111 protein-coding genes and 1 tRNA gene (2 of these 112 running past the window's edge) are annotated in these 110,316 nt (G+C 63.9%); 86 read left to right on the forward strand and 26 right to left on the reverse strand.

Translation table 11 applies throughout. From position 1 onward, the window contains the following. On the forward strand, positions 1-997 hold the 3' portion of the coding sequence (locus JQ631_RS06235; protein ID WP_212324839.1) for an acyl-CoA carboxylase subunit beta. 563 nt of this gene lie to the left of the window's left edge; 997 of the gene's 1,560 nt are visible here — the last part of the coding sequence; its start codon lies beyond the left edge, outside the window; the stop codon is at positions 995-997. 242 nt (positions 998-1,239) lie between these two features. Beyond that, positions 1,240-1,776 carry a hypothetical protein gene (locus JQ631_RS06240; RefSeq protein WP_212324842.1) on the forward strand — a complete coding sequence of 179 codons (537 nt, stop codon included), beginning with the start codon at positions 1,240-1,242 and terminating at the stop codon, positions 1,774-1,776. 27 nt (positions 1,777-1,803) lie between these two features. On the opposite strand, the gene JQ631_RS06245 is transcribed toward JQ631_RS06240, so the two are convergent. Further along, complete coding sequence (locus JQ631_RS06245) at positions 1,804-3,279, reverse strand: FAD-binding oxidoreductase (RefSeq protein ID WP_212324844.1); 1,476 nt, start codon at positions 3,277-3,279, stop codon at positions 1,804-1,806. Positions 3,280-3,600: 321 nt separating this feature from the next. Here JQ631_RS06245 and JQ631_RS06250 point away from each other — a divergent pair, with 321 nt between their 5' ends. Further along, on the forward strand, positions 3,601-4,692 hold the full coding sequence (locus tag JQ631_RS06250; protein WP_212324845.1) for an alpha/beta hydrolase: 1,092 nt from the start codon (positions 3,601-3,603) through the stop codon (positions 4,690-4,692). Between the two features lie 72 nt (positions 4,693-4,764). Here JQ631_RS06250 and JQ631_RS06255 read toward each other — a convergent pair whose 3' ends face one another. Both JQ631_RS06255 and JQ631_RS06260 read right to left on the reverse strand, forming a co-directional pair. Continuing rightward, entirely contained in the window at positions 4,765-5,895 is a 1,131-nt protein-coding gene (locus JQ631_RS06255; protein WP_212324846.1) for a sterol desaturase family protein, read from the reverse strand. Positions 5,896-6,131: 236 nt separating this feature from the next. Further along, positions 6,132-7,466 carry a 4Fe-4S dicluster domain-containing protein gene (locus JQ631_RS06260; protein WP_212324847.1) on the reverse strand — a complete coding sequence of 445 codons (1,335 nt, stop codon included), beginning with the start codon at positions 7,464-7,466 and terminating at the stop codon, positions 6,132-6,134. A 30-nt stretch (positions 7,467-7,496) separates the two neighbouring features. Between JQ631_RS06260 and JQ631_RS32260 the strand changes: the two genes are divergently transcribed. Continuing rightward, the gene (locus JQ631_RS32260) at positions 7,497-7,820 is read left to right on the forward strand and encodes a carbohydrate porin (protein WP_249160173.1); all 324 of its coding nucleotides are present in this window, start codon (positions 7,497-7,499) and stop codon (positions 7,818-7,820) included. On the opposite strand, the gene JQ631_RS06270 is transcribed toward JQ631_RS32260, so the two are convergent. The 3 genes from JQ631_RS06270 to JQ631_RS06280 all read right to left on the reverse strand — a co-directional run bounded on the left by JQ631_RS06270 (position 7,817) and on the right by JQ631_RS06280 (position 11,311). Beyond that, positions 7,817-9,112 (reverse strand): MFS transporter, encoded by a 1,296-nt coding sequence (locus JQ631_RS06270; protein WP_212324848.1) that lies wholly within the window; start codon positions 9,110-9,112, stop codon positions 7,817-7,819. The genes JQ631_RS32260 and JQ631_RS06270 overlap by 4 nt on opposite strands. A 113-nt stretch (positions 9,113-9,225) precedes the next feature. Beyond that, positions 9,226-10,422, reverse strand: coding sequence for an acetyl-CoA C-acyltransferase (locus JQ631_RS06275; protein WP_212324849.1), 1,197 nt, complete (start codon positions 10,420-10,422; stop codon positions 9,226-9,228). Positions 10,423-10,540: 118 nt separating this feature from the next. Beyond that, entirely contained in the window at positions 10,541-11,311 is a 771-nt protein-coding gene (locus JQ631_RS06280; protein WP_212324851.1) for an enoyl-CoA hydratase, read from the reverse strand. Positions 11,312-11,464: 153 nt separating this feature from the next. Between JQ631_RS06280 and JQ631_RS06285 the strand changes: the two genes are divergently transcribed. Continuing rightward, positions 11,465-12,004 (forward strand): PaaI family thioesterase, encoded by a 540-nt coding sequence (locus JQ631_RS06285; RefSeq protein WP_212324852.1) that lies wholly within the window; start codon positions 11,465-11,467, stop codon positions 12,002-12,004. A gap of 59 nt (positions 12,005-12,063) precedes the next feature. Next, positions 12,064-12,684 (forward strand): TetR/AcrR family transcriptional regulator, encoded by a 621-nt coding sequence (locus JQ631_RS06290; RefSeq protein ID WP_212324853.1) that lies wholly within the window; start codon positions 12,064-12,066, stop codon positions 12,682-12,684. A 123-nt stretch (positions 12,685-12,807) separates the two neighbouring features. Here the strand turns inward: JQ631_RS06290 and JQ631_RS06295 are convergent, their stop codons facing one another. Next, the gene (locus tag JQ631_RS06295; protein WP_212324854.1) at positions 12,808-13,722 is read right to left on the reverse strand and encodes a LysR family transcriptional regulator; all 915 of its coding nucleotides are present in this window, start codon (positions 13,720-13,722) and stop codon (positions 12,808-12,810) included. Positions 13,723-13,824: 102 nt separating this feature from the next. Here JQ631_RS06295 and JQ631_RS06300 point away from each other — a divergent pair, with 102 nt between their 5' ends. From JQ631_RS06300 to JQ631_RS06330, 8 genes are all read left to right on the forward strand, one after another. Beyond that, positions 13,825-15,321 carry a CoA-acylating methylmalonate-semialdehyde dehydrogenase gene (locus JQ631_RS06300; protein ID WP_212324855.1) on the forward strand — a complete coding sequence of 499 codons (1,497 nt, stop codon included), beginning with the start codon at positions 13,825-13,827 and terminating at the stop codon, positions 15,319-15,321. Between the two features lie 21 nt (positions 15,322-15,342). Continuing rightward, entirely contained in the window at positions 15,343-16,488 is a 1,146-nt protein-coding gene (locus JQ631_RS06305; protein ID WP_212324856.1) for an isobutyryl-CoA dehydrogenase, read from the forward strand. Next, on the forward strand, positions 16,485-17,552 hold the full coding sequence (locus JQ631_RS06310) for an enoyl-CoA hydratase/isomerase family protein (RefSeq protein ID WP_212324858.1): 1,068 nt from the start codon (positions 16,485-16,487) through the stop codon (positions 17,550-17,552). Before JQ631_RS06305 ends, JQ631_RS06310 begins: the two co-directional genes overlap by 4 nt. A 21-nt stretch (positions 17,553-17,573) precedes the next feature. Then, on the forward strand, positions 17,574-18,464 hold the full coding sequence (mmsB, locus tag JQ631_RS06315; RefSeq protein WP_212324861.1) for a 3-hydroxyisobutyrate dehydrogenase: 891 nt from the start codon (positions 17,574-17,576) through the stop codon (positions 18,462-18,464). Further along, a complete protein-coding gene (locus tag JQ631_RS06320; RefSeq protein WP_212324863.1) occupies positions 18,464-20,179 on the forward strand; it encodes an AMP-binding protein in 1,716 nt (571 codons plus the stop codon). Before mmsB ends, JQ631_RS06320 begins: the two co-directional genes overlap by 1 nt. 6 nt (positions 20,180-20,185) lie before the next feature. Continuing rightward, a complete protein-coding gene (locus JQ631_RS06325) occupies positions 20,186-20,665 on the forward strand; it encodes a MaoC family dehydratase (protein ID WP_212324866.1) in 480 nt (159 codons plus the stop codon). Between the two features lie 230 nt (positions 20,666-20,895). Beyond that, positions 20,896-21,813 (forward strand): SDR family NAD(P)-dependent oxidoreductase, encoded by a 918-nt coding sequence (locus JQ631_RS32265; protein WP_249160175.1) that lies wholly within the window; start codon positions 20,896-20,898, stop codon positions 21,811-21,813. Next, a complete protein-coding gene (locus JQ631_RS06330) occupies positions 21,810-23,030 on the forward strand; it encodes a BaiN/RdsA family NAD(P)/FAD-dependent oxidoreductase (RefSeq protein WP_283841792.1) in 1,221 nt (406 codons plus the stop codon). The genes JQ631_RS32265 and JQ631_RS06330 overlap by 4 nt, the downstream gene beginning before the upstream one ends. Here JQ631_RS06330 and JQ631_RS06335 read toward each other — a convergent pair whose 3' ends face one another. After that, complete coding sequence (locus JQ631_RS06335) at positions 23,031-24,248, reverse strand: MFS transporter (RefSeq protein WP_212324869.1); 1,218 nt, start codon at positions 24,246-24,248, stop codon at positions 23,031-23,033. 93 nt (positions 24,249-24,341) lie between these two features. Here JQ631_RS06335 and JQ631_RS06340 point away from each other — a divergent pair, with 93 nt between their 5' ends. After that, positions 24,342-25,244: a LysR family transcriptional regulator gene (locus tag JQ631_RS06340; RefSeq protein ID WP_212324870.1), complete on the forward strand. Its 903-nt coding sequence runs from the start codon at positions 24,342-24,344 to the stop codon at positions 25,242-25,244. Here JQ631_RS06340 and JQ631_RS06345 read toward each other — a convergent pair. The 3 genes from JQ631_RS06345 to JQ631_RS06355 are packed head-to-tail and all read right to left on the reverse strand — an operon-like array spanning position 25,241 to position 28,641. Next, positions 25,241-26,320, reverse strand: coding sequence for a D-TA family PLP-dependent enzyme (locus JQ631_RS06345; protein WP_212324871.1), 1,080 nt, complete (start codon positions 26,318-26,320; stop codon positions 25,241-25,243). The two genes, JQ631_RS06340 and JQ631_RS06345, sit on opposite strands and share 4 nt — an antisense overlap. 3 nt (positions 26,321-26,323) lie before the next feature. Further along, positions 26,324-28,135, reverse strand: a complete 1,812-nt coding sequence (locus JQ631_RS06350; RefSeq protein ID WP_212324872.1) for an ABC-F family ATP-binding cassette domain-containing protein — start codon at positions 28,133-28,135, stop codon at positions 26,324-26,326. Between the two features lie 2 nt (positions 28,136-28,137). Continuing rightward, a complete protein-coding gene (locus tag JQ631_RS06355; RefSeq protein ID WP_212324873.1) occupies positions 28,138-28,641 on the reverse strand; it encodes a YaiI/YqxD family protein in 504 nt (167 codons plus the stop codon). Positions 28,642-28,748: 107 nt separating this feature from the next. On the opposite strand from JQ631_RS06355, the gene JQ631_RS06360 reads away from it, so the two are divergent. Continuing rightward, the gene (locus JQ631_RS06360; RefSeq protein WP_212324874.1) at positions 28,749-29,549 is read left to right on the forward strand and encodes a hypothetical protein; all 801 of its coding nucleotides are present in this window, start codon (positions 28,749-28,751) and stop codon (positions 29,547-29,549) included. Positions 29,550-29,669: 120 nt separating this feature from the next. Here JQ631_RS06360 and JQ631_RS06365 read toward each other — a convergent pair whose 3' ends face one another. Next, positions 29,670-32,039, reverse strand: a complete 2,370-nt coding sequence (locus tag JQ631_RS06365; protein WP_212324876.1) for a xanthine dehydrogenase family protein molybdopterin-binding subunit — start codon at positions 32,037-32,039, stop codon at positions 29,670-29,672. Positions 32,040-32,248: 209 nt separating this feature from the next. On the opposite strand from JQ631_RS06365, the gene JQ631_RS06370 reads away from it, so the two are divergent. Together JQ631_RS06370 and JQ631_RS06375 are read left to right on the forward strand one after the other, a co-directional pair. Next, positions 32,249-33,319: a Ppx/GppA phosphatase family protein gene (locus tag JQ631_RS06370; RefSeq protein ID WP_212324878.1), complete on the forward strand. Its 1,071-nt coding sequence runs from the start codon at positions 32,249-32,251 to the stop codon at positions 33,317-33,319. 1 nt (position 33,320) lies between these two features. Continuing rightward, positions 33,321-34,001: an RlmE family RNA methyltransferase gene (locus JQ631_RS06375; protein ID WP_212324880.1), complete on the forward strand. Its 681-nt coding sequence runs from the start codon at positions 33,321-33,323 to the stop codon at positions 33,999-34,001. A gap of 167 nt (positions 34,002-34,168) precedes the next feature. Here the strand turns inward: JQ631_RS06375 and JQ631_RS06380 are convergent, their stop codons facing one another. Beyond that, positions 34,169-35,659, reverse strand: a complete 1,491-nt coding sequence (locus JQ631_RS06380) for an MFS transporter (protein WP_212324882.1) — start codon at positions 35,657-35,659, stop codon at positions 34,169-34,171. A 370-nt stretch (positions 35,660-36,029) separates the two neighbouring features. Between JQ631_RS06380 and guaB the strand changes: the two genes are divergently transcribed. The 3 genes from guaB to JQ631_RS06395 all read left to right on the forward strand — a co-directional run bounded on the left by guaB (position 36,030) and on the right by JQ631_RS06395 (position 39,207). Further along, entirely contained in the window at positions 36,030-37,520 is a 1,491-nt protein-coding gene (gene guaB / locus JQ631_RS06385) for an IMP dehydrogenase (RefSeq protein WP_212324884.1), read from the forward strand. Between the two features lie 170 nt (positions 37,521-37,690). Beyond that, entirely contained in the window at positions 37,691-38,713 is a 1,023-nt protein-coding gene (locus JQ631_RS06390) for an NADPH-dependent curcumin/dihydrocurcumin reductase (RefSeq protein ID WP_212324886.1), read from the forward strand. Between the two features lie 194 nt (positions 38,714-38,907). After that, complete coding sequence (locus JQ631_RS06395) at positions 38,908-39,207, forward strand: hypothetical protein (RefSeq protein WP_212324888.1); 300 nt, start codon at positions 38,908-38,910, stop codon at positions 39,205-39,207. A 17-nt stretch (positions 39,208-39,224) separates the two neighbouring features. On the opposite strand, the gene JQ631_RS06400 is transcribed toward JQ631_RS06395, so the two are convergent. Further along, positions 39,225-40,067 (reverse strand): metallophosphoesterase family protein, encoded by an 843-nt coding sequence (locus tag JQ631_RS06400; protein WP_212324890.1) that lies wholly within the window; start codon positions 40,065-40,067, stop codon positions 39,225-39,227. A gap of 68 nt (positions 40,068-40,135) precedes the next feature. After that, positions 40,136-40,753, reverse strand: a complete 618-nt coding sequence (locus JQ631_RS06405; protein WP_212328516.1) for an acriflavin resistance protein — start codon at positions 40,751-40,753, stop codon at positions 40,136-40,138. 168 nt (positions 40,754-40,921) lie between these two features. On the opposite strand from JQ631_RS06405, the gene JQ631_RS06410 reads away from it, so the two are divergent. Both JQ631_RS06410 and JQ631_RS06415 read left to right on the forward strand, forming a co-directional pair. Continuing rightward, a complete protein-coding gene (locus JQ631_RS06410; RefSeq protein ID WP_212324892.1) occupies positions 40,922-41,344 on the forward strand; it encodes an MAPEG family protein in 423 nt (140 codons plus the stop codon). A gap of 34 nt (positions 41,345-41,378) precedes the next feature. Continuing rightward, entirely contained in the window at positions 41,379-42,680 is a 1,302-nt protein-coding gene (locus tag JQ631_RS06415; RefSeq protein ID WP_212324894.1) for an RsmB/NOP family class I SAM-dependent RNA methyltransferase, read from the forward strand. A gap of 218 nt (positions 42,681-42,898) precedes the next feature. On the opposite strand, the gene JQ631_RS06420 is transcribed toward JQ631_RS06415, so the two are convergent. The 3 genes from JQ631_RS06420 to JQ631_RS06430 form a co-directional block, all read right to left on the reverse strand. Continuing rightward, positions 42,899-43,108 carry a cold-shock protein gene (locus JQ631_RS06420; protein WP_027532363.1) on the reverse strand — a complete coding sequence of 70 codons (210 nt, stop codon included), beginning with the start codon at positions 43,106-43,108 and terminating at the stop codon, positions 42,899-42,901. 252 nt (positions 43,109-43,360) lie between these two features. Then, positions 43,361-43,693 (reverse strand): DHCW motif cupin fold protein, encoded by a 333-nt coding sequence (locus JQ631_RS06425; RefSeq protein ID WP_212324896.1) that lies wholly within the window; start codon positions 43,691-43,693, stop codon positions 43,361-43,363. Positions 43,694-43,858: 165 nt separating this feature from the next. Beyond that, the gene (locus JQ631_RS06430; protein WP_212324897.1) at positions 43,859-44,230 is read right to left on the reverse strand and encodes a nuclear transport factor 2 family protein; all 372 of its coding nucleotides are present in this window, start codon (positions 44,228-44,230) and stop codon (positions 43,859-43,861) included. A gap of 148 nt (positions 44,231-44,378) precedes the next feature. Here JQ631_RS06430 and guaA point away from each other — a divergent pair, with 148 nt between their 5' ends. From guaA to JQ631_RS06455, 5 genes are all read left to right on the forward strand, one after another. Next, positions 44,379-45,977 (forward strand): glutamine-hydrolyzing GMP synthase, encoded by a 1,599-nt coding sequence (guaA, locus tag JQ631_RS06435; RefSeq protein WP_212324898.1) that lies wholly within the window; start codon positions 44,379-44,381, stop codon positions 45,975-45,977. 34 nt (positions 45,978-46,011) lie between these two features. Further along, positions 46,012-46,746: a hypothetical protein gene (locus JQ631_RS06440; protein ID WP_212324899.1), complete on the forward strand. Its 735-nt coding sequence runs from the start codon at positions 46,012-46,014 to the stop codon at positions 46,744-46,746. Positions 46,747-46,873: 127 nt separating this feature from the next. Then, positions 46,874-47,635 carry a class I SAM-dependent methyltransferase gene (locus JQ631_RS06445; protein WP_212324900.1) on the forward strand — a complete coding sequence of 254 codons (762 nt, stop codon included), beginning with the start codon at positions 46,874-46,876 and terminating at the stop codon, positions 47,633-47,635. A 104-nt stretch (positions 47,636-47,739) separates the two neighbouring features. After that, the gene (locus JQ631_RS06450) at positions 47,740-48,999 is read left to right on the forward strand and encodes a serine hydrolase domain-containing protein (RefSeq protein WP_212324901.1); all 1,260 of its coding nucleotides are present in this window, start codon (positions 47,740-47,742) and stop codon (positions 48,997-48,999) included. 197 nt (positions 49,000-49,196) lie between these two features. Continuing rightward, positions 49,197-50,075: an AraC family transcriptional regulator gene (locus JQ631_RS06455; RefSeq protein ID WP_212324902.1), complete on the forward strand. Its 879-nt coding sequence runs from the start codon at positions 49,197-49,199 to the stop codon at positions 50,073-50,075. 63 nt (positions 50,076-50,138) lie between these two features. Here the strand turns inward: JQ631_RS06455 and JQ631_RS06460 are convergent, their stop codons facing one another. Further along, the gene (locus tag JQ631_RS06460) at positions 50,139-50,636 is read right to left on the reverse strand and encodes a peptide deformylase (RefSeq protein ID WP_212324904.1); all 498 of its coding nucleotides are present in this window, start codon (positions 50,634-50,636) and stop codon (positions 50,139-50,141) included. Positions 50,637-50,713: 77 nt separating this feature from the next. Here JQ631_RS06460 and JQ631_RS06465 point away from each other — a divergent pair, with 77 nt between their 5' ends. The 3 genes from JQ631_RS06465 to JQ631_RS06475 all read left to right on the forward strand — a co-directional run bounded on the left by JQ631_RS06465 (position 50,714) and on the right by JQ631_RS06475 (position 53,513). After that, positions 50,714-51,298, forward strand: a complete 585-nt coding sequence (locus JQ631_RS06465; RefSeq protein WP_212324906.1) for a TetR/AcrR family transcriptional regulator — start codon at positions 50,714-50,716, stop codon at positions 51,296-51,298. Positions 51,299-51,399: 101 nt separating this feature from the next. Then, positions 51,400-51,990 carry a DUF308 domain-containing protein gene (locus JQ631_RS06470; protein WP_212324908.1) on the forward strand — a complete coding sequence of 197 codons (591 nt, stop codon included), beginning with the start codon at positions 51,400-51,402 and terminating at the stop codon, positions 51,988-51,990. 296 nt (positions 51,991-52,286) lie between these two features. After that, complete coding sequence (locus tag JQ631_RS06475; RefSeq protein WP_212324910.1) at positions 52,287-53,513, forward strand: MFS transporter; 1,227 nt, start codon at positions 52,287-52,289, stop codon at positions 53,511-53,513. A gap of 7 nt (positions 53,514-53,520) precedes the next feature. Here the strand turns inward: JQ631_RS06475 and JQ631_RS06480 are convergent, their stop codons facing one another. Beyond that, a complete protein-coding gene (locus JQ631_RS06480) occupies positions 53,521-54,399 on the reverse strand; it encodes a bifunctional helix-turn-helix transcriptional regulator/GNAT family N-acetyltransferase (RefSeq protein ID WP_212324911.1) in 879 nt (292 codons plus the stop codon). Positions 54,400-54,502: 103 nt separating this feature from the next. On the opposite strand from JQ631_RS06480, the gene JQ631_RS06485 reads away from it, so the two are divergent. Beyond that, positions 54,503-55,396: a LysR family transcriptional regulator gene (locus JQ631_RS06485; RefSeq protein WP_212324912.1), complete on the forward strand. Its 894-nt coding sequence runs from the start codon at positions 54,503-54,505 to the stop codon at positions 55,394-55,396. Here JQ631_RS06485 and JQ631_RS06490 read toward each other — a convergent pair. Beyond that, entirely contained in the window at positions 55,393-55,746 is a 354-nt protein-coding gene (locus JQ631_RS06490) for an MmcQ/YjbR family DNA-binding protein (RefSeq protein ID WP_212324913.1), read from the reverse strand. The genes JQ631_RS06485 and JQ631_RS06490 overlap by 4 nt on opposite strands. Positions 55,747-55,821: 75 nt before the next feature. On the opposite strand from JQ631_RS06490, the gene JQ631_RS06495 reads away from it, so the two are divergent. Then, a complete protein-coding gene (locus JQ631_RS06495) occupies positions 55,822-56,373 on the forward strand; it encodes a carboxymuconolactone decarboxylase family protein (RefSeq protein WP_212324914.1) in 552 nt (183 codons plus the stop codon). Positions 56,374-56,482: 109 nt separating this feature from the next. Then, positions 56,483-57,109, forward strand: coding sequence for a PadR family transcriptional regulator (locus tag JQ631_RS06500; protein WP_212324915.1), 627 nt, complete (start codon positions 56,483-56,485; stop codon positions 57,107-57,109). Positions 57,110-57,858: 749 nt separating this feature from the next. On the opposite strand, the gene JQ631_RS06505 is transcribed toward JQ631_RS06500, so the two are convergent. Continuing rightward, the gene (locus JQ631_RS06505; RefSeq protein ID WP_212324916.1) at positions 57,859-58,644 is read right to left on the reverse strand and encodes an SDR family NAD(P)-dependent oxidoreductase; all 786 of its coding nucleotides are present in this window, start codon (positions 58,642-58,644) and stop codon (positions 57,859-57,861) included. A gap of 133 nt (positions 58,645-58,777) precedes the next feature. On the opposite strand from JQ631_RS06505, the gene JQ631_RS06510 reads away from it, so the two are divergent. Further along, positions 58,778-59,476, forward strand: a complete 699-nt coding sequence (locus tag JQ631_RS06510) for a histidine phosphatase family protein (protein ID WP_212324917.1) — start codon at positions 58,778-58,780, stop codon at positions 59,474-59,476. Positions 59,477-59,544: 68 nt separating this feature from the next. Then, complete coding sequence (locus JQ631_RS06515; protein ID WP_212324918.1) at positions 59,545-60,312, forward strand: SDR family NAD(P)-dependent oxidoreductase; 768 nt, start codon at positions 59,545-59,547, stop codon at positions 60,310-60,312. A gap of 155 nt (positions 60,313-60,467) precedes the next feature. Here the strand turns inward: JQ631_RS06515 and JQ631_RS06520 are convergent, their stop codons facing one another. Then, complete coding sequence (locus JQ631_RS06520; RefSeq protein WP_212324919.1) at positions 60,468-61,688, reverse strand: serine hydrolase domain-containing protein; 1,221 nt, start codon at positions 61,686-61,688, stop codon at positions 60,468-60,470. 165 nt (positions 61,689-61,853) lie between these two features. Here JQ631_RS06520 and JQ631_RS06525 point away from each other — a divergent pair. The 12 genes from JQ631_RS06525 to JQ631_RS06580 all read left to right on the forward strand — a co-directional run bounded on the left by JQ631_RS06525 (position 61,854) and on the right by JQ631_RS06580 (position 80,172). After that, positions 61,854-61,929: transfer RNA gene (locus tag JQ631_RS06525), tRNA-Trp, on the forward strand. Positions 61,930-62,256: 327 nt separating this feature from the next. Next, positions 62,257-62,448 (forward strand): preprotein translocase subunit SecE, encoded by a 192-nt coding sequence (secE, locus tag JQ631_RS06530; RefSeq protein WP_092294122.1) that lies wholly within the window; start codon positions 62,257-62,259, stop codon positions 62,446-62,448. After that, the gene (gene nusG, locus JQ631_RS06535) at positions 62,448-63,002 is read left to right on the forward strand and encodes a transcription termination/antitermination protein NusG (RefSeq protein WP_008136441.1); all 555 of its coding nucleotides are present in this window, start codon (positions 62,448-62,450) and stop codon (positions 63,000-63,002) included. The genes secE and nusG overlap by 1 nt, the downstream gene beginning before the upstream one ends. Before the next feature lie 133 nt (positions 63,003-63,135). Then, complete coding sequence (gene rplK, locus JQ631_RS06540; protein WP_008136439.1) at positions 63,136-63,564, forward strand: 50S ribosomal protein L11; 429 nt, start codon at positions 63,136-63,138, stop codon at positions 63,562-63,564. Positions 63,565-63,570: 6 nt separating this feature from the next. Continuing rightward, positions 63,571-64,263 (forward strand): 50S ribosomal protein L1, encoded by a 693-nt coding sequence (gene rplA / locus JQ631_RS06545; RefSeq protein WP_063682741.1) that lies wholly within the window; start codon positions 63,571-63,573, stop codon positions 64,261-64,263. 91 nt (positions 64,264-64,354) lie between these two features. Further along, positions 64,355-65,308 carry a 2-hydroxyacid dehydrogenase gene (locus JQ631_RS06550; protein WP_212324920.1) on the forward strand — a complete coding sequence of 318 codons (954 nt, stop codon included), beginning with the start codon at positions 64,355-64,357 and terminating at the stop codon, positions 65,306-65,308. A 582-nt stretch (positions 65,309-65,890) separates the two neighbouring features. Continuing rightward, complete coding sequence (rplJ, locus tag JQ631_RS06555; RefSeq protein ID WP_212328517.1) at positions 65,891-66,409, forward strand: 50S ribosomal protein L10; 519 nt, start codon at positions 65,891-65,893, stop codon at positions 66,407-66,409. Positions 66,410-66,463: 54 nt separating this feature from the next. After that, on the forward strand, positions 66,464-66,841 hold the full coding sequence (gene rplL, locus JQ631_RS06560; RefSeq protein ID WP_212324921.1) for a 50S ribosomal protein L7/L12: 378 nt from the start codon (positions 66,464-66,466) through the stop codon (positions 66,839-66,841). Positions 66,842-67,313: 472 nt separating this feature from the next. After that, the gene (gene rpoB, locus JQ631_RS06565) at positions 67,314-71,438 is read left to right on the forward strand and encodes a DNA-directed RNA polymerase subunit beta (RefSeq protein WP_212324922.1); all 4,125 of its coding nucleotides are present in this window, start codon (positions 67,314-67,316) and stop codon (positions 71,436-71,438) included. 129 nt (positions 71,439-71,567) lie between these two features. Further along, entirely contained in the window at positions 71,568-75,764 is a 4,197-nt protein-coding gene (gene rpoC, locus JQ631_RS06570; RefSeq protein WP_212324923.1) for a DNA-directed RNA polymerase subunit beta', read from the forward strand. Between the two features lie 192 nt (positions 75,765-75,956). After that, positions 75,957-78,017 (forward strand): FAD-dependent oxidoreductase, encoded by a 2,061-nt coding sequence (locus tag JQ631_RS06575; RefSeq protein ID WP_212324924.1) that lies wholly within the window; start codon positions 75,957-75,959, stop codon positions 78,015-78,017. 133 nt (positions 78,018-78,150) lie between these two features. Further along, on the forward strand, positions 78,151-80,172 hold the full coding sequence (locus JQ631_RS06580) for an ABC transporter ATP-binding protein (RefSeq protein WP_212324925.1): 2,022 nt from the start codon (positions 78,151-78,153) through the stop codon (positions 80,170-80,172). On the opposite strand, the gene JQ631_RS06585 is transcribed toward JQ631_RS06580, so the two are convergent. Further along, complete coding sequence (locus JQ631_RS06585) at positions 80,094-81,338, reverse strand: FAD-dependent oxidoreductase (RefSeq protein ID WP_212324926.1); 1,245 nt, start codon at positions 81,336-81,338, stop codon at positions 80,094-80,096. The genes JQ631_RS06580 and JQ631_RS06585 overlap by 79 nt on opposite strands. A gap of 665 nt (positions 81,339-82,003) precedes the next feature. Between JQ631_RS06585 and rpsL the strand changes: the two genes are divergently transcribed. From rpsL to hisC, 35 genes are all read left to right on the forward strand, one after another. Further along, positions 82,004-82,375 carry a 30S ribosomal protein S12 gene (gene rpsL, locus JQ631_RS06590; protein ID WP_007603006.1) on the forward strand — a complete coding sequence of 124 codons (372 nt, stop codon included), beginning with the start codon at positions 82,004-82,006 and terminating at the stop codon, positions 82,373-82,375. Between the two features lie 15 nt (positions 82,376-82,390). Next, the gene (rpsG, locus tag JQ631_RS06595; protein ID WP_212235938.1) at positions 82,391-82,861 is read left to right on the forward strand and encodes a 30S ribosomal protein S7; all 471 of its coding nucleotides are present in this window, start codon (positions 82,391-82,393) and stop codon (positions 82,859-82,861) included. Positions 82,862-82,891: 30 nt separating this feature from the next. Beyond that, positions 82,892-84,964 carry an elongation factor G gene (gene fusA, locus JQ631_RS06600; protein ID WP_212324927.1) on the forward strand — a complete coding sequence of 691 codons (2,073 nt, stop codon included), beginning with the start codon at positions 82,892-82,894 and terminating at the stop codon, positions 84,962-84,964. 40 nt (positions 84,965-85,004) lie between these two features. Then, entirely contained in the window at positions 85,005-86,195 is a 1,191-nt protein-coding gene (gene tuf / locus JQ631_RS06605; protein WP_212301602.1) for an elongation factor Tu, read from the forward strand. 82 nt (positions 86,196-86,277) lie between these two features. After that, positions 86,278-86,586, forward strand: a complete 309-nt coding sequence (gene rpsJ / locus JQ631_RS06610) for a 30S ribosomal protein S10 (RefSeq protein WP_002712302.1) — start codon at positions 86,278-86,280, stop codon at positions 86,584-86,586. Positions 86,587-86,639: 53 nt separating this feature from the next. Continuing rightward, on the forward strand, positions 86,640-87,356 hold the full coding sequence (gene rplC / locus JQ631_RS06615) for a 50S ribosomal protein L3 (protein WP_212324929.1): 717 nt from the start codon (positions 86,640-86,642) through the stop codon (positions 87,354-87,356). Position 87,357: 1 nt separating this feature from the next. Then, positions 87,358-87,978 (forward strand): 50S ribosomal protein L4, encoded by a 621-nt coding sequence (gene rplD, locus JQ631_RS06620; protein ID WP_027535291.1) that lies wholly within the window; start codon positions 87,358-87,360, stop codon positions 87,976-87,978. Further along, a complete protein-coding gene (locus JQ631_RS06625) occupies positions 87,975-88,277 on the forward strand; it encodes a 50S ribosomal protein L23 (protein WP_212324931.1) in 303 nt (100 codons plus the stop codon). Before rplD ends, JQ631_RS06625 begins: the two co-directional genes overlap by 4 nt. 12 nt (positions 88,278-88,289) lie before the next feature. Next, positions 88,290-89,123, forward strand: a complete 834-nt coding sequence (gene rplB / locus JQ631_RS06630; RefSeq protein WP_212324933.1) for a 50S ribosomal protein L2 — start codon at positions 88,290-88,292, stop codon at positions 89,121-89,123. Positions 89,124-89,135: 12 nt separating this feature from the next. Further along, positions 89,136-89,414, forward strand: coding sequence for a 30S ribosomal protein S19 (rpsS, locus tag JQ631_RS06635; RefSeq protein ID WP_008136357.1), 279 nt, complete (start codon positions 89,136-89,138; stop codon positions 89,412-89,414). A 10-nt stretch (positions 89,415-89,424) separates the two neighbouring features. Continuing rightward, complete coding sequence (gene rplV / locus JQ631_RS06640) at positions 89,425-89,814, forward strand: 50S ribosomal protein L22 (protein WP_057745488.1); 390 nt, start codon at positions 89,425-89,427, stop codon at positions 89,812-89,814. 18 nt (positions 89,815-89,832) lie between these two features. Further along, the gene (rpsC, locus tag JQ631_RS06645) at positions 89,833-90,558 is read left to right on the forward strand and encodes a 30S ribosomal protein S3 (protein WP_128951223.1); all 726 of its coding nucleotides are present in this window, start codon (positions 89,833-89,835) and stop codon (positions 90,556-90,558) included. 29 nt (positions 90,559-90,587) lie between these two features. Continuing rightward, the gene (gene rplP / locus JQ631_RS06650) at positions 90,588-91,001 is read left to right on the forward strand and encodes a 50S ribosomal protein L16 (protein WP_148750337.1); all 414 of its coding nucleotides are present in this window, start codon (positions 90,588-90,590) and stop codon (positions 90,999-91,001) included. A 5-nt stretch (positions 91,002-91,006) separates the two neighbouring features. Then, entirely contained in the window at positions 91,007-91,213 is a 207-nt protein-coding gene (gene rpmC, locus JQ631_RS06655; protein ID WP_026202715.1) for a 50S ribosomal protein L29, read from the forward strand. 13 nt (positions 91,214-91,226) lie between these two features. Then, the gene (gene rpsQ, locus JQ631_RS06660; RefSeq protein WP_027535298.1) at positions 91,227-91,475 is read left to right on the forward strand and encodes a 30S ribosomal protein S17; all 249 of its coding nucleotides are present in this window, start codon (positions 91,227-91,229) and stop codon (positions 91,473-91,475) included. 82 nt (positions 91,476-91,557) lie between these two features. Continuing rightward, positions 91,558-91,926, forward strand: a complete 369-nt coding sequence (gene rplN / locus JQ631_RS06665) for a 50S ribosomal protein L14 (RefSeq protein WP_007603030.1) — start codon at positions 91,558-91,560, stop codon at positions 91,924-91,926. Continuing rightward, positions 91,926-92,240, forward strand: a complete 315-nt coding sequence (gene rplX / locus JQ631_RS06670) for a 50S ribosomal protein L24 (RefSeq protein ID WP_212324934.1) — start codon at positions 91,926-91,928, stop codon at positions 92,238-92,240. The genes rplN and rplX overlap by 1 nt, the downstream gene beginning before the upstream one ends. Further along, entirely contained in the window at positions 92,233-92,790 is a 558-nt protein-coding gene (gene rplE, locus JQ631_RS06675) for a 50S ribosomal protein L5 (protein ID WP_212324935.1), read from the forward strand. Before rplX ends, rplE begins: the two co-directional genes overlap by 8 nt. Before the next feature lie 46 nt (positions 92,791-92,836). Beyond that, the gene (gene rpsN / locus JQ631_RS06680; RefSeq protein ID WP_057745473.1) at positions 92,837-93,142 is read left to right on the forward strand and encodes a 30S ribosomal protein S14; all 306 of its coding nucleotides are present in this window, start codon (positions 92,837-92,839) and stop codon (positions 93,140-93,142) included. Between the two features lie 14 nt (positions 93,143-93,156). Continuing rightward, on the forward strand, positions 93,157-93,555 hold the full coding sequence (gene rpsH / locus JQ631_RS06685) for a 30S ribosomal protein S8 (protein WP_007603034.1): 399 nt from the start codon (positions 93,157-93,159) through the stop codon (positions 93,553-93,555). Positions 93,556-93,571: 16 nt separating this feature from the next. Beyond that, positions 93,572-94,105, forward strand: a complete 534-nt coding sequence (rplF, locus tag JQ631_RS06690) for a 50S ribosomal protein L6 (RefSeq protein WP_027549201.1) — start codon at positions 93,572-93,574, stop codon at positions 94,103-94,105. 11 nt (positions 94,106-94,116) lie between these two features. Continuing rightward, entirely contained in the window at positions 94,117-94,479 is a 363-nt protein-coding gene (gene rplR / locus JQ631_RS06695; protein ID WP_007603036.1) for a 50S ribosomal protein L18, read from the forward strand. A gap of 44 nt (positions 94,480-94,523) precedes the next feature. After that, positions 94,524-95,117: a 30S ribosomal protein S5 gene (rpsE, locus tag JQ631_RS06700; protein ID WP_194482266.1), complete on the forward strand. Its 594-nt coding sequence runs from the start codon at positions 94,524-94,526 to the stop codon at positions 95,115-95,117. 25 nt (positions 95,118-95,142) lie between these two features. Further along, positions 95,143-95,337: a 50S ribosomal protein L30 gene (gene rpmD, locus JQ631_RS06705; protein ID WP_011088137.1), complete on the forward strand. Its 195-nt coding sequence runs from the start codon at positions 95,143-95,145 to the stop codon at positions 95,335-95,337. A 16-nt stretch (positions 95,338-95,353) separates the two neighbouring features. Further along, the gene (gene rplO / locus JQ631_RS06710; protein ID WP_212324936.1) at positions 95,354-95,839 is read left to right on the forward strand and encodes a 50S ribosomal protein L15; all 486 of its coding nucleotides are present in this window, start codon (positions 95,354-95,356) and stop codon (positions 95,837-95,839) included. Between the two features lie 150 nt (positions 95,840-95,989). Beyond that, complete coding sequence (secY, locus tag JQ631_RS06715) at positions 95,990-97,321, forward strand: preprotein translocase subunit SecY (protein ID WP_212324937.1); 1,332 nt, start codon at positions 95,990-95,992, stop codon at positions 97,319-97,321. A 277-nt stretch (positions 97,322-97,598) separates the two neighbouring features. Beyond that, entirely contained in the window at positions 97,599-98,501 is a 903-nt protein-coding gene (locus JQ631_RS06720; RefSeq protein ID WP_212328518.1) for an adenylate kinase, read from the forward strand. A gap of 187 nt (positions 98,502-98,688) precedes the next feature. Further along, positions 98,689-99,057 carry a 30S ribosomal protein S13 gene (gene rpsM / locus JQ631_RS06725; protein ID WP_014494511.1) on the forward strand — a complete coding sequence of 123 codons (369 nt, stop codon included), beginning with the start codon at positions 98,689-98,691 and terminating at the stop codon, positions 99,055-99,057. A gap of 122 nt (positions 99,058-99,179) precedes the next feature. Continuing rightward, complete coding sequence (gene rpsK, locus JQ631_RS06730; RefSeq protein WP_007603045.1) at positions 99,180-99,569, forward strand: 30S ribosomal protein S11; 390 nt, start codon at positions 99,180-99,182, stop codon at positions 99,567-99,569. A gap of 112 nt (positions 99,570-99,681) precedes the next feature. Continuing rightward, positions 99,682-100,713 (forward strand): DNA-directed RNA polymerase subunit alpha, encoded by a 1,032-nt coding sequence (locus JQ631_RS06735; protein ID WP_035972803.1) that lies wholly within the window; start codon positions 99,682-99,684, stop codon positions 100,711-100,713. Between the two features lie 123 nt (positions 100,714-100,836). Then, complete coding sequence (rplQ, locus tag JQ631_RS06740; RefSeq protein ID WP_212324938.1) at positions 100,837-101,253, forward strand: 50S ribosomal protein L17; 417 nt, start codon at positions 100,837-100,839, stop codon at positions 101,251-101,253. Positions 101,254-101,372: 119 nt separating this feature from the next. Beyond that, entirely contained in the window at positions 101,373-102,209 is an 837-nt protein-coding gene (locus JQ631_RS06745; protein WP_212324939.1) for a c-type cytochrome, read from the forward strand. A gap of 144 nt (positions 102,210-102,353) precedes the next feature. Then, positions 102,354-103,142, forward strand: a complete 789-nt coding sequence (locus JQ631_RS06750) for an SDR family NAD(P)-dependent oxidoreductase (RefSeq protein ID WP_212324941.1) — start codon at positions 102,354-102,356, stop codon at positions 103,140-103,142. A gap of 7 nt (positions 103,143-103,149) precedes the next feature. Further along, the gene (locus JQ631_RS06755; RefSeq protein WP_212324944.1) at positions 103,150-103,449 is read left to right on the forward strand and encodes a DUF1330 domain-containing protein; all 300 of its coding nucleotides are present in this window, start codon (positions 103,150-103,152) and stop codon (positions 103,447-103,449) included. Between the two features lie 21 nt (positions 103,450-103,470). Next, positions 103,471-104,529: a histidinol-phosphate transaminase gene (gene hisC / locus JQ631_RS06760; RefSeq protein WP_212324945.1), complete on the forward strand. Its 1,059-nt coding sequence runs from the start codon at positions 103,471-103,473 to the stop codon at positions 104,527-104,529. Positions 104,530-104,641: 112 nt separating this feature from the next. Here the strand turns inward: hisC and JQ631_RS06765 are convergent, their stop codons facing one another. Continuing rightward, positions 104,642-105,655, reverse strand: coding sequence for a zinc-binding alcohol dehydrogenase family protein (locus JQ631_RS06765; protein WP_212324946.1), 1,014 nt, complete (start codon positions 105,653-105,655; stop codon positions 104,642-104,644). A 121-nt stretch (positions 105,656-105,776) separates the two neighbouring features. Here JQ631_RS06765 and JQ631_RS06770 point away from each other — a divergent pair, with 121 nt between their 5' ends. Then, positions 105,777-106,154: a winged helix-turn-helix transcriptional regulator gene (locus JQ631_RS06770; RefSeq protein ID WP_212324947.1), complete on the forward strand. Its 378-nt coding sequence runs from the start codon at positions 105,777-105,779 to the stop codon at positions 106,152-106,154. A gap of 39 nt (positions 106,155-106,193) precedes the next feature. On the opposite strand, the gene JQ631_RS06775 is transcribed toward JQ631_RS06770, so the two are convergent. Continuing rightward, positions 106,194-107,825, reverse strand: a complete 1,632-nt coding sequence (locus JQ631_RS06775) for an OprO/OprP family phosphate-selective porin (protein ID WP_212324948.1) — start codon at positions 107,823-107,825, stop codon at positions 106,194-106,196. A gap of 313 nt (positions 107,826-108,138) precedes the next feature. Here JQ631_RS06775 and JQ631_RS06780 point away from each other — a divergent pair, with 313 nt between their 5' ends. Continuing rightward, the gene (locus JQ631_RS06780; RefSeq protein ID WP_212324949.1) at positions 108,139-109,542 is read left to right on the forward strand and encodes a DegQ family serine endoprotease; all 1,404 of its coding nucleotides are present in this window, start codon (positions 108,139-108,141) and stop codon (positions 109,540-109,542) included. After that, positions 109,539-110,316 carry the 5' portion of a replication-associated recombination protein A gene (locus tag JQ631_RS06785; RefSeq protein WP_212324951.1) on the forward strand. Its footprint extends 560 nt past the window's final position, so the window shows 778 of its 1,338 coding nt (coding positions 1-778); its start codon is at positions 109,539-109,541; its stop codon lies off the right edge, out of view. Before JQ631_RS06780 ends, JQ631_RS06785 begins: the two co-directional genes overlap by 4 nt.

Genomic DNA, 110,316 nt, shown 5'->3' on the forward strand with positions numbered 1-110,316 from the left:
CAGCCACTATTCCATCATGACAAGGAAATCCGCGATGTTCGTCGCGGGGCCGCCTGTGGTGAAGGCGCTCGGGCAGGACCTCACAAAGGAAGAGCTCGGTGGCGCCGACATCCAGACGCGCGCCGGCGCGGTCGATCATGCCGTCGACACCGAGGAGGAGGCGTTTGCCTGCGCGCGGCGCTTTCTCTCTTATCTGCCGTCATCGGTCTACGAACTCCCGGCGACCTTGCCCTGCGCCGATAATCCGGAGCGCATCGAAGAAGCGCTGATGAACGCGGTGCCGCGCAACCGCAAGCAGGTCTACAAGATACGGCCGATCGTGGAATCGGTCGTCGACAAGGGCTCGTTCTTCGAGGTCGCAGGGAATTTCGGCAAACCGATCATCGTCGGTCTGGCGCGGCTCGAGGGCAGGGCGGTGATGGTGCTCGCCAGCGACAGCTTTCACTATGGCGGCTCGTGGACGGCGGATGCCTGCCAGAAGGTGGTGCGCTGGGTCGACTTCGCAGAGACCTTCCATCTTCCGATCGTCTATCTCATGGATTGCCCCGGCTTCATGATCGGGCTCGATGCCGAGAAGGCGGCCACCATCCGCCACGGCGTCCGCGCGATGGCCGCGGTCAACCAGACCACCGTGCCCTGGTGCACCGTCATCCTGCGCAACGCGTTCGGCGTTGCCGGTGTCGTGCATCAGCCGGCCGACCGCTTCTCGATCCGCTACGCCTGGCCGTCGGCCTATTGGGGCTCGTTGCCGCTCGAAGGCGGCATCGAAGCCGCTTACCGTGCCGACATTGATGCGGCCGAAGACAAGGCCGCCAAGCTCAACGAGATCCAGGAGCGGCTGAACAAGCTGCGCTCGCCGTTCCGCTCGGCCGAAAAATTCTGGGTCGAGGAGATCATCGATCCCCGCAAGACGCGCTCGCTGCTGTGTGAGTTCGCGCGCCTCGCCGAGCCCCTGCGCAAGGCGGGACCGCCGGAGAACATGACGATCCGGCCGTAAGCTCTCCCCGTCATTGCGCGTGAAGCAAAGCAATCCAGAATCTCGCGGCGGAAAAGTCTGGATTGCCTCGCTTCGCGCGCAATGACGGTTGTTGCGCGCTCCGGTTACGCGCGAAAGGAGTTTAACGCACGTTAACTCCGCCCAAAGACCGCCATTTTCGGCCGTTGTTCAGACGCATTTCGGCCAAACCAATATTGGTCTCTCGTCGCCGGGGCAGGATCCTCCAATTCGGATTCCTGCAAATGATCAAGCCAGTTCTTTCTGCGTTCATTTTTGTTGTCGCCGCCTCAGCCACAGCGGAAGCGCGGCCCTATCGCGCTCTTCAGGCGCCTGGGTGCAACGTCACCATGCCCTGCGACTTCTCGTATGCGCAGCCGCGCCGCGAGCGGGCTCAGAGGCCGTCATTACAGGCCTATCGCACGACACAGATGACGGTGACCAACGCGGGTTACACCGCCACCACCATCAGCGCTACCGGCGATCGTGTCATCGGCGGTCGTCCGGCCGGATGCCCGTCGTCCTTCTGCGGCTGCGGCGCGGCGTTGCGCGTATTCGGTCATCTTGTGCCGGAATTGAATCTCGCGTCGAACTGGCTGCGCTTTCCGCGCGCGGCGCCGGCGCCGGGGATGGTCGCGGCGCGACGCGGACATGTCTTCGTTCTGGAGCAGCCCCTCGGCGGAGACATGTGGATGGCGTATGACGCCAATTCGGGCGGTCACGCCACGCGCATGCACGCGCGGTCGCTGCGGGGCTACACCATCGTCAACCCGCGCGCCTGAGCAAACGGCGAGGGTGCTCGGGCTCCATCACACCCGCAGCACCTTGCCCGGGTTCATGATGTTCTGCGGATCGAGCGCGCGCTTGATCGTGCGCATGATGTCGAGCTCGGTCTTCGAGCGGTAGTGGCTGAGCTCGTCGAGCTTTTCGATACCGATGCCGTGCTCCGCCGAGATCGAGCCGCCCATGGAGGTGACGAGATCGTTCACGGCCCGCGTGATGGCGGCGGTGTATTGGTTCAGCGTCTGCTGATCCATGCCGATGGGGCCCATGAACGAGAAGTGCAGATTGCCGTCGCCGATGTGCCCCAAAGGATAAGGGCGGATGCTCGGGAGAATGTCGAGCGATGCCTTGAGCCCCTTGTCGATGAACTCTGGAATCTTGGAGATCGCCACCGAGATGTCGTAGCTGATCCCCGGGCCCTCGGCGCGTGACGCCTCGGCCATGGCTTCCCGGATGCGCCACATGTTGCGCGACTGACTGACGGTCTGCGCGATCACCGCGTCGAGCACGCGGCCGGCCTCGAGTTGATCGGCGAGAAACTGCTCCAGCTTCTCCGACATGCCATCGGCCCCGTCCTGCCGCGGGCGCGAGGACGACCATTCGAGCAGCAGGTACCACGGCGTATTCGCCTTGAGCGGATCCTGGACGCCGGGAATGTGGCGCATCACGAGGTCGACGGCCGCGCGGCTCAGCAGCTCGCACGACCCGACATTGTCCTCGGACGCCGCATGCGCTTCGGAGAGAATTTCCAGCGCCGCGCGGGGATCGCGCACCGCGAGCCACGCGGTGCTGATGTCCTTCGGCGCCGGCCACAGCTTGAGCACGGCCTTGGTGATGATGCCGAGCGTCCCCTCGGCGCCCATGAAGAGGTGCTTGAGGTCGTAGCCGGTGTTGTCCTTCTTCAGCGCGCGCAGTCCGTCCCACACGTCGCCATTGGGCAGCACGACCTCGAGCCCGAGCACGAGATTGCGGGCATTGCCGTAGCGCAGTACCTGTACGCCGCCGGCATTGGTCGAGAGGTTGCCGCCGATCATGCAGGAGCCCTGGGCGCCGAGGCTGAGCGGCAAAAACCTGTCGTGACCGGCCGCGGTCTCCTGGAGGGTTTGCAGCACGCAGCCGGCCTCGACCGTCATCGCGTAGCCAACGGGATCGATGTCCAGCACGCGATTCATCCGGCCGAGCGACAGCACGATACCGGTGTGCGCAGGCCAGGGTGTGGCGCCGCCCATCAGGCCGGTGTTGCCCCCCTGCGGCACGATTGCGACGCCATGCTGATGGCACAGCCGGACCACCTTCGAGACCTCATCGGTGCTGCCAGGGCGAACGACCGCGCCGGCCCCGCCAAGCAGCAGTCCGCGCCAATCGGTGATGAACGGCTGCATGCCGTGCGCATCCTCGATGAGACCCTTCTCGCCCACGATCGCGCGCAAGGCATCGCGTAGCTGGGTGGTCAGGGGCGCGGTCGGAATGGCGGGGACGGGCGACGGGAAGGCGGTCGGCATATTTGTTTCCTCTGGCGCATCTTGGTGTGCACTGCGCGCGCGAAGCGCTTCGGGCTCATTGTCCACGTTTGGGCCGTGAAGTCTATGTCACCCCAGGCGTGCCAGCTTGAAATCCTCATCTCCTTCGCGAGAGAAGAGGATCGCTGAGAAGTCCGGGAGACGGCCGGTCACCAGGTCGGATCGTTGATCTGGATCAATCGGCAGTATGCAGGGCCCTCTTTGCTGCGGGATGCACCCGCTGGCAGGTCCGACATCGGAGCCGGCAAGAGCCACGTACAACATTGATCCGGACCGCGGGGTGTGCGCCGGGAGGAGGGCCGGATGCATTCGCAGGGCCGTATCGTTGCGTCTTTGCACGTTGCTGCTGTCGTGCTGACGGCTCTAATCTCCACCTCCTGCACGATGCGTCCGCTGCAAGGCGTGCTTGTCCCGAGCAGCGAGGCCGTTGAAGCGACCTCCCAGGTCCCGATCCTGATCGGAACGACGCGCACACGATCTAGCAGCGACCCCGGCGAGATGTTCGGCCGGGAACTGTCCAGCGAAATGGCTTTCGCCCAAGTCACGGTATCGATTCCACCGGATGGATCGCGCACGGCAGGTGAAATCCAGTGGCCCGTGTCGCCTCCCGGAGATCCCCGCAGGGACTTCGTCACAGCATCGGCGGGCTATCTCGATCGCGCCGAATTCAACGTTGCCATGACCAACGCGGCAAAGACTGGGCATCGCAACAAGGCGATGGTGTTCGTTCATGGCTTCAATAACCGTTTCGACGATGCGGTGTATCGCTACGCTCAGTTCGTTCATGACGGCCGGCTGCCGGTGATTCCCATCCTGTTCTCGTGGCCATCACAGGGCGCAGGAAATCTCGGCTCCTATGAGTACGACCGCAAGGTCGCGGGGCAATCGGGCGCGGCGCTGACTGCGCTGATCGACACCGTGAACGCCAATCCCGCAATCAAGGAGATCACTTTCGTTTGCCATTCGATGGGCTGCCTGGTGACGCTCGATGCGTTGCGGAGCAGGGCCCCTCGAGGGCCGGTCTCGAAGCTGAAGAGCGTCGCGCTGGTCGCGCCCGACATCGGGTTCGACGAGTTCATCAGCGCGGTTGGGACGCCGGGGCCCCGGCGTCCCCGTATCGGACTGTTCCTGTCGCAGGACGATATCGCTCTCAAACTATCGAAGTCGCTTGCGGGAGGGATAGCCCGTCTCGGCGACATCAATCCGCAGGACGAGCCCTACAAAAGCGCGCTGGCGCAGCAGAAGATCCTGGTGTTCGACCTCACGCATCTCGGCGGCGACGACGCGCACTCCAGAGCCTTCGACGACGTGAGTTCCGTCATGGGCATGATCAAGCAGAGGCTCGCACAGGGCCAGCAACTCGGCGAGGACGCGTCGCGAACGGCCTCCCGTTAGCGCGGGCGCGCTCGGCCCGGTCGCCCAGGCGCTAGAGCGTCACTGGACTTGGCAACAGCGGAACACGCCGCGTCATGGCTTCCGATGTTCGAGGAATTCCTTCACCGGCGCGACGAAGGGGTGCATGAACTGGCCGAGCATGCCGCCCGGGATCGGCTTCACCGTGCCGTAGTTGACCGGCCAGCGGTCTTTGGGCAGGTGCCAGGTTCTACCCAGCATATCGAACAGCGGCGTGTGTGCCCCATAGTTCTTGTCGATGGCCTCGGCGTCCGACGCGTGGTGCCAGTGATGGAATTGCGGCGTGACGATCACGTACCGCAGCCAGCCGACATCCATCTTGATGTTTGAATGGATCAGCACCGATTGCACAGAGATGAAAACGAGATATGCGAAGATCGTGTCTTGCGGAAATCCGAGCAGGAAGATCGGCACCAGCACCAGGGCGCGCGTTGCCAATGGCTCGAAGAAATGGAGGCGCGATCCCGAGAGCCAGTCCATGTGTTCGGGCGAATGATGGACCGCATGGATTCGCCACAACCACGGCACCTCGTGATAGGCGCGGTGTGAGATGTATTCGACTGCGTCGGCCGCCAGGATCACCAGCACGAAGCGGACGATCGCGGGCAGGGCCACGACATGCGCCTGCAGCCACGGGCTGATCGCCCAGGCGAAATAGTCATGGGCAAAATGGGTCGAGACCACCAGGAAGATGCCGATCAGCAGGTGGTTGACGCCGAAATAGGCGAGATCGAGTCTCCAGCCGGGGCTGAGCGGCCCTTGCTCAGGCCGCACCCGTGGAAAGATCCACTCGAGCAGCACGAATGCCGCGCCGGTGAAGAAGAGATCGAGCACCAGCCAGTCGAGACCGAGATAGAAGCGCGGCTGGAGAAAATCCGGAGTCGGCACATAGGGCCCGCCGAGCAGCGTGGCGAGGAAAAGCGCGCTGAGGCCGATCGTTGCGCTCACCCGCGGGCCGCCAAGTATGATCCCGATGACACCGAGCCAGGCACCGACGACCATGGCGATCGCGAGGGTGAGGCGGAGTAGCTCGACGTCGTAATGGACGCGCAGCTCAGGCGTCGTGAGAAAAGCGGGATAGCGCAGGCATAGGACTGCAGCGACACTGAGCACGCCGATCGCGGCGCAGAGAGAACTGCCGATGCGCCCTTCGCCGATGCGCGGCCTCGAACTTTCTTGAGCCATCAACGGTCTCCCGACAAAGTTTCTCAAGCGCGTCAGCATAGCCGCGCGAGAGTTTTCTCAAATACAACGGCTAGGTTATGTAGATGGCCGATAAAAGTTAAAATTGCCAGAAGTCAAAAGCCCGATTTGGGGACATCAGCGGAGATTTGTTTATTGCGTAGACGAGCACTCAGGATGGCTCGTCAGCTGCGCTTCTTCGGAATATCAGTTGTCCACGGCGCTTCAGTCACAGGGTCTTAAGGTCGCTGCCGGGGACCCTGCAGCGGCAGCGGTTGATCGCCGAGCATGCCATTGATGATCACGGCGCGTGCCGTGTCGAGGTTAACGCCGTGCCGTTTGATCAGGTCTGAGGCATCAGAAATGATCGCGTCGACATCTTGTTTGATCTTCATCGTCTTGTAGTGGTCGTCCTGGTGCAGCCCCATGCTGGCGCCGACGATGTCCAGGATATTGAGGATATGGAAGGGCCAGTCGCGTTGATGCGCACACAGTTCGCGGTGGTCGGTATGGTAGACCGAGACAAGCACGTCGACGCCGGCTTGCGCGGCCAGCTCCAGTTCTTTCAGTTGCAGTTCCTTTTGATACGCCGGCAGCACCGCAAGGCTGTTGCTCTGTAACCCGACCGCCGGAACGTCGAGCCTGACCACCGTGACGCCCGGAACCGCGCGCAACAACGCTTCCGCGGCTTCGGCGACGCCGGGCACGCCCGGGTGCCGATGCAACGCGACCTTAAGCTCGATACGGCTTTTCAGCAGCGGTTGCAATATGTCGATCCTGCCATGCAGGAATCGCACGAATGGCGTCAGGTCGATCGGCTTCTCTCCCGTCGCGCGTTCGAACGTCGGCAGCATGTTCTCGGTGATCTGCACGAAGCAGCTCGGACACCACGTCAGCACTTCGCCCGTCTTCGACTGTGCCAGCTTGTTGATGGTGTTGCCGGCAAAGCGCGACAACGTCTCGACATCGCCGGCGCGCAGCTGGTGGATCCCGCAACAGTGCGTCGGGCCTCCCATGACCCTGTAGTCGATGCCAAGCACGTCCATGATATCGAGGCACAGCAGCGCGAGATGCGGTGTCCTCAGCACATTGCAGCCGGTGTAGAACACGACATCGGGCAACGCGACGCGCGGCGGCTCTTTCGCCGGGCGTTGCCCGAGCCGGATCAGCGCCTCCTCGGAGAGCTGAAGCTGCGACAGGACGGTGACCTCCTGACTCAGCTTCCTGAAGGTATCGACACCGCGCTTGCGCCGCGCTGCCGGCTCGCTCGCCTTGCGGGCCAGCGCGAGCCGAGCCATCACCAGAAGGAAGCGCGGATTGACGCCATAGTCGCACGCTTTGATGCATGCGCCGCTGAGCGTGCAGGATCTGGCCCACGTCTCGGCCTCGGCCGTTCCGTCACCAAGCCTGAGAATGTCGAGTACGCCGGCGACTGTTGCGGACGGATCCGCCGCCGCCAGTCCAGCCGGTGCGGTGATCGGGCACGCCGCAAAGCAGGCGCCGCACCTGGTGCAGGCGTCGAGCATCCCGTCGACACGCGCCGACAGCGCGTCCTCGAAACCGGTGGTCTGCATGCATGACAGCATAACTCACACCGTGAAAAAATGAAACGCGTCCTCCGCCCGACGGCTTGCTGCTCTGGCAACTCGGGGTCTCGATCTTCCAGGTCTGCTGCGGGTCAAAACCGGCAATACGCTGACTCAGCGGACACCAATTTCTACGCCGGCGTCACGGGACCGGTACGCAGCAACGAGACGCTGATCGAGATGATCTACGAGGCACATATCAAGCCGGGCTGGCTGATCGCGCCGTACTTCCAATACGTTTTCAGGCCGTCCGGCGGTATCGCCGACCCGAACGATCCGACCGGCGTATCGCGGATCGGTGACGCCGCCGTGTTCGGCGTCACCACCACGATCAGGTACTAGGCCATCGCGGGTTTTGTCTGCGGCTTTGGTTGCCGCGACAACGCCAGCACGATCAGCGAGGCGAACACGCAGAGCGCGCCGGCGATGAAGAAGGCAGGCAAATAGCTCTGCAGCAGCGTCCGCGACAGGCCCGCGCCGAAGGCAGCCGTGCCGGCGCCGAGCTGGTGGCCGGCAAAGATCCAGCCGAACACCAGATTGGCGCGCTCGGGTCCGAACTTCTGCGCGGTCAGCCGCACAGTCGGCGGCACGGTCGCGATCCAGTCGAGGCCGTAGAACATCGCGAAGATCGACAGGCCGTAGAACGAGAAGTCGCTGAACGGCAGGAAGATCAGCGAGAGTCCGCGCAATCCGTAGTACCAGAACAGGAGATAGCGGTTGTCATAGCGGTCCGACAGCCAGCCGGACATGATGGTGCCGAAGAAGTCGAAGATGCCCATCGCGGCCAGCAGGCTCGCCGCCTGCACCTGCGGGATGCCGAAATCGAGGCACATCGGAATCAGGTGGACTTGCACGAGCCCGTTGGTCGAGGCGCCGCAGACGAAGAAGGTCGCAAACAGGATCCAGAACGCGCGCGACTTCGAGGCGTCACGCAACGTGCCCAGTGCAACGGCCGTGATCGAGCCATGGCTCACGGGCGGTGCGGGCAGAGGCTCGGTGCCTTCGTCGCCGAACGGACGCAAGCCCAGATCGCTCGGGCGGTCGCACATCGCAAGCGCCACGGCGGCCGCGGACACGCCGAGCATGATGCAGACGAAGCCGAGCGCGAGGCGCCAGCCGTAACGTTCGGTGAGGCTTGCAAGCAGCGGGAGGAACACGAGCTGGCCGGTGGCGACGCTCGCAGTCATGACGCCGATGACGAGGCCGCGCCGCGCCGCGAACCAGCGCGTCGCGATGGTGGCGCCCAGCACCAGCGCGGTCATGCCGGTGCCGATGCCGATCACCACGCCCCACAGCGCCACGAGCTGCCAGACCTGCGTCATGCCGAGCGAGGCCACCAGCGCCGAAACGACGATGAGTTGCGCAGTCAGCGTGACGTTGCGCAGGCCGTAGCGATTGAGGAGGGCGGCTGCGAACGGCGCCATCAGCCCGAACAGGATGAAGCGGATCGAGAGCGCGGAGGAGATCTCAGCCGTGCTCCAGCCGAACTCCTTCTGAAGCGGAACGATGAACACGCCGGGTGCGCCCACCGTGCCGGCGCTGATCAGCGCAGCAAAGAAGGTCACGCCGACCATCACCCAGCCGTAATGAATGTTGCGACGGCCAAGCGCGGCCGAGAGCCAGTTCGAGATCATTGCCCCTCAATCCAGGTTGGCGGGCTCCTGGACACCCGCGTCATTGTTGCAGTCTGTCATGAGAGAGGGAAGTCTGAAATGCCAGACTTCCCTCATTTTCGGACTTGAGCGCGTCAGTGCGCGAGACGCTCCACCGCGATCGCCGTGGCTTCGCCGCCGCCGATGCAGAGCGCCGCAACGCCGCGCTTGAGATTGTTGGCCTCGAGCGCATGCAGCAGCGTCACGATCAGTCGCGCGCCGGTGGCACCGATGGGATGGCCGAGCGCGCAGGCGCCGCCATTGATGTTGAGCTTGTCGCGCAGGATGCCGAGATCGCGCTGCGCCGCCATCGCCACCACGGCAAAGGCCTCGTTGATTTCAAAGAGATCGACATCGCCTGCACTCCAGCCGACCTTGTCCAGCAACTTGCGGATCGCCGGGATCGGCGCGGTGGTGAACCATTGCGGCTCCTGGCTGTGGGTGGCGTGGCCCTTGATCTCGGCGATGGCAGGCAGGCCGTTGCGATCGGCGAGCGAGCGCTTCGTCAGCACCAGCGCAGCGGCGCCGTCGGCGTTGGCGGAGGAGGCGGCTGGCGTGATGGTGCCGTTGGCACGGAACGCCGGCCTCAGTCCGGGAATTTTTGCGGGATCTACTTTCAGCGGATGCTCGTCATTGGCGATCATGCGAGGGCCCGCCTTTTCGGTCAGCGTGATCGGCGCGATCTCGGCCTTGAAGGCGCCGCCCTCGACAGCCTTGCGCGCGCGGCTCAGCGTCTCCATCGCATAGGCATCCTGGTCCTTGCGGGTGAACTGATAGGCCTCCGCGGTGGCTTCGCCGAAATCGCCCATGGAGCGGCCGGTCTCGTAGGCATCCTCGAGGCCGTCCATCATCATGTGGTCGATGATGCGGTCGTGACCAGCGCGATAGCCGCCGCGCGCCTTCGCCAGCAGATACGGCGCGTTGCTCATACTCTCCATGCCGCCGGAGACGACGATCCCGGCCGAGCCTGCACGGATGACGTCGTGCGCCAGCATGGTCGCCTTCATGCCGGAGCCGCAGACCTTGTTGACGGTGGTCGCGCCGGTCGCATCTGGCAGGCCAGCGCTACGTGCGGCCTGGCGCGCCGGTGCCTGGCCTTGGCCGGCCGGCAGCACGCAGCCCATGAAGACTTCGTCGACCTTTTCGGGCGCGAGCTTGGCGCGGTCCAGCGCCGCGTTGATCACATGCGATCCGAGCTTGTGCGCAGGAAGCGGCGACAATTCGCCCATGAAGCGGCCGAGCGGGGTGCGGGCGGCTGAGACGATGACGACGGGATCGGCGGCTTCGGCCATGACAAACTCCGTGCGATGACTGTTGGATTACGACCATCATATGATGCGGCGCAAAAAAAGCAACCGCGCCCGGCATGAGAAATTGTCGTGGTTCGGATGAGATTTGGTCGTTCGAGGGCTACCGCTTCCTGTTCACGAACGACTGCATCAGCCGCGTCGGCTCGTCCGTCAGGAACGACTGGCCGAACACCTTGACGCTCAGGTTCACCGACTCCGTCAGGGGCAGTTCCTCCCATTGCCGAAGCAGCGCCTTCTGCGAGCGCAGCGCCTCCGGGCCGCATTCGAGCAACGCGGTCACGAGGTGCTCGATCTCGGCATCCAGTCCGCCGGCCGCCGCCACCTTGTCGATCAGGCCCCAGGCCAGCGCCGTCGGCGCGTCGATGTTTTCCGCCGTCATCACCAGCCAGCGCGCGCGGGCCCAGCCGATCAGGCGCGGCAACAGCGCGGCGTGGATCACCGAGGGGATGCCGACGCGTACCTCCGGCATGCCGAAATGCGCGTCGTGCGCAGCGACCCGGAAGTCGCAGGCCGCTGCGACTTCGAGCCCGCCGCCGAGGCACCAGCCAGGCATGCGTGCGATGATAGGAGCGGGGAATTGGCGCACGGCCTCGCAGAGATCGCGCAGGCGGCTGATGAAGGCCTCGGCCGACTTCTGGTCGAGCTTGGCCATCTCCTTGATGTCGGCGCCGCCGATCATGCTCTTCTCGCTCTGGCCGCGCAGAACCACAACGCGGATGCTGCGGTCGGTGGCGAGCTTTTGCAGCCCCTCGCGGACCGCGTCGGTCACGGGCGAGCCCAGAATATTCAACGAGCCGGCGTTGCAAATGGTGACATGAACGACGCCACGCGCATCGCGCGTGACGCCGCAGTGATTGTTGAGCATTTCCATCGTGAGATCCCGAAGGTTTGGTGGACGTGCGCCACAGCGCTGATCGGGATGACTTCCGGGCCGAAACACCTCTCTTGTCAAGCGGGTGGGGACGGAGTTGTCAGCGCGAAGTCCGTGGCATAGTATGATATCAATCATACAAAGAGGTGGCCGATGACTGAAGCCGATCAACTCGACCTGTTTTCACCTGCGCAGCGGCGCGAGCGCGTGGTGGACTGGCAGGTCCCGGCGCCGGTTGCGAAGGTGGCCATGGGCCTGTCTGGCATGGATGCCATGCTTGGCATCCGCGACGGCCGGCTGCCACCGCCCCCTTTCGCAAAACTGATCGGGTTTACGGTCGGCGTGGTGGAGCCGGGGCGGATCGTCATGGAACTGGAGCCGCGCGAAGATCTCGAAAATACCATCGGCCTTCTGCATGGCGCGACCGCCGCCGCGCTTCTCGACACCGCCATGGGCTGCGCGATTTCGACGCGGCTGGATGCCGGGCAGTCGTCGGTGACGCTCGATTTGAAGATGACCTTCCTGCGTCCGCTCTCGGTCCGGTCGGGGCTGATCTCGGCCGAAGGCAAGGTGATCAAGCTCGGGCGCCAGACCAGCTACGCCGAAGGTTTTGTGCGCGACGGCAAGGGGGCCCTCGCAGTCCATGCAACTGCAACCTTTTCCATGATCGGCAACATCTTTACCGGGAATTAATGCGCCGTTTGGCCGATATCCGTGTTATTAAATGACTTCTGACATCCAATGAGAGCCGCATGCGCTATTCTCGGGAACACAAGCAGGAAACCCACGACCGCATCGTCAAGAAGGCGTCCGTGCGGTTGCGCGAAAAAGGTGCCCACGGCATTGGCGTCGCCGACCTCATGAAGGAGGCGGGCCTGACCCATGGGGGGTTCTACGCGCATTTCGATTCCCGCGAGGCATTGGTGATCGAGGCCTTCGGCTACGCCATGGACCGCTCGATGGAGCATTGGCGCAAGCAGTCCGATCAGGTCGCGCCCGAGAAGCAGTTCGCCCAGATCGTCGAGACCTATCTCTCGGCGCTCCATCGCGACAATCCCGGTCATGGCTGCTCGATCCCCGCGCTCGGTGCGGAGATCGCCCGCGAAAGCCCGAAGACGCGAAAGGCTTTTGCCGGCAAGCTCGACGAGATGGTCGAGATGATGACCGATCTCATTCCGAATATGCCGCGCAAGGCCGCGCGCAAGCAGGCGATCGGGACACTGGCCACGATGGCCGGCACCATGCTGCTGGCGCGCATTGCCGGCTCCAGCGAACTGTCGGACGAGGTGTTGAAGGCAGGCAAGGACAGCGCACTGGAGGGGGCCAAGCGGGAGCCCAAGCCGACCGCGGTGAAAAAGGCGAAGCAGAATTAGGTGCCGTTGAACGTGCAGGATGGGTTAGCGCAGCGTAACCCACCACTGTCTTTGTCCGGCGACAGAAGTGGCAGGTTATGCCAAGCGGTCTGCGCTTTGCGCAGTCCGCAGGGCTAACAGACCCTACGAAACCCGCCCCGCAAACAGCGCCCGCTCGCGCTCCACGATTTCGCCGATGTAATCCGCGACCGCCCGGATCCGTGCGAGATCCTTGCTGTCTGCATGCATCAGCATCCAGAACGTCCTGGTGATCGAAACCTCGTCGGGCAGCACCGCCACAAGCTGCGGATAGTCGCTCGCCATGAAGTGCGGCAGCACGGCGATGCCGAAACCTGCGAGTGTGGCGTTGAGCTGCGCGATCAGATTGGCGCTCCTCAATCGCGCTGAAATCCGTGGCGACACCTGGGGCAAATAATCGAGTTCCGGCGTGAACAGGAGTTCCTCGATGTAACCGACGAAGCGGTGCTGCGGCAGCATTTCGCGTGCAGTGATATCAGGGAAGCGGTCGAGATAGGCCGGCGAAGCATAGAGCCCAAGGCGGTAATCCAGCAGCTTTCGCCCGACGATGCGGCCTTCCTTCGGCATGGTCAGGCTGATCGCGATATCGGCCTCGCGCTTGGAGAGACTGAACAGCCGCGCGGTTGCCACAAGTTGCAGATCGAGGTCGGGGTAGCGGTCGGCGAAGGGGGCCAGCCGTGGCGCCAGGAAGGACGTGCCGAAGCCGTCGGGCGCGCCGATCCGTACAGTGCCGGTCAGCCGGGCCACCGAGCCGCCGACCTGCTCCTGGTTGGCGACGATGGTGGATTCCATGGTTTCCGCGCTGTCGGCGACGCGCTGGCCGGCCTCGGTGAGGAGGTAGCCGGTCTTGCGCCGATCAAACAGCTTTGCCGAAAGGTGCCTTTCAAGCCGGTCGACGCGGCGGATCACGGTGGCATGGTCGACGCCGAGCTGTTTTGCCGCAGCCGACACCGAGCCGCCCCGCACGATGGCGAGCACGAAGCGGAAGTCGTCCCAGTCGATAGCGCCTTGATCCAGCATTTTCGCACATCTATGGTGCATTATCTCAGACTTGAATCCCAATAAATGCAGGTCGATAGGATTTGTCAAAGCGTTCAAGCTCGGCCTCAAGGAGATCATTCCATGCGTTCAGTCGGACATTTCATCGGTGGCAAGGAAGTCAAGGGCACGTCGGGCCGGACGGCAGACGTCTTCGAGCCGATGACGGGTGACGTCCAGGCCAAGGTCGCGCTGGCGTCCAAGGCCGAAGTCCGCGCCGCGGTGGAAAACGCCCGCAACGCGCAGCCTGAATGGGGCAACACCAATCCGCAGCGCCGCGGCCGCATCATGATGAAGTTCCTGGAGCTGGTGCAGCGCGACTATGACAAGCTCGCCGATATCCTGGCGCGCGAGCATGGCAAGACGGTGCCGGACGCCAAGGGCGACATCCAGCGCGGCCTCGAGGTCGTGGAGTTCGCCTGCGGCATCCCGCATCTGATGAAAGGCGAATACACCGAGGGCGCGGGTCCCGGTATCGACGTCTATTCGTTGCGCCAGCCGCTCGGCGTCGTCGCCGGTATCACGCCGTTCAATTTCCCGGCGATGATCCCGATGTGGAAGTTCGCGCCGGCGATCGCCTGCGGCAACGCCTTCATCCTCAAGCCGTCCGAGCGCGATCCCGGCGTGCCGATGAAGCTTGCCGAACTGATGATCGAGGCAGGGCTGCCGGCCGGCATCCTCAACGTCGTCAACGGCGACAAGGAAGCGGTCGACGCCATCCTCGACGATCCCGATATCAAGGCCGTCGGTTTCGTCGGCTCGACGCCGATCGCGCAGTATATCTACGAGCGCGCCGCCCAGACCGGCAAGCGTTGCCAGTGCTTCGGTGGCGCCAAGAACCACGCCATCATCATGCCCGACGCCGACATGGACCAGGCCGTCGACGCGCTGATCGGCGCGGGCTACGGCTCGGCCGGTGAGCGCTGCATGGCGGTTTCCGTTGCCGTTCCGGTCGGCAAGACCACCGCCGATCGCTTGATGGAAAAGCTGATCCCGCGCGTCGAGAGCCTCAAGATCGGCACCTCGATCGATCCGTCGGCTGATTACGGTCCGCTGGTCACGCGCGAGGCGGTCGAGAAGGTCAAGAGCTACATCGACATCGGCATCAAGGAAGGCGCGACCCTCGCCGTCGACGGCCGTGGCTTCAAGATGCAGGGCTACGAGAAGGGTTTCTATCTCGGCGGTTCGCTGTTCGATAACGTCACCAAGGACATGCGGATCTACAAGGAAGAGATCTTCGGCCCGGTGCTCTCGGTCGTGCGCGCGCATGACTACAAGGAAGCCCTGGCCTTGCCGTCCGATCATGACTACGGCAACGGCGTCGCCATCTTCACACGCGACGGCGACGCCGCGCGTGACTTCGCAGCCAAGGTCAATGTCGGCATGGTCGGCGTCAACGTGCCGATCCCGGTGCCGATCGCCTATTACACCTTCGGCGGCTGGAAGAAGTCGGGATTCGGCGATCTCAACCAGCATGGCCCGGACTCGATCCGCTTCTACACCAAGACCAAGACGGTGACCTCGCGCTGGCCGTCCGGCGTCAAGGAAGGCGCGGAGTTCTCGATCCCGACGATGAAGTAATCCTTCCAGGGGCGAGGCGCGATGCAGTTCGCTCTGAACGAGGATCAGGTCGCGGTTCGCGACATGGCATTGGCGTTTGCGGCGGAGAAGATCGCGCCGCACGCGCTACGCTGGGACGAGGAGAAGCATTTTCCCGTCGACGTGATGCGCGAGGCCGCAACGCTCGGCATGGGCGGCATCTACATCCGCGAGGATGTCGGCGGCTCTGCCATGACGCGGTTCGACGCGGCGCTGATTTTCGAGGCGCTGGCGACGGGCTGCCCGACGACGTCGGCCTTCATCTCAATCCACAACATGGCGAGCTGGATGATCGATGCCTTCGGCAACGACACCCAGCGCAACAAATGGTTGCCGAAACTCTGTTCGATGGAGCTGATCGCGAGCTACTGCCTGACGGAGCCGGGCGCAGGCTCCGACGCGGCAGCATTGCGCACCCGCGCGGTGCTCGACGGCGATCATTACGTCCTCAACGGCCAGAAGCAGTTCATCTCCGGCGCAGGCGGCACCGATCTGCTGGTCGCGATGGTGCGCACCGGCGGCGACGGTCCCGGCGGCATCTCGACTTTCGTCATCGACGGCAAGGCGCCGGGCGTCTCCTTCGGCGCCAATGAGCGCAAGATGGGCTGGAATGCGCAGCCGACCCGCGCCGTGATGTTCGAGAACGCCCGCGTGCCTGTTGCCAACAGGCTGGGCGAAGAGGGTGTCGGCTTCAAGATCGCGATGGCCGGTCTCGACGGCGGCCGGCTCAATATCACGGCATGTTCTCTTGGTGGTGCCCAAACTGCGCTCGACAAGGCGCGCGCCTACATGAAGGAGCGCAAGGCCTTTGGAAAGCGCCTCGACGAATTCCAGGCCCTGCAGTTCCGTCTCGCCGACATGGCGATCGAGCTGGAAGCCGCGCGCACCTTCCTGTGGCGCGCCGCGGCGGCGCTCGACCGGAAGGATCCTGACGCCACCATGCTGTGCGCGATGGCAAAGCGCTTCGGCACGGATGTCGGCTTCGAGGTCGCCAACCACGCGTTGCAGCTTCACGGCGGCTACGGCTACCTCAGCGAATACGGCATCGAGAAGATCGTGCGCGATCTGCGTGTGCACCAAATTCTCGAGGGTACCAATGAAATCATGCGGCTCATCGTGGCGCGCAAACTGATCGAGGGCGCGCGATGAGTTCGGTGGAAGAGGACGATCTGATCGTTCGCCGCGAGGGCGCGGCGGGCGTGATCCGGCTCAACCGGCCCAAGGCGATCAACGCCATGACGCTGGAGATGTCCGAGGGCATCGACGCGGCACTCGACCGTTTCGAGACCGATCCTGAAGTCGCGGTAATCATCCTGGAAGGCGCCGGCGAACGCGGTCTCTGCGCCGGCGGCGACATCCGCGGCCTGTGGGAGAGTTCGCGCGAAGGCGGCGATCTAGGCGCGCGGTTCTGGCGCCAGGAATACGTCATGAATGCGCGGATCGCGAAATACCCGAAGCCCTACGTCGCGTTCATGGACGGGCTGGTGATGGGCGGCGGTGTCGGGCTGTCCGGCCATGCAAGCCATCGTGTCGTCACCGATCGCACCAAGCTGGCGATGCCCGAGGTCGGGCTCGGCTTCTTCCCTGACGTCGGGGGCACCTGGCTGCTGTCGCGCTCGCCGGGCGAGATCGGCACCTATTTCGGCCTGACCGGCCAGACCATGAACGGGCCGGATGCGATCCATGCCAAGTTCGCGGATGCCGTGGTGCCGGCTGCAAAGTGGCCGGGGCTGCGCGAGGCGCTGACCAAGGCTCGTCAGGGCGTAACGGCGGCAGAGGTGAGCAAGCTCATCAATGGGTTTGCGACCGGCGATGCCGCAGGTCCGGTAGCGGCGAGGGAACCAACCATCGATGCCCTGTTCGGCTTCGACCGCATGGAAGACATTTTCGCGGCACTGAAGCGCGATGGCTCCGAATTCGCGCTGGCGACGCTGAAGACGCTCAACGAAAAATCACCGCGCGGCATGGTGGTGACGTTGAAGCTGTTGCGGCTCGCGCGAACTGCGTCGAGCCTGGAAGAATGTCTGGTGCGCGAATATCGGGCTGCCTGCGAAGTGTTTCGCAGCGACGATTTCCGCGAGGGCGTGCGCGCGGCCGTGATCGACAAGGATCGCAATCCGAGCTGGTCGCCGCCCCGGATCGAGGATGTGACGCCGCAAATGCTTGCGCCGTATCTCGCCGAGATCGGCGCTGACGAGTTGAAGTTCAACTAACAAATGGCGGAGGAAACGAAGATGGCCACGATCGCATTCATCGGTCTCGGCAACATGGGCGGGCCGATGGCGGCTAACCTCGTCAAGGCCGGCCACAAGGTGGTGGCGTTCGACCTCGTCGAAGCCTCCCGCAATCAGGCCAAGGCCGATGGCGCCGGCATTGCCGACAGCGCCGTGGCTGCGGTGAAGGGCGCCGATGTCGTCGTCACGATGCTCCCGGCCGGCAAGCATGTGCTCGGCGTGTGGAACGAGGTCGTGCCCGCCATGACCAAGGGCGCTCTGATCATCGACAGCTCCACCATCGACGTCGAGAGCGCGCGGCAGGCGCATGCGCTGGCCAGCAGGAGCGGCGTGCTTTCGGTCGATGCGCCGGTCTCCGGCGGCACCGGCGGCGCCAAGGGCGCGACGCTGACCTTCATGTGCGGCGGCGAGGAGAACGCGTTCGCGGCGGCCAAACCGGTGCTGGAGAAGATGGGCAAGAAGATCGTCCATTGCGGCGGCGCCGGTGCGGGGCAGGCGGCGAAGATCTGCAACAACATGATCCTCGGCATTTCCATGATCGCGGTCAGCGAAGCCTTCGCGCTCGGCGAGAAGCTCGGCCTTTCGCACCAGGCGCTGTTCGACGTCGCCTCGACCTCGTCGGGCCAGTGCTGGTCGCTGACGACCTATTGCCCGGTTCCGGGCCCGGTGCCGACCTCGCCGGCGAACAACGACTACAAGCCGGGCTTTGCCTCGGCGCTGATGGTGAAGGACCTGACCCTGGCGCAGGATGCGGCGAAGGCCGCGGGCGCGGCGACCCCGCTCGGCAAGCATGCGCAGGAGATCTATCAGTCTTTCGACGCAGCCGGGCAGGGCGGGGTGGATTTTTCCGGAATTATCAAGCACGTTAGGGGGCTAGCCGGGAAAGCTTGATGACGACATTTCAGGAAGCGCGCGCGTTTCTGCTGCACAACCGCACGGATTACGAGACAGCGGTCAGGGATTTTCGCTGGCCGGATCCTGTTCCCTTCAACTGGGCGCTCGACTGGTTCGACGCGCTCGCGAAGGATGCGGAGGCCAAGGACCGGCCCGCGCTCTGGATTGTCGATGCTGCGCAAGACAAGCAGACGAAGTTGTCCTTTGCGACGCTTTCGAAGCGCTCCAACCAGGTCGCCAACTTCCTGCGCGCGCAGGGCCTGAAGCGCGGCGATCATCTTCTGCTGCTGCTCGGCAATGTCGTTCCGTTGTGGGAGACGATGCTGGCGGCAATCAAGCTCGGTGTCGTCGTGATCCCCGCGACCACGCTGCTGACGGCCGAAGAGCTGCGCGACCGGCTTGATCGCGGCCGGGCGAAGGCGGTGGTGGCCGCGCAGGATCAGGTCGCGAAGTTTGCGAGCCTTGGCGTCGAGGGTATCGCACGTATCGCTGTGGGCGAGGCGTCCGATGGCTGGCTCGCTTATGAAGAGGCAGCGAAGGCGTCGGACAGTTTTACGCCAGACGGCCCCACCAACGCCGACGATCCGATGCTGCTCTATTTTACTTCGGGCACGACGGCGAAGCCGAAGCTCGTGCGGCACAGCCAGCGCAGCTATCCGGTCGGCCATCTCTCGACCATGTACTGGATCGGTCTCAAGCCCGGCGACATCCATCTCAACATTTCGTCGCCCGGCTGGGCCAAGCATGCCTGGAGCTGCTTCTTTGCACCGTGGAATGCGGGCGCAACTGTGTTCGTGGTCAATCAGCCGCGCTTCGATGCCAAGGGCCTGCTCGCCATCATCGGCCGCTGCGGCGTCACCACGCTGTGCGCGCCCCCCACCGTGTGGCGGTTGTTCATCCAGGAGAATCTTGCATCGTTCAAGATGAGTTTGCGTGAGGTCTGCGGCGCCGGTGAGCCGCTCAATCCTGAGGTGATCGACCAGGTGCAGACGGCCTGGGGCCTCACCATCCGCGACGGCTACGGCCAGACTGAAACCACCGCGCTTGCCGGCAACTCGCCGGGCCAGAAGATCAAGGTGGGCTCGATGGGCCGGCCGCTGCCGGGTTATCGCGTGCAGGTCAGCGATGCCGATGGCCATCCGGCCAAGGAGGGCGAGGTGGCGCTGTTGCTGGGCGCTGATCGTCCCGCCGGTCTGATGCAGGGCTATCAGGGCGACGATGGCAAGCTCTCCGGTGCCGAAGGCGAGATCTATCGTAGCGGCGACGTCGTATTCGAAGACGAGGATGGTTATCTCACCTTCGTCGGCCGCTCCGACGACGTTTTCAAATCCTCCGACTATCGCATCAGCCCGTTCGAGCTGGAGAGCGTGCTGCTCGAGCACGAGCTCGTTGCGGAAGCCGCTGTGGTGCCGAGCCCGGATCCGATCAGGCTCGCGATCCCCAAGGCGTTCGTGCTGCTGACGTCGGGCGCGGAGCGTTCACCGGAAGCCGCGCTCTCGATCTTCAAGCACCTGCACACGCGGCTTGCGCCGTTCAAGCGCATTCGGCGCCTCGAAATCGTCACCGAGTTGCCAAAGACGATCTCTGGCAAAATCCGCCGCGTGCAGCTACGACGGCTCGAACGCGACAATGATCGCGACGATCCGCTGCGCGGCCGGGAATTCCGTGAGGAGGATTTTCCGGAGCTGCCGAAAACAAGAAGTGAGACCTGACGCGATATGAACGAAATCTGGAAGAAGCCGCCGATCACGCGCGAGGCCTATCAGGCTCTGGTCGGTAAGGAGATCGGCGTGTCGTCCTGGCACCTGGTCGATCAGCCCCGCATCGATGCCTATGCCGACGTGATCGAAGACCACCAGTTCATCCATGTCGACCCTGAAAGGGCGAAGAAGGAGACCGATTTCGGTACCACCATCGCGCACGGTTTCCTGACGATGTCGCTGCTGTCGGTGATGTCTTACGAGGTTATGCCGGCAGTTGCGGGCGCCACGATGGGTGTGAACTACGGTTTCGACAAGCTGCGCTTCATTTCTCCTGTACGTTCGGGCAAGCGCGTCCGTGGCCGCTTCGTGCTGGCGGAAGCCAGGCTGCGCAAGCCCAACGAATTTCAGACCCGCACCAACGTCACCGTGGAGATCGAAGGCGAGGATAAGCCCGCGCTGGTCGCGGAGTGGCTCGGCCTGACCTACTTCGCCTGAAGCGGGGCCGCTGGCGCCGGACTTGACCCGGCCATGCATCGCTGCTCAAAAGCTGACGAATTTTCGCAGGTTCACCCTCTCCCCCTGTGGGAGAGGGTGGCTTCGCGGAACGCGAAGCCGGGTGAGGGGTCTCTCTCCGCGGATTCGCTAGCAGACATAACCCCTCATCCGGCGCTTCGCGCCACCTTCTCCCACAAGGGGAGAAGGAAGAAGAAGCAGGAAGCACACTCATGCCAATCAGGTTCGACGGACGTGTCGCCATCGTCACCGGCGCGGGCAATGGTCTCGGCAAGGCGCATGCGCTGGGCCTTGCGAGCCGCGGCGCGAAAGTCGTGGTCAACGATTTCGGTGGCGCGCGTGACGGCACCGGCGCTTCGCTGTCACCGGCGGAAGCCGTAGTCGAGGAGATCCGCAAAGCCGGTGGCACGGCAATGGCCGATGGCGCCGACGTCTCGAATTTCGAGCAGGTCACCGCCATGGTTGAACGCGCCACCAGGGAATGGGGCAGCGTGGACATCATGTGCGCCAATGCCGGCATTTTGCGCGACAAGTCGTTCGGCAAGATGGAAGCCGCCGATTTCCAGAAAGTGCTCGACGTGCATCTCGTCGGCACCTTCTATTGCTGCAAGGCGGCCTGGGCCGGCATGCGCGACCGCAACTACGGTCGTATCGTGCTGACGACCTCGTCTTCCGGCCTCTACGGCAATTTCGGCCAGGCCAACTACGGCGCGGCGAAATCAGGCATGGTCGGCCTGATGAACGTGCTGGCCGAGGAAGGCCGCAAGAACAACATCCGCGTCAACATCATCTCGCCGACCGCGGCGACCCGCATGACCGAAGAGCTCCTGCCGCCGCAGGCGCTGCAGTTGATGAAGCCGAACGCGATCACGCCTGCGGTCGAGTATATGCTGAGCGAGGACGCACCGACCCGCACCATCATGGGCGCCGGCGCCGGTTCCTTTGCCGTGATCAAGATTCTTGAGAGCGAAGGCATCAACCTGCCGGAATCCGAATGGACCCCGGACGCGGTCGCCGCGCATTTCGCCGAGATCAGCGACATGTCGAACGCCAAGGCGCTCGCCGGCGCGTTCGAGCAGACGCAGAAGTACGTGGCGCAGGCCGCAGCACGGGCGGGGATCAAGCTCTGACTGACGTCGCCGTCATCGGTGCCGGTCCCGCCGGGCTGATGGCGGCGGAGGTGCTCGCGTCGGGCGGTGCCCGCGTCACCGTCTACGACGCGATGCCTTCGGCGGGCCGAAAATTCCTGATGGCCGGCCGCGGCGGGCTCAATCTCACCCACAGCGAGCCGCTGCCGCAATTCATGGCGCGCTACCGCGAGGCCGCGCCGAAACTGCAAGCCGCAATCGGCGCCTTCTCGCCTGACGGCTTGCGCAGCTGGAGCGAAGCGCTGGGCGAGCCGACCTTCGTTGGCACCAGTGGACGGGTCTTTCCAAAAGCATTCAAGGCTTCGCCCTTGCTGCGCGCCTGGCTGCGGCGCCTCGATGTCTCCGGCGTGCGCTTTGCCTTTCGTCATCGCTGGACCGGCTGGGACGGTGAGGGACGGCTGCAGCTCCAGACGTCCCGCGGCACGGTCGCCTTGGCGGCCGGCGCGACGGTGCTGGCGCTCGGCGGCGCGAGCTGGCCGCGGCTGGGGTCCGACGGCGGCTGGGCCGATGTCCTCTCTGCGAAAGGCGTTGCCATCTCGAAGTTGCGGCCGGCGAATTCCGGTTTCACCGTCGCTTGGTCCGACGCGTTTCGCGATCGCTTCGAGGGCCAGCCGCTCAAGGGGGTGGCGCTGACGGTCGGCGCGCACGCGGTGCGTGGCGAAGCGATGGTGACCCGCAGTGGCATCGAGGGCGGCGCGATCTACGTTCTGTCGGCGGAGCTGCGCGAGGCGGTCCTAAGTATCGGGCAGGCGACGCTGACGATTGCATTGCGGCCCGATCTCACGACCGAGGCGCTGACCGCGCGCCTGTCAGGAACGCGCGGCAAGCAATCGCTGGCGAACTTCCTGCGCAAGGCAGCGCAATTGTCACCGGTCGGCATCGGCTTGATGCAGGAAGCGGCCATCGTATCCGGCCGGCCGCTGGCAACGCTCTCACCGGCCGAGCTGGCGCAGCTCGTGAATGCAATTCCGGTCCAGCTCACCGGCGTGGCCTCGATCGACCGCGCCATCTCGACTGCGGGCGGGATCGCCTTCGACGAGCTCGACGAAAACTTCATGCTGCGCAAATTGCCCGGCGTGTTCGCGGCCGGTGAGATGCTCGACTGGGAGGCGCCGACCGGCGGCTATCTGCTGCAGGCGTCTTTCGCGACGGGGGCGGCAGCGGGCAGGGGTGCGTTGCGATGGATTGCGTCGCGCTGATCATGACGTGCCCGTCCTGGTCATGAGGTCAGTTGCGAGACCGAGTACGCCAAAGCTCGCCGCGACCACACAGACCGCGGTCCAGCCGCCATAGCTCCAGGCCAGCGAAGCCGCTGCGGAGCCGACGCCGCCGCCGATAAAGAACAGTGCAACGAACAACCCGTTGATGCGGCCACGCGCCTCCGGCCGTAGCAGATTGACGGCGCGTCGCCCGAGCGTCTGGTCGGCGGTGATGCCGATATCGAGCAGGATCGTGCCGAGGCTCAACACCAGCAAGCCTGCGACGCGGGACTCCATCGCACCGGCGAGGGCGCAGAGCGCGAGCGAGCCGACGATGCAGAGATGAGCTGCGAAGAACAGCGGCCGGGCCCAACCCTTGTCACCCCAGCGGCCGGCGAGTGGTGTCGCTGCGGCGCCCGCGACGCCGATCAGCGCGAAGGTCGCAATTCCCTTGGCGTCCAGCGTGAACGGTGCCTCCGGCAGGCGCAACGCGACCGCGGACCAGAACGCGGTGAAAGACGCCATGACTAGCGACGCCGTCCAGGCCCGCACGCGCAGCACCGGTTCGTCCCGCAGAAGTTTCGGAAACGAGCGGAGCAAGTCGACATAGCCGACGCGGGCCGTTGGCTGCAGCGACGGCAGATAGCGGCCGAGCGCTCCGGCGAGGAGGGTCATCAGGATGGCTGAGGCGAAATAATAGGCGCGCCAGCTCCAGAGATCGGCGATCAGGCTCGCCGCCGGCCGCGACAACAGGATGCCGATCATCAATCCGCCCATGACCTCGCCGATCGCCTGGCCGCGACGCTCGGGCGCCACCATCGAGGCGACGAGCGGAACCATCATCTGTATCGCCGCGCAGGACGCGCCGAGGATGAAGGTGGCGAGCAGCAGCAGCGAAGGCGTCGGCGCCAGTGCCGTTGCCAGCGCCGCGAGAATGGCGCAGCCGAGCGTGCGCAGGATCAGGCGTCGGTTCTCGATGAGATCGACCAGCGGCACCAACAACAGCAGGCCGAGCGCATAGCCGAGCAGCGTCAGCGTGCTGACGAGGCCGGCCTGCCAGGTGGTCATGGCCAGCGACCGGCCGATCAGCCCAACGAGAATCTGCGGCGCGAACAGGTTGGTGACGACGACGCCGGTGGTGATGGCGCCGAGCCAGATCAGCGGTCGCTCGGCAAGTTGCCTGCGCGATGCGAGCCTGGCGGTTTCGGAGATGGTCATGTGACCTCGCGGTTAAGGGGCAAGGTCCCCTTTAAGCGAGGTGGCTAATATGCTACAATTCAATTAAGCCTATAAAGAATATGCGAGTTAGTTATGAATACCCATGACCTCGTCGCCTTCGTTGCCGTGGTCGAGACCGGATCGATCGTCGCGGCCTCGACGCGCCTCAATCTGACTCAACCCGGCGTGACTCGGCGCATCCAGAATCTCGAGGAGATGCTGGGCGCGCAGTTGCTGGACCGCATGTCGAAACCGCTGAAGCCCACCGCTGCGGGTCATGAAGCTTATGAGCAGGGCCGGCGCCTGCTGCGCATGCTGGATGATCTCAAGGCCGGCGTCGCCAATGACGGTCTGGTGCGCGGCGAGTTCAGGCTCGGACTCACGCCGTTTCTCTCCGAAGCCGGGCTCAGCGGGCCCCTCGATGCAGTGCGGGCCGAATTTCCGGCACTGAGCGTGCGCGTCGTGTCCGGCTGGTCACCCAATCAGGTCGAGCGGGTCAGCCGCAACGAGCTGGATGCGGCGGCGATCTGCCTGCCCGACGGAGCCGTGCCGCCGGCTGACCTCATCGCCGACGATCTCGGGTCGCAGCCGGTGGTGTTCGTCGTCGCGCGCGAGACGAAGATTCCGCGCACCGTGGACCTCGAGCGCCTGTCGCAGCTCTCATGGGTGATCAACCAGGACGGCTGCGGATTTCGCGACACGCTCAAGCGCCGCTTCGATGCCGAGCATCTGCCGTTCACCGTCGCCGTGGAGGCGCTCGACAGCGAGCTTCGCCTGTCGTTGGTGGCACGCGGCCTCGGCGTTGGGTTGGTGACGCCGCTCGCGCTGAAGCGCAGCGCGTTTCGCAACAAGCTCAAGCCGGTCGCTGCGCGGGACTTTGATCCCGCCGTGCGCGCGTGGCTGGTGCATCGTCCGCCGGCCGGGCGATTGGCCCGACCGATCAATTTGTTCCGCGAGGGCCTCGATCGGGAGCTTCAGGCCCTCATGCGCGCCTAGCGCAGCTTCCCGCGCGCCGCCACCGGCAGCGTGCCGATGATCTCGTCGCCGCGAACCATCACCACCTCGTCCATCATGTTGACGACGACGCAGACGTGGTTCGGCACGATGCGCACGACGTCGCCGACATTCGGCCGCGTGTTGCTGCGGGAGAGATCGAGGAAGCCGTGTTCCTCGGCGAATTTCGCGATCTTGGCTTCGGGGTGCTCGAGGATCAGGCCGTGGCCCTCGAGCCCGCCGGTATCTGACGTCAGTGTCTTCGAACCTGCGTCCAGAATGCCGCGTTCGGGCGCGGCGCGGCTCACCACCGTCGAATAGATATGCAGCGCGCAATCGTCCCAAGTGGCGGAGCCGGCCGCGACCTGCATGCGGTCGTTGTAGATATAGGTGCCGAAGCGATGTTCGGTGCCGCCCTTGAGCTTGCCGATGTTGACGAGGTTCGGCGTGCCCCCGGTCGAGACGATCCTGGCCTCGAGCCCGTGCGCGCGCACGCCGGCCAGCGCCTCGTCGAAAAACTTCTGCGCATCGCCCCAGCCGGTCTCGGTCGGGTAGAGCATGAAGCCGGCAAATTGCAGCCCCTTGGACGCCGCGATCTCGCGCGCCAGGGCAATCGCTTCCGCCGGCGTTTCGACGCCCGCGCGCTTGCGGCCCGTGTCGCATTCGACCACGACCGAGAGCGGACGGCCCGAGGCCGCGGCGGCCTTCGGCAGGCCCGCGACGACGGTCGAATTGTCGGCGGCGACCGTCATGTTGGTCCTGGCATTCAGCGCGCCGAGACGCGCCATCTTCTCCTCGCCCAGCAGATTGTAGCTGATCAGGATGTCGTCGATGCCGGCGTTGGCCATGATCTCGGCCTCGCCGATCTTCTGGCAGGTAATGCCCTTGGCGCCGGCCGCGACCTGCATCTTTGCAATGGTCGGATTCTTGTGCGTCTTGATATGCGGCCGGTTGGCGATTCCGGCATCGTCGCAGGCTTTCTGGATGCGTGCGATATTGCGTTCGACCTTGTCCATGTCGATGACGGCGCAGGGCGTGCCGTATTCGCGGGCGATCTTGGCGGCGAGGGAAGTGGTCATGGGTTAAGCCTGCTCTATTTCTTCGCGAAGCATTTCAAGTTCGAGCCAGCGTTCTTCGGACGCCGACAGTTCTTCGTGCGCCTTGGCGATCGCTGCCGACGTATCGTCGAATTTCTTGCGATCCTTGGTGTAGAGATTGGGATCGTCCATCACGCGCTGCAGTTTTGCAATATCTGCCTGCAACGTTTCCATCTTCTTCGGCAGTGTCTCCAGCGCGTGCTTCTCGTGGAAGCTCAGCTTCCGCCTGGATGCGGAGGTGGGCGCAGCGGCGCGCTCCCCTTTCTTCTCCGCCGCCGGTTGCGGCTTCGTGGTCTCGCGCTTCAAATCCGCGCCACGCTGCGCCAGCATGTCGCTGTAGCCGCCGGCATATTCGATCCACTTGCCGTTGCCTTCAGGCGCGATCACCGACGTCACGACGCGGTCGAGGAAATCGCGGTCGTGGCTGATCAGGATGACCGTGCCCTCGTAGTCGCCGAGCATCTCCTCGAGTACGTCGAGGGTCTCGAGGTCGAGATCGTTGGTCGGCTCGTCCAGCACGAGCAGGTTTGACGGCTTGGCCAGCGCGCGCGCCAGCATCAGCCGGCCGCGCTCGCCGCCGGAGAGCACCTCCACCGGCGTGCCGCGCTGCTCCTGCGCGAACAGAAAGTCCTTCATGTAGCCGACGACATGCTTCGGCTTGCCGCCGACCATGATCTGATCGCCGCGACCGCCGGTGAGCGCTTCGGCCAGCGTCGATTTGGGATCGAGGCTTTCGCGGTGCTGGTCGAGCGTGGCCGTCTCCAGATTGGCCCCAAGCCGCAGGGTGCCCGTGTCAGGCTCGGCGCCGCCGGTGAGCAGGTTGACCAGCGTGGTCTTGCCGGCACCATTCGGCCCGATGATGCCGAGCCGGTCGCCGCGCTGGATGCGGGTGGAAAAATTCTCGACGATCGTGCGCTCGCCATAGGCCTTGGTGATGCCCTTCGCCTCGATCACCAGCTTGCCGGATTGCTCCGCTTCGGACGCGGCCAGACTGGTGGTGCCGGCCGTGCCGCGATAGTTGCGGCGCTGGTCGCGTAGCGTGTGCAGATTGGCGAGGCGCTTGACGTTGCGCTTGCGCCGGCCCGAGACGCCGTGGCGCAGCCAGTGCTCCTCGTCGACGATCTTGCGGTCGAGCTTGTGCTGGTCGCGCTCTTCCTCCGCCAGCACCTCGTCGCGCCAGGTTTCGAACGAGGCAAAGCCGCGGTCGATCTGCTTGATCTTGCCGCGGTCGAGCCAGGCGGTCGAGCGCGAGAGATTGGTGAGGAAGCGGCGGTCGTGGCTGATGATGACAAGCGCGCTGCGCCGGGAGTCGAGCTCCTGTTCCAGCCACTCGATCGTGGAGAGATCGAGATGGTTGGTCGGCTCGTCCAGCAGCAAGATGTCGGGCGAGGGCGCCAGCACCCGTGCGAGCGCCGCGCGGCGGACCTCGCCGCCGGAGACGTTGGCGGGGTTCTCGTTGCCGGTCAGGCCGAGCTGTTCGACCAGATAGCGTGCCTGGTACGGATCGTCACCCGGTGCGAGCCCGGCTTCGACATAGGCGAGCAGGGTTTTGTGCTCGCCGAAGTCGGGCTCCTGCGGCAGATAGCGCACGGTGGCGCCGGGTTGCACGAAGCGCGTGCCGCCGTCGGCCTCGACGAGGCCAGCGGCGATCTTCAGCAGCGTCGACTTGCCGGAGCCGTTGCGGCCGATCAGGCAGACGCGCTCAGATGGCGCGACATTCAGCTCGACACCACTCAGCAGCGGCGTTCCGCCGAAAGTGAGCTTGATGTCCTTGAGTTGGATCAGCGGCGGCGCCATGATCAGCCCTGGCCCAAATTCTGGCTCGTGGCGGCGTGGTCAGCGCGGCGGCGCTGGATCCGGCGCAGCGTCTGGTCGAGCGCCGAAAGGAAGGCAGAGCGGTCGCGCGGCGAGAACGATCGCGGTCCGCCGGTGACTTCGCCGGCCGAGCGCAGATCGGTCATGAGATTGCGCACCGCCAGCGTCATGCCGATCGATTCCTCCGTGAACGGTTTGCCGTTCGGCGCGATCACGTCGGCGCCGGCTTTGATGCAGCGGCTCGCCAGCGGAATGTCGGAGGTCACGACGACGTCGCCGGGCTTGACGCGTTCCACGATCCAGTCGTCGGCGGCATCCATGCCGGCGCCGGCCGCGATCCTCTCGATCAGCGGGTCCTGCGGCACGCGAATGAAGTTGCCGGCGACGACGCTTACGGGGGCGCCGTGGCGGAGCGCCACGCGATAAATCTCGTCCTTCACCGGACAGGCGTCGGCGTCGACATAGATGCGGGTGGGGGTGTCGGTCATTCGCCGCGTGGTACCCCATTCGGGCCGCAAAGGCGAGGGGATTGACCGGTGTTCCCCGAGGCCTACGATCACCCCTGAAGCAACAAGAATGCAGGGAAGACGCCGCCATGCCGAACCGGCTCGAAACCTACCGTGTCGAAGCCTACAACACCGCCAAACAGTCCGAAAACAAGATGCACGACGACACGGTGGCGCGCCGTTTCGGCTTTTCCGGCGGGCTGGTCCCGGGCGTCGATGTCTTCGCCTACATGATGCACGTGCCGGTCGCGCGCTGGGGCCGTGACTTCCTGTCGCGCGGGCTGGTCGAGGCGCGTTTCATCAAGCCGGTCTATGACGGCGAGACCGCGGATGTCGATGCGACCGAGCACAACGGCTTGCTCACCATCGAGGTGTTCAGCCGGACCGAACTCTGTGCCACGGGCACGGCCTCGCTGCCCCCGGCTGCTCCGGCGGTGTCATTGGCTGACTACGCCGAAGTCTCCGCGGTCGCCGAGCGCAAGCCGGTCAGCTCCGCGATCTTCGAGGTCGGCAAATGGCTCGGCACGACGCCGCGCCGCTGGGCCGGTCAGGACGCGACCGGCTATCTCGCCGACATCAGGGAGGGGGATCCGATCTTTGCGCGCGAGGGCCTCGGCCATCCCGGCCTGATCCAGCGCGTCATGAACCGCGTGCTGGTCGACAACACCATTCTGGGCCCGTGGATCCACGTCGGCAGTCGGATGCAGCTGCTGTCAGCCGCGCGCGCTGGCGACGAGATCGCCGCGCGTGCGAAAGTCACCGCGAATTACGAGAAGAAGGGCCACCGCTTCGTCGAGTTCGACGCGCTCGTCGTCGCCAACGGCACAACGCCGCTGGCGCACTGTCAGCACACCGCGATCTATCAGCCGCGGGAGCAGGCGGCGGCTTAGCGGGAAAGGCACGCAATCGCTACATCGTCATGCCCGGGCTTGTCCCGGGCATCCTCGTTCTTCGTGCTGCGTGGCTGGCCGGGACAAGCCCGGCCATGACGACGGAAACCGCCGGCGCCCTTACGCCGTCCCCTTGGCATCCTGAATGGCACGCCACACCCGCTCGGGCGTCAGCGGCATGTCGAGGTGCTTGATGCCGTAGTCCGACAGCGCATCGAGCACCGCGTTCACCACCGTCGACAGGCTGCCGGCACAGCCGGCTTCGCCGCAGCCCTTGCTGCCGAGCGGATTCGTGGTGGCCGGCACCGGGTGGTCACCGACCGTCATGTTGGGCACGTCCTCCGCGCGCGGCAGGGCATAGTCCATCAGCGAGCCCGTGATCGGCTGGCCGCTCTCGTCGTAGCGGACGTGCTCCATCAGCGCCTGGCCGATGCCCTGGACGACGCCGCCATGGAGCTGGCCGGCAACCAGCATCGGGTTGATCACGGTGCCGAAGTCGTTCACCGCGCTGTAGCGCACGATCTGCACCACGCCGGTGTCGGGGTCGACCTCGACCTCGGCGACATGGCAGCCGTTCGGGAAGGCCGACGGCACGGGATCGCTGGTGTGGTCGACGTCGAGGCTGTCAGGCACGCCCTCCGGCGTCTTGCCGTCATGCAGCTTCCTGGCGAGCTCCATGATATCGATACTGCGGTCGGTGCCGGCGATGGTGAAGCTGCCATCGGCGAACTCGATATCGGCCTCGGATGCTTCCAGCATGTGGGCGGCGGCGCGCTTGCCTTTTTCGATCACGAGCTTCGAGGCTCCGACGATGGCTTGACCGCTCGCGGTGATGGAGCGCGAGCCGCCGGTGCCGTTGCCGGTATGGACGATGTCGCTGTCGCCCTGCACAAGCTTCACGCTGTCGAACGGCACTCCGAGCTGGGCGCAGAGCACCTGCGCGAAGGCGGACGCGTGCCCCTGGCCGTAATCGAGCGTGCCGGTGATGAGTTGCACGCTGCCATCGGGGTCGAACACGATCTTGCCGAGTTCGGGGCTCGGCGGCGCGGTGACCTCGAGATAGGAGCCGACCGCAATGCCGCGCAGCTTGCCGGCCTTCTTGCTGTCCTTCTTGCGCTTGGCAAAGTTCTCGTGGTCGGAGATGTCGAGCGCCTTGCTGAACACCGCCTGGAAGTCGCCGCTGTCATAGGTGACGCCGGAGGAGGCCGCGAACGGCATCTGGTTCTGCTTGATGAAGTTGCGCTTGCGCATCGTCAGGCGGTTGATGCCCATCTCATCGGCGGCGCGGTCGATCAGCCGTTCCATGTAGTAATTGGCTTCGGGCCGGCCGGCGCCGCGATAGGCGCCCATCAACGTGGTATTGGTCAGCACGGTCTTGATGTCGACGCCCATCAGCGGCGTGCGGTAGACGCTCGAGAAGTTCTTGCCGGTGTTGAGCGAGAGCGGCCCGGGCGCGACGCCGGTGATGTAGGCGCCGAGATTGCCGAACCCGGAGAGCTTCGTCGCGAGGAAGTGCCCCTCGGCGTCGAGCGCGAGCTCGGCATGGATGCGCTGCGCGCGGCCGTGGCTGTCGGAGAGGAAGCTGGTGGAGCGCTCGTCGAGCCACTTCACCGGGCGTCCCAGCGCCTTCGCCGCGTACAGGATGCACATGTATTCCGGGTAGTTGACGTTCTTCATGCCGAAGGAGCCGCCGACATTGCCGGTGAGGATGCGCACCTTCTCGTTCGGCACTTTCAGGTTCTTGGCGAGGTTGGCGCGGTTGCCCGCGACGCCCTGCGTCGGCATTTGGATGGTGTACCGTTCGGTCGCCTTGTCGTAGGAGGCAAGACCCACGCGCGGCTCCATCGAAACCACGGCGACGCGGGTGTTCTCGATGTCGACCCTGGTGACGTGAGCGGCGCTGGCGAAAGCGGCGTTCACCTTCTCCATGTCGCCATAGTGATAGTCGAGCGCGACATTGTTCGGGATGTGGTCGTAGAGAAGCGGCGCGCCCGGTTTGGCGGCTTCCTCGGGATCGGTCACCGCCGGCAGCGGCTCGATATCGAGCTCGACGGCCTCGGCCGCGTCGCGCGCCTGGGCGAGTGTATCGGCCACGACGAAGGCGACGGGGTCGCCGACGAAGCGGACCTTGTCGGTCGCGAGCGGATAGCGGTTGGTCTGGAGCAGGGGCGAGCCGTCACGGTTCTTCAGCGGCAGACCGCAGGTGAAGGGCCCATAGCCGGCGGCATTGAGATCAGTCCCGGTCCATACGCCCAGCACGCCGGGCATCGCCTTGGCGGCGTCAGTGCCGATGCCGCGGATCACGCCGTGGGCATGGGTCGAGCGGACGATCACGGCATAGGCCTGGCCGGGCAGGTTGAAATCGTCGGTGTAGCGGCCCTTGCCGCGCACCAGCGTGTCGTCTTCCTTGCGGCGGACCGGCTGTCCAACGCCGTATTTTTGCAGTGCAATAGCGTTTTCGAGCGTCGAGGATTTGGTGTGTTCTTGCATGGAAATGACCTGAAAAGCCGGCATTTGCGCGAGATGTGGGCGCCTGGGGGACCGGGATCTCTGAGATAACCCACCGCCCCGTTCACGACAACGCACGAATGGACATGGTCCTATGTGATGCGATGTTGCGCATGTCAGCCGCGCTGCTAATGTTTCCGGCGAAAAATCAATTCCAGACCGGCCCGACCGGCCGCGGAAAGACAGTTTGTATGAATGACCACACGCGGCTCCGCGACGGCCTTGTGCCGCACGGTGAGCTGGAGGGGTCGATGGCGGCGGTGGCGTTGGCCCCCGGACCGGCCGTCCCCGCGCAAGCGGGAACCGGCGTCTATGCGGCGCTGGACCTCGGCACCAACAATTGCAGGCTCCTGATCGCCTGTCCGACCCACGACGGCTTCCGCGTGGTCGATTCCTTCTCGCGGATCATCCGGCTCGGCGAGGGCGTCTCGGCGACCGGATGCATCAGCGAGGCCGCGATCGATCGCGCCATCGCGGCGCTCAGCATCTGCCGGGACAAGATCAACCTGCGCAAAGCCAAGCGGCTGCGGCTGATCGCGACCGAAGCCTGCCGCGCGGCCTCGAACGCAGAGGGTTTCCGCAGTCGCGTCGCGGCCGAGACTGGTATCGAGCTCGAGGTGATCGACCGCGGGACCGAAGCCTCGCTCGCCATGCTCGGCTGCTCGCCGCTTGTCGATCCCAAGGGGCGGGGCGCCATCCTGTTCGATATCGGCGGCGGCTCGACCGAGCTGGTGCGGATCGAGCGAGACCCGCAGAATCCGGAGCCGCGCATCAAGGCGTGGATGTCGATCCCGCTTGGCGTCGTCACACTGGCCGAGCAGTTCGGCGGCCGCGACGTGACGCCGGAGATCTATGCCGCGATGGAGCAGGAAGTCGCCAACCATGTCGCGCCGTTCGCCGCGGAACATGGCCGCGATCTCACCGACATGCATCTGCTCGGCACCTCGGGCACCGTGACGACGCTCGCCGGCATCCATCTCAATCTGGTGCGGTATGATCGCCGTCGCATCGACAGCATCTGGATGAACGATGCCGACGTCTCCGCGACCATCAACAAGCTGCTCGGCATGAGCTATGAGGACCGCGCCAACAACAGCTGCATCAGCATCGAGCGCGCCGATCTCGTGCTGGCCGGCTGCGCCATCCTCGATGCCATCAGGCACGCTTTCCCGCTGCCACGCTTGCGCGTCGCCGACCGCGGCCTGCGCGAGGGCATGCTGGTCGAGATGATGCGCGAGGACGGCGCGCTCAGGAGCTGGTGAGATGGCGAAAGACACCACCGGCCGCTTGCACGTCCAGGTCAAGACCGGCGGCAAGCGCAAACTGTCGTCCAAGCTTTGGCTGGAGCGACAGCTCAACGATCCCTATGTCGTCAAGGCCAAGGCCGCGGGCTATCGCTCGCGCGCCGCGTTCAAGCTGCTGGAGATCGACGACAAGTTCCGGCTGCTGAAGTCAGGCATGGCGGTGGTCGATCTTGGCGCCGCGCCTGGCGGCTGGAGCCAGATCGCCGCCAAGCGCGTCGGATCGGTCGACGGCAAGGGCAAGGTCGTCGCGATCGACCTCCTGGAGATGCCGGAAATCCCCGGCGTCGAGTTCGCACAGCTCGATTTCATGGACAACGACGCGCCGGAGAAACTCACCGCGATGCTCGGCGGCGGCGCCGATGTGGTGATGTCCGACATGGCCGCCAACACCACCGGCCACCGCAAGACGGATCAGCTTCGCATCGTCGGCCTTGTCGAAACCGCGGCGGCGTTCGCTTGCGATGTGCTGAAGCCCGGCGGCGCGTTTTTGGCCAAGACGTTCCAGAGCGGCGCCGATGCCGATCTGCTCGCCCAGCTCAAGCGCGACTTCGCGACGGTGCGCCATGTCAAGCCGGCCGCGAGCCGGCAGGATTCATCCGAGCGTTACGTGCTCGCGACGGGATTTCGGGGCGGCGCATAATTAATTTGCGCCGTCGTCCCGGCGAAGGCAGGGACCCATACCGCGGAATCTATCGATCGTGTCCGATCGCATTAACGAATGACGATCCTCCGCCAAATTGCTGCCTGGTGGTTATGGGTCCCGGCCTTCGCCGGACGACATAACTGTGTTGAACCTGTTCGCTCAACTCACCCCAGCCGCTGATCGCGCATGTCCTGCGTGTCTTCCGTCGCCACCTTGACGGCGGCGGTGGCGGCGCTCTTGGCCGCACCCTTGCGGCTCGCGATTTCCACAGCCTTGCGGCCGGAGATCTCGTGGCCGGCGTCAGCGGGCATCTTCCAGAAGAACCAGCTCGAGGCTGCCGAGGTCAGCGCCACCACCATAAAGGCAGGCATGAACACGGTGGCATTGAGCTCGCTGACGTGGTTCAGCCACATCGTGGTCTCGACCGAGGCTGCGCCGACGGCGACTCCGGCGGAGACGGCAAGCTGCTGGTTGACGCTGACGAGCGTCGTGGCGCGGCTCATCTGCGGGCTCTCGACCTCGGCATAGGCCACCGTGTTGATCGCAGTGAACTCCAGCGAACGGAAGAAGCCGCCAACCACCAGAATCACCATGATGATCAGCAGCGGGGTCGTCACCGTGAAAAGCGCGCAGACGCCGAGGAAGAACGCGCTGATGATCGCGTTCACGGTCATCAGATTGCGGAAGCCGAAGGCGCGGATGAGACGCGCCGCCAGCGTCTTCATGCCCATGGCGCCGAGCGAGGAGGAGAAGGTGACGAGGCCGGAATGAAACGGCGACAGCCCGAATCCGATCTGCATCAACAGCGGCAGCAGGAAGGGCAGGGCTCCGACGCCGAGCCGGAACAGGAAGCCGCCGACCACGGCCGCGCGCAGCGTCGGGAGCTTCAGTAGCGAGAAATCCAGCACCGGCGATCCCGTCTTCCGGGCATGAATGACGTAGAGCGTCATCGAGATCGCGCCGCCCGCGACCAACGCTGCAATCGTGCTCCAGGGCAGCAGGTTGAGCCCGGCCACAGAGAGACCGAACGCAATGCCGGCAAGCCCGATTCCCGCGAGCACCATGCCGTAGAGATCGAACTTCTCCTGCGTCTCGCTCTTGATGGGATCGATGAACTTCAAGGCCATGAAGATGCCGAGCAGCCCGATCGGGATGTTGATCAGGAAGATCCAGTGCCATGACGCGTAGGTCGTGATGAAGCCGCCGAGCGGCGGACCGATCACCGGACCAATCAGGGCCGGGACGGTCACCCAGGCCATGGCGTTGACCAGCGCGCTCTTGTCGACGGATCGCAGCAGCACCAGACGCCCGACCGGCGTCATCATCGCGCCGCCCATGCCCTGGAGAATGCGCGCGAACACGAAATCGGTGATCGAGCTCGACAGCGCACAGCCGACCGAGCCGACCATGAACACGCCGACGGCGATCGCGAACACCATGCGCGCGCCGAACCTGTCGGCGGTCCAGCCGCTCGCCGGGATGAACACCGCGAGCGACAGGAGGTAGGAGGTGATCGCGAGTTTCAGCGCCAGCGGATTGGTGCCGATGTCGGCCGCGATCGCCGGCAGCGAGGTGGCGATCACCGTGGAGTCCATGTTCTCCATGAAGAGAGCAGTGGCCACGATCAGCGGAATGATGCGTTGCTTGTCGACCATGACGGATTGGTAATGGAAATCAGAAGGAAGCGAGCATTGGGGCTTATCACTGCCACCGGCGCCCGACCATTGCGGATCGGCGCATAGCACCTAAATCCTGCGTAACGCGCCGTCGTCATTCCGGGCTCGCGACTTCGTCGCGCCCCGGTGTGACCGGGGCCTCCGGTCAGGCATCCCCGCTGAAATTACGCAAAAAAGCCTGTGCATGGCTGGCCAGCGGTCCGATTTGCTTTGATTCGTCACGCAGGCGTGCTATCGACCCGCGTCAACCCCACCGATGGGCTCCGATTCTCCGGTGATGCCGCAAGGTACGCCGAGGGTGGCGCTCATCCATACTTGTTTGCGGCAGGGCCGCGGAAGGAGTTGGCACATGGCCACGGTGCACCAAGGCATTCGCGAAGCCTTTACGTTCGACGACGTGCTGTTGAAGCCGGGCCTGTCGGATGTCATGCCGGGTGAGGTCGACATCCGCTCACGCGTCACCCGGGCCATTCCGCTGAACATCCCGATCATGGCCTCTGCCATGGACACGGTCACCGAGGCTCGCATGGCGATCGCCATGGCGCAGGCCGGCGGCCTCGGCGTCATCCACCGCAATTTCGATCCCGAAGGGCAGGCCGCCCAGGTGCGCCAGGTCAAGCGTTACGAGTCGGGCATGGTGGTGAACCCGCTCACCATCAGCCCCGAGGCCACGCTCGATGACGCGCTCAAGCTGATGAGCGATCACGGCATCTCCGGCATTCCCGTCGTCACCGGCGCCGGCAAGAATACGCCCGGCAAGCTGGTCGGCATCCTTACCAACCGCGACGTGCGCTTTGCCACCGATCGCCGGCAAAAAGTCTCCGAGCTGATGACGCATGAAGGTCTCGTCACGGTGCGCGAGAATGTCAGCCAGGACGAAGCCAGGCGGTTGCTGCATCATCACCGCATCGAGAAGCTGCTCGTGGTCGATGAGCAGTACCGCTGCGTCGGCCTGATCACCGTCAAGGACATGGAGAAGGCGGTTGCCCATCCGCTCGCCTGCAAGGACGCGCAGGGGCGTCTCCGCGTTGCCGCCGCCACCACCGTTGGCGACACCGGCTTCGAGCGCACCGAGCGGCTGATCGATGCCGGTGTCGATCTCGTCGTGGTCGACACCGCGCACGGGCATTCCCGCCACGTGCTGCACGCCGTCAACCGCATCAAGCGTCTCTCCAACTCCGTGCAGGTCGTCGCCGGCAATGTCGCCACGGCAGAAGGCGCGCAGGCGCTGATCGATGCGGGCGCGGACTGCATCAAGGTCGGCATCGGCCCGGGCTCGATCTGCACCACGCGCATCGTCGCCGGCGTCGGCGTGCCCCAGCTCACCGCGATCATGGACGCGGTCGAGGCTGCCAAGAAGTCGGACATCCCCGTCATCGCCGACGGCGGCATCAAGTTCTCCGGCGATCTCGCCAAGGCGCTCGCTGCCGGCGCTGACATCGCCATGGTCGGCTCGCTGCTCGCCGGCACCGACGAGACGCCGGGCGAAGTCTTCCTGTGGCAGGGTCGTTCCTACAAGGCTTATCGCGGCATGGGTTCGGTCGGCGCGATGGCGCGCGGCTCGGCCGACCGCTACTTCCAGCAGGACATCAAGGACACGCTCAAGCTCGTGCCTGAGGGCATCGAAGGCCAAGTGCCCTACAAGGGCCCGGTCGGCAACGTCATGCACCAGCTTGCCGGCGGCTTGCGCGCCGCGATGGGCTATGTCGGCGCCAAGGACATGAAGGAGCTGCACGACAAAGCTCAGTTCGTCCGCATCACCGGTGCCGGCCTGCGCGAAAGCCACGTCCACGACGTGACGATCACGCGCGAGGCGCCGAACTATCCGGGCGGGGGCTAGTCGCTCTGCGCTCTCGTGCCCGGCTCTGCGCAGCAACGTTGCACGTTGCAGCGCGTCCGGGACACGAGAACCGTGGCCGCCTTCGCGGTCATCCAATCCAGTGCTTTTGTGTTGACGCGACTGGATTGCTTCGCTTCGCTCGCAATGACAGTGAAGTGGAGGAAGCCATCATGTCCCAAGCAAAACGCATCGTTCTCGCCGCGCGTCCCGTCGGCGAACCCAAATCATCTGATTTTCGCCTGGAGGAATTCGCAGTGCCGACGCCCGCCGCGGGCGAAGTGTTGCTGCGAACGGTCTGGCTGTCGCTCGATCCCTATATGCGTGGGCGCATGAGCGATGGTCCGTCCTACGCGGCACCGGTGCCTGTTGGCGGCGTGATGGAAGGCGAGGCGGTGAGCGAGGTCGCGGCCTCCAGCAATCCTGATTTCGCGGTAGGCGAGATTGTCCGTGCGCGGACCGGCTGGCAGACGCATGCGATCTCGAACGGCAAGGGCCTGATCAAGGTCGATCCCAAGCTCGGTCCGATCTCGACCTCAATCGGTGTGCTCGGCATGCCCGGCATGACCGCGTACACGGGCTTGCTCGACATCGGCAAGCCGCAGGAAGGCGAGACCGTCGTCGTCGCCGGCGCGTCCGGCGCAGTCGGCTCGGCCGTCGGCCAGATCGCGAAGATCAAGGGCGCGCGTGCAGTCGGCATCGCCGGCGGCAAGGACAAGTGCGACTACGTGGTGAAGGAGCTCGGCTTCGATGCCTGCATTGATCACCGCGATCCCCAGCTCGCCGCGAAGCTGAAAGATGCCTGCCCTGGGGGTATCGACGTCTATTTCGAGAACGTCGGCGGCGCGGTGTTCGAGGCGGTGTTCCCGCTGCTCAATCCGTTCGCGCGCGTGCCGGTCTGCGGCCTGATCGCCCATTACAACGACACCGAGGCCAAGCCGCCGAAATGGGCTGCGTCGATGATGCGTGCGACGCTGACCAAGCGGCTGACCTTCCGCGGCTTCATCGTCTCCGACTTCGCCTCGCGCCACGGCGACTTTCTGCGCGACATGTCCACCTGGGTCCGCGACGGCAAGGTGAAGTACAAGGAGTTCGTCACCGAGGGCCTGGAGAGCGCCCCCGGTGCCTTCATCGGGCTCCTGAAGGGCGCCAATTTCGGCAAGCAGCTGGTGCGGGTCGGGCCGGACAAGGCTTAGCCTTCAAGGCCTGGAGCGCCTGGTGGAGGCCTGGGGCGCCGTTTGGTTGCCCCAGTGCCACACCTCGGGCGCCGCTGGTTAACAAAGAGTTACCAATCGGCCACACCTGCCCGTAAAGTCCGCAGGTGTGACCGAGGGTTCATTGACGTCCCGGCGAAGGCATTGAATCATCGCGCATATTTTAGGGTGTTGCGATGTTAGAGATCGGTATTTTCAGCGTCATCGTTCTGGCCGCCGGCTATTGGGTGGCCATGTTCGTCATGGGTCGCCATGACGACGTCATCCACGGCAAGTTCGTGCACAGCGAGGATGAAGAGGCGTCCGCGCAGCTTCCGATGCCGACCCCGCCGCCGCGCTTTCCCAAGCGTCCGGTCAAGGCGGCCGAGCCCGCCAAGACTGTGCCTGCCAACGATTCAGCATCTGCGCCGGTGACCAGCGAGGTGCTGCAATCGTTGCTGGCTGCGATCCAGCAGGATCTCAAGAGCGTCGCCTGAGCGGCGAAGCGGGGGGGCTAGTGTTCGCCGCCCATCTGCGCGAGCAGCTCTTCGATATCGACGTCGATCTGGCCCGCCGCGCGGACGTGGCGGACTTCAAGGCTGTCGGGTTGGAAGCGATACTCGACGAGCCCGACTTCCTTGATTGCAATCCGGTCCTGGCGCGCGTCGTTGATCTTGAAGCCGGCCGAGGGTGCCCAGACGTGCCTGGTGTGGCGGAAGGTGAAATCGCGGCGCTGGTGCACGTGACCGCTGGCGATGAGGCGGAGGTCGATGCGCGCAAACATCTCGATCAGCCGCGCGCGCGCCGGCTGCGGCACGTAGCGGATCGAAGTTTCCGGTGTTTCAGGATCGTCGGGCAGATTGAGAAACAGCGGCTTGTGGATGAACAGCGCGACCGGTTTTCCGTTCGCGCCTGCAATCGCCGAGGCGAGCCAGTCGAACTGCTCGGCCTCGAACGCGAGTCCTGAATTCATCACCAGCGCGTTGAGGCCGATGAAGCGCCAGCCTGCGGCGTCGAACGACCAATGGTCCTCGCCGATGATGTCGCGGAATTGCCGGCGATGAACTTCCGCGACCGGCGGTTTTGGCGCGGGCCCGAGTGCGGTCGGATTGTCGCCGATGTCGTGATTGCCGGGAATGTAGCGGCAGGGAACGGGCAGAGCGGCGTGCAGGCTCTTCGCGAACTCCATATCGTCGCGGCTGGTCGGCCCGTCGAACGAAACGTCGCCGGTGTTGATGACGAGATCAGGCCTGCTTGCGTCGATGTGCTCGCTGACGTGATGAAAGTTGGCGATCAGGCCGGGAAAGCGCCGACCGAGATGCGTGTCGGAAATCTGGGTGATGCGAAATTCGGACATGCGCAAACTATCGTCCCGCCAAACGTCGGAACGATGACATCAGCGCAAAACCCGCGATGAAACAAAGTTTAAAGCACGCGGTAGCGGATCGTATAGGCGTCCTGTTGCGCGACGTCGCTTGCGATCGGCGAGGCGATGCGGTCGGCGAGGTGCCATGGGCCGAACTGCCCGGTGCGATGCGGCTCGGCGGGCAGACGCAGGCGGAACTCGAAGGTGCCCTTGCCGGGCAGGTTCAGGACCAGCACACGGTCGGCGGTGTGGTGGTTCAGCGCCACCGCGCCGCGCAGCAACGCGCGCCCGTCGGCAAGGTCGGTGACGCCGTCGACCAGAGCGAGGGTCTGGTTGCGATCCGTGTGCAGCTCGATCTGGGTGTCGGCGGAAACGGCGCTGAGTGTTTCGCGCGGCATCCGGATCTCGAACTCGACCGCGGGCTTGGACGGGTTGAGGCCGAGATAGGCGAGCGCGGCGTGGCGCATGTCGTAGCCGACGAAGGCGAGCAGGGCGACGGCCGCAAGCACGGCCAGACCGTGCCTGACGAGGTCGCGCCGGCTCCGGTATCCCAGTCGGAAATACACCGTCAGCGCCAGCGCGACGGCGAGGGCCGCCGCGACGCCTGACAGCGCCGACATCCAGAGCCCGAGCTGGCCGTCGGCGGATTCGGTCCAAAGGCCGGACAGGGTGCTGATGGTGCTCACTTGGCGGACCCGCCTTGCAGGCCCGCAATGGGCCAAAATCGCTTGAATGATCGGCAGTTGGTCGCAGATGCGGGAACGTCGGTTCAACTGGTTGATTGTCAGCGCCAGAAGTCGCGGCTAATGACGGTCTGCGGCAATCCGCCTGACGGGAAAGATCCGATGTCCGTTCAAATGGTCCTGCTGCCGGTCTTCGTGCAGGTCGGCCTCACCTTCGCGCTGCTGATCGGCATGGTGCTCGGACGCCGCAATGCGCTGGTCTCGGGCGACACCAAGATCCGCGACATTGCGCTGGGCGAGCCGAACTGGCCGAAGGGCGCCACCCAAATCGCCAATTGCTACCGCAACCAGTTCGAGCTGCCGCTGCTGTTCTACGCCCTGATCGCGCTGGCCATGCCGCTGCGCCATGCCGATCTCTTCATCGTGCTGATGTCCTGGGTGTTCGTGGTGACGCGCTTTGCCCATGCCGGCGTGTTCGTCACCTCGAACGATCTCGGCCGGCGCTCGTCGGTCTGGCTCGCCGGCGTGCTGGTGCTGCTGGCGATGTGGATCTACTTCGCACTGAAAATCCTGTTGCTGATCTGACTCTTGCGAGTCTGATTTCATCTGAAAGATTCAAATGACTCCCGCTGCCCGGCTGTCCGCAGCCATCGAACTGATCGACACCATCGAACGCGACCGCGTGCCCGCGGCCAAGGCGCTGAAGGAGTGGGGCACCGCGCACCGCTTTGCCGGCTCCGGCGACCGCGCCGCCATTGCGGGCCTGGTCTGGGACGTGCTGCGCCGTTATGCCTCGAGCGCCTATCTCATGGACGACGATACCGCGCGCGCGCGCCTGATCGGCATGCTCCGTCTCGAGCGGAACATGGACACCGCGACCATGGCCGCCATGTTCGACGGCAGCCGGTTTGCGCCGGAGCCGCTGACGGACGCCGAGCAGGCGGCGCTCTCCTCGCGCTCGCTCGAGGGCGCACCGGCCGCGACCGCCGGCGACTATCCGGAATGGCTGGATCCTCATCTCACCAAGGTGTTCGGCGAGGACCGCGCGGCGGAGGCCGTGGCGATGGCGAGCCGGGCGCCGCTCGATCTGCGCGTCAACACGCTAAAATCCAATCGCGACAAGGTGCTGAAGGCGCTTGCTCATCTTCATGCGAAACCGACGCCATGGTCGCCAAACGGCGTGCGCATCGCGCTTTCTGCCGATGCGCGCAACCCGGGAATCCAGGCCGAGGAGGATTTCATCAAGGGCGGCATTGAAGTGCAGGATGAGGGATCGCAGCTTGCGGCGCTGTTCACCGCGGCAAAACCGGGCGAGCAGGTGATCGATCTCTGCGCCGGGGCCGGCGGCAAGACGCTGGCGCTCGCAGCCATGATGCAGGGCAAGGGCCGGCTGATCGCGACCGATAGCGACAAGCGCCAGCTCGTGCCGATCCACGAACGCCTGTCGCGCGCCGGCGTCCACAACGCCGATGTCCGCACGCCCAGGGGCGACGCCGATCCGCTCGTCGACATCAGCGCGACCGCCGACCTCGTCGTCATCGACGCGCCCTGCACGGGAACCGGAACCTGGCGCCGCAACCCCGATGCCAAATGGCGCATGCGGCCGGGCGCGCTGGAAATCCGCCTCAAGGACCAGGCCGAGGTGCTGGAGCGCGCAGCGCCGCTAGTCAAGGCCGGCGGCCGCATCGCCTACATCACCTGCTCGGTCCTCCCGGAGGAGAACGGCGAGCAGGTGAGGGCCTTCGTCGCCAGGCATCCGGACTTCGCGGTGGTGCCGCCGGAGCAGACCGCAAGCGTGCTCTGGGACAAGGCCGAGGAGTTTGCGCAGGCCGCGCTGCAATCGCCCGAGGGCTGGCTGATGACCCCGCGCCGCACCGGCACGGACGGGTTCTTTGTCTCGGTGCTGAAGAAGGTCTCGTAGGAGAAGGTCTCGTAAGGTAGGCAAAGGCGCGCAAGCGCCGTGCCCACGATCTCTTGCCGACAGGTGGTGGGCACGCTCCGCTTTGCCCACCTACGGCACTGCCGATGCGGCGCCATCCCTCAAACAAAAACCCCGCGAACCGGAATCCCGGTCGCGGGGTTTCTGAACTCAACGATCTGCCGGTACGTCCGTGGTCAGATCGCGAATGTCGCGGTCAACTAGCCGGCGCGGAGGTTGTCGGCCGACGACTTGCCGCTGCGGCGGTCCGCAACGATGTCGAAGGAGACCTTCTGGCCCTCGTTGAGGGTCGACAGACCAGCGCGCTCAACGGCGCTGATGTGAACGAAGACGTCCTTTGCGCCGTCATCCGGCTGGATGAAGCCAAAGCCCTTTTGGTTGTTGAACCACTTCACGGTGCCCATTGCCATAGTCATTTCCTTTCGATTGACGATGCACTCAGGGGGACAAATGCGCTTCATTGCGCCCACGTCCCTATTGGTCGATTTTGGAGAAATACCTGAAACGTGCTCGCCCATTGGAAATGAGACGGAGCGGCCCAGTCGTTCGGCCAAGGATCGATGTTCACAATCTAGCGAGTTTTTGGGGCAACTTCAAGGCAGCGCGCCCTCACGGCGAGCGCTGCGGAGTTTGCTATTTTGCGCTGCACACGATGAGTTCCGTCAATCCACGATGAAGAGAGTGGCACCCTTCGCCGTCGACGAGCGATGCGCGGCATCGCCGAAATCCGAGACCTGGTAGCTCATGCCCGGCGTCAGCTTGAACGTGCGCCCGTCGCGCAACTCGCTGTCGAGCTCGCCTGCCAGTACGTAGAGCACGTGCCCGCGATCGCACCAGTGATCGGCGAGATAGCCCGGCGAATACTCGACCATCCGCACGCGCAACTCGCCGATGTTGAGCGTTCGCCATTTGGCTTCGCCGGTCTCGCCGGGATGCGTGGTGGCTTCGACCTTGCTCCAGTCGGTGACGGTGAAAGGCGAGGTGGGGAGCTTCATGGGGAGAATCCTGTATCAGCGCCGGCAATCCCTGTTGTTAGCGCACGCGCGCGCCACAGTCTCCGTCATTGCGAGGAACTCTTGCGACGAAGCAATCCAGAGTGTTGCCCCAGAGGCAGTCTGGATTGCTTCGCTACGCTCGCAATGACGTGGAGAGTGCTGCGCTCAATGCAACAAATGGTTCGCCGATCCCTGCACGATCAGTCCCGCATCATTCACCCGCAGATACTCGCAGATCTTCTTCCCGCGCTCGTTCTGGTAAAACACCACCACGCTGTCAGGGCTGACGTACACGTCGATCAACGTGAAGTGCAGTTCCGGCAGCAGCCCGAGCGCCTTGCCCCAATACGCGCGCAACTCATCTTTGCCATGCACGGTGCCGCTGGCATCAAATCCCATCGCCGGGATGCGGTCCGAGGTCATCACCGCAGCGTCGTCGTAGAGCGTCAGCACCCGTTCGAGATCGCGTGCGTTCCAGGCCTCGACCCAGGTCCGGCCGAGCGCGGCAAGCGTTGATGGCTGATGGTACTGCGACATGGCGTTCTCCCTGATCGCCCCCTGTTTATAGGTAGGGCAAATTAGGTCAATAATACTTACCTATATCCATTTGTCCATGCCCAAAGAAGAATGTGGGCGCGCAGTCCGCGCGGTTGCGGGCAGGGGGCTCATCGCGTATTTGCTGCCCATGACAGCAGCACAGAACGACCGCTCCGCGTCGACGCCCTCCGTGGCCTCGGCGCACGACAAGATTCTCATCGTCGACTTCGGCAGCCAGGTGACGCAGCTGATCGCGCGTCGCGTGCGCGAGGACGGCGTCTATTGCGAGATCGTCCCGTTCAACAAGGCCGAAGCCGCCTTCGTCGAGATGAAGCCGAAAGCGGTGATCCTCTCCGGCGGACCGGAGTCGGTGCATGAGGCCGGCTCGCCCCGCGCCCCGCAGGCCATCTTCGATTCCGGCGTGCCCGTGATGGGCATCTGCTACGGCCAGATGACCATGGCGGCCCAGCTCGGCGGCACCGTCGAGGGCGGCCATCACCGCGAATTCGGCCGCGCCGATGTCGAGGTCAAGGCGCCGAGCAAGCTGTTCGAGGACGTCTGGTCATCAGGCGGCAAGAACCAGGTCTGGATGAGCCATGGCGATCGCATCACCAAGATGCCGCCGGGCTTCTCCGTCGCCGGCACCTCGCCGAACGCGCCGTTCGCGATCATCCAGGACGAGACGCGCAAATATTACGGCCTGATGTTCCACCCCGAAGTGGTGCACACGCCCGACGGCGCAAAACTGATCCGCAATTTCGTCCGCAAGATCGCCGGCCTCACGGGCGACTGGACCATGGGCGCCTTCCGCGCGGAAGAGATCGCCAAGATCCGCGCGCAAGTCGGCAGGGGCAAGGTGATCTGCGGCCTCTCCGGCGGCGTCGACTCGGCCGTCGCGGCCGTGCTGATCCACGAAGCCATCGGCGACCAGCTCACTTGCGTGTTCGTCGATCACGGCATGCTGCGCCTCGACGAGGCCAAGACCGTCGTCGACCTGTTCCGCCACCACTACAACATCCCGCTCGTGCACGTGGATGCGTCGAAACAGTTCTTGGGCGAGCTCGAAGGCGTCACCGACCCTGAGACAAAGCGCAAGACCATCGGCCGCCTCTTCATCGAGGTGTTCGAGCAGGAGGCCAAGAAGCTCGGCGGCGCCGACTTCTTAGCCCAGGGCACGCTCTATCCTGACGTGATCGAGAGCGTCTCCTTCACCGGCGGCCCCTCGGTGACGATCAAGTCGCACCACAATGTCGGCGGTCTGCCCGAGCGCATGAACATGAAGCTCGTCGAGCCCCTGCGCGAGCTGTTCAAGGACGAGGTGCGCAAGCTCGGCTACGAGCTCGGTCTCCCCGAAATCTTCGTCGGCCGCCACCCGTTCCCGGGCCCGGGCCTCGCCATCCGTTGCCCCGGCGACATCACGAAGGACAAGCTCGACATCCTGCGCAAGGCCGATGCCGTCTACATCGATCAGATCCGCAAGCACGGCCTCTACGACGACATCTGGCAGGCTTTCGCCGTGCTGCTGCCCGTCAAGACGGTGGGCGTCATGGGCGACGGCCGCACCTACGATTATGTCGTGGGCCTGCGCGCCGTCACCTCAACCGACGGCATGACCGCGGACTTCTACCAGTTCGACATGAAGTTTTTGGGCGAGACCGCCACGCGCATCATCAACGAGGTAAAGGGCGTGAACCGGGTGGTGTACGACGTGACCAGCAAGCCGCCTGGGACGATTGAGTGGGAGTAGGGGGGGCGGCCGGTTAGGTTTCAAGCGATATGTATTGTCGTCCGACGATCATGAGTTCGTAGGGCGCATCTACGACCTTTCGATCGTAGAAATGCATTTCGAAACCTACGAGGAACTCTCCAAACACGCTGATTGCAAGTACGCCTACGACGTGAACTATGCTCTGTCGATGCTGACCCGACGGGTCGAGTCACTCAACATGGTCGGCGGTATGCTATGGCCGAATGGCATGCCGAAGAATTTTAAGACGTTTCCTGTTTCTCGCTACGAATGGCTCAGGGTATCTGCGGACGCCTTTCTCGGGCGTTACATCTCCGTAGTCGATTGCGCGATGATCCTCGTGAATGAGGTGTTTGAGTGCGGCCTAGCTTTCGAAGCCTGCACAATTCAGAACTTTAAAAAGGTGCCAATCCCGCGAGATGTATTGACGCACATTAGAGAGATGATTGACGATCAGGGACTCTTGCGCAAAGAGCGGAACGGCCGTTTTCACCATGGGTCCGAGCGGGGGTTCAGCTCCGACGATCAGACGTTCCGGATCGCGTCGTTGTTCGAACATCGATTCAACGGAATGGTTGGACCCAACGGAAAGCAGCTTCCAATCGAGCGGCTCTTCCGAGAAGGGCTCGTTGAACTTCAGAGGGATTTTAATGGTGTCATGAGGAGGGTCGTGAAGCAGCTCGATCACCTCTACGATATGCTGTGTCCGGAATTTGAAGGCCGCTTTTCCCCTCGGTTCAAGGCTGGTCCGTTCTCTCGCAGCGCGTAGGATGGGTAGAACGCAGCGAAACCCATCGCGTCTATAAGAGCACGATTGATCATTGTCGCTTCCGCTCTATCTATCGTACGACTGTCGCGTCCGCTCAGCGAAGAATGAATCTCGAAAGGAGCCGCGCATGAAGGTCCACGAGAAGTCGAAGGGCTATCACGAGGGCGCCAAGGATTATGTCTCGGGCCGTCCAGGCTATCCGGCCGAAGCGGTGACCTGGCTCCGCGAAGTGATTGGGGTCGTGCCTGGCAAGAAGGTTCTCGAGGTCGGCGCCGGCACCGGCAAGTTTCTGCGGACGCTGAAGGACGCTGGCGGCGACATCGTCGCGCTCGAACCGATCGAGGAGATGCGCGCCGAACTGGTGCGGGCGTTTCCGGACGTCACCGCTCTTTCCGGGACGGCGGATGAGATTCCGCTTCCCGATGGCTCGGTCGATGCCGTGGTCTGCGCGCAGGCGTTCCACTGGTTCGCAACGTCCAGCGCGGTCGCGGAGATGCGGCGCGTGTTGACCCCTGGCGGCATGCTCGGGCTGATCTGGAATGGCCGGGACGAAAGCATGCCGTGGGTCGCCGCATTGTCGAAAATCCTCGATCGGCGTGAGGGCGATACGCCGCGCTATCTCACCGGCGCGTGGCGAAAGGTCTTCCCGGCGCCCGGGCTCGAATTCGTCGGTGAGCGTCACGCTCGCAACAGCCATGTCGGAACCGTCGAGCAAGTCGTCGTCAAACGGACGCTGTCGGTGAGCTTCATCGCCGGGCTGCCGGCAGAGCAGCGCAACGAGGTCGAGAGCGAAGTCCGGGCTCTGATCGCGCGCACGCCCGAACTCGCCGGCGGTGGGGAGATCGCATTCCCTTACGAGACCAGCATGTTCGCCTATCGGAAGGTCTGACGGGCGAGCGGGCGACTGAGCGACGACCACCTCCGCGCAAACGCTGGATGTGGGGTCTGTGCTGTCATGGTACGACACTGGCGTCCTCGTCGGAGCCCGTGTTCATGTCAGTCCAAGCCAGCGCAGCCCAGCCGCCCGCCACTTCATCTGAGTCCGATCCCGAAGCCCTCGGCTGGATGCAGGGCTTCCCACCGTCCCCCGATCGCCTCATCACCTTCCAGGACGGCTCGTTCCGCAGCTTCCCCGAACTGCGCTGGGCCTGGAGCAACATCCGCCAACTCGTGCCGACCGTAAACGTCTGGCGCGGGGCGGGGCCTGCATCTCCGCTGCCGCGCGCGGAGCAGGATATCGGTGCGGTCGCCTCGACCACGATGGACGGGCGGCCCATGACCTTCGCGAAGATGCTGGAGGAGACGTACGCCGACGGCATCGCCGTATTGCATCGGGGCAAGCTGATCTATGAACGCTATTTTGGCGCGCTGAAGCCGCACAAGCCGCATATCGCGATGTCGGTGACGAAGTCGTTCACCGGCACGCTCGCCGGCATCCTGATCGCCGAGGGCAAGATCGATCCGCAGGCGCCTGTGACGGACTATGTGCCGGAGCTGAAGGCGAGCGCGTTTGGTGATGCGCGCGTGCACGAGGCCATGGATATGACCACGGGCCTCGAATACACCGAAGTCTACACCGACAAGAATTCGCACGTGTGGGGCTTGCGGCGCGCCAACGGCATGGCGCCGATTCCGCCGGACTATGACGGCGCCACCAATATCTTCGATTTCCTCGTCGGGCAGCAGAAGCAGGGCGAGCACGGCAAGGCGTTTTCCTACAAGACAGTCAATTCCGATGTGCTGGCCTTTATCATCAGGCGGGCCAGCGGCATGACGCTGTCCGATCTTCTCTCCGAGCGGATCTGGCAGCCGATGGGTGCGGAGGAGGACGCGCATTACCATGTCGATCGCATCGGCACCGAGAGCGGTGGCGGCGGCCTCTCGACGACGCTGCGCGATCTCGCCCGCTTTGGTGAGACCATCCGCAATCACGGCCGCTTCAACGGCCGCCAGATCGTGCCGTCGCAGGTCGTCGAGGACATCGCGCGCGGCGGCGACCCCGAAAAGTTCCGGCCTGCCGGCTACACCACGCTGCCTGGCGCCTCCTATCGCAATCAATGGTGGGTCACGCACAACGCCCACGGCGCCTACATGGCGCGCGGCGTGCATGGGCAGGGCATCTACATCGATCCCAAAGCCGAGATGGTGATCGCGCGCTACGCCTCGCATCCCGTCGCGGGCAACGCGGCCAACGATCCCGTGACGTTGCCGGCCTACATGGCGCTGGCGAAGGAGCTGATGGCGGGCGGGTAGGGGGGCCATACACTCGCTGTCATCGCCCGATTTAATCGGGCGATCCAGTATTCCAGAGACGATCGTGATTGACCGAGAGGCCGCGGCGTACTGGGTCGCCCGGTCGAGCCGGGCGACGACAGTGTGCGAAACCGCAAGATCGGTCGAGCGCATCACGGCCATCATCGCCTAACTGCATCCGCCACGGAGGAGGGACGATGACGGCGGCACTGCAAAACTATCAGGCCCGGATGCGGCGCGTGCTGGACCATATCGACCGGCATCTCGACGCTGACCTGGACCTGGACAGTCTGAGCGGCGTTGCGGCGTTCTCGAAATTCCATTTCCACCGGCAGTTCATGGCGACCTTCGGTCTGTCCGTGCATCGCTATGTGCAGCTGGCGCGCATGAAGCGCGCGTCCTACCTGCTGGCTTACACGGATGCGCAGAGCGTGACTGAAATCGCGATGGATGCCGGTTACGACGCACCCGATGCCTTCGCCCGCGCCTTTCGGCAACGGTTTGGGCAATCACCGTCGTCGTTCCGGAAGTCTCCCGATTGGGAGCCGTGGCTTGCGGCCTTCGGGCCCCTCGATAGCGCAAGGAGCAAGCTCATGAAGACGTTTACCGCCGACGACGTGACGATCCGCGACGTGCCCACCACGAAGGTTGCGATCATGGAGCATCGCGGCAGCCCTGCGACGCTCGGCACCACCATCCAGCGGTTCATCGCATGGCGCAAAGCCGCCAATCTGCATCCCAGCACAAGTCCGACCTTCACGGTCTGGCGTTCGGAGCGGCGTCCCGCACGGCCGGCCGATTACAGCATCGATCTTTGTGCCGGGACCGATCAGCCAGTCGAGGCGCACGGCGAAGACATCAAGGCCGGCGAGATATCAGGCGGACGCTGCGCCGTGCTGCGCGTCGTCGGCTTCACGGACAATCTCGAGCCGGCCGCGCTCTACCTCTATCGCGACTGGCTTCCGGCCAGCGGCGAGGAAGCGCGCGACTTCCCGATCTATTGCCAGCGGCTGAGCTTCTTTCCCGACGTGCCGGAGCATGAAACCGTAGCGGAGCTGTTTCTGCCGCTGAAGTAGGCGGGGGCGCAGGGCGGATGACGCCGACCGACTGCACTTCGCGCAGCCGCGGGCTGATCCGCCCTACGGTCTCCCCATCTTCTCGAACCTCTTCACCAGCCGATCCCGCTTCAGCCGCGACAAACGCTGGATCCAGAACACCCCGTCGAGCTGGTCGATCTCGTGCTGATGGCAGACGGCGCGCAAGGCTTCGGACTCCTCGCTCTGCGCGCTGCCGTCGAGATCCTGATAGCTGATCCGCACGCGGGCGTGGCGCTGGACGTCGTCGTTGACGCCGGGCATCGAGACGCTGCCCTCCTTGTGCAGGATCATCTCGGGCGAGGCCCATTCAATCTGCGGATTGACGTAGGTCTGCGGACCCACCTTCGCGTCGAGCTCGAGCACGACGAGCCGCAGGGGCACGCCGATATGCGGCGCCGTGATGCCGATGCCGGGCGCGGCCCGCATCGTCTCCAGCAGATCGGCCGCCAACTCCCGCAGTCCGTCATCGAAGGCGGTGACGGGGCGGGCCGGCATTGCCAGCCGGCGGTCGGGATAGCGGACGATCGGACGAATGGCCATGAAGGGCTCCTACCACTCACGGGGGAGTGAAGCACCCCGTTCTTGACGGCCTACCAACTGGTAGGTAGTTGAAGGCCATGACCAATGTTTCCTCGACCGCCGACGACATCCTGGCCTGCGCCCGCACGCTGATCATCGCGGGCGGCTATAACGGCTTCAGCTACGCAGACGTCGCCGAGATCGTCGGCATCCGCAAGCCGAGCATCCACCACCATTTCGCGAGCAAGGTCGATCTGGTCCGCACGCTCGTCTCGCGCTATCGCGAGGAGGCGGAGGCGGGACTGGCAGCGCTCGAGCGCAACGTCCCTGACCCGCGCGAGCAGCTGAAAAGCTATGTCGGATACTGGGAGGCGTGCATTCGCGACGCGACGGCGCCGTTCTGCGTCTGCGCGCTGCTGGCCAGCGAGCTTCCGATCCTGCCGGAGGAGGTGGCGCTCGAAGTCCGTTCGCATTTCCGCGCACTGGCATCGTGGCTGACGTCGGTGATGGAGCGCGGCAAGCGGAAGGGGCAGCTGAAATTCTCCAGCACGGCACGGGTCGAGGCTGAAGGATTTATGGCGACCATTCACGGCGCGATGCTGTCGGCGCGCGCTTATGGCGATCCCAAAATGTTCGGTGTGATCACCGCGCCGCTGCTGGAGCGGCTGTCCGCCAGGCACTGAGAGATACCGGCAAGACGACAACGACACCTCGCATGCGTGCCGGGTGAACGCTTCCTGATGCGCGTGATGACTACCAACTAGTAGGTAAAGGAATGAAGGCAATGGCTCATCCTCACATGAATCTCGTTCGCGACGATCGCGAGCAATGGCTCAAGCAATACTATTTCCTCCGCGCGGCTTTCTCGGTCGCCTGGGTCGCTGCCGCGTTTGCCGTTGGGTCGAAGTCTCCGGCGATCGCGGGCGCTTTGCTCGTGCTCTATCCGGCATGGGACGCCGCGGCCAATCTCGTCGACGCCATGCGCAGCGGCGGCCTCGCGCGAAATCGCACGCAGGCGCTGAACGTTCTGGTCAGCCTCGTCACCACCGTCGCGGTCATCGTCGCCCTGCAAGCGAGCATGAATTGGGTGCTCGGCGTCTTCGGTGCCTGGGCGATCCTGTCCGGACTGCTCCAACTGGGCACCGCCATCCGGCGCTGGAAAAGTTTTGGCGCGCAATGGGCGATGGTGCTCAGCGGCGGTCAGTCGGCACTCGCCGGCGGCTTCTTCATCGCACAAGCCTTGACGCCCGCGGTGCCGTCGATCGCGAACGTCGCGGGCTATGCGGGGGTCGGCGCGCTCTACTTCCTGGTCTCGGCCGTGTGGCTCACCGTCAGTGATTGGCGCCGGCGTGCCAGGCAGGCCGAGTTGGGCTGACGCGATCATGTGTGCGGGATCGTGACATGATGTTTCAGGTCGCCGGCATCCAAGTGGTTGATCCCGCTGCTGCCGGCTACTGTGCATGGGGTTGTTTTCGATGTTTTGATCAGCTCGATCGAAAAACACACCGATCGATCCGGGGCGAGACCGTCCTGACATCTGCTGCCAGTGCTCGCTGCGGAACCATGCGCCGGCAGCGGTCGCGAACACCCGCGAAATAAAGTAGGGTCGTCTGTCTGCTTTCGCCGTTTCCATTCGTCTTCCACCCAGACAGACCTGACGGGAGACATTCAATGACTGCTTCCAGATATCGCTGGGTGATCGTCGCCGCCGGCGGCTTGCTCGGCTGCGTCGCCATCGGCGGCATGTTTTCACTGCCGGTGTTCCTGCAGCCGATCGCCAAGGACACCGGCTGGTCCGTGACCGGCATCTCCAGCGCGATGACCATCGGCTTTCTCGCGATGGCCTGCACCAGCATGGCCTGGGGCACGCTGACAGACAGGTTCGGTCCGCTGCCGGTGGTGCTGACGGGGTCGATCGTGCTGGCGCTGAGCCTGTTCGCCGCGAGCCACGCCACCTCGCTGATCGCGTTCCAGTTCGTGTTCGGCCTGCTGGTCGGCTCCTCCTGCGCCGCGATCTTCGCGCCGATGATGGCAACCGTGACCGGCTGGTTCGACACTCATCGCAGCCTCGCGGTCTCGCTGGTGTCGGCCGGCATGGGCGTCGCGCCGATGACGATGGCGCCGTTCGCGGCCTGGCTGGCGTCCCATCATGACTGGCGCACCGCGATGCAGATCGTGTCGCTGGTGGTGGCCGTCATCATGATTCCGGTCGCGCTGCTGGTCCGCCGTCCGCCGGCGCTGGCGCATTCGCCGGTCGCGGCGGCAGGTCCGGGCGGCCCGCAATCCGAGCTGACGGTGGGCGAAGCGCTGCGCTCGCCGCAATTCCTGATCCTGATCGCGACCAATTTCTTCTGCTGCGCCACCCATTCCGGCCCGATCATCCACACCGTCAGCTATGCCGTGAGCTGCGGCATTCCGCTGATCGCTGCGGTGACGATCTACAGCGTCGAGGGCCTCGCCGGCCTCGGCGGCCGCATCGCCTTCGGCCTGATGGGCGATCGCTTAGGGGCCAAGCGCGTGCTGGTCGGGGGCTTGCTCGCGCAGGCCTTCGGCGCGCTCGCTTATGTCTTCGCCCATCAGCTCACGACCTTCTACATGGTCGCGACGGTGTTCGGCTTCATCTATGCCGGCACCATGCCGCTCTATGCGGTGATCATCCGCGAGAACTTCCCGCTCAAGATGATGGGCACCGTGATCGGCGGCACGGCGATGGCGGGCAGCCTCGGCATGGCGACCGGCCCGCTTGCCGGCGGCCTGATCTACGACGCGTTCTCGAGCTACGCTTGGCTCTATATCGGCTCCTGGGCGATGGGTCTCGGCGCGTTCCTGATGGCGATGACGTTCCGCCCGTTCCCGAAGCCGCAAAGCCAACCTGCGCCAGCCCCGGTTGCGGCTTGAGAGGAACCTATGCCCGGATCTGTTTTTCGAAGAACAGATCCGGGTACGGATCATCGTTGAAGCGCGGGATCTCGCGCCAGCCGGTGGTGCGGTAGAGCCGGCCTGCCTCCGGCAGCGCGCTGTTGGTATCCAGCCGAAGCAGCGCGACGCCGAGGGTGCGTGCGGCATCTTCCGCGGTGTCCATCAAGCGCTTGCCGAGTCCCAATCCGCGCGCGGAGGGGGCGACCCAGAGCCGCTTGATCTCGGCATAGCCGTGATCGGTGCCCTTCAGGCCGACGCAGCCGATCGGCAGCGTGTCCGACATTGCGACGATGAAGCTGCCGCGCGGGCGGCGCATGTCCTTGGCATCGGGGTCGCGCGACAGCGACACGTCAAACCCCTGTTTGAACCGGCGTCCGAGCTCGGCGTAATATTCCCTCAGGCAATAGCGCGCCTCGTCGCTCCGCGGATCCATCTCGGTGAGCGCGATGCGGTCGCGCGTCAGCGCCGAGGCGATCAGATCCATCGCCGCCAGCAGCGCCTCGGCTTGCGCGTTGCGGGCGAGAAATCCCTCGGCCTGCGTGTTCGACATCGCCTCATAGGCGGCGAATTCGCGCTTGCCGGCGCGCGTCAGGCTGGCCACGCGCCGCCGCGCATCGTCCTCATGCGCATGCGTCTCGATCAGGCCTTCGTCTTCCAGGCTGCGCAACAGCCGGCTCATCAATCCGGAATCGAGGCCGAGGTAGTCGCGGATTTCGCCGACGTCGGAGCGTCCTTGACCGATCGCGTTGAGCACGCGCGCTGCGCCGAGCGGCCGCCCGCGCCCGAGAAAGGAGGTATCGAGCGCACCGACAGCAGAAGTGACGGCCCGGTTGAAGCGACGGACGCGGGAGACGGGATCGAGCATTGTCTGACTTTAGTCAGATACATGTTTGCCGTCAATCGCGGCGTCATCGAACGCTCCGGCCCGCTCTTGCCATCACCGGTCGGCTATGTTGAACAATCGAACCATGGACCGCTTCGAGACCATGCGCCTGTTCGTCCGCCTCGTGGAACGGCGCAGCTTCACCGCGGCTGCGGCCGATCTCGGCCTGCCGCGCTCGACAGCAAGCGAAGTCCTGCGCGGCCTCGAGGCGCATCTCGGCGTGCGCCTGCTCGAACGCACCACGCGGCACGTCACGCCGACGCTGGATGGCGAAGACTATTATCGCCGTTGCGTCGCGATCCTGGCGGAGGTGGAGGAGGCGGAGAGCGCGATGCGCGACGCCCAGCCGCGCGGGCTGTTGCGGTTCGATGCGCATCCGCTGCTGACACGGACGTTCCTTCTGCCAAAACTGCCGGAGTTTATGGCACGCCATCCGCTGATCGAGTTGCAGATCGGGCAGGGCGACCGCCTCGTGGATCTCGTGCGCGAAGGCGTCGACTGCGTCATCCGCTCCGGCCAGCCCGAAGACAGTGGCATGATCCAGCGCCGCCTCGGTACAGTTGCGGAGGTCACGGTGGCGAGCCCGGCCTATCTTGCCAGGCACGGCACGCCCACGTCACTGGATGCGCTCGACGGGCACCAGATGATCGGCTTCGTCTCGTCGCGGACCGGCGATGTGCTGCCGCTTGAATTTTCAGTCAACGGCGCCTTGCGCGAAATCGTGCTGCCGAGCCGGATCAGGGTGAACAATTCCGACACGATGGCGGATCTGGCGCGGCTCGGCTTCGGCCTGGTGCAGGCGCCGCGCTATCGGTTTGCCGACGATCTCGCGAGCGGCGCGCTCGTCGAGGTGCTGCCGAACCATCCGCCGTCGCCGACGCCCTTGTCGGCGCTCTATCCGCAAAACCGTCAGCTCACGCTGCGTCTGCGCGTCTTCCTCGACTGGATCGGGCGCATCTTCGGCGAGACGAGGCTCTAGCCGGATTCGATTTCCTTGCGCGCCTTTCGCGTCAGCTTTGCCACGATCAACGCGTGGGCCTGGGCGATGTAGGCCGTCAGCTCCGCATCCGGCAGCGCGTTGTTGCTCGTGAGCTGTATCCATGTTGCCCGCGCAAGATAGGGCGCAGGCCGCGCCAGGCCGTGCTCGATCAGCATGGCATAGGCCATGTTCGAGACCTTGAACATGTAGCCGCCGGAACTGGCTGTATAGCCACCGCTCAGTGCGAACATCTTGCCGCCGACCTTGAACACGGAGGTGCCCTCCCACTGCACGACCTTGGTGGCGGCGGGCAGGCGCAGGCAGCGGGTTTCGAATGTCTTGGGTGTCATGCGTTTGCGATCGCAAGGTAGCGCGCGGGCGTGCCTTTGTGGCAGCATGCGCCTTCCAGCAAGGGATGACATGCCATGTCGCGCATTTCGATCAAGACCAGAGAAGATCTGCCGGAAGCATTGCGACCCCTGTGGGACAAGATGACGACCTATGGCGCGTTCGAGAACCAGGCCGGTGTGATGGCGCATCGCGCGCCGATCTTCAAGCACATGTGGTCGCTGCTGGTCGATCTCGCCAGCGAAGGCATGATCTCGAAGCGTCATCTGGAGCTGGCGCTGGTCACGGTGTCGCTGCTCAACAAATGCGATTACTGCGTTTCCCACCACGCGCCGAAGCTCGCGGTGCAGGGCGTGTCGGAGGAGGGCGCAGCGCGTCTCGTCGACTACAAGGATCACCCCGAGCTCGATGAGCTCGACAAGCTCGTCGTCGAGTACTCCATCGCCGTGACCAACAACTGGAACAGGACGCGCGACGAAATCTTCGCCCGCCTGCGCGCCCATTTCTCGGAAGCCCAGATTGTCGAGCTGACCTGGCGCATTGCGCTGTGCGGCGCCTTCAACCGCTTCAACGACATTCTCCAGCTCGAGGTCGAGCAGGGCGCCCCCCATAGCGAGGCCGCGGAGTAGCGGTCGGCGGTCGCCGTCCGCGGCCTGCGTCCGATCACAGACCCGTGATTTGCCGCCAAGATATCGAAAAATGTATCGTAAGATACGTTTTAAGAAGGAGACGTACGATATGTTCGGTAAACACCGAGACCACAGAGACTTCCACTTCGGGCATTTCGCTCATTTTGCCATGGGCCGGCACGGCGGGCGGCATCGCTTCGGCCGCGGCGGGCATGGCTTTTTCGGTCGGGGCGGCGACGACTTTCCCGGCGCACGGCGGCTATCCTCGCAGGACCTCCAGCTCGTGATCCTGGCCCTGCTCGCCGACAAGCCGGCGCATGGCTACGAGCTGATCAAGATCATTGAGGAGCGGTCGGAGGGATTTTATACGCCGAGCCCTGGCGTGATCTATCCGGCACTGACCTATCTCGAAGAGGTCGGTCACGCGAGCGTCGCGCAGGACGGGGGCCGCAAGCTCTACAGCATCACGTCGCAGGGCGAGGCCAATCTCGCCGAGCAGCGCGGTATCGCGGATGCGATCCTGCAGGCGTTGTCGCGCATCGGGCGTCGCATGGACGAGGTGCGCGAGGCCTTTGCCGGCGTCAGCGATCTCGATGCCGATGCCTCCGATGAACTGCATCGCGCCCGCCACAATCTCAAGCGCGCGCTGCGGTCCAAGCACGGCAGCGACTCCGCCGAGGCCCGTCGCATCGCCGGCATCCTGGAGCGTGCCGCCGCGGAAATCATCGGCACGTGAGGCAGGCATGACGTGAGCGATCGGCCGCACAGGCCGATTCAAGATCCGCGTGTCAACGCCGCGGTACAATCCCTTGCGTTGCCCGTCGGGCAAAGCACCCAACCATCAGGTCAAGCCGCACGCTCGAAAATATTCTACTTTACCGAAATTCGGAAACGACGTATGTGTCGCGCAACCCGGCCCATGGAAGAGGGGCGTATCGCGATCGTCACGACGCGGGCCGGACCGCGGTGGACGCGGGTCACATCGGCGCGACGGGTTTTGCAGGGCGGGCAACCGTGAGCGAAGGCCTCGCGCATACGACCGGTGTGATTGCGTACGGCAAAATCGTGTGGTCCTGGCGCCCGGAGCCTGTGCGCCAAGGCTCGTGGTGATGTGCGATGTCCAACCGGGCGCACACATCAGTCATCTGCGAGACGACGGGGGCAATAGTGCATCGCTCCCCGGGGAGATCACGACATAAGCCGTCAACCCACTGCGCAGGGAAGGCCGGATGTCCTGGCTTCACCTGTATGCCGCTGTGCAGCCTCTTGTAGCGCAACCTTCGCACAGTGGACCGCGGGTGCCAGCCGGCACCCGGTCTTCCCTGCGCCCTCTTTCATCTGAGGGTGACGCGACGGAGCAAAGCTCGGGCGCCATGAGCCGCGAGGATGATGATCTATGTCTGACGCTGAAAAAAGGTCTCGTGCCCCGGACGCTGCGCAGCCGCGTAAGAACGCTGCAGCGCGTCCGGGACAAGAGAGGGCTTGCTAAACCGGCTTCCCCGTATACGGCATCGACGCCGTGAGACCGCCATCGACCGGGAACGCCTGGCCATTCACATACGACGCTTCATCGCTGGCCAGGAACAACCCCATCGCGGCAAGTTCATGCGGCTGGCCGGGACGCTTCAGCGGATTGAGCTGGCCGATCTTGTCGGCCGTGCCGCGCTCCTTGGCGCGGTCGAAAATCGGCTTGGTCATGCCTGTTTCGATCAGGCCCGGGCATACCGCGTTGATGCGCACGCCGGTGCCGGTGAGCGAATAGGCGGTGGTCTGCACCAGCGAGATCACGCCGGCCTTGCTCGCCGCGTAGGGATGTCCGCTGGCGCCGGCCTTGAGGCCCGCGACCGATGCGGTGAGCACGATCGCGCCGGATTGCTGCTTCACCATATGCGGCATCGCGTGCTTCACCGCGAGGAACGGTCCGATCAGATTGACGCGCAGCACTTCCTGCCACTGGTCCACGGTCTGCTCGCCGAGCGGAACGAGGCCGCCGGAAACGCCGGCATTGGCCCAGATCACGTCGAGCCGTCCATGCGTCGTCACGGCTTTGTCGATGACGGCCATGACGTCCTTCTCGGAGCCGGCATCGGCAATCATCGCCTCCGCGACACCGCCGGCCTTCTTCACCTCGTCGACGGTTTCCTTCACCGCCTCGGTGCGATCAACGGCGATCAGCTTGGCGCCTTCCCTGGTGAACAGCAGCGCGGCGGCGCGGCCGATGCCGCTGCCGGCGCCGGTGATGATGACGGATTTGCCTTGCAGACGGCCCATGCGTTTCTCCCTTCGGTGAGCGCGCGACGCTTGCCGCGCGACGGAATTTCAAACAGAATTTCAAACGGCAAAGTGTCTTGAGACACGTTCACACCTGACGTACAGCGACATCACACGGGATGGAAGGGCTTCAATGGCGACCGCAGACAAGCCGAATGTGATCACGACACGCTGGTGGTGGGTGCGTCATGCGCCGGTGCGCAATGACGGCGGCAACATCTACGGGCAGAGCGATCTCGCCTGCGACACCAGCGACACCTACGTCTTCAACGCTGTTGCCAAGGTGCTGCCACGCAAGGCGGTCTGGTATTCGAGCAATCTGATGCGCACCCATCAGACCGCGGATGCGATCTGGGCGGCGGGTTACCCGAAGCCTGCATCGATGAAACGGGAAGCGGATCTCGCCGAACAGAATCTCGGGACATGGCAGGGCATGAACCGCGCCGCGTTCATCGCGAGCCGTCCGGTTGGCTCGAGCTGGTTTGCCGACATCAACGAGCCCGCGCCCGGCGGCGAAAGTTTTATGGACCTCTATATCAGGACGCGCCGGACCATCGAACGGATCAACAATGAGTCAGGCGGTCAGGACATCATCGCGGTTGCCCATGGCGGCACCATCAAGGCCGCGATCGGTCTCGCGCTCGACGGCCAGGTGGAGCGGGCGCTGTCATTCGACATCGACAATGTCTCGATCACGCGGCTCGATTATTTCGCGAGCCCCGGGCGCAGCGTCTGGCGGCTGCCGATGGTGAACCAGCAGCCGTGGATCGCCGATGATGCGCATGCCGAGATGCATCAGCCGGCGGGACCGGAAGTCAAGAAACTCGCCTAACGCCGTTGTCCGCTCGCGCGGTCGCTGCATAAGCGTCAAGCCAGTCACATCATACTTGGGAGAGAAGCATGACCTTGTTCGACATGAAGGGCAAAGTTGCCGTCATCACGGGATCAACACGCGGCATCGGTCTCGCAATCGCCGAGCGCATGGCCGAGCACGGCGCCAAGGTCGTGATCTCCTCGCGCAAGGCTGACGTCTGCGACGACGTCGCCAAGGGTATCAACGACAAGTTCGGCAAGGGCACCGCGGTCGCGATCGCCGCCAACATCTCCTCGAAGGAGAATCTGCAGAACCTCGTCGACGAGAGCAACCGCGCCTTCGGCAAGATCGACGTGCTGGTCTGCAACGCCGCCTCGAACCCGTATTACGGTCCGCTCGCCGGGATCTCCGATGATCAGTTCAGGAAGATTCTCGACAACAACATCGTCGCCAACAACTGGCTGATTTCGATGGTGGTGCCGCAGATGATCGAGCGCAAGGACGGCTCGGTGATCATCGTGTCCTCGATCGGCGGCCTGAAGGGCTCGACCATCCTCGGCGCCTACGCGATCTCCAAGGCTGCCGACATGCAACTCGCGCGCAATCTCGCCTGCGAATACGGCAAGCACAACATCCGCGTGAACTGCATCGCGCCCGGCCTGATCAAGACCGATTTTGCCAAGGCGCTGTGGGACAATCCGGAGAACCTGAAGGCCTCGACCGCGCGTTCGCCGCTCTTGCGTATCGGCATCCCCGACGAGATCGCGGGCGCCGCCGTGTTCCTGGGATCAGCGGCCGGCGACTTCATGACCGGCCAGACCATGGTGATCGACGGCGGCGCGACGATCAGTTGAGGCGTTGCTCTCGTGTCCCGGACGCGGTGCGGCACGAAGTGCCGCTCCGCAGAGCCGGGACCCAGAAAGCCAAGAGCGATATCGTTGAGACATGGGCCCCGGCTCAGCGGCGCACCGCTGCGCGCTGCATCGCATCCGGGGCACGAGAGCGGAGATCAATCCACCGCCGCGTAAACCAGATCGCGCACCAGCGTCCGCGTAAAATCGCGTTGTCCCGGGCCCTGGGTCATGAACACCGCGAACAGATCCTCCTTCGGATCGATCCAGAAGAACGTGCCGGCGATGCCGCTCCAGAAATAAGTGCCGACGCTGCCGGGGAAGGGCGCGATGCCGGCCTCGCGGCGGACGGCGAAGCCGAGACCGAAGCCGTGGCCGGGCGAGAGCAGTGTGCCGTTGGTGACAACGTGCGGGCCGAGATGGTCTGACGCCATCAGCTCCAGCGTCTTGCGGCCGATGATCCTGTTGCCGTCGAGCGTGCCGCCGTTGCGCAGCATCAGCGCGAAGCGGGCGTAGTCCATCGTGGTCGACACGAGCCCGCCGCCGCCCGATTCCATCACCGGCTGCTCGAGCATGTTGAACAGCGCGACCTTGTCGCCGGTCCAGGGATCGGCGTCGAACGGCTGGGCGAGCCTGTTGGCATTGGCCTCCGAGGTGGAGAAGGCGGTCTCGGTCATCTGCAGCGGCGCGAGGATGCGCTCGGCGAGGAACGTGCCGAGCGATTTGCCGCTGACGACCTCGATGATGCGGCCGAGGATGTCTGTGGAGCGGCTGTAATTGAACTGGTCGCCGGGGTGGCAGACGAGGGGGAAGCTCGCCACCAGCGCGGCGTGCTCGGCATTGCTGATCTTGCGGCTGCGGACGCGGGATTCCTGGTAGAGCTTGTGCACGGGGCCGTCGCCCTGGTGCTCGTAGGTCAGGCCCGAGGTGTGGCGGAGCAGGTCCTGCACCGTCATCGCCCGCTTCGGAGCAACCAGTTCCAGCTTGCCGCCGCTGACCACGCCGACTTTCTGGTCGGCGAACTCCGGAATGAATTTGGCGACGGGATCGCCGAGCAGCAGATGGCCGTCCTCGACCAGCGCCATGATGCCGATCGAAACGATCGGCTTGGTCATCGAGAAGACCCGGAAGATCGAATCAAGCGCCATGGCCGGACCCGCCGGGCTTTGCTTGCCGAGCGCCTCGAACCAGCCGACCTGGCCGCGGCGGGCCACCAGCACGGTCACCCCGGGAACGGTTCCCTTGTCGATCTCGCGCTTGAACGCATCCGACATGGCCTGGAGGCGGGGCCGCGACAGGCCCAGCGTTTCCGGCTTGGCCTCGGGCAAAGGCGGGGTTTTCGGCGCGGTCGAGGGGCGGGCGGCGGCTGTGGCAGTCATGGGCACTCCCGGTTGTTCTTGATTATCGGGAACGGAGAGTGGCCCAGAAGCCGCTGCACAAACAAGCGAAGCCAGCGCGCTTCACCCTTGCAATCCGTCCTTGCAATCCGGCCGTCCCCTGTGCTTGAAAGCGCCCCTGATCCGCGTGGCGACGCGAGGGTCCGTAGGAGTGTAGCTCAATTGGTAGAGCACCGGTCTCCAAAACCGGGGGTCGCAGGTTCGAGCCCTGCCACTCCTGCCAGCTAATCCCGAAATTCAGGATCGACAGGCAGGACGGCGACGAGCCGAAGCTCGGAGCGCGGTTCATGGCGGCTAGGTAAGCCCTTGATCCGCATCAGGTCCGCGAGTTGGCCCCGCGCGCATTCCGCTCCGGCCACACCTTGACCTTTGGCCCCATCCGCAGTAGACACCGCCCACTCGCAGCCGGCCCGTTGAGATGCGGATATCCGGCGCGGCTTTGAAATCCCCCGAACATCAGAGCCCGGCTTTCCGGCTCATCCTTCGAGACAGAGGGCTGGGCCACAGGCGGCTGTTCGGATCCCTGAAATCCTTATTGGCGTCTCAAACGATGGCAGTCAGCCCGTTCAAGTTCTTGCAGGAAGTGCGCTCGGAGACCGCCAAGGTCACCTGGCCGACCCGTCGTGAGACCACGATCACCACCATCATGGTGTTTGTGATGGTCGCCCTGGCCTCGATCTTCTTCTTCGCCGCCGACCAGATCATCCGCTACCTCATCACCTTCCTTTTGGGCATTCACTGATGGCAACGGCAACGGCTCAACTGTCCGACAAGCGCTGGTACATCGTCCACGCCTATTCCAACTTCGAGAAGAAGGTCGCCGAATCGATCCGCGAGCAGGCCAAGCAGCGCGGGCTCGAGGAGCTGTTCGAGCTGGTGCTGGTTCCGACCGAGAAGGTCACGGAAGTGCGCCGCGGCCGCAAGATCGACGCCGAGCGCAAGTTCTTCCCGGGCTACGTGCTGGTGAAGATGAAGCTGACCGACGAGGCGTTTCATCTGATCAAGAATACGCCGAAGGTCACGGGCTTCCTCGGCGCCGAGAACAAGCCGATGCCGATCTCGGAATCCGAGGCCATGCGCATCCTGCACCAGGTGCAGGAGGGCGTGGAACGGCCGAAGGCGTCGGTGTCGTTCGAGATCGGCGAGAACGTGCGCGTGGCCGATGGCCCGTTCGCTTCGTTCTCGGGTGTCGTCGAGGAAATCGACGAGGCGCGCTCGCGCGTGAAGGTCGCGGTGTCGATCTTCGGTCGCGCAACGCCGGTGGAACTGGAATTCGGTCAGGTCGAGAAGGTCTGACCGGGTAGTGCGGGAAGCCGAGAGGCTTTTCGCGAAGAGAGGCCGTGGGAGGGAGAGGGCGGTTGCCAGCCGCATCCGACCCAGACCACGAACCTGAAACCGCCGGCAATCGCCGGCACAACAGGAGTCATAGATGGCAAAGAAAGTGACCGGATACCTGAAGCTTCAGGTCCCGGCCGGTGCGGCGAACCCTTCGCCCCCGATCGGTCCCGCGCTCGGTCAGCGCGGTCTCAACATCATGGAGTTCTGCAAGGCGTTCAACGCGCAGACCCAGAAGGAAGAGAAGAACACCCCGATTCCCGTCGTGATCACGATCTACGCCGATCGTTCGTTCACGTTCGAGATGAAGACCCCTCCGATGTCCTTCTTCCTCAAGCAGGCTGCCAAGATCCAGTCCGGCTCGAAGGCGCCGGGCCGCGACAAGGCCGGCAAGGTGACCAAGGCGCAAGTGCGCGAGATCGCCGAGAAGAAGATGAAGGATCTCAATTGCGATACCATCGAATCGGCCATGAAGATGGTCGAGGGCTCTGCCCGTTCGATGGGTCTGGAAGTTGCGGGGTAAGCGGCTATGGCAATCGGAAAGCGTTTGAACAAAGCCCGCGAAGGTGTTGACCGCGAAAAGCTCTACCCGCTCGCGGACGCCATCAAGATGGTCAAGGAACGCGCGAAAGCGAAGTTCGACGAGACCATCGAGGTCGCGATCAATCTCGGCGTCGATCCCCGTCACGCCGACCAGATGGTCCGTGGCGTCGTGACCCTGCCGAACGGCACCGGCCGTACGCTCCGCGTCGGCGTGTTCGCCCGCGGCGCCAAGGCTGACGAAGCCAAGGCTGCTGGTGCCGACGTCGTCGGTGCCGAAGACCTCGTCGAGAAGGTGCAGAACGGCGCGATCGATTTCGATCGTTGTATTGCCACCCCCGACATGATGCCGCTGGTCGGCCGTCTCGGTAAGGTGCTCGGCCCGCGCGGCCTGATGCCGAACCCGAAGATCGGCACCGTGACCATGGACGTCACCGGTGCGGTGAAGGGTGCCAAGGGCGGCTCGGTCGAGTTCCGCGTCGAGAAGGCCGGCATTCTGCAGGCCGGCGTTGGCAAGGCCTCGTTCTCCGAGGAGAAGCTGGTCGAGAACATCAAGGCGCTCGCCGATGCTGTCTCGAAGGCGAAGCCGGCTGGCTCCAAGGGCACCTACATCCAGCGCGTGGCTGTGTCCTCGACGATGGGCCCTGGCGTGAAGGTCGAGCCGGGCACCATCCTCGGCTGAGTCTGGAAATTTGCATGAGGCGAGGGGCGGAATTGGGCAACCGGTTCCGCCCCTCGTCGTTTGTGGGCGGCACTCACCGGAAACAACAAAAATGGCTGACAAGGTCCTGATCTACTCGCGCTTTCCCAAGACGATGTTGGCGCGCTTCGCCGAGCGCTTCGAACTGCTCGACACCGGTGGCAAGCCTGCACGGGAGGTGTTTTCGGCCGACGAACTCGGCGGCATTCGCGCGCTGCTGACCGCGGGCGGCTCGCCGCTCGGGGCTGAGGCGATGGACCTGTTTCCGAAACTCGGCGCGATCGTCTGCTACGGCACCGGCTATGATGGCGTCGACCTGAGGGCGGCAGCCAGCCGCAACATCGCTGTCGGCCACAGCCCGGGCGCCAACGCGGCCTCGGTGGCCGATATTGCGATGACGCTGATGCTGGCGACGACGCGGCGGATCCTGGTCGCAGACCAATATGTCCGCAGCGGCGACTGGGCGGCGTCAAGGCAATCGCCGATGATGCGCCCGCAGGCCGGCATGCCCGGCCGCCGTATCGGCATCTACGGGATGGGCGAGATCGGCCGCAAGATCGCGGCGCGCTGCGCCGCCTTCGAGGCCGAGGTCGGCTATTTCAGCCGCAGCAAGTACGATCTGCCCTATCAATATTTCCCGACGCTGGAGGCGTTGGCCGACTGGTGCGGCGTGCTGATGATCGCGGTCCGGGCAGGGGCCGATACCGAGCACGTCGTCGACGCCGGTATCCTGAAGCGTCTCGGCGCGGACGGCTATGTCGTCAACATCTCTCGCGGCTCGGTCATCGACCAGAAGGCCCTGGTCGCGGCGCTGACCGACAAGACCATCGCCGGTGCTGGCCTCGACGTCTTCGAGAAGGAACCGCACACCCCCGACGCGCTGACGGCGCTGCCGAACGTGGTGTTCGCCCCGCATATCGGCGGCCACACCCTCGAATCGCACGTCGCCATGCAGAACTGCGTGCTCGCGAACCTGACTGCATTGTTCGAGGGCAGGCCGCTGCCTTACGGGGTCAAATCGGCCTGAATCGGCCCTTGTCAGGCCGCGTCAAGCGAGTTGGGCAACGGATTGGAACTGGTGCGAATTTTGCTCTTGGCAATCAGACGGAGAGCGGTTAAAGAACCGCTTCCGGACGTGCCGGCCTTGGCTGGCGCGTTCGTGCACGCATTCCGAAAACCCGACACGCAGGAGATCATTCCTTTTCAGGACGTCCGCAAGGATTTGCCCGAAAAGGAAGGAAAATCCATCGGCCGGTGGGATGCGGGCAGAGGTCAGGCGGTTCGCCGACTGGCCTTGTCCTGTCCAAGACTGCAGGCGCCCGCGGGAAGTTTCGATTTCTCAACGGCTTAATCGCATGGCCTGCATAGACGGGTGAAGACCGGATTTCTCTTCGCATTCCACCTTAACGGTGGTCGCGGAAAGAAGTTTGGTTCGGACCTCGACACGCCGTGGGCTCTAACGGGCTCCCGGAGGGCAGGCTTTGAATTGTCGTCTCGCCCGGCGCGTGTCCGATGGGTTTTGGCCCTGAGGTTCAGGTTTTGGGTGGGGCGATGGGTGCAACCCGGCGGTCCCGCTTTCGCGAAGACCGCCAACCGGAAAGAGCTTGCTGTGGAACGAGCGGCAAAAAAAGACGCGGTCGAACAGCTCAATGGGGTCTTCAAGACCACGAGCGTCGCGATCGTTGCTCAATATTCCGGCCTGACCGTTGCCCAGATGCAGAAGCTGCGCATGCAGATGAAGCAGGCTGGCGCCTCGGTGAAGGTCTCGAAGAACCGTCTCGCCAAAATTGCTCTTGAAGGCACTGACGTCGTTGCCATCGGCCCCATGCTGAAGGGACCGACCGTGATCGCCACTTCGAACGATCCGGTAGCGGCGCCAAAGGTCGCCGTCGAATTCGCCAAGGCGAACGAAAAGTTCGTCATCATTGGCGGCTCGATGGGAAAGACCGTCCTGAATGTCGACAACGTGAAGGCGCTTGCCTCGCTGCCGTCGCTTGATGAACTGCGCGGCAAGATCGTCGGCCTGCTTGTGGCCCCGGCGACCAAGCTTGCTCAGCTCGCCAACGCGCCCGCGGGCAAGCTCGCGCGCGTCATCCAGGCTCATGCCTCAAAGGGCGAAGCGGCCTGACGCCCTTCGCAAAACTCAAACCCGAACCAGACTTACACTTAAGGAAACTGAACAATGGCTGACTTGCAGAAGATCGTTGACGACCTCTCGAGCCTCACCGTGCTCGAGGCTGCCGAACTCGCGAAGCTCCTCGAAGAGAAGTGGGGCGTTTCGGCTGCCGCGGCTGTTGCCGTGGCCGGCCCGGCTGGTGGTGGCGCTGCTGCCGCTCCGGCGGAAGAGAAGACCGAGTTCACGGTCGTTCTGGCCGCCTCTGGCGACAAGAAGATCGAGGTCATCAAGGAAGTCCGCGCCATCACGGGCCTTGGCCTGAAGGAAGCAAAGGACCTCGTCGAGGGCGCGCCGAAGCCTGTCAAGGAAGGCGTGAACAAGGAAGAGGCCGACAAGATCAAGGCGCAGCTCGAGAAGGCTGGCGCCAAGGTCGAGCTCAAGTAAGCAACGCTTACGGGCGGGTTCCCGGGCCGAGGCCCGGGAACCCGGTCCGCCCTCCAAAGGGCGGTCGGATGCAAAAGGCGTGCGACGGATCGTCCCGACGCAAGCCAGACACGAAAATGTGTGGGGATTGGAGGGCTTACCCCTCGAATCTGCACTATTGTCGCCCCATATCGGGTCGGCAGCACGAAAGCGCGGTGGGCAGGGATGCCGGATTTCCCTGTAAGCCGTTGGGAGAGCAGGCTATTTCGGGCTTTTGCAGTCCGTGAAGACAATCGTTGTGACGGGCGGGCGCGCGCTAGCGCCCCGCGCGTCGTTTTGCGTTTTGAAGGTCTGAAGAACAGATTCAGGACATTCTCGCCTGAAACTGAGTCTCCGGCCCCCAAAGCGGGTTCGAAAAATTCAACCCGGGGAGCGGTGGCAGCCGCGTTCCGGACGGTTCGCCCAGAGCGGGCGGCGAAAATGAGAGGCCACGATGGCGCAGCAGACATTCACCGGTCGCAAACGCGTTCGCAAGTTCTTCGGACACATCAAGGAAGTCGCAGAGATGCCGAACCTCATCGAGGTTCAGAAGGCGTCCTATGACCAGTTCCTGATGGTCGACGAACCCGCGGGCGGGCGTCTCGACGAGGGCCTCCAGGCCGTGTTCCGCTCCGTGTTCCCGATCTCGGATTTCTCGGGCACCTCGATGCTGGAATTCGTCCGCTACGAGTTCGAGCAGCCGAAATATGACGTCGACGAGTGCCGCCAGCGCGGCATGACCTTTGCGGCACCCCTCAAGGTGACGCTGCGCCTCATCGTATTCGATATCGATGAAGAAACCGGCGCAAAGTCGGTCAAGGACATCAAGGAGCAGGACGTCTACATGGGCGACATCCCGCTCATGACGATGAACGGCACCTTCATCGTGAACGGCACCGAGCGCGTCATCGTCTCGCAGATGCACCGTTCGCCGGGCGTGTTCTTCGACCACGACAAGGGCAAGACCCATTCGTCGGGCAAGCTGCTGTTCGCTGCCCGCGTGATCCCGTATCGCGGCTCCTGGCTCGACATCGAGTTCGACGCCAAGGACATCGTCTATGCGCGTATCGATCGTCGCCGCAAGCTTCCGGTGACGTCGCTGATGTTCGCTCTCGGCCTCGACGGCGAGGCGATCCTGTCCACGTTCTACAAGAAGATCCTCTACAAGCGGACCAAGGAAGGCTGGCGCGTTCCGTTCGACGCCAACCGTTTCCGCGGCTACTCGACCATCAACGACCTGATCGACGCCGACACCGGCAAGGTCGTGCTCGAGGCCGGCAAGAAGCTCACCGTTCGCGCCGCCCGCCAGCTCCAGGAGAAGGGGCTCAAGGCGCTGCGCTTGTCGGATGAGGAACTCGTCGGCAACTATCTCGCCGAGGACCTCGTCAACCCGAAGACCGGCGAGATCCATGCCGAAGCCGGTGAGGAACTCACCGACAAGTCGATGAAGGCACTCAACGAGCACGGCTACAAGGAGTTGCCGCTGCTCGACATCGACCACGTCAATGTCGGCGCCTACATCCGCAACACGCTCTCGGCCGACAAGAACATGACGCGTGAAGACGCGTTGTTCGATATCTACCGCGTGATGCGTCCGGGCGAGCCGCCGACGCTGGATTCGGCGCAGGCGATGTTCCAGTCGCTGTTCTTCGACGCCGAGCGTTACGACCTCTCCGCGGTCGGCCGCGTCAAGATGAACATGCGCCTCGACCTCGATGCGCCCGACACCCAGCGCACGCTGCGCAAGGAAGACATCCTCTGCGTCATCAAGACGCTGGTGGACCTGCGCGACGGCAAGGGCGAGATCGACGACATCGACCATCTCGGCAACCGCCGTGTGCGCTCGGTCGGCGAGCTCATGGAGAACCAGTACCGCATCGGCCTCCTGCGCATGGAGCGCGCGATCAAGGAGCGCATGTCCTCGGTCGACATCGACACGGTCATGCCGCAGGACCTGATCAACGCGAAGCCGGCGGCCGCCGCCGTGCGTGAGTTCTTCGGCTCCTCGCAGCTCTCGCAGTTCATGGACCAGACCAACCCGCTCAGCGAGATCACCCACAAGCGCCGTCTCTCGGCGCTTGGACCGGGCGGTCTGACCCGCGAGCGCGCCGGCTTCGAAGTGCGCGACGTGCATCCGACGCACTACGGCCGCATCTGCCCGATCGAGACGCCGGAAGGTCCGAACATCGGTCTGATCAACTCGCTCGCCACCTTCGCGCGCGTGAACAAGTACGGCTTCGTCGAGACGCCGTACCGCAAGGTCAAGGACGGTCGCGTCACCGACGAGGTCGTGTACCTCTCGGCGATGGAGGAGGGCCGCTATTCGGTCGCTCAGGCCAACGTGCCGGTCGACGCCAAGGGCCGCTTCACCGAAGACCTCGTGGTCTGCCGCGCCAGCGGTACCCGCGATGTCGTGCCGATGACGCCCGACAAGGTCGACTACATGGACGTGTCGCCGAAGCAGCTCGTTTCGGTCGCCGCGGCGCTGATCCCGTTCCTCGAGAACGACGACGCCAACCGCGCGCTGATGGGCTCGAACATGCAGCGCCAGGCGGTGCCGCTGGTTCGCGCCGAGGCGCCGTTCGTCGGCACCGGCATGGAAGGCGTGGTTGCGCGTGACTCGGGTGCTGCGATCGCGGCGCGCCGTTCGGGCGTGATCGACCAGATCGACGCGACCCGCGTCGTGATCCGCGCGACGGAAGATCTCGATCCGACCAAGTCGGGCGTCGATATCTACCGTCTGATGAAGTACCAGCGCTCGAACCAGTCGACCTGCATCAACCAGCGTCCGCTGGTGAAGGTCGGCGACATCGTCAAGAAGGGCGACATCATCGCTGACGGTCCCTCGACCGATCTCGGCGAGCTCGCGCTCGGCCGCAACGTGCTCGTCGCGTTCATGCCGTGGAACGGCTACAACTTCGAAGACTCGATCCTGCTCTCCGAGCGGATCGTGAAGGAAGACGTCTTCACCTCGATCCACATCGAGGAGTTCGAGGTGATGGCCCGCGACACCAAGCTGGGGCCTGAGGAAATCACCCGCGACATTCCGAACGTTTCGGAAGAAGCGCTGAAGAACCTCGACGAAGCCGGCATCGTCTACATCGGTGCGGAAGTGCGCGCCGGCGACATCCTGGTCGGCAAGATCACGCCGAAGGGCGAAAGCCCGATGACGCCGGAAGAAAAGCTCCTGCGCGCCATCTTCGGCGAAAAGGCCTCCGACGTTCGCGACACCTCGCTGCGCGTTCCTCCGGGCGTACAGGGCACGATCGTGGAAGTCCGCGTGTTCAACCGCCACGGCGTCGACAAGGACGAGCGTGCGCTGGCGATCGAGCGGGAAGAGATCGAGCGTCTGGCCAAGGACCGCGACGACGAGCAGGCGATCCTGGACCGCAACGTCTACAACCGTCTTGCCGAGCTCCTCGAGGGGCGGCAGGGCATTGCCGGTCCGAAGGGCTTCAAGAAGGACACCAAGATCACCCGTGCGGTGCTCGAGGAGTATCCGAAGTCGCAGTGGTGGCTGTTCGCTTCGCCGAACGACAAGCTGATGGCCGAGATCGAGGCCATGCGGAAGCAGTACGACGAGTCGAAGAAGGGGCTCGAGCAGCGCTTCCTCGACAAGGTCGAGAAGCTTCAGCGCGGTGACGAATTGCCGCCCGGCGTGATGAAGATGGTCAAGGTCTTCGTCGCGGTGAAGCGCAAGATCCAGCCCGGCGACAAGATGGCCGGCCGTCACGGCAACAAGGGCGTGGTGTCGAAGATCGTGCCGATCGAGGACATGCCGTTCCTCGAAGACGGTACGCATGCCGACATCGTGCTCAATCCGCTGGGCGTGCCCTCGCGCATGAACGTCGGACAGATCCTCGAGACGCATCTCGGCTGGGCCTGCGCCGGCCTCGGCAAGCGTATCGGCCAGACGGTCGATGCCTATTTGTCGAAGCAGGACATCAAGCCGCTGAAGGAAACCTTGAAGAAGGTCTATGGCGAGGACGAGACGATCAAGACGCTCAACGACAACGAGCTGCTTGAACTCGGCCACAATCTGAGCCGCGGCGTGCCGATCGCGACGCCGGTGTTCGATGGTGCCAAGGAGACCGACATCGAGGAGATGCTGAAGCTTGCCGGTCTGGACGCTTCGGGCCAGTCGACCGTCTATGACGGCCGCACGGGCGACGCCTTCGATCGCAAGGTGACGGTGGGCTACATCTACATGCTCAAGCTGCACCATCTCGTGGACGACAAGATCCACGCGCGTTCGATCGGTCCGTACTCGCTCGTCACCCAGCAGCCGCTGGGCGGCAAGGCGCAGTTCGGCGGCCAGCGCTTCGGCGAAATGGAAGTGTGGGCGCTCGAAGCTTACGGCGCGGCCTACACGCTCCAGGAGATGCTGACGGTGAAGTCGGACGACGTCGCCGGCCGTACCAAGGTGTACGAGGCGATCGTGCGTGGCGACGACACTTTCGAGGCCGGCATTCCGGAATCGTTCAACGTGCTGGTCAAGGAAATGCGCTCGCTCGGCCTCAACGTCGACCTGCACAATTCCAAGGTGGGACCGGCGTCGACGTCGGAAGCAGCCGAGTAACACGACCTTTCATGCCCGGCCTTCGCGGCCGGGCATTGGCGCCCCTCCCGATGCCTTGAGGGCAGGGCGCCCCGCTCGAGTGATTTTCGAATTTGCGGCCGGAGGCGACCGGCACGCGAGGAGAAGACGATGAACCAAGAAATTATGAATCTCTTTAACCCGACGACGCCGGCTCAGGTCTTCGACCAGATCCGGATCTCGATCGCGTCTCCAGAGAAGATTCTGTCCTGGTCCTACGGTGAGATCAAGAAGCCGGAGACCATCAACTACCGCACCTTCAAGCCCGAGCGCGACGGCCTGTTCTGCGCGCGCATCTTCGGACCGATCAAGGACTACGAGTGCTTGTGCGGCAAGTACAAGCGCATGAAGTACAAGGGCATCATCTGCGAGAAGTGCTCGGTCGAGGTCACGCTGTCGCGCGTCCGGCGCGAGCGCATGGGCCATATCGAGCTCGCGGCGCCGGTCGCCCACATCTGGTTCCTGAAGTCGCTGCCCTCGCGCATCGGCCTGCTGCTCGACATGACGCTGAAGGATCTCGAGCGGATCCTCTACTTCGAATACTACGTCGTGCTTGAGCCGGGTCTCACCGCGCTGAAGGACCGTCAGCTGCTGTCGGAAGACGAGTATCTGAAGGCGCAGGACGAGTACGGCCAGGATTCCTTCACCGCCATGATCGGCGCCGAGGCGATCCGCGAGCTCCTCAAGGGCATGGATCTCGAGAAGCTCGAAGTCAGCCTGCGTGCCGAGATGCAGGAGACGGACTCCGACATCAAGCACAAGAAGTTCGCCAAGCGCCTGAAGATCGTCGAGGCCTTCCGTCACTCCGGCAACAAGCCGGAATGGATGATCCTGACTGTCGTTCCCGTGATCCCGCCGGACCTGCGTCCGCTGGTGCCGCTGGACGGCGGCCGCTTCGCGACCTCTGACCTCAACGACCTCTACCGCCGCGTCATCAACCGCAACAACCGTTTGAAGCGGCTGATGGAGCTGCGCGCGCCCGACATCATCATCCGCAACGAGAAGCGCATGCTTCAGGAAGCGGTCGATGCGCTGTTCGACAACGGCCGCCGCGGCCGCGTCATCACGGGTGCCAACAAGCGCCCGCTGAAGTCGCTCGCCGACATGCTCAAGGGCAAGCAGGGTCGCTTCCGCCAGAACCTGCTCGGCAAGCGCGTCGACTATTCGGGCCGTTCGGTGATCGTGGTTGGTCCCGAGCTGCGCCTGCATCAGTGCGGCCTGCCGAAGAAGATGGCGCTCGAGCTGTTCAAGCCGTTCATCTATTCGCGGCTTGACGCCAAGGGCCTGTCCACGACCGTGAAGCAGGCGAAGAAGCTGGTCGAGAAGGAGCGGCCCGAGGTCTGGGACATCCTGGACGAGGTCATCCGCGAGCATCCCGTGCTGCTCAACCGCGCGCCGACGCTGCATCGTCTGGGCATCCAGGCGTTCGAGCCGGTGCTGATCGAGGGCAAGGCGATCCAGCTTCACCCGCTGGTCTGCTCGGCGTTCAACGCCGACTTCGACGGCGACCAGATGGCCGTGCACGTTCCGCTGTCGCTCGAAGCGCAGCTGGAAGCGCGCGTGCTGATGATGTCGACCAACAACATCCTGCATCCCGCGAACGGCCAGCCGATCATCGTGCCGTCGCAGGACATCGTGCTCGGTCTCTACTACGTCTCGATCATGCGCGAAGGCCTGCCCGGCGAGGGCAAGCTGTTCGGCGACATGGCCGAGCTCGAGCACGCCCTGCACGCGAAGGTCATCCACCTCCACACCAAGATCAAGTACCGGTGGGAAGGCATGGACGAGACCGGCAAGGTCTCCAAGCGCTGGATCGAGACCACCGCGGGCCGCGTCATGCTCGGCAATCTGCTGCCGAAGAACCCGCGCATCTCGTACGAGATCATCAACAAGCTGATGACCAAGCGCGAGATCTCGGGCGTCATCGACCAGGTCTACCGTCACTGCGGCCAGAAGGAGACTGTGATCTTCTGCGACCGCATCATGGCGCTCGGCTTCTACAATGCGTTCAAGGCCGGCATCTCGTTCGGCAAGGACGACATGGTCGTGCCGCACTCCAAGTGGAAGATCGTCGACACCACCCGTACGCTGGCGAAGGATTTCGAGCAGCAGTACAACGACGGTCTGATCACGCATGGCGAGAAGTACAACAAGGTCGTCGACGCCTGGTCGAAGGCCACGGAAGAAATCGCCAAGGCGATGATGAAGGAGATCTCCTCCACCAAGAAGACGGCGGCCGGAGCTGATGCCGACATCAACTCGATCTACATGATGGCCCACTCCGGCGCCCGCGGTTCGCCGGCCCAGATGCGCCAGCTCGCCGGCATGCGCGGCCTGATGGCCAAGCCGTCGGGTGAGATCATCGAGACGCCGATCATCTCGAACTTCAAGGAAGGCCTCTCGGTTCTCGAGTACTTCAACTCGACCCACGGCGCCCGCAAGGGTCTCGCGGACACCGCGTTGAAGACCGCGAACTCCGGCTACCTGACTCGTCGTCTGGTCGACGTCGCGCAGGACTGCATCATCACGCAGTCCGACTGCGGCACCAAGCTCGGCATCAAGATGCGCGCCATCGTCGATGCCGGCACCGTGGTCGCTTCGCTCGGTTCGCGCATCCTCGGACGCACGGCCTGCGACGACATTCGTGACAGCTCGGGCAAGGTGATCATCAAGCGCGACACGCTGATGGAAGAAAGCCATCTGGACGCCATCCAGCAGGGTGGTGTGCAGGAGGTGAAGATCCGCTCGGCGCTGACCTGCGAACTCGTCAACGGCATCTGCGGCATGTGCTACGGCCGCGACCTCGCCCGCGGCACGCCGGTCAACCACGGCGAAGCGGTCGGCGTCATCGCGGCGCAGTCGATCGGCGAGCCGGGTACCCAGCTCACCATGCGCACCTTCCACATCGGTGGTGCGGCGCAGCTCAACGAGCAGTCCTTCGTCGAAGCCAATTTCGACGGCAAGATCGTGATCCGGAACAAGGCGATCGCCCGCAACAGCGAAGGTCACCTGGTTGCGATGGTCCGCAACATGGTGATCGCGATCGTCGATGCCGACGGCACAGAGCGTGCGACGCACCGTATTCAATACGGCGCGCGCCTGCACGTCGACGAAGGCGACATGGTGAAGCGTGGCCAGCGCATCGTCGAGTGGGATCCGTACACGCGTCCGCTTCTCACCGAAGTGGAAGGCGTCATCGGTTTCGAGGATCTGGTCGAAGGGCAGTCGATCTCGGAAACGCTCGACGAGGCCACTGGCATCGCCAAGCGCGTGGTCATCGACTGGCGCTCGACCCGGGGCGGTGCGGATTTGCGTCCGGCCATCGTGGTCAAGGGCAAGGACGGCAAGGTGCTCAAGCTCGCACGTGGCGGCGATGCTCGCTACATGCTGTCGGTCGACGGCATTCTGTCGGTCGACGTCGGAGCCAAGGTCAACCCGGGCGACATCCTCGCCCGTGTCTCGACCGAGAGCGCCAAGACGCGTGACATCACCGGCGGTCTGCCGCGGGTGGCGGAACTGTTCGAGGCACGGCGTCCGAAGGATGCGGCGATCATCGCCGAAATCGCGGGCACCATCCGGTTCGGACGCGACTACAAGAACAAGCGTCGCATCTCGATCGAGCCGATGGACAAGACCGACGAGGCACGCGAGTACCTGATCCCGAAGGGCAAGCACATCCACCTTCAGGACGGCGACATCGTCGAAAAGGGCGATTTCATCGTGGAAGGCAACCCGGCGCCGCACGACATCCTTGCGGTCAAGGGCATCGAGGAGCTTGCGGCCTACCTGGTCAACGAAATCCAGGAGGTCTACCGGCTCCAGGGCGTGCTCATCAACGACAAGCACATCGAGGTGATTGTCCGCCAGATGCTCCAGAAGGTGGAAGTCACCGACCAGGGCGACACGGACATGATCTCCGGCGAGCAGGTCGACAAGATCGAGTTCGACGCGCTCAACGAGAAGGCCAAGGAAGAGGGCAAGAAGATCGCCACGGGTACGCCGGTTCTGCTCGGCATCACCAAGGCGAGCCTCCAGACCCGCTCCTTCTTCTCGGCGGCCTCGTTCCAGGAGACCACCCGCGTCCTCACGGAGGCGGCGGTCAACGGCAAGGTCGATCCGCTCGAAGGCCTCAAGGAGAACGTCATCGTCGGCCGGCTGATCCCGGCGGGCACCGGCGCCTCCATGGCCAAGATCCGCGAAGTCGCTGTAAAGCGCGACAAGATGATCCTGGACGAGCGCGAGAAGCAGGCGGCCGTCGTGTCGCCCGCGCCGGAAGCCGAACTTCCTGCGCTGCCGCCCGCGGAATGATCGTTCATCCGTAGGAATACCGAGGACAATGAAAAGGCCGGCGAAAGCCGGCCTTTTTGCTGCTTTGTTTGCCTGTTGCGATGCGGGATCAACCTTTGTTCATCTTTCCTTCAGCCGCAAAAGCGCTTCTGCTAAGGGAACTTAGACCGGTGGTCCCGTGACGGGGGCAGGGCCGGAGACCACGGACCTCATATGCTTGATCTCGCAATCGTAGGCGGCGGCCCCGGCGGGCTGATGAGCGCCTGGTACCTGAAGCGTAAGCTCGGCGACCTCTGCCGCATCACGATCTACGAAGCCTCGGACCGGCTCGGCGGCAAGATCGTGACGCGCAAGTTCGATTCCGCACCGGCGATGTACGAGGCGGGCGTTGCCGAGATCTACGACTACTCGATGACGGGTCCCGATCCGCTGCGCGAGCTGATCCAGCATTTCGGCTTGCAGACGATTCCGATGGACGCCGAGCAGGTGCAGTTCGGCGGCGAGCTCCTCAACGACGTCGCCGGCATGCGCCGCAAATACGGCGCCAAGACCGCGGCGGCGATCGAGTCGTTCCGCAAGCGTTGCGCCGACGAGATGTCGCCGATCGAATATTACGAGGGCGTCGGTGCCCACGACAACGAGAACCCCTGGGCCTACAAGACCGCCGAGCAGGTGCTCGACGAAGAGGTGGAAGACGAGACCGCAAAGCGCTTCTTCAAGGTGATGGCGCGCTCGGATCTCGCGACCGAGAGCCACAACACCAATGGCCTCAACGCGCTCAAGAATTACCTGATGGATGTCGACGGCTATATCGGCCTCTACTCCATCCAGAACGGCAACGAGCAACTGATCGAATGCCTGCAGTCGGAGGTCAACGCCGACATCCAGCTCAATCATCGCGTGCTCACCGTCGGCAAGGCGCCGACCGGCCGCTACCAGCTCAAGATGATGAACGGCAAGGGACCGGAGACGCGCGACTTCGATCTCGTGCTGATGTGCCTGCCGCACTCCTGGCTCTCCACCGTCGGCTGGGTAGGCGAGCAGCTGCGCAAGTCGATGGTCAAGCACGTTTCGTATTTCGATCGTCCAGCGCATTACCTGCGCGTCTCGATCCTGTTCGATAGTCCGTTCTGGGGCGACAAGATTTCCGGCGCCTGGTTCATGTCGGAAGCCTTCGGCGGCTGCTGCGTCTACAACGAGGGCGCGCGCCACGACGTCGGCAAGCACGGCGTGCTGAACTGGCTCATTCCCGGCTCCGATGCGCTCGCCTTCGCCAATCTGTCGGACCAGGAGCTGATCGATGCTGCGTTGAAATCGCTGCCGGCCTCGCTCGGGGATGCGCGTGCGCATTTCATGGAAGGCAAGACCCACCGCTGGCTGTCGTCGGTCAATGCGATTCCGGGCGGTCTGCCGGTGCGAGACGTCATGACCAATCACCGGCCCGAGCCGAAGGAGCATCCCGGCATCGTCGTGGTTGGCGACTATCTGTTCGACTCCACGCTGAACGGCCTCCTCGACTCCTCGGACGCGGCGACTGACATCATCCTGACCGAGATGATGCGGCTGCGCCGCGAGCGCGCGCAGGAGGAGGGCGAGACGCTCTCCGACAAGATCGACCGCGACTATTTCGAGAACTATCGCGGTCTCGGCCCCTATAGCGAGACGTGGAGCCACTTCACCGATCCCGACTATCTGACGAAGCTGATCGGCATCGTCTGGGGCAGGGCCAAGGGCACCAAGCTCCTGGTCGCGGGCTCCGCCAGCGGCGAACTGGTCGGCGCGCTGCGTGATCGCGGCATCGATGCCTGGGGCATCGAGAACAACCGCGCGATCCATGCCAAGACGCCGAAGGCGTTGAAGAAGTACAACAAGCTCGGCTCCGTCACCGACATGCCGTTCAAGGACGCTAGCTTCGACTACGTGTTCGAGACCAGCCTCTGCCACGTTGCCCCCAGGCAGGTGGTCCGCGCGATCCGCGAGTTGAACCGCGTGGTCAGGACCGGCCTCGTGTTCGGCTCGATCACCTCGGACATGGCATCAGCCGTGATCGACCGCTACGACCTCTTGCGCGGGGTCAAGAAGCTCGGCACCTGGTGGGAATGGTCCGAACTGTTCTTCGGCAACGGCTTCGATCTGTCGATGCACCGCAAGGACTGTACCGACGCGCTCTGGACGGCGACGCTCGCCGCCAACAAGGGGCCGGGCCAGTGGTATGCCGACGCCGACAGTCTGCGCTACTCTTTCTTCGACAAGATCGAAGGCGACGACGATTAGCATCACGGGGCGGATGAATTTGCCAATTGTTTTGCCGAATTCATCCTGATCGCATAGAATCGGTGCGAAGTAGCGGCTTCGCTATTTCCTGCTTTCTCTGCGGTCATGCCGGCCGTCAGCATCGGTTGGTTTCATGGCGTCCAGGCCTCTTTCTCCCGACAAACAGAAGCTCGCCGCGCAAGAGGCGGCCGAGCTCGAGGACAAGCTCGCCGCTCACGCGCCCGAGCCGGAAGACGACGAGGACGACGAAGACGAGGACGACGACGAGCTTGAGCTCGACGACGATGATGACGAGGATCTCGTCGTCTTTACCGCCCGGGAAGCCGCTGGCGCGCTCGCGACCATCCTGGGGTTCGTCAGGCCCTTCCTGTCCAACTACAAGCGCATCCTGGGGTACGTGGCGTTCGGCGTCCTGGTCGAGACGCTGTTCAACGTCATCATGCCGCTCAGCCTGAAATTCCTGATCGACGACGCGCTCGGCGAGGAGGATTTCCAGGCACTGTACAAGATCCTCGGTGTGCTCGCGGTCGCCGGCATCTTCACCTCCATCGTCGCGGTCTGGTACGAGCGCTGGGACGCGCGACTGGCCGCCTGCATCATCTCCGATGTCCGCAAGCGCCTGTTCGAGCACGTCCAGGACTTGCCGGCGGCCTATTTCGGCCGCACCAAGCGCGGCGAGATCCTGTCGCGCTTTTCGGTCGACCTCTCGGCCTTCGAAGGCTCGGTGAAGACCTTTGCCAACAGCGCCGCGCTGCCGTTCCTGGAGTTGATCGCCGGCATCATCCTGATGCTGTTCCTGAACTGGCAGCTCGCGGTAGTCGCGCTGCTGGTGTTTCCGATCACGCTGATCGGTCCGCGCATCCTGACGCCGAAGGCGGTGCACGCCAATTACGAGCAGAAGCTCAACGAAAGCGCGCTGCTCGGCATGGTGCAGGAGAACGTGGCGGCGCAGGCCGTGATCAAGGCGTTCAGCCTGCAACGCAAGATGTTCGGCTTCTTCGCCTTCCGCAACGATGAGACCCGCAACCGGATAGCCGCGGCCGCGTTCCTGTCGACGATGGTGGAGCGGACGGTCACCATCTCGGTGCTGCTGTTGCACCTGGTCGTGCTCGCGATCGGCGCCTATCTCGCGACCAAGGGCCAGATCACTATCGGCACCTTCGTCACCTTCGAGAGCGCGTTCTGGGAGGTCTCCTACAACATCGCCCACGTGATGCACTTCATCCCGGTGTCGATCTCCTCGGCTGCCGCGATCCGCCACATCCAGGAGTTGCTCGACGAGCCCACCCGCGGCGCTGATCGGCCCGGCGCGCCCGATCTGCCGCGGATCACCAACGACATCACCTTTGACCACGTGACGTTCCAGTACGAGGGTGGCCAGATGCCGGTGCTGGACAATCTCAGCCTCAAGCTCAACGTCGGCAAGCGCATCGCCATTGTCGGCCCGTCAGGCTCCGGCAAGAGCACGCTGCTCAATCTGATCCTGCGGCTCTATGTGCCGGACGAAGGGCGCGTCACCATCGACGGCGTCGACATCCGCAAGGTGACGCTGGATTCGCTGCGTCGGAGCATGGCGGTGGTGTTCCAGGAGAACATGCTGTTCAACATGTCGATCCGCGAGAACATCCGGCTTGGCAAGGAAGGGGCGACCGATGAGGAGGTGGAGGAGGCCGCCAAGAAGGCCGAGATCCACCGCTACATCATGAGCCTGCCGCAGCGCTACGACACGCCGGTCGGCGAGCGCGGCGATACGCTGTCGGGCGGCCAGCGCCAGCGCATCGCGATCGCGCGCGCGATCATCCGCAATCCCTCGGTGCTGCTGCTCGACGAGGCGACCTCGGCACTCGATCAGACCACGGAAGCCGCGATCAACCGCACGTTGCTGAAGGTCGCCAAGGGCCGCACCATGATCTGGTCGACCCACCGCCTGACGTCGGTGGTCGAGATGGACGAGATCATCGTCATTTCAGGGGGCAGGGCGATCGAGCGCGGCTCGCATGCCGAGCTGCTCGCCAGGAACGGTTCCTATCGCAAGCTCTGGAACGACCAGATCCACCAGCCGCACGGCGCGGCCGCTCAGGCCGACGACGACAGCGACGATGACGACGAGGATGAGGACGACCTCGACGAGGATGATGATGACGAGGAGGAGTGACCGAGGAAGTTCGGCTCCAGATGGAAAGCGCTTCCAGGCCTTCTCAATATCCCTTGAGTCCACCACGCCATGAAGCGCGCCCAGCGCTGCGCTTTCCAGTAAGGGCCGGTCGCAATCGAGACCGAGCGGAAGTCGAAGGCTTTCGCTGCCGACCATTGATCGCAGGCCCGCTTGACTGGATCGGCATAGAAGGCGGCAATCTTGTCCGCATCCATCCCATCGGACGCCAGCCATTGCGGAATGTAGACGTTGCAGAGCCGCTCGACGTCGGTGAACACCTTGTCGCAACCGGTGCCCGCAACTGGGCAGGAGGTCGCGAAGGCATCGCCCGCCAGCACCACGCCCGGCTGATGGCTGGCATCGTTCACATAGAGATCGACCGGCCGGATCTTCAACTCGCCGGGAATGTCGAAGGCGCCGGTGATGCGCTTCAGGCGCGGCAGGGCGGCATTCAAGGTCTCGGCCGGCGAGCGGCGGAATTCGCGCAGCCAGGGATCGTCGAAACCGCGATAGACGAACAGATTGGCGCGCATTCGCGTGCCGATCGGGAAAAATGTGAGGTACGGGATGCGGTCGCTCGGCCGCTCCGAGAAATAGGTCAATGCCGGGAAGTCGAACGAATGTCGTCCCGCCGGCACCACGTCGAATCCGATCGAGATCGAATGGCCGGCACTGATGATGTTTCTGATAATGCCGAGCTGGTGCCGAAGGCCGACGTTCAGGCCGTTGGCGAGCACGACCAGCCGGGCCGAGACGGTCTCGCCATTGGCCAGGGCGATTCTCTGCCGCTCTGGACTGGTCTGGATCGACACCGCCTTGGTCCAGATACGCTCGACCGTTTCGGGAATCTCGTCGCGGATCGCGTTGACGAAAGCGTCGTAGAGGATGTTGAACTGTCGGCTTGGTGCCCTGTCGAGCAGGCGGCCGAAACGCGCGATCCAGTTCTCGCCAGAGAACGTCGCGCGGCGCAGCACTGAGTCGGCGATTCCGGTCCGCTGGAATCGTTCGACCTGGACGTGACCGCTGAGCTTTTCGACGCGAAAATCGGCCGGATAGGTCTCATGCGGGTCGATCAGCACTGACGAAATGCCGGCGCGTCCGAGCATCGCAGCGGCGGTCGAGCCGGCAAGTCCCCCGCCGATGATGGCAATATCGGTATACCGCATGGCGCTCGTCTCTGCCGGAGGTGTCAGATTGACGCATCAACAGGAAAAAAAGCCTTATCGCGGGATATAAAAGTATATTTCTCCCGGGTATAATTGGCTTGGGCTGGCGGAACCGGCGCTGCATCCCCACGTCAGCGACGCGCGGTGAGGGCGCCGATTGGGCGATTTCCAAAGGCGCGCGAAGCGCTTTGAGGCTGTGGTTTCGCCTTGACTTGAGCGATTCTCACTTATAGAAAGCGCCTCACTTAACGACAGGCGGTGAGCATTGCCAACGTCGGAACGGGCCACCCGTTGATCCCTCGGGATCGCTAAAACGGGCACCAACCTCGACGAATGCCGCTCAAACGCTGTCGATAATAGCTAGGCAATGCCAGTGCGATTTTAGGCCTCTCGAGAATGTTCTCCTGAGACCGAATTCGGATGCATGACCTCAGTGCGCGGGCCGCGGCTTTACGCTGATCGGCCTCAATACTGCGGTCCTCTGTGGCGTCGAAGCGCTTTCCACTCAGCGATGAGCGGTTGGCGCGATTTCGCTTTGTGCGGATTGTTCCGTGCGAAGCGGCCCCGTCGGGCGGGTTGCGCGACAAGAATTTGCGGTCCCGGTAACGGGCTGCGGCAAGACAGCAGGCTCGCAAGGGGCTGCGATAACAAAGGGTAAGGCCAGGATGCCGACGATCAACCAGCTGATCGCTCAACCGCGTGAAGTGCAGAAGTCGCGCAAGAAGGTGCCGGCGCTGCAGCAGTCGCCGCAGAAGCGTGGCGTTTGCACCCGCGTTTACACCACGACCCCGAAGAAGCCGAACTCGGCGCTCCGTAAGGTTGCCAAGGTGCGTCTGACCAACGGTTTCGAGGTGATCGGCTACATTCCGGGTGAGGGCCATAACCTTCAGGAGCACTCGGTGGTCATGATCCGCGGCGGTCGCGTCAAGGACTTGCCCGGCGTGCGCTACCACATCCTCCGCGGCGTGCTGGATACCCAGGGCGTCAAGAACCGTAAGCAGCGTCGTTCGAAGTACGGCGCGAAGCGTCCGAAGTAAGCGGGAACCAGCTCAATGTCTCGTCGCCACTCAGCGGAAAAGCGCGAAGTTCTTCCCGATCCGAAGTTCGGGAACATCATCGTCACGAAGTTCATGAACTCGGTGATGTACGCCGGCAAGAAGTCGGTCGCGGAAGGCATCGTCTACGGTGCATTCGGCATCATCGAATCCAAGACCAAGCAGAACCCGCTCGGCGTGTTCGAGCAGGCACTCGAGAACGTCATGCCGACGATCGAAGTGCGCTCCCGCCGCGTCGGTGGCGCGACCTACCAGGTTCCGGTCGAAGTTCGCTCGGTGCGCCGTCAGGCTCTGGGCATTCGCTGGCTGATCTCGGCCGCGCGCGAGCGCAACGAGAAGACGATGACCGAGCGGCTCTCGGCTGAGCTCCTGGATGCGTCGAACAACCGCGGCAACGCCGTCAAGAAGCGGGAAGATGTGCACCGGATGGCGGAAGCCAACCGCGCCTTCTCGCACTATCGCTGGTAACGGCGACACACGGAATCTAAGGAACAACCCATGCCTCGCGTTCATGCCATAGAGAATTACCGCAACTTCGGTATCATGGCGCATATCGATGCCGGCAAGACCACGACCACCGAGCGCATCCTCTATTACACCGGCAAGAGCCACAAGATCGGCGAAGTGCACGAAGGTGCCGCGACGATGGACTGGATGGAGCAGGAGCAGGAGCGTGGCATCACGATCACCTCGGCTGCGACCACCGCCTTCTGGGCCGGCAAGCGACTGAACATCATCGACACCCCCGGCCACGTCGACTTCACCATCGAAGTCGAGCGTTCGCTGCGCGTGCTCGACGGCGCCGTCTGCGTGCTCGACTCGAACCAGGGCGTCGAGCCCCAGACCGAGACCGTCTGGCGCCAGGGCGACAAGTACAAGGTTCCGCGCATCGTCTTCGCCAACAAGATGGACAAGACCGGTGCCGACTTCTTCAAATGCCTGGCCGACATCGTCGACCGCCTCGGCGCCAAGCCGATCGCGATCCAGCTTCCGATCGGTGCCGAGAACAACTTCAAGGGTCTCGTCGACCTCGTGAAGATGCAGGGCATCATCTGGAACGATGAATCGCTCGGCGCGAAGTTCGACTATGTCGATATCCCGGAAGACCTGGTTGAGCAGGCCAAGGAATACCGCGAGAAGATGGTGGAAGCCGCCGTCGAGCTCGATGACGATGCCATGGCCGCCTATCTCGACGGCAAGGAGCCCGATGAGGAGACGCTGAAGCGTCTGATCCGCAGGGCGGTGCTGACCGGCGCGTTCTATCCCGTGCTGTGCGGCTCGGCCTTCAAGAACAAGGGCGTGCAGCCGCTGCTCGACGCCGTCGTCGACTATCTGCCGTCGCCGATCGACGTGCCCGCGATCAAGGGCACCGACGACAGCGGCAACGAAGTCGTGCGCAAGGCGGACGACAAGGAGCCGTTGGCTCTGCTCGCGTTCAAGATCATGGACGACCCGTTCGTCGGCACCATCACCTTCTGCCGCATCTACTCTGGCGTTCTCCAGAGCGGCACCGGCGTCGTGAACTCGACCCGTGAGAAGAAGGAGCGCATCGGGCGCATGCTGCTGATGCATGCGAACAACCGCGAAGACATCAAGGAAGCCTATGCCGGCGACATCGTCGCGCTGGCCGGCCTGAAGGAAGCGCGCACCGGTGACACGCTGTGCGATCCCGACAAGCAGGTGATCCTGGAAAAGATGGAATTCCCCGAGCCGGTCATCGAGATCGCGATCGAGCCGAAGTCCAAGGCCGACCAGGAAAAGCTGGGTGTGGCCCTGGCGAAGCTTGCCGCGGAGGATCCGTCCTTCCGCGTGTCGACCGACCAGGAGTCCGGCCAGACCATCCTCAAGGGCATGGGCGAACTCCATCTCGACATCAAGGTCGACATCCTCCGCCGCACCTACAAGGTTGACGCCAACATCGGCGCGCCGCAGGTTGCGTTCCGTGAGCGCGTCACCAAGAAGGCCGAGGTCAAGTACACCCACAAGAAGCAGACCGGCGGTACCGGTCAGTTCGCGGAAGTGTCGATCGTGGTCGAGCCGAACGAGCCCGGCAAGGGCTACGAGTTCGAGTCGAAGATCGTCGGTGGTGCGGTTCCGAAGGAATACATCCCCGGCGTCGAAAAGGGCCTCAACAGCGTGATGGGCGCTGGCGTGGTCGCGGGCTTCCCCGTGGTCGACGTCAAGGTTCAGCTCGTCGACGGCAAGTACCACGACGTCGACTCGTCGGCGCTCGCCTTCGAAATCGCTTCGCGCGCTGCATTCCGCGAAGCCTTGCAGAAGGGCAAGTCCGTCCTGCTCGAGCCGATCATGAAGGTCGAAGTGGTGACTCCGGAAGACTACACCGGTTCGGTCATCGGCGACCTGAATTCCCGGCGCGGTCAGATCCAGGGGCAGGACATGCGCGGCAACGCCAACGTCATCAACGCGATGGTGCCGCTCATGAACATGTTCGGTTACGTGAATAACCTGCGCTCGATGAGCCAGGGTCGCGCGACCTTCACCATGCAGTTCGACCACTACGCAGAAGCGCCGGCCAACGTGTCGGCAGAAGTCCAGAAGAAGTTTGCCTGATTGTCGTCGGTCACGAACTGACGATTGAACGGAGAGTCAAATGGCCAAAGCTAAGTTTGAACGTAACAAGCCGCACTGCAACATCGGTACCATCGGTCACGTCGACCACGGCAAGACGTCGCTGACCGCGGCGATCACCAAGGTGCTCGCCGAAGCCGGCGGTGCGACGTTCACCGCGTACGACCAGATCGACAAGGCGCCGGAAGAGAAGGCGCGCGGCATCACCATCTCGACCGCGCACGTCGAGTACGAGACGCCGAACCGCCACTACGCCCACGTCGACTGCCCCGGCCACGCCGACTACGTGAAGAACATGATCACCGGTGCCGCCCAGATGGACGGCGCGATCCTGGTCGTGTCGGCCGCTGACGGCCCGATGCCGCAGACCCGCGAGCACATCCTGCTCGCCCGCCAGGTCGGCGTGCCGGCGCTCGTCGTGTTCCTCAACAAGTGCGACATGGTCGACGATCCGGAACTGCTCGAACTCGTCGAGCTCGAAGTCCGTGAGCTGCTCTCGAAGTACGACTTCCCGGGCGACAAGATCCCGATCATCAAGGGTTCGGCTCTCGCCGCTCTCGAAGACTCGGACAAGAAGCTCGGCCACGACGCCATCATCGAGCTGATGAAGAACGTCGACAGCTACATCCCGCAGCCGGAGCGTCCGATCGACCAGCCGTTCCTGATGCCGGTTGAAGACGTGTTCTCGATCTCGGGCCGCGGCACCGTCGTGACCGGCCGTGTCGAGCGCGGCATCGTCAAGGTCGGCGAGGAAATCGAGATCGTCGGTCTGCGTGCGACCCAGAAGACCACCGTCACCGGCGTCGAAATGTTCCGCAAGCTGCTCGATCAGGGCCAGGCTGGCGACAACATCGGTGCGCTGCTCCGCGGCACCAAGCGTGAAGACGTCGAGCGCGGCCAGGTGCTGTGCAAGCCGGGTTCGGTCAAGCCGCACACCAAGTTCAAGGCTGAGGCTTACATCCTCACCAAGGAAGAGGGCGGTCGCCACACCCCGTTCTTCACCAACTACCGTCCGCAGTTCTACTTCCGCACCACCGACGTGACCGGTGTCGTGCACCTGCCGGAAGGCACCGAGATGGTGATGCCGGGCGACAACATTGCGATGGAAGTGCACCTGATCGTGCCGATCGCGATGGAAGAGAAGCTCCGCTTCGCGATCCGCGAAGGTGGCCGCACCGTCGGCGCCGGCGTCGTCGCTTCGATCATCGAGTAATTACGAGAATAGGGATCGGCGAGTAGCGAATGGTGACATTCGCTATTCGCTATTCGCCACCCAACGAAGAGAGACCACGGCAATGAACGGCCAAAATATTCGCATCCGTCTCAAGGCGTTCGACCATCGTATCCTCGATACGTCGACCCGCGAGATCGTGAACACGGCGAAGCGCACCGGTGCGCAGGTCCGCGGACCCATTCCGCTGCCCACCCGCATCGAGAAGTTCACCGTCAACCGTTCGCCCCACGTCGACAAGAAGAGCCGCGAACAGTTCGAGATGCGCACTCACAAGCGCCTGCTCGACATCGTCGATCCGACCCCGCAGACCGTCGATGCTTTGATGAAGCTCGATCTGGCCGCCGGTGTCGACGTCGAGATCAAGCTCTAAGATTTTTGGATCACGTTCGCGACTAGCGGACAGAAAGAACAGGAAGCACGCCGATGCGCTCCGGAGTGATCGCACAAAAGGTCGGGATGACGCGGGTCTTTACAGAGGCCGGCGAACATATCCCCGTGACCGTGCTGAAGCTCGGCAATTGCCAGGTCGTAGGCCACCGCACTGAAGAGAAGAACGGTTATGTCGCGCTCCAGCTTGGTTCTGGCAGCCGCAAGACCGTGTACATGCCCAAGGCAGAGCGCGGCCAGTTCGCGGTCGCCAAGGTCGAGCCGAAGCGGCAGGTCGAGGAATTCCGCGTCTCCCAAGACGCGATGATCCCCGTCGGTGCCGAGATTCTGGCCGACCACTTCGTCGTCGGCCAGTTCGTCGACGTCACCGGCACCTCGGTCGGTAAGGGCTTCGCCGGCGGTATGAAGCGCTGGAACTTCGGCGGTCTGCGCGCCACGCACGGCGTGTCGGTCTCGCACCGTTCGATCGGTTCGACCGGTGGTCGTCAGGACCCCGGCAAGACCTGGAAGAACAAGAAGATGCCCGGGCACATGGGTGTCGATCGCATCACCACGCTCAACCTCCGCGTCGTTCAGCTCGACGTCGAGCGTGGCCTGATCCTCGTCGAAGGCGCCGTTCCCGGCTCCAAGGGCGGCTGGATCCGCGTGCGCGACGCCGTCAAGAAGCCGCTGCCGAAGGAAGCTCCGAAGCCCGGCAAGTTCAAGGTTGCGGGCGGCGAAGCCGAGGCCGCGGCCCAGCAAGAGGGTGCGTGAGATGGAATTGAAGGTCACCACCCTCGAGGGTAAGGAAGCCGGCTCCGTCCAGCTGTCCGACACCATTTTCGGTCTCGAGCCGCGCCAGGACATCATTGCACGTTGCGTGCAGTGGCAGCTCAACAAGCGCCAGGCCGGTACGCACAAGGCCAAGGGCCGCGCCGAGATCTGGCGCACCGGCAAGAAGATGTACAAGCAGAAGGGCACCGGCGGTGCTCGTCACGGCTCGGCACGCGTGCCGCAGTTCCGCGGCGGCGGTCGTGCCTTCGGTCCGGTGGTGCGTTCGCACGCCACCGACCTGCCGAAGAAGGTCCGCGCGCTCGCCCTCAAGCATGCGCTCTCGGCCAAGGCCAAGGATGGCGATCTCCTCGTGATCGACAAGGCCGCGCTGGAAGCCGCGAAGACCAAGGCTCTGCTCGGTCACTTCTCGGGCCTCGGCCTCACCAACGCGCTGATCATTGACGGCGCCGAGCTCAACAACGGCTTTGCCGCCGCGGCCCGCAACATTCCGAACATGGATGTGCTGCCGATCCAGGGCATCAACGTCTATGACATCCTGCGCCGTCAGAAGCTCGTTCTGACCAAGGCCGCCATCGATGCGCTGGAGGCGCGCTTCAAATGACGAAGAACATCGAGGCTCGCCACTACGACGTGATCGTCGCACCGGTCGTCACCGAAAAGGCGACGCTGGCGTCCGAGCACAACAAGGTTCTGTTCAAGGTGGCCGCGAAGGCGACCAAGCCGCAGATCAAGGAAGCGGTCGAGAAGCTGTTTGACGTCAAGGTCAAGAGCGTCAACACGCTGGTCCGCAAGGGCAAGACCAAGATCTTCCGCGGCAATCTCGGCTCGCAGTCGAACACCAAGCGCGCGATCGTGACCCTCGAAGAGGGTCATCGGATCGACGTGACCACCGGTCTGTAAGGTCGCACGACGATGGCACTGAAGAAATTCAATCCCACGACACCGGGCCAGCGCCAGCTGGTCATGGTTGATCGTTCAGCCCTCTACAAGGGCAAGCCGGTCAAGGCGCTCACCGAAGGCAAACACTCCTCGGGCGGTCGCAACAACACCGGTCGCATCACCGTGCGCTTCCGCGGCGGCGGTCACAAGCAGACCCTGCGTATCGTCGACTTCAAGCGCGACAAGGTCGATGCGCCTGCGACCGTCGAGCGGTTGGAATACGATCCGAACCGCACCGCGTTCATCGCGCTGGTCAAGTACGAAGACGGCACCCAGGCCTATATCCTGGCGCCGCAGCGCCTGGCGGTCGGCGATTCCGTGGTGGCCGGCAACTACGTCGACGTGAAGCCGGGCAACGTCATGCCTCTCGGCAACATGCCGATCGGCACGATCATCCACAACATCGAGGTCAAGATCGGGAAGGGCGGCCAGCTCGCCCGTTCGGCCGGCACGTATGCCCAGCTCGTCGGTCGCGACCAGGACTACGTGATCATCCGCCTGAACTCGGGTGAGCAGCGTCTGGTGCATGGCCGTTGCCGCGGCACGATCGGCGCGGTGTCGAACCCGGATCATATGAACACCTCGATCGGCAAGGCCGGCCGTAACCGTTGGCTCGGCCGCAAGCCGCACAACCGCGGTGTTTCGATGAACCCGATCGACCATCCGCACGGCGGTGGTGAAGGTCGTACCTCGGGCGGTCGCCACCCGGTCACCCCGTGGGGCAAGCCGACCAAGGGCAAGAAGACCCGCACCAACAAGTCGACCAACAAATTCATTCTCCTAAGCCGCCACAAGCGGAAGAAGTAAGGAACGACGGACATGGTTCGTTCAGTCTGGAAAGGCCCGTTCGTCGAGGGTTCTCTGCTCAAGAAGGCAGATGCCGCGCGCGCGTCCGGCCGTCACGACGTCATCAAGATCTGGAGCCGTCGCTCGACGATCCTGCCGCAGTTCGTCGGCCTGACCTTCGGTGTCTACAACGGTCAGAAGCACGTGCCGGTGGCCGTCAACGAGGAAATGGTCGGTCACAAGTTCGGCGAGTTTTCGCCGACCCGGACCTTCCATGGCCACTCCGGCGACAAGAAAGCCAAGAAGGCTTGAGGATTAAACGATGAGCAAACCTAAGCGCGAACGGAGCCTCGCCGAGAACGAGGCCAAGGCGGTCGCCCGGATGCTGCGGGTGAGCCCGCAGAAGCTCAACCTGGTCGCCCAGCTCATTCGCGGCCGGAAAGCTTCCGCTGCGCTCGCCGACCTGCAGTTTTCGCGCAAGCGGATCGCGGTTGACGTGAAGAAGTGCCTGGAATCGGCTATCGCCAATGCCGAGAACAACCACGACCTAGACGTTGACGATCTCGTCGTGGCGCAGGCCTTCGTCGGCAACGGCCTCGTGATGAAGCGCTTTGCCGCCCGCGGCCGTGGCCGCTCGGGCCGTGTCTACAAACCATTTTCGCAGCTGACGATCATTGTTCGTCAGGTCGAAGCCGAAGCAGCAGCGGCTTAAGGGTCGCAGGAGAAAACGATGGGTCAAAAGATCAATCCGATCGGTCTGCGTCTCGGCATCAACCGGACCTGGGATTCCCGCTGGTTCGCCGGCAAGCAGGAATACGGCAAGCTGCTGCACGAGGACGTCAAGATCCGTGAGATCCTGCACAAGGAGCTCAAGCAGGCGGCCGTCGCCCGCATCGTGATCGAACGTCCGCACAAGAAGTGCCGCGTCACCATCCACTCGGCTCGTCCGGGTGTGGTGATCGGCAAGAAGGGCGCCGACATCGACAAGCTTCGCAAGAAGGTTGCGGACATCACTTCGTCCGACGTCGTCATCAACATCGTCGAAATCCGCAAGCCGGAGCTCGATGCGACGCTGGTGGCAGAGTCGATCGCGCAGCAGCTCGAGCGCCGCGTGGCGTTCCGCCGTGCCATGAAGCGCGCCGTTCAGTCGGCGATGCGTCTCGGCGCGGAAGGCATCCGCATCAACTGCTCGGGTCGTCTGGGCGGTGCGGAAATCGCGCGCATGGAGTGGTACCGCGAAGGTCGCGTGCCGCTGCACACGCTGCGCGCCGACATCGATTACGGCGTTGCGACCGCGTTCACGACCTTCGGCACCTGCGGCGTCAAGGTCTGGATCTTCAAGGGTGAGATCCTCGAGCACGATCCGATGGCCCAGGACAAGAGAATGGCCGAAGGCGAGACGGGTGGCAGTGGCGATCGTGGTGGCCGTGGGCGCCGCGACAATGCTGCAGCCTGATCGACCTGAGAATTTGAGGGCTTAAAGCCATGATGCAACCTAAGAAAACGAAGTTCCGGAAGGCGCATAAGGGCCGCATTCACGGCGTTGCGACTTCGGGCGCGACGTTGGCGTTCGGCCAGTTCGGCCTGAAGGCGACCGAGCCTGAGCGCGTCACCGCGCGCCAGATCGAAGCCGCTCGCCGCGCGCTGACCCGCCACATGAAGCGCGCCGGCCGCGTCTGGATCCGCGTGTTCCCCGACGTTCCGGTGTCGAAGAAGCCGGCCGAAGTCCGCATGGGCTCCGGCAAGGGTGCACCGGAATTGTGGGTCGCCCGCGTCAAGCCGGGCCGGGTGCTGTTCGAGATCGACGGCGTCAACACCCAGACGGCGCGTGAGGCGCTGACCCTGGCGGCCGCCAAGCTGCCGATCAAGACGCGCTTCGTCGAGCGCATTGCGGAGTAATGGCCATGGCCCAGATGAAGATCGAAGACATCCGCGCGATGAGCCCCGACCAGCAGGACGACGCCGTCCTGAACCTGAAGAAGGAGCGCTTCAACCTGCGCTTCCAGCGCGCCACCGGGCAGCTCGAGAACACCTCGCGCCTGCGCGAGGCCCGCCGTGACATCGCCCGGATCAAGACCGTCGCCGCGCAGACGCGCGCGAAGAAGAAGTAAGGGGCTAACGGATATGCCGAAACGTACTTTGCAAGGCGTGGTCGTCAGCGACAAGACTGCCAAGACCGTCGTGGTGCGCGTTGACCGCCGCTTCACGCATCCGATCTACAAGAAGACGATCCGCCGTTCGAAGAACTACCACGCGCACGACGAGAACAACGAGTTCAAGCCGGGCGACATGGTGTGGATCGAGGAATCGAAGCCGATTTCGAAGTTGAAGTCCTGGATCGTGATCCGGGGTGAACACAAGAAAAGCGCCTGATCTGTTGGCCTTGGCCGACTGACTTCAGGGAAATGTTGAGCGCCGGCTAGGCTGGTGCAAAGAAAGAGGACGAGGTGCATCAATGATTCAGATGCAGACCAACCTCGACGTGGCCGATAATTCCGGCGCACGCCGTGTCATGTGTATCAAGGTGCTCGGGGGCTCCAAGCGCCGCTACGCCACGATCGGCGACATCATTGTCGTCTCGATCAAGGAAGCCATTCCGCGTGGCAAGGTGAAGAAGGGCGACGTGATGAAGGCCGTCGTGGTGCGTGTCCGCAAGGACATCCGCCGCGCTGACGGTTCGGTCATCCGCTTCGACCGCAACGCCGCCGTTCTGATCAACAACCAGTCCGAGCCGGTCGGCACCCGTATCTTCGGGCCCGTGCCGCGCGAGCTGCGCGCCAAGAACCACATGAAGATCATCTCGCTCGCGCCGGAGGTGCTGTGATGGCTGCGAAGATCCGCAAGGGCGACAAGGTCGTCGTGCTGACCGGCCGCGACAAGGGTCGTAGCGGCGAAGTGTTCGAAGTTCGTCCCGACGCCGGTACGGCGCTGGTGCGCGGCATCAACATGGTCAAGCGTCACCAGAAGCAGACGCAGGCCCAGGAGGGCGGCATCATCTCGAAAGAGGCGCCGATCCAACTGTCCAACATCGCGTATGTCGGCAAGGACGGAAAGCCGACCCGCGTCGGATTCAAGATTCTGGCGGACGGCAAGAAGGTCCGCATCGCCAAGAGCTCGGGAGCTGAGATCGATGGCTGAGGCCGCTTACACCCCGCGCTTGCGCGCGGAATACGACGCGAAGATCCGCACGGTCATGACCGAGAAGTTCGGTTATGAGAACGTCATGCAGGTTCCGCGCCTGGACAAGATCGTGCTGAACATGGGCGTTGGCGATTCCGTCAACGACCGCAAGAAGGCCGAGACCGCCGCTGCCGAACTGACCCAGATCGCCGGCCAGAAGGCGATCGTGACCTATTCGCGTATCGCGATCGCGACCTTCAAGCTGCGTGAAAACCAGCCGATCGGCTGCAAGGTCACGCTGCGCAAGGCCCGCATGTACGAGTTCATGGATCGCCTGGTGACGGTCGCGCTGCCGCGCGTCCGCGACTTCCGCGGCCTGAACCCGAAGAGCTTTGACGGTCGCGGCAACTACTCGCTCGGCATCAAGGAACACATCATTTTCCCCGAGATCGACTTCGACAAGGTCACGGAAGCCCGCGGTATGGACATCACCGTCTGCACCACGGCCAAGACCGACGAAGAGGCGAGGGCCTTGTTGACCGCTTTCAATTTCCCGTTCCGGCAGTGAGACGCTGACTTAAAGCCTCTCAAACGCGGATACCCAGGAGCCAAGCATGGCAAAGAAGAGTTCAGTCGAGAAGAACAACCGGCGCAAGCGGATGGTGAAGAACGCCGCCCCCAAGCGCGAGCGGTTGAAGGCGATCATCGCCGACAAGACGCTGCCGATGGAGGAGCGGTTCGCCGCCACCCTGAAGCTTGCGGAAATGCCGCGCAATTCGTCGGCCACCCGCATCCGTCTGCGTTGCGAGCTGTCGGGTCGCCCGCGCTCGAACTATCGCAAGAACAAGCTGTCCCGTATCGCGCTGCGCGACCTTGGCTCCAAGGGCATGGTCCCGGGCCTCGTGAAGTCGAGCTGGTAAGGAGGGTCGTTTAAATGTCTACGCACGATCCAATCAGCGATCTGATCACCCGTATCCGCAACGCGCAGATGCGCTCCAAGAACAAGGTCTCCACGCCTGGTTCGAAGATGCGCGAAAACGTCCTCGAAGTGCTGAAGAGCGAGGGCTACATCCGCGGTTACGCCACGCTCGAGCATTCGTCGGGCCGCAGCGAGATCGAGATCGAGCTGAAGTATTTCGACGGCGAGCCCGTCATCCGCGAGATCGAACGTGTCTCCAAGCCCGGGCGTCGCGTTTACGCCTCGGTGAAGAACTTGCCGCGGGTCAATAACGGACTCGGTATTTCGGTGTTGTCGACGCCGAAGGGGATCATGGCCGACCACAGTGCGCGTGAAGCGAACGTGGGCGGTGAAGTCCTCTTCACGGTGTTCTGAGAAGGATTTTTGATCCATGTCACGTGTTGGCAAAAGGCCTGTTGCGGTGCCGTCCGGTGTGACCGCGACCGTTGACGGGCAGACCGTCAAGATGAAGGGGCCGAAGGGCCAGCTTCAGTTCGTCGTCCATGACGACGTCGAGGTGAAGCTCGAGAACGGCCAGGTCAAGGTGAACCCGCGGGTTGAGACCAATCGCGCGCGGGCGCTGTACGGTACCGCTCGCGCCCAGGTCGCGAATCTGGTCGAAGGCGTCACCAAGGGCTTCGAGAAGAAGCTCGAAATCACCGGCGTCGGTTACCGCGCCGCGATGCAGGGCAAGAACCTGCAGCTCGCGCTCGGCTACAGCCACGACGTGGTCTACGCGATCCCGGAAGGGATCACGATCACCGTGCCGAAGCCGACCGAGATCACGGTGACGGGTAGCGACATCCAGCGCGTCGGCCAGGTCGCCGCTGAGATCCGCTCTTATCGCCCGCCGGAGCCCTACAAGGGCAAGGGCGTGAAGTATGTTGGCGAATTCATCTTCCGCAAGGAAGGCAAGAAGAAGTAACGGAGCCGGTCATGTCCAAAGCCAAGGTTACAAATGCCCGGCGCAAGCGGAGTGTGCGGCTGAAGCTGCGCCGCTCCGGTGGTGGTCGTCCGCGCCTGTCGGTGTTCCGCTCGTCGAAGCACATCTACGCCCAGGTCATCGACGACCTGAAGGGCGAGACGCTGGCCTCTGCCTCGTCGCTCGAGAAGTCGATGCGCGACGGCGGCAAGACCGGCGCCGACATCGATGCAGCGAAGGCGGTCGGCAAGCTGCTGGCCGAGCGCGCCGCCGAGAAGGGCGTCAAGGAAGTCGTGTTTGATCGCGGCAGCTACCTCTACCATGGGCGCGTCAAGGCTCTCGCCGACGCTGCGCGTGAGAGCGGGCTGAGCTTCTAACAGAATTTGAGGATTGAGGCGCAAGCCTCTGAAGGATTGGAAAAATGGCAGAACGCGAACAACGTGGTGGACGCGATCAACGCGGCGGCGGACGTGAACGCAAGGAGCGCGAGGAGCGCGACAGCGAGTTCGTCGACAAGCTGGTCCACATCAACCGCGTGGCCAAGGTCGTCAAGGGCGGTAAGCGCTTCGGTTTCGCAGCGCTGGTCGTGATCGGCGATCAGAAGGGCCGCGCCGGCTTCGGTCACGGCAAGGCACGCGAAGTGCCTGAGGCGATCCGCAAGGCCACCGAGTCCGCCAAGCGCAACCTGACCCGCGTGTCGCTGCGCGAGGGCCGTACGCTGCATCACGACATCGCCGGCCGTCATGGCGCGGGCCGTGTCTACCTGCGTGCTGCTCCGGCCGGTACCGGCATCATCGCCGGCGGCCCGATGCGCGCCGTGTTCGAGACGCTCGGCGTCCAGGACGTGGTCGCGAAGTCGATCGGCTCGTCGAACCCGTACAACATGGTTCGCGCGACCTTCGATGCGCTGAAGCACCAGGACAGCCCGCGTTCGGTCGCGGCGCGCCGCAACATCAAGGTCTCCACCCTCCAGGGTCGTCGCGTCGGCGGCGATGCCGAGGCGGCGGCGGACTAACCAACGCTTTTCGGAGTAGACCACGATGGCCAAGGCCGCAAAGACGATCAAGCTTGAGCAGACCGGCAGCGCGATCCGCCGCCATCACTCGCAGCGTTCAACGCTGATCGGGCTCAAGCTCAACAAGATCGGCCGCACTAGCGAACTGCCGGACACCCCGGCGGTCCGCGGCATGATCGAAAAGGTTCACCATCTCGTTCGCATCGTCGACGAGAAGTAAGATAAGGAGCAGGGCGATGAAGCTCAGCGATATCGCCGACAACGCCGGCTCGCGCAAGAAGCGCATGCGCGTTGGTCGTGGCATTGGTTCGGGCAAGGGCAAGCAGTCCGGCCGCGGCGGCAAGGGCCAGACCGCGCGTTCGGGTGTGCGCATCAAGGGCTTCGAAGGCGGTCAGATGCCGTTGCATCGCCGTCTGCCCAAGCGCGGCTTCAACAACATCTTCCGCGTCGAGTACGCCGAGATCAATCTCGACCGTCTCCAGGACGCGGTCGATGCCAAGAAGCTCGAGGCGGGTGCGGTCGTGAACGTCGAGGCCCTGGTGAAGGCCGGCGTGCTGCGTCGCGCCAAGGCCGGCCTGCGGCTGCTCGGCCGCGGCGACCTCAAGGCCAAGCTGAACATCGAAGTCCACGGTGCCACCAAGTCCGCGATCGAAGCGGTCGAGAAGGCCGGCGGTTCGGTGAAGATCCTCGCCCCTGCCAAGGAAGAAGGCGAGGCGGCGTAACAACTGCGTCATTGGCCCGCGCCTCGCGGGCCTTTACGCAAGCGGGACGATGGACTTATCGAAGCCGAAGCCCCAGATAATGTCCGGCGTCCGCTAAAGTAGCCCGGCCGCGGGTATGACGGCGCAAAAGGCGGCGGGAGAAAGTCCAATATGGCCTCAGCAGCGGAACAACTGGCAGCCAACCTCAATTTCGGCGCGTTTGCCAAGGCCGACGAACTGAAGAAGCGCATCTGGTTCACCCTGGGTGCGCTGCTTGTTTATCGGCTCGGAACCTACATCCCGCTGCCCGGCATCGATCCCAACATCTGGGAGCAGGTGTTCAAGTCGCAGGCAGGCGGCATCCTCGGCATGTTCAACATGTTCGCCGGCGGCGGTATCCACCGCATGGCGATCTTCGCGTTGAACATCATGCCGTACATCTCGGCCTCGATCATCATCCAGCTCCTGACCACCGTCTCGCCGCAGCTCGAGGCGCTGAAGAAGGAAGGTGAGGCGGGCCGCAAGACGCTGAACCAGTACACCCGTTACCTCACGGTGATCCTGGCCGCGTTCCAGTCCTACGGCATCGCGGTCGGCCTCGAAGGCGCCGGCAACGTCGTCAGTGACCCCGGCATGTTCTTCCGTCTGTCCACCGCGATCACGCTGACCGGCGGCACCATGTTCCTGATGTGGCTGGGCGAGCAGATCACCTCCCGTGGTATCGGTAACGGCATCTCGCTGATCATTCTCTCCGGCATCGTCGCCGAACTGCCGGCCGCGCTCGCCAACATGCTCGAGCTCGGTCGTCAGGGCGCGATGTCGACCGGCCTGATCCTGATCGTGATCGTGATGGCGGTCGCCGTGATCGCCTTCATCGTGTTCATGGAGCGTGCCCAGCGCCGGCTGCTGATTCAGTATCCGAAGCGCCAGGTCGGCAACAAGATGTTCGAGGGCCAGTCCTCGCATCTGCCGCTCAAGCTCAACACCTCCGGCGTGATCCCGCCGATCTTCGCGTCCTCGCTGCTGCTGCTGCCGACCACGGTTGCGAATTTCAACGCGGGCAAGGGGCCGGAATGGTTCCAGTGGATCACGACCCAGCTCGGGCACGGCCGTCCGCTGTTCCTGATCATGTATCTCGCGCTGATCGTATTCTTCGCCTTCTTCTACACCGCGATCGTATTCAACCCGACCGAGACCGCGGACAACCTGAAGAAGCATGGCGGTTTCATTCCGGGCATCCGTCCGGGCGAGCGCACCGCGGAATATATCGACTACGTGCTGTCGCGCATCACTGTGCTCGGCGCGATCTATCTCGCGATCGTCTGCTTGATCCCGGAAATCCTGATCTCCTATGCCTCGGTGCCGTTCTACTTCGGCGGCACTTCGCTGCTGATCGTGGTCAGTGTTACCATGGACACGGTGGCGCAGGTGCAGGGCTATCTGCTGGCCCATCAGTATGAAGGCCTGATCCGCAAGTCGAAGCTGCGGGGCCGCCGCCGCTAAGACGCGACGCCCTCTCGCGGTGGCGCGCTGGCGCCACCGATTCGCCGCGCGAGGAACGCGCGGCGCCCGCGGAAGGCGATCGACAACCGTTCGGTCGCACCGGCAGAGCTGCCCTCAATGTAGCGCAATCACTGATTTCAAAGCTGTCTTGGCGTCCGGGCATTTGCTCCCCTATGATATCGGTGGCGGTGCGGCGCTGATTATGATTTGCACTGTGACAGAACTTTCAAACAGGGGTGCGCGACCTATCGCTCACCAATCCGGGGGGCGTACGGCGATGAGAATTATACTTCTGGGACCGCCAGGATCGGGCAAGGGGACCCAGGCGCAGCTGCTGGTGCAGCGCTATGGCATCGTCCAGCTCTCGACCGGTGAGATGTTGCGTGCAGCCGTCGCGGCGGGAACGCCGGTCGGGCTGAAGGCCAAGGAGATCATGTCCAGCGGCGGCCTCGTTCCCGATGAGGTTGTGGTGGGCATCATCTCCGACCGCATCGACCAGCCCGACGCCAAGAACGGGTTCATTCTCGACGGCTTCCCGCGCACCGTGCCGCAGGCTGAGGCGCTCGATGACCTGCTTCGGCACAAGCACCTCAAGCTCGACGCCGTGATCGAGCTCCGCGTCAACGAAAGCGCGCTGCTGAGTCGCGTCGAGACCCGTGTCGCCCAGATGCGGGAGCGCGGGGAGGAGGTTCGGGTCGACGACACGCCGGAGGTCCTGACCAAGCGGCTCGCCAGTTATCGCAGCCTGACGGAACCGCTGATTCACTACTATTCCGAACGGCGGAAGCTCTCGACCATCGACGGCATGATGGCGATCGACGAGGTTACCCGCGCGATCCACCGCCAGTTGCTGGCGCTGGGTGCGGTTGAACCCAAGACCCATGGCAAGTCCCATGGCCGCAGCGCGGCCAAGGCGGCGCCTGCCAGGAAGGCGGCCAAAAACACCAGGACAGCCAGGAAAGCGGCCAAAAAGCCTGCGAAAGCTGCCAAAAAGGCCGCCAAATCGACGAAATCCGCCAAAAAGACCGTGAAGGGGGCCAGGAAGGCGGCCAGGAAAACGGTCAAGAAAACAGCCAAGAAAACAGCCAGGAAAGCGGTCAAAAAGACCGCAAAAAAGGCCGTCAAAAAAGCTTCGAAGAAGGCTCCAAAAAAGGTCACGAAAAAGCGAGCCAAACGCTAGCGGCGGTTGACGAAAGCCCCCTGAATCCCTTAATAAGCCCGCATCCAAGTCGGATAGTTTCAAACGATGCCGGGCCCCAGGAAGACCAGGGGTGGGCGTCGTGTTCGCGTTTGTGAACACCTGCCCGAGAAACATAAGCACTTAAAGCCCGATTCCTGACGAGGGATCGGCAACAGGAGAGAAGGCCGTGGCCCGTATTGCCGGCGTGAACATTCCGACCAACAAGCGCGTGCTGATCGCGCTCCAGTACATCCATGGCATCGGCCAGAAGATCGCTGGTGAGATCCTCGAAAAGGTGAAGATCCCCGAGGATCGTCGCGTCAATCAGCTCAGCGACGCTGAAGTGCTCCAGATCCGCGAAGTGATCGACCGCGACTATCTCGTCGAGGGCGATCTGCGTCGCGAAGTCGGCATCAACATCAAGCGTCTGATGGACCTCGGCTGCTATCGCGGCCTGCGTCATCGTCGCGGTCTGCCAGTGCGCGGTCAGCGCACCCACACCAATGCGCGTACGCGCAAGGGCCCGGCCAAGGCCATCGCCGGCAAGAAGAAGTAAGTTTTCGAATCCAATCACGGCGTGTGGCGATAGGGGAAACCCGTTCGCCACGCGCCTCTCGTTCCATCAGGTGTAGCCGCTGGCATTACGGCGGCGTTTGAGATCTCCAGGAAAGGTACTCTATGGGCAAGGAAGCCACCCGCGTTCGTCGTCGTGAGCGCAAGAACATCGCCTCCGGCGTCGCGCACGTGAACTCGTCCTTCAACAACACGACCATCACCATCACCGACGCGCAGGGCAACACGATTGCCTGGTCCTCCGCCGGCACGATGGGCTTCAAGGGCTCGCGCAAGTCGACCCCGTATGCCGCTCAGGTCGCCGCCGAGGACGTGTCGAAGAAGGCGCAGGAACACGGCATGCGCACGCTGGAAGTCGAAGTCGCCGGTCCCGGTTCGGGCCGTGAGTCGGCGCTCCGCGCGCTGCAGGCCGCGGGCTTCACCGTCACCTCGATCCGCGACGTGACCACGATCCCGCACAACGGTTGCCGTCCGCGCAAGCGTCGGCGCGTCTGATGCGAAGTTGCGGGCGCATCGGCGCCCGCGATGTTTTTTTTAAGAAGCCGCGGGTTTGATCTGCGGTCTTTCTCCAACGCCAGTATTTGAATTTTCAAATCGACTGGCCTGTATGGGTGAAACAGTGACGATCCAGAAAAATTGGCAAGAACTGATTCGGCCGAACAAGCTCCAGATTCAGCCCGGTAGCGATTCGACCCGCTTTGCGACCATCGTCGCCGAGCCGCTCGAGCGCGGCTTCGGCCAGACGCTCGGCAACGCGCTGCGCCGCATCCTGCTCTCCTCGCTCCAGGGCGCGGCGGTGCAGTCGGTGCACATCGACGGCGTGCTGCACGAGTTCTCCTCGATCGCCGGTGTCCGCGAGGACGTCACCGACATCGTGCTGAACATCAAGGACATCGCGATCAAGATGCAGGGCGAAGGCCCGAAGCGCATGGTCGTGAAGAAGCAGGGCCCGGGCGCTGTCACCGCCGGTGACATCCAGACCGTCGGCGACGTCGTGGTGCTCAATCCCGACCTGCAGATCTGCACGCTGGACGAGGGCGCCGAGATCCGCATGGAGTTCACGGTCGCCACCGGCAAGGGCTACGTGCCCGCCGAGCGCAACCGCCCCGAGGACGCGCCGATCGGCCTGATCCCGGTCGACAGCCTGTACTCGCCGGTCCGCAAGGTCTCCTACAAGGTCGAGAACACCCGTGAGGGCCAGATCCTCGACTACGACAAGCTGACGATGACGATCGAGACCAACGGCGCGCTGACGCCGGATGATTCCGTGGCCTACGCTGCGCGCATCCTGCAGGATCAGCTCAACGTGTTCGTCAACTTCGAAGAGCCGCGCAAGGAAGTCGCCCAGGAGATCATCCCGGACCTCGCCTTCAATCCGGCCTTCCTCAAGAAGGTGGACGAGCTCGAGCTCTCGGTGCGTTCGGCCAACTGCTTGAAGAACGACAACATCGTCTACATCGGCGACCTCGTGCAGAAGTCGGAAGCGGAAATGCTCCGTACCCCGAACTTCGGCCGCAAGTCGCTGAACGAGATCAAGGAAGTGCTGGCTCAGATGGGTCTGCACCTAGGCATGGAAGTGCCGGGCTGGCCGCCGGAGAACATCGACGAGCTCGCCAAGCGCTTCGAAGATCACTACTGATCCGCTTTTCACCGTCGCGGTCGGAGCAATCCGGCCGCGATTTTTATGGGCGAACGCAGGAAGCCCACCTGAGCAACTGGTCCGACGAACCGTCGCGGCAGTTCTAAAATAAGGAATAGTTACATGCGTCACGGCAAGGTTCATCGGAAACTCAACCGCACGGCCGAGCATCGCCGCGCGATGTTCGCAAACATGTGCGCCGCACTGATCAAGCACGAGCAGATCGTCACCACGTTGCCCAAGGCCAAGGAGCTTCGTCCGATCGTCGAGAAGCTCGTCACCCTCGGCAAGAAGGGCGGCCTGTCCCTGCGCCGCCAGGCCATCTCCGAGATGCGCGACAAGGATCAGGTCAAGAAGCTGTTCGACGTGCTGGCGCCCCGCTACAAGGATCGCCAGGGCGGCTATACCCGCATCATCAAGGCCGGCTTCCGCTACGGCGACAACGCCGCGATGGCTGTGATCGAGTTCGTCGATCGCGACGTCGATGCCAAGGGCCAGGACTCCGGTCCGGTGCAGGCCAAGGAAGCCGAGGCGGCGTAAGCCGGCCGGCATAGAGTTCTCGGAAAGCGGCGCCCTTGGGTGCCGCTTTTTTGTATGGCGCGACGATATCTCATGCCGCGCATCGGTGTAGTGAAACGCGATTCCGGCCGGGGGCTTCGATGAGGATTGTGTTTGGGATCGTGCTGGCGTTGCTGATGTCGCCGGCCTCCAGCGAGACGCTGGTCGAGCGCGGCGCCTATCTCGTCAACAGCGTGATGGTCTGCAACAACTGCCACACGCCGCGCGGGCCGCAGGGCCTGGATATGACGCGTATGCTCTCGGGTGGGCAGACCTTCGATGAGCCGGCCTTCAAGGTCACCGCGTCCAACATCACGCCGGACAAGGACACCGGTATCGGCAACTGGAGCGATGCCGAACTGAAGCATTTCCTCGTCAGCGGCATCAGGCCCAATGGATCGACTGTTGCGCCGATCATGCCGACCATCTTCTACACGGTGCTCACGGGGCGCGATCTCGACGCGCTCACGGCCTACTTGCGCTCCGTGCCGTCAGTGCACCACGAGACGCCGGCGCCGGAATACAAGGTCGCGCTGAAGCCGGAGATGCCGACCTATGCCGGCAAGCAGGCAAATGAGGCTGAGCTTGCCGACCGGCTCGCGCGCGGCCGCTATCTCCTGACCATCGCGCATTGCCTGGAGTGCCACACGCCGGAAGGGCCGTCCGTGGTGCACGATTTCACCGATGCGAGCGGGAAGGGCGGTCGAACGTTTAAGGGCCCATGGGGCGAATCCATCTCCGCCAACATCACTTCGGATCCCGTGACGGGCCTCGGTCAGTGGAGCGACGACGAAATCAAACGTGCAATTACGCAAGGCGTCGCCCGCGACGGTCACAAGCTCAAGCCGCCGATGGCCTATGCTGGCTATGCCACCATGTCGCCGCAGGATCTCGATGCCATCGTCGCCTTCGTCCGGACGTTGCCGCCGAAGTCGTAGGGTGGGCCAAGGCGCACTCTTCGCGCGCCGTACCCACGGTACAAGTCCGTCGTTGCGGCAACTGATCCTCACGCGTCGGTGAGTGGCGATTGCACCTGCCCGTGAAGCGCACGATATGCGCTTCAACATCGATGGAGATGATTCATGAAGATCGACCTTTCCGGAAAGACCGCCCTCGTGACCGGCTCGACTGCCGGCATCGGCCACGCCATCGCCAGGGGCCTTGCCGGCTCGGGCGCGAGCGTGGTGATCAACGGGCGCGGCCAGGACAAGGTCGATGCGGCCGTGCGCAAGCTGGAGGGAACGGGCGCCATGGTGCGCGGCATCGCTGCTGACGTGTCGACCGCTTCAGGCTGCAAGGCGCTCGTCGCGGCGCTGCCGAAGGTCGACATTCTCATCAACAATGCAGGTATCTTCGAGCCGAAGGACTTCTTCGAGATTCCTGACGAGGACTGGAGCCGCTTCTTCGAGGTCAACGTGATGAGCGGCGTACGGTTGTCGCGCGCCTATCTGAGGGGCATGCTCAAGCGCAATTGGGGCCGCATCGTCTTCATCTCCTCGGAATCAGGGCTGAACATTCCGGTCGAGATGATCCACTACGGTATGAGCAAGACGGCCCAACTCGCGGTCGCGCGTGGCCTCGCGCAGCTCACGCAGGGCAGCGGCGTCACGGTGAACTCGGTGCTCCCTGGTCCGACCATGTCCGAGGGCGTCGAGACCTTCGTGAAGGATCTTGCCAAGCAGAACGGTCAGTCGGTCGACGAGGCCGCCGCCAATTTCGTCAGGCAGCATCGCCCGAGCTCGCTGATCCAGCGTTTTGCCAGTGTCGATGAAATCGCCAACATGGTCGTCTATGTCGCCTCGAAGGAGGCGTCCGCCACCAACGGCGCGGCGCTGCGCGCGGAAGGCGGCATCGTCAACACGATTGCCTGAGACAGCGATGACGGCCTATGTGATCTCCGAAGTCGAGATGCGCGATCCCGACGGTTTCGAGATCTATCGTGCGCTCGCCGCGAAGACGATCGCCCAATATGGTGGCCGCGACATCGTCCGCGGCGGCAGGGCCGAGCTGGCGGAAGGTAACCCTCCGCCGAAGGCCATCGTCATCGTCGAATTTCCCTCGATGGCGAGGCTGAAGGAATGGTACGCTTCGCCGGAATATGCCGAGGCGTTGAAGGTCCGCGCCGGTGCGCTGGAGCGGCGGCTGCTGTTCGTCGAGGGCGCAGCGCCGGCGACATAGATTGCAGGAACCCGAAGAGACATGAGCCGTTTCTGGAGCAGCTTGACGCATGAGTTGAAGCCCTACGTGCCGGGCGAGCAGCCTCGCATGGCGGACCTGGTCAAGCTGAACACCAACGAGAACCCGCTAGGACCGTCGCCGCGCGCATTGGAGGCGATCCGCGCCGCGGCGGCCGATACGCTGCGTCTCTATCCGGACCCGCAGGCGACCGCGCTGCGGGCCGCTCTGGCCGCCTATCACGACGTCAGACCCGAGCAGGTGTTCGTCGGCAACGGTTCGGACGAGGTGCTGGCGCACGCCTTCGTCGCCCTGCTGAAGCACGATGCGCCGCTGTTGTTTCCGGACATCACCTACAGTTTCTATCCGGTCTATTGTCGTCTGTTCGGCATCGCCTATGAGACCGTTCCGCTCGATCAGGCCATGCAAATACGCATCGCCGATTATCGCCGGCCGGCCGGTGCCATCATCATCCCAAATCCGAACGCGCCGACGGGAAGCGCGTTGTCGCGTGCCGAGATCAGGGGGCTGCTGGACGAGCATTCGGATGTGCCCGTGGTCGCCGATGAGGCCTATGTGGATTTCGGCGCCGAGACCGCGATTCCGCTGGTCGCCTCCCATCGGAATCTCCTGGTCGTGCAGACCATGTCCAAATCGCGCGCGCTGGCCGGGCTTCGGGTCGGATATGCGATCGGCGATGCCGATCTGATCGATGCGCTGACCCGCGTGAAGGACAGTTTCAATTCATATCCGCTCGGCCGGCCCGCGCAGGCCGGGGCAATCGCCTCGCTCGAGGATGACGCCTATTTCCAGCGGAGCCGCGTTCGCGTCATCGAGGGCAGGGAGCGGTTGATCCGCGGACTGAAGGAGGCTGGCTTCGAGGTGCTGCCGTCGCTGGCCAACTTCGTATTCGCGCGTCACCCCGCGCATGAAGGTGCTGCGCTTGCGGCGGCGCTGCGGGAGCAGGCGGTGATCGTCCGCCACTTTTCTGCTCCTCGTATCGCAGACTATCTGCGGATCACCGTGGGTACGGACGAGCAGATCGACCGGCTGTTGTCTGCCTTGTCGGGGATCGTGAGATAGCACCAGAAATCGTAGGGTGGGCCAAGCGAAGCGTGCCCGCGCACTTGCGTTGACAGAGAGAGATGGTGGGCACGGTGCAAGTGCGCCTTTGCCCACCCTACAAGACCGTAGCCTACCACCCCTCCAGCACGATCTTGCCGCGCGACTTGCCGCTCTCGAGCAGCGCATGTGCACGCTTGAGGTTGGCGGCGTTGATCGTGCCGAAGGTCTGGTCGAGCGTGGTCCGCAGCACGCCCTTGTCGATGAGGTCGGCGACGTCGTTGAGCAGATGATGCTGCGCGATCATGTCAGGCGTCTGGAATGAGGATCGCGTGAACATCGATTCCCAGTGCACCGAGATCGCCTTGCCCTTGAACGTGCTCATGGTGAATTCCGGGGGATCGTCGATCAAGCCGAAGCGGCCCTGGGGCGCCATGAATTCGGCGATGCCCTTGTAGTGCTGATCGGTAAAGGTGAGGCTTGCCACCAGCGCGACCGGCGGCAGTTTGAGCTTCTCGATCTGCTCCTTCATCGGCTTGCCGTGATCGATCACCGCATGCGCACCGAGATCGAGGCACCATTTTTGCGATTCCGGCCGCGTCGCGGTCGCAACTACCGTGAGGCCGGTGAGGCGGCGCGCGAGCTGGATCAGGATCGAGCCGACACCGCCGGCACCGCCGGTGATCAGGAGCGTGCGCGGGTCGACGCTCTTGCCCGGGATCGCGCCGAGCCGATCGAACAGCAATTCCCAGGCGGTGATGGAGGTGAGGGGGAGAGCGGCGGCTTGCGCGAACGAGAGCGATTTCGGCTTGTTGCCGACGATGCGCTCGTCGACCAGGTGGAATTCGGAATTGGTGCCCTGGCGCAGGATCGAGCCCGCGTAAAACACCTCGTCACCCGCCTTGAACAGCGTGACGTCGGGGCCGACGGCATCGACCACGCCGACCGCGTCATAGCCGAGAATCTTGGTCTCGCCCTCGGGCGGGGCGGCGCGTTTGCGCACCTTGTAGTCGACTGGATTGGCCGAGATCGCTTTCACGGCAACGCGGATATCGCGTCCCGTGGGCTCGGGTTTCGCGGTCTCGAAATCGATCAGCGCATCCTGATCCTCGATCGGAAGCGATTTCTTGTAGCCGACGGCCTTCATGGCTTGTCTCCATCAGATGGCGTGCTCGCCCGCCGTTGTAACTGTCCCGCTGGCTCCCATTTGGCAAGTACTGTAAATTCGGGGATATAGTCCCTGTTTGGATACTATTGGGAAAACACGCATGAAACGGCGCAATTTTGCCCGTCGTCCCGGCTGCTCGGTCGAGGCGACGCTGGACCTGATCGATGGCAAATGGAAGGGCGTGATCCTCTACCATCTCCAGGGCGGCACCCAGCGCTTCGGCGAATTGCGCCGCATGATGCCCGGCATCACCCAGCGCATGCTGACCAAGCAGCTTCGGGCGCTGGAGGAGGACAAGCTCGTGATCCGCAAGGTCTATGCCGAAGTGCCGCCGCGCGTGGAGTATTGCCTCTCCGAGTTGGGTGAGAGTCTCCGGCCGGTGATCGATATTCTGAAAGCCTGGGGCGAGAGCCACCAGCAGCGGCTGTCCTGCGCGCCGCCGCCTGAGGTCGTGAAGAAGCCGAAGCGCGCGGCTTAAATGTCCGGGAGCGGCGTGCCGCTCCCGGAAGGAGACAGTTTAGAACGCGACCTGCGTCCGCATCGCGACCGCATTGAACGTCGAGCCCGCATTCACCGCGGACACGGCGCTTGCCTGCCTGGAGATGTCGCCATGCAGGTAGTCGAGCATGAAGCGGACGTTGTTGTTCACGTACCAGTTCAGCGCGGCGGTGTAGATGGTTTGCCGTCCGCCCGCGATGCCGGCCGCGGTCGCGAGCTGATCGTTCAGGTTCATCGTGCTCACGCGCCCTGCGACTTCCCAGGCGCCCCAACCGCCACCCGCGAGGGAGAAGGGATTGGCCGGCTTGATGCCGCCGTAGGAAGCCGACGCCGGATTGTAGGCTCGATGCTCGCCGGTCAGGACGTAACCGACCTGCGCGTAGCCGCCGTCGAACTTCAGGCTCGTCGCGCCAACCGGCGGCAGGCCGGTATTCGCCGTGCGGTCGACGTTGAACCAGTAATATTCGCCCTGCGCGATGAACGAGCCGTAAGTCGCGGCCGCTTCGACGCCGTAGACCTGCGCCCCGGATACGTTGGCAATCGCTCCGGTCGAGATCAGCGTCGTCGGATCGATCCGCAGCTCGGGCCGGTCGCTGAGTGTGAGCGTCTGCGCCTGTGTCACCAGATTGCGCGGCGGCTGGATCAGCCATTCCGCATCGGCGCCGATATGCACGGAGTAACCGTTGCCGCTGATCGGGTTGCCGGCGACGCGGGCGACCGCGCCATATTGCTCGCTGGTGCCAGGCGGCGAGACGCTTGAGGCCGAGTGGATCTGGCCCGTGGTCGGCCCGGTGACGTAGGCGCCCATCCAGAGCTGATCATTCCACCAGCGGGTACCGACGGCCGAGCGGAAGTCCCCGGCTGCGATGTTCTGTGCGATGATGCCGGCCGAGGCGCGCTCCATGAACATGACGTCATTGGAGCTGGTGGATTCGTCGAGTGTCCAGGGGATGTCCATGACGCCGGCTTCGATCGCCATCTTGCCGCCGAACGGCTTGAGGCCGGTGTAGCTGAGATAGGCGTTTTCGATGCCCGACGTGCCGCCGCCCGGAAGGAAGCCGACAGCGGTGGCGCCGGCCGCGCCGGTGCCGCCGAAGCCGTCGGACGTGCCGCCGAAATCGTAGATCAATGAGTAGTTCCAGTCGCCAAAGAACTTGCCGACGATGCCGATACGCGCGCGGCGGACGTTCTCGCCACTGTCCAGCTTTTGAGGCGCCGTCGATGCCGTGTCGGGACGGTAGTTGTAGCCGCCGACATCCCAGTGCACGCGGCTCGTGATGGCGACGCAGTTCTGTTCGTCCGCGGTACAGATGGTCGGCCGGTTGTTCGGCATCGTCACCACGACGCCTGACGGGGCGACCGGGCCCTTGACGGGAATTGCCGCGTTGGCATTGGCAAGGGCGGCCTTCGCCTCAGAACGCGCTTCAGCCTTGGCCTCGGTCTTGGCTTCCTGCCTGGCCTTCGCCGTGGCCGCGGTGTTCGCTGCGGTCTGGTTCTGAAGCTTGTCGAGCTTCTGCTCCAGCATCTTCAACTGCTGCTTGAGGAGCGCGATCTCCTGATCGCTGTTGTTTGCCGATTGGGCCTGGGCCTGCGAGGCCGCCAGCACACCGGCGAGGCCAATCGCCGTGGCTGCAATTCTTGTCCTGCTCATGTCGTGACTCCATCCTTTGACGAACTTCCCCAAGTCGCAACGGGAGAGCCTATGACTGATCGATGACTGCCCCGCGACGGCGCGCGCCCGGTTGCCCTGTTCCCAGTGGTGCCAATTCGCCGCAACCGAATCCGCCATCGCGCAGAATGCAAGATGATGCGCGTCATGCCAATCCACCGCCCCGGGGCCATTGTCATTTCGCACGTTGGGCTTGCATTCCGGACACACTGGCGAGGCTGAATATTGCTGCCCGGCGCCCTTCTATTGGGGGGCGAACGCGCCTATATTCCGGCGTCTTTTCCAAGAGGTAGGAATGTTTCGATCGACCTTCACCGCCGTCGTCACGGCATTGTGCATAGCTTTTTCGGCTCACTTCAATCCGGCTGCGGCGCAGGACCGTCGCGTGCCCTCGTCGCTGGCCGAGTTGCGGCTGTCCTATGCGCCGATCGTGCAGCGTGTGCAGCCGGCAGTCGTCAACGTCTATGCTGCCAAGGTGGTGCAGAACCGCAATCCGCTGCTCGACGACCCGATCTTCCGCCGTTTCTTCGGCGGCGGCCAGCAGCAGGAGCAGGTGCAGCGCTCACTGGGCTCGGGCGTGATCGTCGATTCCTCCGGGCTCGTCGTCACCAACGTCCACGTCATCGAAGGCGCCGATCAGGTGAAGGTGTCGCTGTCGGACAAGCGCGAGTTCGAGGCCGAGATCGTGCTGAAGGACTCCCGCAGCGATCTTGCGGTGCTGCGTCTGAAGGACACCAAGGAGAAGTTTCCGGCGCTCGAATTCACCAACTCGGATGAGCTGATGGTCGGCGACGTCGTGATGGCGATCGGCAACCCCTTCGGCGTCGGCCAGACCGTGACTCACGGCATCATCTCGGCGCTGGCGCGCACGCAGGTCGGCATCACCGACTATCAATTCTTCATCCAGACAGACGCTGCGATCAATCCCGGCAATTCCGGCGGCGCGCTGGTCGACATGAACGGCCGGCTCGCGGGCATCAACACCGCGATCTACTCGCGCTCCGGCGGCTCGCAGGGCATCGGCTTTGCGATTCCGGCCAACATGGTGCGCGTCGTCGTCGCTTCCGCCAAGAGCGGCGGCACGGCGGTGAAGCGGCCATGGCTCGGTGCGAAGCTCCAGGCGGTGACGCCCGAGATCGCCGAGAGTCTCGGCCTGCGCTCGCCGACCGGCGCGCTGGTCGCGAGCGTCGTCCCCAATGGTCCCGCGGCGAAGGCCGGCTTGAAATCCTCCGACCTCATCACCGGCATCGACGGCCAGGCCGTGGACGATCCCAATGCGTTCGACTACCGCTTTGCGACCCGTCCGATCGGGGGCAGTGCGCAGATCGACGTGCAGCGCGGCGGCAGGCCGCTGAAGCTCACGATAGCGCTCGAGACCGCGCCTGATGCCGGCCGCAACGAGCTGGTCCTCACCGGGCGCTCGCCGTTCCAGGGCGCGAAGGTCTCGACCATCACACCGGCGCTTGCCGACGAGCTACATCTCGACGCCGACACCGAAGGCGTCGTGATCGTCGATCTCGGCGGGGACAGCGCGGCCGCGAATGTCGGCTTCCAGAAGGGCGACATCATCCTGGCGGTCAACAACCAGAAGATCGCCAGGACCGGCGACCTCGAGAAGGCCGCCGGCGAACGCCAGCGGCTCTGGCGCATCACGCTGGTGCGCGGCGGTCAGCAGATCAACGTCACGCTGGGCGGATGAGTCCGAAGCGACCACAGGAGACGCCAACTCTCTTTGCCGCGGCGGGGCTCGATCACGAGGCCCCGCATCCGCTGCCGGACCGGCTGCGGCCGCGTGCGTTGTCGGAAGTCGTCGGCCAGGACCACATCCTCGGGCCCGACGGCGCGCTGACGCGCATGCTGGAGACGCGCACGCTCGGCTCATTGGTCTTTTGGGGACCGCCCGGCACCGGCAAGACCACGGTGGCGCGGCTGCTCGCGGATGCGACGGACCTGCATTTCGAGCAGATTTCCGCGGTGTTCTCCGGCGTTGCGGACTTGAAGAAAGCGTTCGATGCCGCGCGGGCCCGCCGCGAGATGGGCAAGGGTACGCTGCTATTCGTCGACGAGGTGCATCGTTTCAACCGTGCGCAGCAGGATTCGTTTCTGCCTGTCATGGAAGACGGCACCGTCGTCATGGTCGGCGCCACCACGGAAAACCCGTCCTTCGAGCTCAACGCGGCGCTGTTGTCCCGCGCGCGCGTGCTGGTCTTCCGCTCGCTCGATGCTGCCGCGATCGAAAAACTGTTTGCGCATGCCGAGGAGGTAGAGGGCCGCAAGCTGCCGCTCGATGACGAGGCGCGCGCTGTCCTGGTACGCATGGCCGATGGCGATGGCCGCGCATCGCTGACGCTGGCCGAAGAGGTCTGGCGTTCCGCGCGGGCGGACGAGGTTTTCAATGCCACGCAGCTGCAGGACATCCTGCAACGCCGCGCGCCGATCTACGACAAATCGGCCGACGGACATTACAATCTGA

The organism is Bradyrhizobium manausense (assembly GCF_018131105.1).
GTDB lineage: Bacteria > Pseudomonadota > Alphaproteobacteria > Rhizobiales > Xanthobacteraceae > Bradyrhizobium > Bradyrhizobium manausense_B.

What these genes read in the sequence shown, in the direction of transcription:
- JQ631_RS06240 (WP_212324842.1), top strand. Translation starts at nt 1,240, where the DNA reads ATGATCAAGCCAGTTCTTTCTGCGTTCATTTTTGTTGTCGCCGCCTCA.
- secY (WP_212324937.1), top strand. Translation starts at nt 95,990, where the DNA reads ATGGCCTCAGCAGCGGAACAACTGGCAGCCAACCTCAATTTCGGCGCG.
- JQ631_RS06325 (WP_212324866.1), top strand. Translation starts at nt 20,186, where the DNA reads ATGAACGAAATCTGGAAGAAGCCGCCGATCACGCGCGAGGCCTATCAG.
- JQ631_RS06735 (WP_035972803.1), top strand. Translation starts at nt 99,682, where the DNA reads ATGGGTGAAACAGTGACGATCCAGAAAAATTGGCAAGAACTGATTCGG.
- rpsG (WP_212235938.1), top strand. Translation starts at nt 82,391, where the DNA reads ATGTCTCGTCGCCACTCAGCGGAAAAGCGCGAAGTTCTTCCCGATCCG.
- JQ631_RS32260 (WP_249160173.1), top strand. Translation starts at nt 7,497, where the DNA reads ATGAAACGCGTCCTCCGCCCGACGGCTTGCTGCTCTGGCAACTCGGGG.
- JQ631_RS06580 (WP_212324925.1), top strand. Translation starts at nt 78,151, where the DNA reads ATGGCGTCCAGGCCTCTTTCTCCCGACAAACAGAAGCTCGCCGCGCAA.
- JQ631_RS06395 (WP_212324888.1), top strand. Translation starts at nt 38,908, where the DNA reads ATGTTAGAGATCGGTATTTTCAGCGTCATCGTTCTGGCCGCCGGCTAT.
- JQ631_RS06340 (WP_212324870.1), top strand. Translation starts at nt 24,342, where the DNA reads ATGAATACCCATGACCTCGTCGCCTTCGTTGCCGTGGTCGAGACCGGA.
- JQ631_RS06445 (WP_212324900.1), top strand. Translation starts at nt 46,874, where the DNA reads ATGAAGGTCCACGAGAAGTCGAAGGGCTATCACGAGGGCGCCAAGGAT.
- JQ631_RS06285 (WP_212324852.1), top strand. Translation starts at nt 11,465, where the DNA reads ATGACTGAAGCCGATCAACTCGACCTGTTTTCACCTGCGCAGCGGCGC.
- JQ631_RS06515 (WP_212324918.1), top strand. Translation starts at nt 59,545, where the DNA reads ATGACCTTGTTCGACATGAAGGGCAAAGTTGCCGTCATCACGGGATCA.
- rpsC (WP_128951223.1), top strand. Translation starts at nt 89,833, where the DNA reads ATGGGTCAAAAGATCAATCCGATCGGTCTGCGTCTCGGCATCAACCGG.
- rplO (WP_212324936.1), top strand. Translation starts at nt 95,354, where the DNA reads ATGAAGCTCAGCGATATCGCCGACAACGCCGGCTCGCGCAAGAAGCGC.
- JQ631_RS06345 (WP_212324871.1), bottom strand. Translation starts at nt 26,320, where the DNA reads ATGACCACTTCCCTCGCCGCCAAGATCGCCCGCGAATACGGCACGCCC.
- rplE (WP_212324935.1), top strand. Translation starts at nt 92,233, where the DNA reads ATGGCTGAGGCCGCTTACACCCCGCGCTTGCGCGCGGAATACGACGCG.
- JQ631_RS06495 (WP_212324914.1), top strand. Translation starts at nt 55,822, where the DNA reads ATGTCGCGCATTTCGATCAAGACCAGAGAAGATCTGCCGGAAGCATTG.
- JQ631_RS06775 (WP_212324948.1), bottom strand. Translation starts at nt 107,825, where the DNA reads ATGAGCAGGACAAGAATTGCAGCCACGGCGATTGGCCTCGCCGGTGTG.
- JQ631_RS06350 (WP_212324872.1), bottom strand. Translation starts at nt 28,135, where the DNA reads ATGGCGCCGCCGCTGATCCAACTCAAGGACATCAAGCTCACTTTCGGC.
- JQ631_RS06745 (WP_212324939.1), top strand. Translation starts at nt 101,373, where the DNA reads ATGAGGATTGTGTTTGGGATCGTGCTGGCGTTGCTGATGTCGCCGGCC.
- JQ631_RS06400 (WP_212324890.1), bottom strand. Translation starts at nt 40,067, where the DNA reads ATGTCCGAATTTCGCATCACCCAGATTTCCGACACGCATCTCGGTCGG.
- rpsN (WP_057745473.1), top strand. Translation starts at nt 92,837, where the DNA reads ATGGCAAAGAAGAGTTCAGTCGAGAAGAACAACCGGCGCAAGCGGATG.
- rpsK (WP_007603045.1), top strand. Translation starts at nt 99,180, where the DNA reads ATGGGCAAGGAAGCCACCCGCGTTCGTCGTCGTGAGCGCAAGAACATC.
- JQ631_RS06505 (WP_212324916.1), bottom strand. Translation starts at nt 58,644, where the DNA reads ATGGGCCGTCTGCAAGGCAAATCCGTCATCATCACCGGCGCCGGCAGC.
- JQ631_RS06260 (WP_212324847.1), bottom strand. Translation starts at nt 7,466, where the DNA reads ATGCAGACCACCGGTTTCGAGGACGCGCTGTCGGCGCGTGTCGACGGG.
- JQ631_RS06305 (WP_212324856.1), top strand. Translation starts at nt 15,343, where the DNA reads ATGCAGTTCGCTCTGAACGAGGATCAGGTCGCGGTTCGCGACATGGCA.
- JQ631_RS06485 (WP_212324912.1), top strand. Translation starts at nt 54,503, where the DNA reads ATGGACCGCTTCGAGACCATGCGCCTGTTCGTCCGCCTCGTGGAACGG.
- rplR (WP_007603036.1), top strand. Translation starts at nt 94,117, where the DNA reads ATGTCCAAAGCCAAGGTTACAAATGCCCGGCGCAAGCGGAGTGTGCGG.
- rpsQ (WP_027535298.1), top strand. Translation starts at nt 91,227, where the DNA reads ATGCCGAAACGTACTTTGCAAGGCGTGGTCGTCAGCGACAAGACTGCC.
- JQ631_RS06320 (WP_212324863.1), top strand. Translation starts at nt 18,464, where the DNA reads ATGACGACATTTCAGGAAGCGCGCGCGTTTCTGCTGCACAACCGCACG.
- JQ631_RS06765 (WP_212324946.1), bottom strand. Translation starts at nt 105,655, where the DNA reads ATGAAGGCCGTCGGCTACAAGAAATCGCTTCCGATCGAGGATCAGGAT.
- rpsS (WP_008136357.1), top strand. Translation starts at nt 89,136, where the DNA reads ATGGTTCGTTCAGTCTGGAAAGGCCCGTTCGTCGAGGGTTCTCTGCTC.
- rpmC (WP_026202715.1), top strand. Translation starts at nt 91,007, where the DNA reads ATGGCCCAGATGAAGATCGAAGACATCCGCGCGATGAGCCCCGACCAG.
- JQ631_RS06310 (WP_212324858.1), top strand. Translation starts at nt 16,485, where the DNA reads ATGAGTTCGGTGGAAGAGGACGATCTGATCGTTCGCCGCGAGGGCGCG.
- JQ631_RS06255 (WP_212324846.1), bottom strand. Translation starts at nt 5,895, where the DNA reads ATGGCTCAAGAAAGTTCGAGGCCGCGCATCGGCGAAGGGCGCATCGGC.
- secE (WP_092294122.1), top strand. Translation starts at nt 62,257, where the DNA reads ATGGCAGTCAGCCCGTTCAAGTTCTTGCAGGAAGTGCGCTCGGAGACC.
- fusA (WP_212324927.1), top strand. Translation starts at nt 82,892, where the DNA reads ATGCCTCGCGTTCATGCCATAGAGAATTACCGCAACTTCGGTATCATG.
- JQ631_RS06625 (WP_212324931.1), top strand. Translation starts at nt 87,975, where the DNA reads ATGACGAAGAACATCGAGGCTCGCCACTACGACGTGATCGTCGCACCG.
- JQ631_RS06250 (WP_212324845.1), top strand. Translation starts at nt 3,601, where the DNA reads ATGCATTCGCAGGGCCGTATCGTTGCGTCTTTGCACGTTGCTGCTGTC.
- guaA (WP_212324898.1), top strand. Translation starts at nt 44,379, where the DNA reads ATGACAGCAGCACAGAACGACCGCTCCGCGTCGACGCCCTCCGTGGCC.
- JQ631_RS06500 (WP_212324915.1), top strand. Translation starts at nt 56,483, where the DNA reads ATGTTCGGTAAACACCGAGACCACAGAGACTTCCACTTCGGGCATTTC.
- JQ631_RS06550 (WP_212324920.1), top strand. Translation starts at nt 64,355, where the DNA reads ATGGCTGACAAGGTCCTGATCTACTCGCGCTTTCCCAAGACGATGTTG.
- JQ631_RS32265 (WP_249160175.1), top strand. Translation starts at nt 20,896, where the DNA reads ATGCCAATCAGGTTCGACGGACGTGTCGCCATCGTCACCGGCGCGGGC.
- JQ631_RS06245 (WP_212324844.1), bottom strand. Translation starts at nt 3,279, where the DNA reads ATGCCGACCGCCTTCCCGTCGCCCGTCCCCGCCATTCCGACCGCGCCC.
- JQ631_RS06770 (WP_212324947.1), top strand. Translation starts at nt 105,777, where the DNA reads ATGAAACGGCGCAATTTTGCCCGTCGTCCCGGCTGCTCGGTCGAGGCG.
- rplC (WP_212324929.1), top strand. Translation starts at nt 86,640, where the DNA reads ATGCGCTCCGGAGTGATCGCACAAAAGGTCGGGATGACGCGGGTCTTT.
- JQ631_RS06480 (WP_212324911.1), bottom strand. Translation starts at nt 54,399, where the DNA reads ATGCTCGATCCCGTCTCCCGCGTCCGTCGCTTCAACCGGGCCGTCACT.
- JQ631_RS06390 (WP_212324886.1), top strand. Translation starts at nt 37,691, where the DNA reads ATGTCCCAAGCAAAACGCATCGTTCTCGCCGCGCGTCCCGTCGGCGAA.
- rpmD (WP_011088137.1), top strand. Translation starts at nt 95,143, where the DNA reads ATGGCCAAGGCCGCAAAGACGATCAAGCTTGAGCAGACCGGCAGCGCG.
- JQ631_RS06720 (WP_212328518.1), top strand. Translation starts at nt 97,599, where the DNA reads ATGAGAATTATACTTCTGGGACCGCCAGGATCGGGCAAGGGGACCCAG.
- JQ631_RS06520 (WP_212324919.1), bottom strand. Translation starts at nt 61,688, where the DNA reads ATGACTGCCACAGCCGCCGCCCGCCCCTCGACCGCGCCGAAAACCCCG.
- rplD (WP_027535291.1), top strand. Translation starts at nt 87,358, where the DNA reads ATGGAATTGAAGGTCACCACCCTCGAGGGTAAGGAAGCCGGCTCCGTC.
- JQ631_RS06370 (WP_212324878.1), top strand. Translation starts at nt 32,249, where the DNA reads ATGAATGACCACACGCGGCTCCGCGACGGCCTTGTGCCGCACGGTGAG.
- rpsL (WP_007603006.1), top strand. Translation starts at nt 82,004, where the DNA reads ATGCCGACGATCAACCAGCTGATCGCTCAACCGCGTGAAGTGCAGAAG.
- mmsB (WP_212324861.1), top strand. Translation starts at nt 17,574, where the DNA reads ATGGCCACGATCGCATTCATCGGTCTCGGCAACATGGGCGGGCCGATG.
- rplP (WP_148750337.1), top strand. Translation starts at nt 90,588, where the DNA reads ATGATGCAACCTAAGAAAACGAAGTTCCGGAAGGCGCATAAGGGCCGC.
- JQ631_RS06380 (WP_212324882.1), bottom strand. Translation starts at nt 35,659, where the DNA reads ATGGTCGACAAGCAACGCATCATTCCGCTGATCGTGGCCACTGCTCTC.
- JQ631_RS06375 (WP_212324880.1), top strand. Translation starts at nt 33,321, where the DNA reads ATGGCGAAAGACACCACCGGCCGCTTGCACGTCCAGGTCAAGACCGGC.
- rplN (WP_007603030.1), top strand. Translation starts at nt 91,558, where the DNA reads ATGATTCAGATGCAGACCAACCTCGACGTGGCCGATAATTCCGGCGCA.
- JQ631_RS06410 (WP_212324892.1), top strand. Translation starts at nt 40,922, where the DNA reads ATGTCCGTTCAAATGGTCCTGCTGCCGGTCTTCGTGCAGGTCGGCCTC.
- rplA (WP_063682741.1), top strand. Translation starts at nt 63,571, where the DNA reads ATGGCAATCGGAAAGCGTTTGAACAAAGCCCGCGAAGGTGTTGACCGC.
- JQ631_RS06355 (WP_212324873.1), bottom strand. Translation starts at nt 28,641, where the DNA reads ATGACCGACACCCCCACCCGCATCTATGTCGACGCCGACGCCTGTCCG.
- JQ631_RS06470 (WP_212324908.1), top strand. Translation starts at nt 51,400, where the DNA reads ATGGCTCATCCTCACATGAATCTCGTTCGCGACGATCGCGAGCAATGG.
- rpoB (WP_212324922.1), top strand. Translation starts at nt 67,314, where the DNA reads ATGGCGCAGCAGACATTCACCGGTCGCAAACGCGTTCGCAAGTTCTTC.
- JQ631_RS06425 (WP_212324896.1), bottom strand. Translation starts at nt 43,693, where the DNA reads ATGAAGCTCCCCACCTCGCCTTTCACCGTCACCGACTGGAGCAAGGTC.
- JQ631_RS06750 (WP_212324941.1), top strand. Translation starts at nt 102,354, where the DNA reads ATGAAGATCGACCTTTCCGGAAAGACCGCCCTCGTGACCGGCTCGACT.
- JQ631_RS06360 (WP_212324874.1), top strand. Translation starts at nt 28,749, where the DNA reads ATGCCGAACCGGCTCGAAACCTACCGTGTCGAAGCCTACAACACCGCC.
- rpoC (WP_212324923.1), top strand. Translation starts at nt 71,568, where the DNA reads ATGAACCAAGAAATTATGAATCTCTTTAACCCGACGACGCCGGCTCAG.
- JQ631_RS06335 (WP_212324869.1), bottom strand. Translation starts at nt 24,248, where the DNA reads ATGACCATCTCCGAAACCGCCAGGCTCGCATCGCGCAGGCAACTTGCC.
- JQ631_RS06460 (WP_212324904.1), bottom strand. Translation starts at nt 50,636, where the DNA reads ATGGCCATTCGTCCGATCGTCCGCTATCCCGACCGCCGGCTGGCAATG.
- rplB (WP_212324933.1), top strand. Translation starts at nt 88,290, where the DNA reads ATGGCACTGAAGAAATTCAATCCCACGACACCGGGCCAGCGCCAGCTG.
- rplL (WP_212324921.1), top strand. Translation starts at nt 66,464, where the DNA reads ATGGCTGACTTGCAGAAGATCGTTGACGACCTCTCGAGCCTCACCGTG.
- JQ631_RS06510 (WP_212324917.1), top strand. Translation starts at nt 58,778, where the DNA reads ATGGCGACCGCAGACAAGCCGAATGTGATCACGACACGCTGGTGGTGG.
- rpsJ (WP_002712302.1), top strand. Translation starts at nt 86,278, where the DNA reads ATGAACGGCCAAAATATTCGCATCCGTCTCAAGGCGTTCGACCATCGT.
- tuf (WP_212301602.1), top strand. Translation starts at nt 85,005, where the DNA reads ATGGCCAAAGCTAAGTTTGAACGTAACAAGCCGCACTGCAACATCGGT.
- rplV (WP_057745488.1), top strand. Translation starts at nt 89,425, where the DNA reads ATGAGCAAACCTAAGCGCGAACGGAGCCTCGCCGAGAACGAGGCCAAG.
- guaB (WP_212324884.1), top strand. Translation starts at nt 36,030, where the DNA reads ATGGCCACGGTGCACCAAGGCATTCGCGAAGCCTTTACGTTCGACGAC.
- nusG (WP_008136441.1), top strand. Translation starts at nt 62,448, where the DNA reads ATGGCAACGGCAACGGCTCAACTGTCCGACAAGCGCTGGTACATCGTC.
- JQ631_RS06280 (WP_212324851.1), bottom strand. Translation starts at nt 11,311, where the DNA reads ATGGAAATGCTCAACAATCACTGCGGCGTCACGCGCGATGCGCGTGGC.
- rplX (WP_212324934.1), top strand. Translation starts at nt 91,926, where the DNA reads ATGGCTGCGAAGATCCGCAAGGGCGACAAGGTCGTCGTGCTGACCGGC.
- JQ631_RS06365 (WP_212324876.1), bottom strand. Translation starts at nt 32,039, where the DNA reads ATGCAAGAACACACCAAATCCTCGACGCTCGAAAACGCTATTGCACTG.
- JQ631_RS06475 (WP_212324910.1), top strand. Translation starts at nt 52,287, where the DNA reads ATGACTGCTTCCAGATATCGCTGGGTGATCGTCGCCGCCGGCGGCTTG.
- JQ631_RS06450 (WP_212324901.1), top strand. Translation starts at nt 47,740, where the DNA reads ATGTCAGTCCAAGCCAGCGCAGCCCAGCCGCCCGCCACTTCATCTGAG.
- JQ631_RS06290 (WP_212324853.1), top strand. Translation starts at nt 12,064, where the DNA reads ATGCGCTATTCTCGGGAACACAAGCAGGAAACCCACGACCGCATCGTC.
- JQ631_RS06300 (WP_212324855.1), top strand. Translation starts at nt 13,825, where the DNA reads ATGCGTTCAGTCGGACATTTCATCGGTGGCAAGGAAGTCAAGGGCACG.
- JQ631_RS06465 (WP_212324906.1), top strand. Translation starts at nt 50,714, where the DNA reads ATGACCAATGTTTCCTCGACCGCCGACGACATCCTGGCCTGCGCCCGC.
- rpsH (WP_007603034.1), top strand. Translation starts at nt 93,157, where the DNA reads ATGTCTACGCACGATCCAATCAGCGATCTGATCACCCGTATCCGCAAC.
- JQ631_RS06295 (WP_212324854.1), bottom strand. Translation starts at nt 13,722, where the DNA reads ATGCTGGATCAAGGCGCTATCGACTGGGACGACTTCCGCTTCGTGCTC.
- JQ631_RS06490 (WP_212324913.1), bottom strand. Translation starts at nt 55,746, where the DNA reads ATGACACCCAAGACATTCGAAACCCGCTGCCTGCGCCTGCCCGCCGCC.
- JQ631_RS06415 (WP_212324894.1), top strand. Translation starts at nt 41,379, where the DNA reads ATGACTCCCGCTGCCCGGCTGTCCGCAGCCATCGAACTGATCGACACC.
- JQ631_RS06420 (WP_027532363.1), bottom strand. Translation starts at nt 43,108, where the DNA reads ATGGCAATGGGCACCGTGAAGTGGTTCAACAACCAAAAGGGCTTTGGC.
- JQ631_RS06270 (WP_212324848.1), bottom strand. Translation starts at nt 9,112, where the DNA reads ATGATCTCGAACTGGCTCTCGGCCGCGCTTGGCCGTCGCAACATTCAT.
- JQ631_RS06430 (WP_212324897.1), bottom strand. Translation starts at nt 44,230, where the DNA reads ATGTCGCAGTACCATCAGCCATCAACGCTTGCCGCGCTCGGCCGGACC.
- hisC (WP_212324945.1), top strand. Translation starts at nt 103,471, where the DNA reads ATGAGCCGTTTCTGGAGCAGCTTGACGCATGAGTTGAAGCCCTACGTG.
- rplF (WP_027549201.1), top strand. Translation starts at nt 93,572, where the DNA reads ATGTCACGTGTTGGCAAAAGGCCTGTTGCGGTGCCGTCCGGTGTGACC.
- JQ631_RS06755 (WP_212324944.1), top strand. Translation starts at nt 103,150, where the DNA reads ATGACGGCCTATGTGATCTCCGAAGTCGAGATGCGCGATCCCGACGGT.
- JQ631_RS06455 (WP_212324902.1), top strand. Translation starts at nt 49,197, where the DNA reads ATGACGGCGGCACTGCAAAACTATCAGGCCCGGATGCGGCGCGTGCTG.
- JQ631_RS06275 (WP_212324849.1), bottom strand. Translation starts at nt 10,422, where the DNA reads ATGGCCGAAGCCGCCGATCCCGTCGTCATCGTCTCAGCCGCCCGCACC.
- rpsE (WP_194482266.1), top strand. Translation starts at nt 94,524, where the DNA reads ATGGCAGAACGCGAACAACGTGGTGGACGCGATCAACGCGGCGGCGGA.
- rplQ (WP_212324938.1), top strand. Translation starts at nt 100,837, where the DNA reads ATGCGTCACGGCAAGGTTCATCGGAAACTCAACCGCACGGCCGAGCAT.
- JQ631_RS06780 (WP_212324949.1), top strand. Translation starts at nt 108,139, where the DNA reads ATGTTTCGATCGACCTTCACCGCCGTCGTCACGGCATTGTGCATAGCT.
- rplK (WP_008136439.1), top strand. Translation starts at nt 63,136, where the DNA reads ATGGCAAAGAAAGTGACCGGATACCTGAAGCTTCAGGTCCCGGCCGGT.
- JQ631_RS06575 (WP_212324924.1), top strand. Translation starts at nt 75,957, where the DNA reads ATGCTTGATCTCGCAATCGTAGGCGGCGGCCCCGGCGGGCTGATGAGC.
- JQ631_RS06585 (WP_212324926.1), bottom strand. Translation starts at nt 81,338, where the DNA reads ATGCGGTATACCGATATTGCCATCATCGGCGGGGGACTTGCCGGCTCG.